The organism is Pseudomonas bananamidigenes (genome assembly GCF_001679645.1).
GTDB lineage: Bacteria > Pseudomonadota > Gammaproteobacteria > Pseudomonadales > Pseudomonadaceae > Aquipseudomonas > Aquipseudomonas bananamidigenes.
This window is the reverse complement of record NZ_LRUN01000043.1, coordinates 1-85,390: the sequence shown is the minus strand read 5'-3', so window position 1 is coordinate 85,390 and position 85,390 is coordinate 1. Positions and strand designations below refer to the sequence as shown.

General features: G+C 58.3%; 72 protein-coding genes, 3 tRNA genes, 1 other RNA gene and 1 pseudogene. 32 read left to right on the top strand and 45 right to left on the bottom strand.

Annotated features, from left to right (window positions below):
* Positions 1–17 precede the first annotated feature (17 nt).
* Both BBF94_RS16265 and BBF94_RS16260 read right to left on the bottom strand, forming a co-directional pair.
* Entirely contained in the window at positions 18–776 is a 759-nt protein-coding gene (locus tag BBF94_RS16265; protein ID WP_225875064.1) for a tetratricopeptide repeat protein, read from the bottom strand.
* Complete coding sequence (locus BBF94_RS16260) at positions 777–1,457, bottom strand: Fe2+-dependent dioxygenase (protein ID WP_065259999.1); 681 nt, start codon at positions 1,455–1,457, stop codon at positions 777–779.
* A gap of 207 nt (positions 1,458–1,664) precedes the next feature.
* Here BBF94_RS16260 and BBF94_RS16255 point away from each other — a divergent pair, with 207 nt between their 5' ends.
* A complete protein-coding gene (locus BBF94_RS16255; RefSeq protein ID WP_065259998.1) occupies positions 1,665–3,986 on the top strand; it encodes a TonB-dependent receptor in 2,322 nt (773 codons plus the stop codon).
* Between the two features lie 132 nt (positions 3,987–4,118).
* Positions 4,119–6,648, top strand: a pseudogene (locus BBF94_RS16250) (PepSY domain-containing protein).
* A gap of 57 nt (positions 6,649–6,705) precedes the next feature.
* Here the strand turns inward: BBF94_RS16250 and BBF94_RS16245 are convergent.
* From BBF94_RS16245 to ptsP, 4 genes are all read right to left on the bottom strand, one after another.
* Positions 6,706–8,247: an alkaline phosphatase D family protein gene (locus tag BBF94_RS16245; protein WP_065259997.1), complete on the bottom strand. Its 1,542-nt coding sequence runs from the start codon at positions 8,245–8,247 to the stop codon at positions 6,706–6,708.
* A 171-nt stretch (positions 8,248–8,418) separates the two neighbouring features.
* Positions 8,419–10,152, bottom strand: coding sequence for a PTS fructose-like transporter subunit IIB (locus BBF94_RS16240; protein ID WP_065259996.1), 1,734 nt, complete (start codon positions 10,150–10,152; stop codon positions 8,419–8,421).
* Positions 10,153–10,163: 11 nt separating this feature from the next.
* Complete coding sequence (gene pfkB / locus BBF94_RS16235) at positions 10,164–11,105, bottom strand: 1-phosphofructokinase (RefSeq protein WP_065259995.1); 942 nt, start codon at positions 11,103–11,105, stop codon at positions 10,164–10,166.
* Positions 11,105–13,966 (bottom strand): phosphoenolpyruvate--protein phosphotransferase, encoded by a 2,862-nt coding sequence (gene ptsP, locus BBF94_RS16230; RefSeq protein WP_065259994.1) that lies wholly within the window; start codon positions 13,964–13,966, stop codon positions 11,105–11,107. Before ptsP ends, pfkB begins: the two co-directional genes overlap by 1 nt.
* A 306-nt stretch (positions 13,967–14,272) precedes the next feature.
* On the opposite strand from ptsP, the gene cra reads away from it, so the two are divergent.
* Entirely contained in the window at positions 14,273–15,268 is a 996-nt protein-coding gene (gene cra / locus BBF94_RS16225; protein WP_065259993.1) for a catabolite repressor/activator, read from the top strand.
* 3 nt (positions 15,269–15,271) lie between these two features.
* On the top strand, positions 15,272–16,048 hold the full coding sequence (locus tag BBF94_RS16220; protein ID WP_065259992.1) for a TatD family hydrolase: 777 nt from the start codon (positions 15,272–15,274) through the stop codon (positions 16,046–16,048).
* Here BBF94_RS16220 and BBF94_RS16215 read toward each other — a convergent pair whose 3' ends face one another.
* From BBF94_RS16215 to BBF94_RS16195, 5 genes are all read right to left on the bottom strand, one after another.
* Positions 16,049–16,438, bottom strand: coding sequence for a hypothetical protein (locus tag BBF94_RS16215; RefSeq protein ID WP_065259991.1), 390 nt, complete (start codon positions 16,436–16,438; stop codon positions 16,049–16,051).
* Between the two features lie 156 nt (positions 16,439–16,594).
* Positions 16,595–18,625, bottom strand: coding sequence for a methyl-accepting chemotaxis protein (locus BBF94_RS16210; protein ID WP_065259990.1), 2,031 nt, complete (start codon positions 18,623–18,625; stop codon positions 16,595–16,597).
* Between the two features lie 182 nt (positions 18,626–18,807).
* Positions 18,808–19,644, bottom strand: coding sequence for a regulatory signaling modulator protein AmpE (gene ampE / locus BBF94_RS16205; RefSeq protein ID WP_065259989.1), 837 nt, complete (start codon positions 19,642–19,644; stop codon positions 18,808–18,810).
* The gene (gene ampD / locus BBF94_RS16200; RefSeq protein ID WP_065259988.1) at positions 19,641–20,201 is read right to left on the bottom strand and encodes a 1,6-anhydro-N-acetylmuramyl-L-alanine amidase AmpD; all 561 of its coding nucleotides are present in this window, start codon (positions 20,199–20,201) and stop codon (positions 19,641–19,643) included. Before ampD ends, ampE begins: the two co-directional genes overlap by 4 nt.
* A gap of 64 nt (positions 20,202–20,265) precedes the next feature.
* A complete protein-coding gene (locus BBF94_RS16195; protein ID WP_065259987.1) occupies positions 20,266–22,455 on the bottom strand; it encodes a DUF1631 domain-containing protein in 2,190 nt (729 codons plus the stop codon).
* Positions 22,456–22,708: 253 nt separating this feature from the next.
* Here BBF94_RS16195 and nadC point away from each other — a divergent pair, with 253 nt between their 5' ends.
* Positions 22,709–23,557 carry a carboxylating nicotinate-nucleotide diphosphorylase gene (nadC, locus tag BBF94_RS16190; RefSeq protein WP_065259986.1) on the top strand — a complete coding sequence of 283 codons (849 nt, stop codon included), beginning with the start codon at positions 22,709–22,711 and terminating at the stop codon, positions 23,555–23,557.
* Between the two features lie 51 nt (positions 23,558–23,608).
* Here nadC and BBF94_RS16185 read toward each other — a convergent pair whose 3' ends face one another.
* From BBF94_RS16185 to rlmE, 17 genes are all read right to left on the bottom strand, one after another.
* On the bottom strand, positions 23,609–23,908 hold the full coding sequence (locus BBF94_RS16185) for a DUF6388 family protein (protein ID WP_065260005.1): 300 nt from the start codon (positions 23,906–23,908) through the stop codon (positions 23,609–23,611).
* A 232-nt stretch (positions 23,909–24,140) separates the two neighbouring features.
* Positions 24,141–24,216: transfer RNA gene (locus BBF94_RS16180), tRNA-Thr, on the bottom strand.
* Positions 24,217–24,345: 129 nt separating this feature from the next.
* The gene (gene pnp, locus BBF94_RS16175) at positions 24,346–26,451 is read right to left on the bottom strand and encodes a polyribonucleotide nucleotidyltransferase (protein WP_065259985.1); all 2,106 of its coding nucleotides are present in this window, start codon (positions 26,449–26,451) and stop codon (positions 24,346–24,348) included.
* A 193-nt stretch (positions 26,452–26,644) separates the two neighbouring features.
* Positions 26,645–26,914, bottom strand: a complete 270-nt coding sequence (gene rpsO / locus BBF94_RS16170) for a 30S ribosomal protein S15 (RefSeq protein ID WP_065259984.1) — start codon at positions 26,912–26,914, stop codon at positions 26,645–26,647.
* Between the two features lie 116 nt (positions 26,915–27,030).
* On the bottom strand, positions 27,031–27,948 hold the full coding sequence (gene truB / locus BBF94_RS16165) for a tRNA pseudouridine(55) synthase TruB (RefSeq protein ID WP_065259983.1): 918 nt from the start codon (positions 27,946–27,948) through the stop codon (positions 27,031–27,033).
* A gap of 4 nt (positions 27,949–27,952) precedes the next feature.
* Positions 27,953–28,351 (bottom strand): 30S ribosome-binding factor RbfA, encoded by a 399-nt coding sequence (rbfA, locus tag BBF94_RS16160; protein WP_065259982.1) that lies wholly within the window; start codon positions 28,349–28,351, stop codon positions 27,953–27,955.
* A gap of 160 nt (positions 28,352–28,511) precedes the next feature.
* Positions 28,512–31,025 carry a translation initiation factor IF-2 gene (gene infB, locus BBF94_RS16155; protein ID WP_065259981.1) on the bottom strand — a complete coding sequence of 838 codons (2,514 nt, stop codon included), beginning with the start codon at positions 31,023–31,025 and terminating at the stop codon, positions 28,512–28,514.
* Between the two features lie 27 nt (positions 31,026–31,052).
* Complete coding sequence (nusA, locus tag BBF94_RS16150) at positions 31,053–32,534, bottom strand: transcription termination factor NusA (protein ID WP_065259980.1); 1,482 nt, start codon at positions 32,532–32,534, stop codon at positions 31,053–31,055.
* A gap of 47 nt (positions 32,535–32,581) precedes the next feature.
* Positions 32,582–33,040, bottom strand: coding sequence for a ribosome maturation factor RimP (rimP, locus tag BBF94_RS16145; RefSeq protein WP_065260004.1), 459 nt, complete (start codon positions 33,038–33,040; stop codon positions 32,582–32,584).
* A gap of 137 nt (positions 33,041–33,177) precedes the next feature.
* A tRNA-Met gene (locus BBF94_RS16140) sits at positions 33,178–33,254 on the bottom strand.
* A 97-nt stretch (positions 33,255–33,351) separates the two neighbouring features.
* Positions 33,352–33,437, bottom strand: a tRNA-Leu gene (locus BBF94_RS16135).
* A gap of 22 nt (positions 33,438–33,459) precedes the next feature.
* Positions 33,460–33,843 (bottom strand): preprotein translocase subunit SecG, encoded by a 384-nt coding sequence (gene secG / locus BBF94_RS16130; protein WP_011332406.1) that lies wholly within the window; start codon positions 33,841–33,843, stop codon positions 33,460–33,462.
* 4 nt (positions 33,844–33,847) lie between these two features.
* Positions 33,848–34,603 carry a triose-phosphate isomerase gene (tpiA, locus tag BBF94_RS16125; RefSeq protein ID WP_065259979.1) on the bottom strand — a complete coding sequence of 252 codons (756 nt, stop codon included), beginning with the start codon at positions 34,601–34,603 and terminating at the stop codon, positions 33,848–33,850.
* Between the two features lie 65 nt (positions 34,604–34,668).
* On the bottom strand, positions 34,669–36,006 hold the full coding sequence (glmM, locus tag BBF94_RS16120) for a phosphoglucosamine mutase (RefSeq protein WP_065259978.1): 1,338 nt from the start codon (positions 36,004–36,006) through the stop codon (positions 34,669–34,671).
* 16 nt (positions 36,007–36,022) lie between these two features.
* Complete coding sequence (gene folP, locus BBF94_RS16115; protein WP_065259977.1) at positions 36,023–36,874, bottom strand: dihydropteroate synthase; 852 nt, start codon at positions 36,872–36,874, stop codon at positions 36,023–36,025.
* An 8-nt stretch (positions 36,875–36,882) separates the two neighbouring features.
* Positions 36,883–38,787, bottom strand: coding sequence for an ATP-dependent zinc metalloprotease FtsH (gene ftsH / locus BBF94_RS16110; protein ID WP_065259976.1), 1,905 nt, complete (start codon positions 38,785–38,787; stop codon positions 36,883–36,885).
* 202 nt (positions 38,788–38,989) lie between these two features.
* A complete protein-coding gene (rlmE, locus tag BBF94_RS16105; protein WP_065259975.1) occupies positions 38,990–39,619 on the bottom strand; it encodes a 23S rRNA (uridine(2552)-2'-O)-methyltransferase RlmE in 630 nt (209 codons plus the stop codon).
* Positions 39,620–39,720: 101 nt separating this feature from the next.
* On the opposite strand from rlmE, the gene BBF94_RS16100 reads away from it, so the two are divergent.
* Positions 39,721–40,029, top strand: coding sequence for a YhbY family RNA-binding protein (locus tag BBF94_RS16100; RefSeq protein ID WP_065259974.1), 309 nt, complete (start codon positions 39,721–39,723; stop codon positions 40,027–40,029).
* 9 nt (positions 40,030–40,038) lie between these two features.
* On the opposite strand, the gene BBF94_RS16095 is transcribed toward BBF94_RS16100, so the two are convergent.
* The 4 genes from BBF94_RS16095 to carA form a co-directional block, all read right to left on the bottom strand.
* On the bottom strand, positions 40,039–40,443 hold the full coding sequence (locus tag BBF94_RS16095) for an MFS transporter (RefSeq protein ID WP_065259973.1): 405 nt from the start codon (positions 40,441–40,443) through the stop codon (positions 40,039–40,041).
* Positions 40,444–40,471: 28 nt separating this feature from the next.
* On the bottom strand, positions 40,472–40,948 hold the full coding sequence (gene greA, locus BBF94_RS16090; protein WP_007953757.1) for a transcription elongation factor GreA: 477 nt from the start codon (positions 40,946–40,948) through the stop codon (positions 40,472–40,474).
* On the bottom strand, positions 40,945–44,166 hold the full coding sequence (gene carB, locus BBF94_RS16085) for a carbamoyl-phosphate synthase large subunit (RefSeq protein ID WP_065259972.1): 3,222 nt from the start codon (positions 44,164–44,166) through the stop codon (positions 40,945–40,947). The genes greA and carB overlap by 4 nt, the downstream gene beginning before the upstream one ends.
* A 124-nt stretch (positions 44,167–44,290) precedes the next feature.
* A complete protein-coding gene (gene carA / locus BBF94_RS16080; RefSeq protein ID WP_065259971.1) occupies positions 44,291–45,427 on the bottom strand; it encodes a glutamine-hydrolyzing carbamoyl-phosphate synthase small subunit in 1,137 nt (378 codons plus the stop codon).
* A 289-nt stretch (positions 45,428–45,716) separates the two neighbouring features.
* Here carA and BBF94_RS16075 point away from each other — a divergent pair, with 289 nt between their 5' ends.
* Positions 45,717–47,132 (top strand): DNA cytosine methyltransferase, encoded by a 1,416-nt coding sequence (locus BBF94_RS16075; protein ID WP_065259970.1) that lies wholly within the window; start codon positions 45,717–45,719, stop codon positions 47,130–47,132.
* Between the two features lies 1 nt (position 47,133).
* Here BBF94_RS16075 and BBF94_RS16070 read toward each other — a convergent pair whose 3' ends face one another.
* The 5 genes from BBF94_RS16070 to grpE all read right to left on the bottom strand — a co-directional run bounded on the left by BBF94_RS16070 (position 47,134) and on the right by grpE (position 52,808).
* Entirely contained in the window at positions 47,134–47,904 is a 771-nt protein-coding gene (locus BBF94_RS16070; RefSeq protein ID WP_065259969.1) for a PmeII family type II restriction endonuclease, read from the bottom strand.
* 78 nt (positions 47,905–47,982) lie between these two features.
* Positions 47,983–48,789, bottom strand: a complete 807-nt coding sequence (gene dapB, locus BBF94_RS16065) for a 4-hydroxy-tetrahydrodipicolinate reductase (protein ID WP_065259968.1) — start codon at positions 48,787–48,789, stop codon at positions 47,983–47,985.
* Positions 48,790–48,798: 9 nt separating this feature from the next.
* Positions 48,799–49,923 carry a molecular chaperone DnaJ gene (gene dnaJ, locus BBF94_RS16060; protein WP_065259967.1) on the bottom strand — a complete coding sequence of 375 codons (1,125 nt, stop codon included), beginning with the start codon at positions 49,921–49,923 and terminating at the stop codon, positions 48,799–48,801.
* A gap of 296 nt (positions 49,924–50,219) precedes the next feature.
* Positions 50,220–52,136: a molecular chaperone DnaK gene (gene dnaK, locus BBF94_RS16055; protein WP_065259966.1), complete on the bottom strand. Its 1,917-nt coding sequence runs from the start codon at positions 52,134–52,136 to the stop codon at positions 50,220–50,222.
* Between the two features lie 102 nt (positions 52,137–52,238).
* The gene (gene grpE, locus BBF94_RS16050; RefSeq protein ID WP_065259965.1) at positions 52,239–52,808 is read right to left on the bottom strand and encodes a nucleotide exchange factor GrpE; all 570 of its coding nucleotides are present in this window, start codon (positions 52,806–52,808) and stop codon (positions 52,239–52,241) included.
* 240 nt (positions 52,809–53,048) lie between these two features.
* Between grpE and recN the strand changes: the two genes are divergently transcribed.
* Complete coding sequence (gene recN, locus BBF94_RS16045) at positions 53,049–54,722, top strand: DNA repair protein RecN (RefSeq protein WP_065259964.1); 1,674 nt, start codon at positions 53,049–53,051, stop codon at positions 54,720–54,722.
* Between the two features lie 75 nt (positions 54,723–54,797).
* Here the strand turns inward: recN and fur are convergent, their stop codons facing one another.
* Positions 54,798–55,202, bottom strand: coding sequence for a ferric iron uptake transcriptional regulator (gene fur, locus BBF94_RS16040; RefSeq protein ID WP_065259963.1), 405 nt, complete (start codon positions 55,200–55,202; stop codon positions 54,798–54,800).
* A 97-nt stretch (positions 55,203–55,299) separates the two neighbouring features.
* Here fur and BBF94_RS16035 point away from each other — a divergent pair, with 97 nt between their 5' ends.
* Positions 55,300–55,827, top strand: a complete 528-nt coding sequence (locus BBF94_RS16035; protein ID WP_065259962.1) for an outer membrane protein assembly factor BamE — start codon at positions 55,300–55,302, stop codon at positions 55,825–55,827.
* A 61-nt stretch (positions 55,828–55,888) separates the two neighbouring features.
* Here BBF94_RS16035 and BBF94_RS16030 read toward each other — a convergent pair whose 3' ends face one another.
* The 3 genes from BBF94_RS16030 to BBF94_RS16020 are packed head-to-tail and all read right to left on the bottom strand — an operon-like array spanning position 55,889 to position 58,041.
* Positions 55,889–56,203 (bottom strand): RnfH family protein, encoded by a 315-nt coding sequence (locus BBF94_RS16030; RefSeq protein WP_065259961.1) that lies wholly within the window; start codon positions 56,201–56,203, stop codon positions 55,889–55,891.
* Positions 56,196–56,630: a type II toxin-antitoxin system RatA family toxin gene (locus tag BBF94_RS16025; protein ID WP_065259960.1), complete on the bottom strand. Its 435-nt coding sequence runs from the start codon at positions 56,628–56,630 to the stop codon at positions 56,196–56,198. Before BBF94_RS16025 ends, BBF94_RS16030 begins: the two co-directional genes overlap by 8 nt.
* A 7-nt stretch (positions 56,631–56,637) precedes the next feature.
* Positions 56,638–58,041: a sodium-dependent transporter gene (locus BBF94_RS16020; RefSeq protein ID WP_065259959.1), complete on the bottom strand. Its 1,404-nt coding sequence runs from the start codon at positions 58,039–58,041 to the stop codon at positions 56,638–56,640.
* Between the two features lie 119 nt (positions 58,042–58,160).
* Here BBF94_RS16020 and smpB point away from each other — a divergent pair, with 119 nt between their 5' ends.
* A complete protein-coding gene (gene smpB, locus BBF94_RS16015; protein WP_065259958.1) occupies positions 58,161–58,643 on the top strand; it encodes an SsrA-binding protein SmpB in 483 nt (160 codons plus the stop codon).
* Positions 58,644–58,771: 128 nt separating this feature from the next.
* Here smpB and BBF94_RS16010 read toward each other — a convergent pair whose 3' ends face one another.
* On the bottom strand, positions 58,772–59,539 hold the full coding sequence (locus BBF94_RS16010) for an FCD domain-containing protein (protein ID WP_065259957.1): 768 nt from the start codon (positions 59,537–59,539) through the stop codon (positions 58,772–58,774).
* Between the two features lie 261 nt (positions 59,540–59,800).
* Between BBF94_RS16010 and BBF94_RS16005 the strand changes: the two genes are divergently transcribed.
* The 17 genes from BBF94_RS16005 to BBF94_RS15930 all read left to right on the top strand — a co-directional run bounded on the left by BBF94_RS16005 (position 59,801) and on the right by BBF94_RS15930 (position 76,759).
* Positions 59,801–61,495, top strand: coding sequence for a lactate permease LctP family transporter (locus tag BBF94_RS16005; protein WP_065259956.1), 1,695 nt, complete (start codon positions 59,801–59,803; stop codon positions 61,493–61,495).
* A 162-nt stretch (positions 61,496–61,657) separates the two neighbouring features.
* Positions 61,658–62,482: a (Fe-S)-binding protein gene (locus BBF94_RS16000; RefSeq protein WP_065259955.1), complete on the top strand. Its 825-nt coding sequence runs from the start codon at positions 61,658–61,660 to the stop codon at positions 62,480–62,482.
* Positions 62,479–63,933 (top strand): LutB/LldF family L-lactate oxidation iron-sulfur protein, encoded by a 1,455-nt coding sequence (locus BBF94_RS15995; RefSeq protein ID WP_065259954.1) that lies wholly within the window; start codon positions 62,479–62,481, stop codon positions 63,931–63,933. The genes BBF94_RS16000 and BBF94_RS15995 overlap by 4 nt, the downstream gene beginning before the upstream one ends.
* Positions 63,933–64,604, top strand: coding sequence for a LutC/YkgG family protein (locus tag BBF94_RS15990; RefSeq protein WP_065259953.1), 672 nt, complete (start codon positions 63,933–63,935; stop codon positions 64,602–64,604). Before BBF94_RS15995 ends, BBF94_RS15990 begins: the two co-directional genes overlap by 1 nt.
* Positions 64,601–67,411: an FAD-binding and (Fe-S)-binding domain-containing protein gene (locus BBF94_RS15985; RefSeq protein WP_065259952.1), complete on the top strand. Its 2,811-nt coding sequence runs from the start codon at positions 64,601–64,603 to the stop codon at positions 67,409–67,411. The genes BBF94_RS15990 and BBF94_RS15985 overlap by 4 nt, the downstream gene beginning before the upstream one ends.
* Positions 67,412–67,541: 130 nt before the next feature.
* Positions 67,542–67,820: a hypothetical protein gene (locus BBF94_RS15980; RefSeq protein WP_065259951.1), complete on the top strand. Its 279-nt coding sequence runs from the start codon at positions 67,542–67,544 to the stop codon at positions 67,818–67,820.
* A gap of 95 nt (positions 67,821–67,915) precedes the next feature.
* Positions 67,916–68,305: a transfer-messenger RNA gene (gene ssrA, locus BBF94_RS15975) on the top strand.
* A gap of 167 nt (positions 68,306–68,472) precedes the next feature.
* A complete protein-coding gene (locus BBF94_RS15970) occupies positions 68,473–69,708 on the top strand; it encodes a tyrosine-type recombinase/integrase (protein ID WP_065259950.1) in 1,236 nt (411 codons plus the stop codon).
* A gap of 531 nt (positions 69,709–70,239) precedes the next feature.
* Positions 70,240–70,491, top strand: a complete 252-nt coding sequence (locus tag BBF94_RS27220; protein ID WP_082302421.1) for a helix-turn-helix domain-containing protein — start codon at positions 70,240–70,242, stop codon at positions 70,489–70,491.
* 17 nt (positions 70,492–70,508) lie between these two features.
* Positions 70,509–70,841: a helix-turn-helix transcriptional regulator gene (locus BBF94_RS15965; protein ID WP_082302420.1), complete on the top strand. Its 333-nt coding sequence runs from the start codon at positions 70,509–70,511 to the stop codon at positions 70,839–70,841.
* Entirely contained in the window at positions 70,838–71,143 is a 306-nt protein-coding gene (locus tag BBF94_RS15960) for a hypothetical protein (RefSeq protein ID WP_065259949.1), read from the top strand. Before BBF94_RS15965 ends, BBF94_RS15960 begins: the two co-directional genes overlap by 4 nt.
* 527 nt (positions 71,144–71,670) lie before the next feature.
* A complete protein-coding gene (locus tag BBF94_RS15955; protein WP_065259948.1) occupies positions 71,671–71,955 on the top strand; it encodes a hypothetical protein in 285 nt (94 codons plus the stop codon).
* Entirely contained in the window at positions 71,952–72,224 is a 273-nt protein-coding gene (locus tag BBF94_RS15950) for a DUF3077 domain-containing protein (RefSeq protein ID WP_065259947.1), read from the top strand. Before BBF94_RS15955 ends, BBF94_RS15950 begins: the two co-directional genes overlap by 4 nt.
* Positions 72,221–75,136 carry a DUF927 domain-containing protein gene (locus tag BBF94_RS15945; RefSeq protein WP_065259946.1) on the top strand — a complete coding sequence of 972 codons (2,916 nt, stop codon included), beginning with the start codon at positions 72,221–72,223 and terminating at the stop codon, positions 75,134–75,136. The genes BBF94_RS15950 and BBF94_RS15945 overlap by 4 nt, the downstream gene beginning before the upstream one ends.
* A 94-nt stretch (positions 75,137–75,230) precedes the next feature.
* The gene (locus tag BBF94_RS15940) at positions 75,231–76,088 is read left to right on the top strand and encodes a hypothetical protein (RefSeq protein ID WP_065260002.1); all 858 of its coding nucleotides are present in this window, start codon (positions 75,231–75,233) and stop codon (positions 76,086–76,088) included.
* Positions 76,089–76,142: 54 nt separating this feature from the next.
* On the top strand, positions 76,143–76,331 hold the full coding sequence (locus BBF94_RS15935; RefSeq protein WP_065259945.1) for a hypothetical protein: 189 nt from the start codon (positions 76,143–76,145) through the stop codon (positions 76,329–76,331).
* A 62-nt stretch (positions 76,332–76,393) separates the two neighbouring features.
* Positions 76,394–76,759, top strand: a complete 366-nt coding sequence (locus tag BBF94_RS15930) for a histone-like nucleoid-structuring protein, MvaT/MvaU family (RefSeq protein ID WP_065259944.1) — start codon at positions 76,394–76,396, stop codon at positions 76,757–76,759.
* Between the two features lie 47 nt (positions 76,760–76,806).
* On the opposite strand, the gene BBF94_RS15925 is transcribed toward BBF94_RS15930, so the two are convergent.
* From BBF94_RS15925 to BBF94_RS15915, 3 genes are read right to left on the bottom strand one after another with little or no spacing between them, the layout of a single operon-like run.
* Entirely contained in the window at positions 76,807–77,094 is a 288-nt protein-coding gene (locus BBF94_RS15925) for a hypothetical protein (RefSeq protein ID WP_065259943.1), read from the bottom strand.
* Positions 77,091–77,813: an N-acetylmuramoyl-L-alanine amidase gene (locus BBF94_RS15920; RefSeq protein WP_065259942.1), complete on the bottom strand. Its 723-nt coding sequence runs from the start codon at positions 77,811–77,813 to the stop codon at positions 77,091–77,093. The genes BBF94_RS15925 and BBF94_RS15920 overlap by 4 nt, the downstream gene beginning before the upstream one ends.
* Positions 77,813–78,352: a PAAR domain-containing protein gene (locus BBF94_RS15915; protein WP_065260001.1), complete on the bottom strand. Its 540-nt coding sequence runs from the start codon at positions 78,350–78,352 to the stop codon at positions 77,813–77,815. The genes BBF94_RS15920 and BBF94_RS15915 overlap by 1 nt, the downstream gene beginning before the upstream one ends.
* A gap of 626 nt (positions 78,353–78,978) precedes the next feature.
* On the opposite strand from BBF94_RS15915, the gene BBF94_RS15910 reads away from it, so the two are divergent.
* The 5 genes from BBF94_RS15910 (at position 78,979) to BBF94_RS15890 (ending at position 85,233) form a co-directional block, all read left to right on the top strand.
* On the top strand, positions 78,979–81,867 hold the full coding sequence (locus tag BBF94_RS15910; RefSeq protein WP_065259941.1) for an SEFIR domain-containing protein: 2,889 nt from the start codon (positions 78,979–78,981) through the stop codon (positions 81,865–81,867).
* A gap of 240 nt (positions 81,868–82,107) precedes the next feature.
* A complete protein-coding gene (locus BBF94_RS15905) occupies positions 82,108–82,326 on the top strand; it encodes a hypothetical protein (protein ID WP_065259940.1) in 219 nt (72 codons plus the stop codon).
* Positions 82,327–82,531: 205 nt separating this feature from the next.
* Positions 82,532–83,200: a DUF4145 domain-containing protein gene (locus BBF94_RS15900; RefSeq protein WP_082302419.1), complete on the top strand. Its 669-nt coding sequence runs from the start codon at positions 82,532–82,534 to the stop codon at positions 83,198–83,200.
* Between the two features lie 1,075 nt (positions 83,201–84,275).
* Positions 84,276–84,488, top strand: coding sequence for a YegP family protein (locus tag BBF94_RS15895; protein WP_065260000.1), 213 nt, complete (start codon positions 84,276–84,278; stop codon positions 84,486–84,488).
* 379 nt (positions 84,489–84,867) lie between these two features.
* On the top strand, positions 84,868–85,233 hold the full coding sequence (locus tag BBF94_RS15890; RefSeq protein ID WP_065259938.1) for a DUF6124 family protein: 366 nt from the start codon (positions 84,868–84,870) through the stop codon (positions 85,231–85,233).
* Positions 85,234–85,390 lie beyond the last annotated feature (157 nt).

Below are 85,390 nucleotides of genomic sequence, written 5' to 3'. Positions count from 1 at the left end.
TTTTTTGTGGCTGCGGTTCAGGTGTTCTGCAACTCGGCGCAACGGTGAGCGTACGCCTGCGCCAACGCCTGTATTTTCGGATCGGCTGCGCTTGCCAGTGTCTGGCTCGCCACTCGCAGAAAATTCAGGTTGCCGCCGGCCAGCGCTTTCTCCAGCCAGACAATTGCGTCATCGACTCGCCCCTCAGCCGCCAGCACCGCGGCGTAACTGAACTGCCCGCGAAAATCACCGCCCTCGGCCGAACGCCGATACCAGTCACGGGCCGCTGCCGGATCCGCCGGGCACACTTGCCCGTCTTCCAGATAACGCCCGAGCAGGTTCATCGACTTGGCATGACCGGCCTCGGCTGCGCGTTGATACAGCGCCAAGGCCTGAAGATGATCAACCGCCACACCGCGCCCGGTGGCCAACAGATTGGCCAGGTTATACATCGCCCAGTCCAGGCCGGCTTCCGCCGCCATGCGATAGTGCTGCGCGGCAATCGATGCATTCGCCAGGCATCCCCAACCATGTTCATGGCAGCGACCGAGCATATTGCGCGCCATCAAGTGCCCTTGACCCGCCGCGATTGCGAACCAGCGCAATGCCAACGGCGGGTCCTGAGCAATCCCGCGACCATCGAGCAGGATTTGCCCGAGCAGCGCCTGCGCCTCCAGCACGCCCTCACCCGCCGCCATCAGAATGGCCTGGGCGGCACGTGCGGGGCTTTCTTCAAGCATGGCGGCGAGCCGTTCGCCATCGAGGACTTCCTCGCGGCGCAAACGAAAGTCCGCCACTTACACCTCGACCCAGCGACGCAGCAGGTTGTGATAGGTGCCTGTGAGGCGGATCAGTGAAGGGTGATCGGGCAAATCCCGGGTCAGTTGCTGGATCGCACCGTCCATCTCGAACAGCAAGGCGCGCTGACTGTCTTCGCGTACCAGACTTTGTGTCCAGAAGAACGACGCATAACGCGCGCCGCGGGTGACGGCGTTGACCTTGTGCAGGCTGGTGCCGGGGTACAGCACCATGTCGCCGGCCGGCAGTTTCACGCGCTGGGTGCCGTAGGTGTCCTGGATTTCCAGCTCGCCGCCGTCGTAATCCTCGGGTTCGCTGAAGAACAGCGTGGCCGACAGATCCGTGCGCACCCGTTCGATGCTGCCTTTGGGCTGGCGCACGGCGTTGTCGATGTGGAAATCGAAACTGCCGCCCGCCGTGTAACAGTTGAGTAACGGCGGGAATACCTTGTGCGGCAACGCGGCCGACATGAACAGCGGATTTTTCCACAGGCGTTCAAGCATCGCCGCGCCGATTTCCTTGGTCAGTGGTTGACCTTCCGGCAGCTGCAGATTGTGCTTGGCCTTGGCCGATTGATAGCCGGCGGTGATCTTGCCGTCGGCCCAGTCGGCCTGCTCCAGAGCCTCGCGGATGCGCCGCACTTCGTCTTTTTCGAACAGAGCGGGGATGTGCAGCAGCATGTCGGGGTCACCTGATGGCAAAGAGGCGGCAATGGTATTGATTCTTATTGGCTGTGTAAAACGCGCTAGACGAATGAATCGGCAAAAACCGTAAGGATAAATTGTAAAGAATGTAAATTCGTCGCGAATAACAATATTTCGCAATTGATACGAATACCTGTTTACCCTATATTCCGCCGCCTCGAATCCTTGGGGAGGGGAATAAAAATGTCACGTCAACACGCACAATTACCCGTCAGTTCACCACGTCTGCTCGCCTCTGCCATCGGCGTTGCGCTGACCGCCGGTTCCGCAGGCCACATGGTGTTCGCCGACGAAAAGACCGACAGCAAAGCCTCCGGCAATGCCATCGCCCTGGACGCCACCGCCATCACCGGCGAAGCGCAGGACCCGACGTCCTACCAGGTCGAAAAAGCCTCCTCGCCCAAGTACACCGCGCCGCTGGTCGACACACCGCGCTCGGTCACCGTCATTCCGCAACAAGTCCTGAAAGACACCGGCGCCCTGAACATGCAGGATGCCCTGCGTACCGTACCGGGCATCACCTTCGGTGCCGGTGAAGGTGGCAACCCGCAGGGTGACCGTCCGTTCATCCGCGGTTTCGATGCCCAGGGCGACACTTACCTCGACGGTGTGCGCGACACCGGCTCCCAAAGCCGCGAGATCTTCGCCGTGGAAAACATCGAAGTCAGCAAGGGCCCGAACTCCGCCATCGGCGGTCGTGGCGCGGCTGGCGGCAGCATCAACCTGGTGAGCAAGAAAGCGCACCTGGGCAATTCCTTCGACGGTGGATTCACCTGGGGCTCCGACCAGACCCAGCGCTACACGATGGATGGCAACTACCAGTTCAGCGACACCGCTGCCGGCCGTCTGAACCTGATGAGCCACGAGAGCAACGTCGCCGGTCGCGACAGCGTCGACTACGACCGTTGGGGCATCGCGCCGTCCCTGGCCTTCGGCCTGGGCACCGATACCCGCGTCAACCTCGACTACTACCATCTCGAAAGCAACGACACCCCGGATTCGGGCATTCCTTACACCATCCCTGCCGGCGGCTCGGCGGCACGTACCAAGTCCAACCCGGACAAACCGTACGCCGGCGGCGACCACAGCAATTTCTACGGTCTGGATCGCGACTTCCGCAAGGGCCGCACCGATACCGCGACCTTCGCCATCGAGCATGACCTGAGCGACTCGCTGACCATCAGGAACACCCTGCGTCACGGCACCAGCATGCAGGACTACATCCTGACCCAGCCGGACGACAGCAAGGGCAACGTCAACAACGGCAGCGTCTGGCGTCGCGCTAACACTCGCGTGAGCAACACCGAGACCACCACCAACCAGACTGACCTGTTCGGCAACTTCTATGTGGCGGGCTTCAAGAACAGCTTCTCCACCGGTGTCGAGTACACCCGCGAGGAAAGCAGCAAATCCTCCTACAACGTCAACACCGACACCACGCCGCGCACCTCGGCCGTGACCACCAACTGCAACCCGGGCCTGATCGGCGCCGCCAGCGGCTACAACTGCACCTCGCTGTCGAACCCGAACCCGAACGATCCGTGGAACGGCGCGATCTCGCGCAACTACGCCGGCACCGATACCCAGTCCGATACCTACGCCCTGTATGCGTTCGACACGCTGGAGCTGTCCGAACAATGGCTGGTGAACATGGGTCTGCGTTATGACCATTTCGAAACCGGCTACAAGACTTACACCAATGCCGGCAACACCACCGCCAAAGGTTCGGACACCAGCGAGTTCGTCACCGGCCAGTTCGGTATCGTCTACAAACCGGCACCGAACGGCAGCATCTATGCGTCCTACGCCACATCCGCCACACCGCCGGGCAACACCCTGGGTGAAGGCCAGGAAGGCAACCCGCTGGGCGGCACGCCGGATCGCAACGGCAACCTGCTCAAGAGCGACATGGAGCCGGAAACCACCAAAAACTACGAAATCGGTACCAAGTGGGATCTGCTGAACGATCGCCTGTCGCTGACCGCCGACCTGTTCCGCACCGAGAAAGAAAACGCGCGTGTCCAGGTGAATACCACCTCGTACGAAAACGCCGGCAAGACCCGCGTGCAAGGTATCGAACTGTCGGCCAGCGGCAAGATCACCGACAAGTGGCAAGTGTTCGCCGGCTACGCCTACATGGACAGCGAACAGGTTGACGGTGGTGACCTGCCGGCCAACAAGGCCAACAACGGCAACGAACTGCCGAACACCCCGAAAAACAGCGCCAGCCTGTGGACCACTTATCAGGTCACGCCGAAGCTGACCATCGGTGGCGGTGCGTTCTACGTGGATGACGTGTACGGCAGCGTGGCCAACACCACCATGGTCGATTCCTACGTTCGCTATGACGCCATGGCGGCCTACAAGCTGAGCAAGAACGTCGACCTGCAACTGAACGTGCAGAACCTGACCAACGAAACCTACTACGACAAAGCCTTCTCGACCCACTTCGCCAACCAGGCGGCGGGCCGCACGGCATTGCTGAGCACCAACTTCCACTTCTGATCGCAGAAGGAAGTTCCAGGCCCCGTTCATTCGCTTGAACGGGGCTTTTGTGCGCAATAAAGAACGTTTCTCGATAACCCACGGCATAATGCACGCCGTGAGAACAATTTCCGGACGGACAAGGCAAGCGACGTGTTGAAGAAAACCCTGTTCCAGTTGCACTGGTTTTTTGGCATCACCGCCGGGCTGGTACTGGCCCTGATGGGCATCACCGGCGCCGCCTATTCGTTTCAAGACGAGATCCTGAAGGCGCTCAATCCGTCGGTCCTGCAAGTGGAAAAACAGGTCGCCGGCGTCCTGCCGCCCGCCGAGCTGGTGGCGCGCATTCAGGCAGCCTCGGGCATGACCGTTTCGATGCTCACGGTCGAGACCGACAGCGGCAATGCGGCGCGGGTCTGGTTCACCCCGGCAAAGGGTGAGCGCCGTGGCGAGATGCGCTACTTCGATCCGTACACCGGCGAGTTCAGGGGCGATGTCACCGGCGAGGATTTCTTCGGCCTGATGCTGCAGCTGCACCGTTTCCTCGCCATGGGCGACACCGGTCGCAACATCACCGGTGCCTGTACCCTGATGCTGTTGTTCTTTTGCCTGTCCGGCCTGTACCTGCGCTGGCCGCGTCAGTGGAACAGCTGGCGTGTGTGGCTGACCCTGGACTGGAAGAAAAAGGGCCGCAGTTTCAACTGGGACCTGCATTCGGTGTTCGGCACCTGGTGCATGCTGGTCTATTTGCTGCTGGCGTTGACCGGCCTGTTCTGGTCCTACGAGTGGTACAACAAAGGCCTGACAAAATTGCTGTCGGATGCGCCGCAAAACGAGCGCGTGCGCGGCGGTCGTGGCCCGGCTCCCGAAGGCCCGGCGCCGACCGCCGATTACGCCGCCATGTGGCTCAGCATCTACAGCGCCGCAGGTCCGGGCCTCGCCTCCTACAACATCCGCATGCCGCCAGTGGCCGGTCAACCGGCGACGGTGTTCTATCTGCTCGACAGCTCTCCCCATGAGCGTGCGCTCAACCAGATCACTCTCGACCCGGCCACGGGCGTCGTCAAACGGGTCGACCGCTACGCCGACAAGAGCTTCAAGGCGCAATTGCTGACCAGCATTTACGCGCTGCACGTCGGCAGCTACTTCGGCCTGGCCGGGCGGATCATCGTGACCGTCGCGTCAGTACTGATGCCACTGTTCTTCATCACCGGATGGCTGCTGTACCTGGATCGCCGACGCAAGAAAAAACAGATAAAGGATGCCCGTCAGGGTCTCGAACAGCCGGCGGGCGATGGTCCGGCATGGCTGATCGGCTTCGCCAGCCAGAGCGGCTTTGCCGAGCAACTGGCGTGGCAGACCGCCGGCCAGTTGCAGGCCGCCGGTTTGCCGGTGAAGGTCCAGCCGCTGGCGAATGTCCGCGAACAGGATCTGCAGGCATCAAACAACGCGCTGTTCGTGGTCAGCACCTTCGGTGACGGCGAGGCGCCGGACAGTGCTCGCGGTTTCGAGCGCAACGTGCTGAGTCGCGCCTCGGCTTTCGGCGACCTCAAGTACTCCGTACTGGGGCTCGGCGACCGCCAGTATCAGCATTTCTGCGGTTTCGCCCGACGCCTGCATCAATGGCTGAGCGAACATGGCGGCACGACCCTGTTCGCCCCGGTGGAAGTCGACAGCGGCGATCCCTACGCGCTGCGGCACTGGCAGACCCAGCTCGGCCTGATCACGGGGCAGACACCGGTCGACACCTGGCAGGCACCGAGCTACAGCAACTGGACACTGGCCCGCCGCGAATTGATGAACCCTGACAGCAGCGGTTCGCCGGTTTATCTGCTGGGACTCACGCCCCCCCGATAACAGCAGCTGGCTGGCCGGCGATCTGGTGGAAGTACTGCCGCGCAACTGCCCCTGGGCCATCGAACATTTCCTCGACGGCCTGGGCATCCGTGGCGAAACCACCGTGAAGGTCAACGGTCTGGAAGAGACGCTGGAAACGGCCCTCGCCTCCCGCCAGTTGCCCGAGCACCGCGCCCATCTGGTGGGCCTGCACGCTCAGGCGCTGGTGGATGCGATGGTGCCGCTGGCGATGCGCGAATATTCGATCGCCTCGATTGCTGCCGACGGCGTGCTGGAACTGATCGTGCGTCAGGAACAACACAGCGACGGCACCCTCGGCATCGGCTCCGGCTGGCTGACCGAGCATGCTCCCGTAGGTGGCAGCATCAGCCTGCGGGTACGCCGCAACAGTGGCTTCCATCTGCCGAACCAGCCGGTGCCGATGATCCTGCTGGGCAACGGCACCGGCCTTGCCGGCCTGCGCAGCCTGCTCAAGGCGCGGATCGCCGACGGCCAGCAGCGCCAGTGGCTGTTGTTCGGCGAGCGCAATCGGGAACACGATTTCCTGTGCCGTACGGAACTGGAAGAGTGGCTGATCAATGGTGATCTGGCGCGACTGGACCTGGCGTTCTCCCGGGATCAGGCCGAGAAGATCTACGTGCAGGATCGCTTGCGCGAATCGGCTGATGAACTGAAAAAGTGGCTGGCGGACGGTGCCGTGATCTACATCTGCGGCAGCCTGCAAGGCATGGCTTCAGGCGTCGACCTGGCCCTGCATGACATCCTCGGCGCCGAAGAAGTCGAACGTCTAATCGAACAGGGGCGCTACCGCCGCGACGTTTACTGACATCAAAATTCCTGTGGGAGCGAGCCTGCTCGCTCCCACAGTTTGTTTGCGCTGAACTCAGACCGGCTGCAACTTCTGCTCAAACACCGCCACCCCGTTCAGATCCCGCAACACCACGCTCATCTCCCCGCTCTGCCCCTCGATATTCACCTCGCCAAAAAACTGGAAACCGGCAAACGGCGAGGCGTTTTGCGTCGGTGGCGCTTTCTGGAACACCACTTCAGGGCCGAAGGTCTTGTCCAGCGGATTGGGCCCGAAACTTCCGGCGTTCAAGGGTCCTGCAACAAACTCCCAGAACGGCTCGAAATCCTGGAACGCCGCACGGTCCGGGTGATAGTGATGGGCTGCGCAGTAATGCACGTCCGCTGTCAGGAACACGAAATTGCGCACCTGATGTTTACGCAGGAACCCAAGCAATTCCGCGACTTCCAGCTCACGGCCCTGAGCCGGACCGGGATCGCCATTGGCCACGGCTTCCCAACGCGGCACGCCGGGGCTGACTTCACCGTCGGGCACGCCCAGGCCGATCGGCATGTCGGCAGCGATGACTTTCCACTGGGCTTTCGAGGCCTTCAATCCGCGCTTGAGCCAGTTCAGTTGCTCGCGCCCGAGGAACGGTTTTTCCGCCCCGAGATTGTCATCGTTGGCGCCGCGATAGCTGCGCATGTCGAGCACGAAGACATCGAGCATCGGCCCATAACTCAACTTGCGATAAATCCGCCCGCCACCGTCCGCTGCCTGACGGCGCATCGGCGAATATTCGAGCCAGGCCTGACGCGCGCACCCGACCAGGGTGTGGATATCCTTTTCCTGATAGCGCTCGTCGAGTTGTTTGCCCGGCGACCAGTTGTTGACCACTTCATGATCGTCCCACTGCCAGATCTGTGGCACTTCGGCGTTGAAACGGCGGATGTTTTCATCCATCAGGTTGTAGCGATAGTTGCCGCGATAATCGTCGAGGGTCTGGGCGACCTTGCTCTTGGCTTCCGTGGTGAGGTTGCGCCATACGCGGCCACCTTCGGTGGTCAGTTGCGCCGGTACCGGGCCGTCGGCGTAGATGGTGTCGCCGCTGTGGATAAAGAAGTCCGGCAGGCGCAAACGCATGGATTCGTAGATACGCATGCCGCCGATATCCGGGTTGATGCCGAAACCCTGACCGACCGTATCGCCGCTCCAGACGAAACGGATGTTGCGCCGCGCCGTCGGCGCACTGCGCAGGTGCCCGAGCCACGGCTCACTGGCAACACCGGTCTGGGCGTCCTTGAAATACACGCGGTAGAAAATCGCCTGATCGGCGGGTAATCCGGAAAGTTCGACGCGGGCGGTGAAGTCGCTGCGGGCATCGGCCAGCGTAGAAACGACACGTCGTGGCTGGCGGAACTGACTGCGGGTGTCCCACTCCACCACCATCCGCGCCGGGCGGTCGGTGCGACTCCAGATCATCGCCCGGTCGCCCTGCAGGTCGCCGGACTGCACGCCGTCGGTGAGTTGTGGTCGGTCCTTGACCGAAGCAATCACGGCCGGGGCCAGACTCGGCATCAGCAGACCGGCACCGACCACTTGCATCACGCGCCGGCGACCGAGGTTGAAATCGCTCATGCTGTTCTCCCTGAAAAAAGGAAAACTTAACCACGGGATCATGAAATAGACATGACACCAACAACCCAAGTGGGAGCGAGCCTGCTCGCGAAAGCAGTGTGCCAGTCAACATCCATTTGACTGACAGACCGCATTCGCGAGCAGGCTCGCTCCCACAGTTTTAGTACGGTGTCATGCCTTGGCGGGTTCCATTGACAAGTCGGCGGTTTCCGGACGCTTGACCAGCGCATACACCACCGCCGTCAACAGACTGCCCGCGACGATGGCCAACAGGTACAGCGCCGCATGGTTGATCGCATTCGGAATCGCCAGCACAAATAGGCCTCCGTGGGGCGCCATCAGCTTGCAACCGAAGTACATCGACAACGCACCGGTCAGCGCACCGCCGGCAATGCTGGCCGGAATTACCCGCAGCGGGTCTTTCGCGGCAAACGGAATCGCTCCTTCGGAGATGAAGCACAGGCCCAGCACCAGCGCCGCTTTACCCGCCTCGCGTTCGGTCTGGGCGAACTTGCGCCGGGCGATGAACGTGGCAATGCCCAGACCGATCGGCGGCACCATGCCGGCGGCCATGGTCGCGGCCATCGGTGCATAACTCTGCGAGGCCAGCAGCCCCACCGAAAACGCATAGGCAGCCTTGTTGATCGGCCCGCCGAGGTCGACGCACATCATGCCGCCCAGCAGCACGCCGAGCAGGATCGCGTTGGTGGTGCCCATGCTGTCGAGGAAATGCGTGAGCGCCGCGAGCATCCCGGCCACCGGTTTGCCGACCACGTAAATCATCACCAGCCCGGTGATCAGGCTGGCGAACAGCGGGATGATCAAAATCGGCTTCAGCGCTTCCAGACTCTGCGGCAACGCCACATAACGACTGATCAGCTTCGCCGCGTAACCGGCAATGAAGCCGGCGACGATCCCGCCGATGAAACCGGCGCCCAGCGTACTTGCCAGCAAACCGCCGATCATCCCCGGCGCCAGCCCCGGACGGTCGGCAATCGAGTAAGCGATGTAACCGGCCAGCAACGGCACCATCAATTTGAACGCGGTCTCGCCACCGATCTGCATCAACGCCGCCGCCAGCGTGCCTTCTTCCTTGAACGCGGTGATGCCGAACACGAACGACAACGCAATCATCAGACCGCCCGCCACCACCATCGGCAACATGAACGACACACCGGTCAGCAGGTGTTTGTAGACGCCCGTCTTCTCTTGTTTGGCCGGGGCCTTGCCGTCGCTTGCCGCACTTTCCTGCTTGCCTTCGGCCAGGGCTTTTTTCAGCGTGGCTTCGGACTGCTTCAACGCAATCCCGGTGCCGCAGCGGTAGATTTTCTTGCCGGCGAAACGCTCGGTGGCGACTTCGATATCCGCCGCCAGCAGCACCACGTCGGCCTCGGCAATCGCCGTCGCGCTCAGGGGATTTTTTGCCCCCACCGAGCCTTGGGTTTCCACCTGAAACTCGTAGCCCAGACGCCTGGCCGCTTGCTGCAAGGCTTCGGCGGCCATGAAGGTGTGGGCCACGCCGGTCGGGCACGCCGTGATGGCGACAATGCGTGGCACGCGTTGCTCGACGGCAGCCGGAGCAACTTCACTTGCGACATGAATTTCGGCTTCTTCGGCACCGCGACGCAGCACCGCTTCGACATCCTGCAACGCTTGCGCCGGTGCGATCCGGTACACGCGCTTGCCTACGAAACGGCTCATGTCGACATCACCGGTGGCCACCAGCAACACCCATTCCGCCGCATCGAGGGTCGCTGCCGACAACGCGCGTTCCGGATGCGCCGCATCCACCACCTCGACGCTGGTGCTCCAGCCCTGACGCTGGGCCGCCGCATCCAGCAACCGGGCGCACAGCACACTGGTGACCATGCCGTTCGGGCAGGCCGTGACAATGGCTAACTTCATGACAAACCCTCTTATTGTTCTGTCAGGGGGCGCACGCGCACGCCCTGTTCGAGCCGCGCCAGTTGCGCGACATCGTGAATGCCGAAACCGATCTGGGTGACCGCCTGAGCCGCAATCGCCGTAGCTGTGCGCAGGGTTTGCTCCGGCGTGTCGGCACTGAGCAGACCGTGGAGCATGCCGGCCAGCAACGAGTCCCCGGCGCCCACCGTGCTGGCGACGCTGACCTTCGGCGGCGTGGCATGCAGCGCCGAGCCGACGCTGAACCAGTTCACGCCCTCGGCACCGTGGGAAACCACCACATGCTCGATGCCTTGGGCGTGCAATCGATTGGCCGCTTCTGCCTCTGCGACGTGGGACAGCACTTCACACCCCAGCGCGTCGGCCAGCTCTTCGGTATTCGGTTTGATCAGCCACGGGCCGGCCTTGAGTGCCGTGCGCAACGCTTCGCCGCTGGTGTCCAGCGCGACTTTCAGGCCCTGTCCCTTCAGGCGCTCGATCAATTCACGCAACCAATTCGCACTGACCCCACGCGGCAGACTGCCAGCCACCACCACCGCGTCATGCCCCGGAGCGATCTGTACCAGGCGATCGAGCAACGCCTGTTGCGCCACCACGCCCACAACCGGACCCGGGCCATTGATATCGGTGATGCGACCGCTCTGTTCAGCGACCTTGATGTTGCTGCGGGTTTCACCCGGAACGCGGATGAAGGCATCGACAAAACCGCGCTTGGCGAACAGGTTTTCGAACGCCTGCAGATTGTCCTCGCCGAGAAAACCGCTGACCGTCAGTTGATGCCCGAGGTCAGCCAGAACCTGAGCTACGTTCACGCCTTTGCCGGCGGCGTGGGTGTGCATCTCGTCGCTGCGATTGACCTGACCGGCCACCAGCGTTGGCAACTGCACCGTAAGGTCCAGCGCCGGATTGAGGGTCAGGGTAAGAATCCTGGCCATTACAGGGCCTCCACTAATGCGCGCACTTCGTCGGCGCTGCCCACTGCCAGGGCTTGTTGAGCAAGGGTTTGCGTCCGGGTCAGGCTGAGTTCGCGGATGCGCGCCTTGACCTCGGCGATGCTGCGTCCGGACACGCTAAGCTCATCCACACCCAGTCCGACCAGCACCGGCACTGCCAGCGGATCCGCCGCCAGTTCGCCGCAGACGCCGACCCATTTGCCGTGGGCATGGGCTGCGCGCACGGTGATATCGATCAGTTGCAGCACCGCCGGGTGCAGGCCGTCAGCCTGGGCGGACAGGGTCGGATGACCACGGTCGATGGCCAGGGTGTATTGGGTCAGGTCGTTGGTGCCGACGCTGAAGAAGTCCACCTCCTTGGCCAGCACCGGCGCCAGCAACGCGGCGGACGGCACTTCGATCATGATCCCCAGTTGCAGGTCGGCGACCGGGATCTCCCGGCGCAGACGCTCGGTCATCTCACGAGCCTGACGCCACTCTTCGACGCTGCCGACCATCGGGAACATGATGCGCAGCGGGCGGTCGTCCGCCGAACGCAGCAAGGCGCGCAATTGCGCCTCCATGATCTGCGGACGCTGCAGGGTCAGGCGAATCCCGCGCACGCCGAGGAACGGATTTTCTTCTTTGGCAATCGGCCAATACGGCAGCGGTTTGTCGCCCCCCACATCGAGGGTGCGCACCACCAGCGGGCGCCCGGCGAGCCCGTCGAGGACGCGCCGGTACTCGGCTTCCTGAGTCGCTTCGTCCGGCGCCTGGGGATGGGCCATGAAAATCAGTTCGGTGCGCAGCAGACCGATGCCTTCGGCGCCCTGCTCCACCGCGCTGCTGACACCGGCGCTTTCACCGATGTTGGCAAACACTTCCACGGCGTGGCCGTCGGTGGTGTGTGCCGGCTGGTGGCGTTGCTCGGCGGCGGCCTTCAAGCGTTGTTCGCGAGTGTCACGCTCTTCGGCAGCGCGTTGCAGGGTCGCGGCATCGGCATCGACATGCAGACGACCGCGCTGGCCGTCGAGCAGCAACGGCGTGCCCGGATTCAGCAGCAGCACCGCTGCGCCCGCACCGACCAATGCCGGAATGCCCAGCGCGCGAGCCACGATTGCGCTGTGAGCGGTGGCGCCACCGCGTGCAGTCACAATCCCCGCGACCCGTGCCGGATCCAGTCGCGCCACGTCGGACGGACCGACCTCGTCCATCACCAGAATGTACGGTTGCTCTGGCTCGGCGGGCATCTGCACGCCACACAGTTGCGCCAGCACCCGACGCCCGATGTCGCGCAGATCGGCGGCGCGTTCGGCGAGCAAGGCGTCGAGCAGGGTTTCCTGTTGTTTCGCGGCGGCCTCGATCACCGCCATCCAGGCCGCTTCCGCGCTTTCGCCCTGCTTGAGGCGGGTGTCGACTTCATCGGTGAGTTCCGGGTCGTCGAGCATTTCCTGGTGAGTGATGAAAATCTCGCGGATCGCCTTGGCCTTGCTGCGTTCGATCAGACCCTGAATGTCCTGACGTACCTCGGCCAGCGCGTTTTTCAGACGTTCGCGCTCGATGGCGGCAGACTCGCCACGCAGCGGGTAATCGATGGTTTGCTGGACCTGAATATGCGCCGGGCCGATGGCGATGCCGGGGGCGGCGGGAATCGCTTGCAGCAGGCTGCCGGAAGCCGGGGCACTCAAGACTTCGGCGACATCGGCAATGACTTCGCGCTGCTGACTGACTGCCGGCAACGGTTCGACTTCTTCACCGAGCCCCTCTTCAATGGCCGCCAGCAAGGCCGGCAAGGCGTCGGCGGCGATGCTCGGCTCGGCGATGATCTCCAGCACCTGACCGCGACGGGCGCCGAGGCTCAGCAGTTTGCTCAGGCTTTTCACCGACACGGCGCTGTCCTGACCGTCGACGATGCGAATGCGGATTTCACCCTCGAAACTCTTCGCCAGTTGCGCGAGGATTTTCGCGGGACGTGCGTGCAGACCATGGGCGTTGGCCAGGGCAATCCGCGCACTCGGCCAGTCGGCAGGCAATTCGCCGCCGAGCACTTCAAGGACTTTACGGCTGCTGGTGGCGCGACCCAATTCATGGCCGCGACCTTCGATCAGCAATGCGCACAAACGCTCGAGCAACGCCTGATGCGCTTCGCCGAGGCTGGCCAGGCAAAACAGACCGCTGAGAGGCTGACCGAGGTAACGCATCGGTTTGTCCGGCGTAACGAAGGCCAGGCCCGGACGCTTCACGGTCTGCTCACTGTGCAGCCACCACAGGCCGTCCCCCAGCGGCAACGCTTCGACTTGCTGCAACACGCCGGCAAAACCGTTGCTCACGCAATCGGCCTGACGCAGCAAACGCGCACCGCGCCAGACCAGTTCTTCGAAATCGTCGGCGGAGACCCCGAGGCCAATCATCTGCGCATCCAGCGCCAGTTCCTGCGGCGCGCCCTGCAACAATTTCAGCAGGGCTTCGGGCGAACTGGCCCGGCGCAAGGCCTGGCCCAGATCGGTCTCGCCGAGGGCACGGGTCAACAGTTGCAGCAGACGCAGGTGTTCGTCGGATTTGGCGGCGATGCCGATGGCCAGATAGACGATCTGGCCGTCACCCCAATCCACGCCGTCGGGAAACTGCATCAGCCGCACGCCGGTGGCGAACACCTGGTCGCGGGTCTCGGGCGTGCCGTGGGGGATCGCAATGCCTTGGCCGAGGAAAGTCGAGCCCTGAGCCTCGCGGGCCTGCAGGCCGGCGAGGTATCCGTCGGCGACAAGGCCATCAGCGACCAGATGACTGGCCAGCAATTGCAAAGCGGCGGGCTTATCCACAGCCGACTGGCTCATGGATATCTGCTCTACAGTGAACTCGAGCATGCGATCTCCTTTTTGACGCGCTAACGCGCCAGGTATTGTTTTGAATGGTTCCAGCTTAGGCGCTTGTGCGCCTCCCTTTCAGGAGGCAGTTTTGGCGGTTTCACGGCAGCACCGGCCAAAAGCGTCTAAAACGTAAAAAATACGCCTGCTGAAACGTTTAATCTAGATTGATCGGCACGTTACTCGATAATGTCTCATCCTTGAAGTCCAACTTGTCGGTTGCGCTGCGACAATGGTCGCCTGCCTGAATCGGGTAGGATTGGCGAAAATGTGGCGGCAAGCTCGAAAAAACAAGGAAATCCCGGGTTGAAACTCAGTGATATCGCGCGGCTGGCCGGAGTGTCCGTGACCACCGCCAGCTACGTCATCAATGGCAAGGCCGAACAGCAACGCATCAGCAACGCGACTGTCGAGCGCGTGCGGGCGGTGGTCGATCAGCACGGCTTTACCCCCAATCCCCAGGCGGCCGGATTGCGCAGCAGGCACACCCGGACTTTGGGTTTTATCCTGCCGGATCTGGAAAACCCCAGCTACGCGCGGATCGCCAAACTGCTGGAACAAGGCGCCCGGGCGCGCGGCTATCAGTTGCTGATTGCCAGCTCCGACGATGCGCCGGACAGCGAACGGCAACTGCTGCAACTGTTCCGCGCACGGCGCTGCGATGCGTTGATCGTCGCCAGCTGCCTGCCACCCGGTGACGACAGCTACCGTCAGTTGCAGGCCAAGGGTCTGCCGATCATCGCCATCGACCGGGTGATGGATCCGGAACACTTCTGCTCGGTGGTCAGTGACGATCGTGAAGCCAGCCTGCACCTGACCGAAAGCCTGCTCGACCCGCAACCCAGGCAGATCGTGCTGCTGGGCGCCCGCCCGGAATTGAGCATCAGCCAAGAACGTGCCGCCGGATTCAAACAAGCCTTGGCCGGGTTCAAGGGCGACGTGCTGATCGAGCACGCCGAATCCTTCAGCCGCGAGTGCGGCAAGCAATTGATGGAAGAACTCCTGCAACGCCTCGGGCATTTGCCGGATGCGTTGGTGACCACATCCTACGTGCTGTTGCAGGGTGTGTTCGACGCGCTGCATGACTTCCCGCTGAAAAATCGCCCGCTGCGTCTGGGCACGTTCGGCGACACCCAGTTGCTGGATTTCCTGCCGCTGCCGGTCAACGCCATGGCCCAGCAACACCAGTTGATCGCCGACAAAGCGCTGGCACTGGCGCTGGCAGCGGTCGAGCAGTCGGAATACCAGCCTGGCGTGCAAGCCATCGCCCGTACATTCAAGCAGCGTATTCACCGGGACTGAGCCGTGGAGCTGATCGACAGCCACACCCATCTGGACTTTCCCGACTTCGACGCCGACCGTGCGGCGTTGCTGGCCGAAAGCCGTGCCCTCGGGGTGCGGCGGATGGTGGTGCTGGGCGTATATGAAGGCAACTGGCAGCGGGTGTGGGATCTGGTGCAAAGCGATCCGCAGCTGTACGCCGCATTCGGTTTGCACCCGGTCTATCTTGATCAGCATCGGCCTGAAGACCTGCTGGCGCTGGGCGACTGGCTGACGCGTCTGCGCGAACATCGGCAACTGTGCGCTGTTGGCGAAATCGGGCTGGATTACTTCATCGAAACCCTCGACCGCGAGCGCCAGCAAGCGCTGTTCGAAGCACAATTGCAACTGGCAGCGGATTTCGAGTTGCCGGCATTGATCCATGTGCGGCGCAGCCATGCGGCGGTGATTGCCACACTCAAGCGCTTCAAGCTCAAACGCGCCGGCATCATTCACGCCTTCGCCGGCAGCCGTGAAGAGGCGCGGGAATACACCAGACTCGGTTTCAAACTGGGTCTCGGCGGCGCCCCCACCTGGCCTCAGGCCCTGCGCATGCACCGGGTGTTGCCCGATTTGCCACTGGACTCGATCGTGCTGGAGACCGACTCTCCTGACATGGCACCCGCCATGTTTCCCGGCGTGCGCAACACACCGGCGCATCTGCCGGCCATCTGTGCGGCGCTGGCGGGATTGATGAACGTCAGTGAAGAACGGCTCGCCGAGGCCAGCACTGCCAACTGCTGCGAAGTATTCGGCTGGTAGTCACTCGCCGTGTGCCCTGGCTGCATCAAGAATCAAGGTCATGTGCTGACGATGGCGAACAAACCGCACCAGCGCGAAGTACACAAAAATCACGATCAATGACGCATTCAGCTGCTCAGTCACGCTGAGCAGCCCTACCCATTCCATCACCAGCGCCACCAGCAGCGCGGTGCAAACCGTCACCGATGCACTGAAACGCAACAGGCCCAGGGAGTCGAGGGACTTGAAGCGTCTGATCTGTTTCGGGCAGCGCAGCTCCAGGGCTTTCTCGCAGTGGGCGCAGGTGAACGGCTCATTGATCGCGATGGCATTGAGTTGCCAGGGTTTGAGCAGCAGCGTGGTCTGACAATGGGCGCAGCGGCCCTGGATTCCCAGGGTTGCAACGGACATGAGAGGCTTCCTCCAGTCGGTCAATTGGCGTGATGTTGAACCATTGAAGACGAAAAATCCGGGCCCGGAGGAAATCAGGATTTGGCTTACAAATGTAAGCAAAAAAATACTACAAACTGTTCCGAGACCACCCGGCCTCCAATGCAACAGGCCGACTCAGACCCGGAACGCGCTGATCAACTGCTTCAATTCCACCACCTGTGCCGACAGCGCCCGACTCGCATCCTCGGTCCGGTGTGCGCCTTCCGCTGTGCGTTCACCGGCCCGGTTGATTTCGACGATGTTCTGATCGATGTCATGGGCGACGGCGGTCTGCTGTTCCACCGCCGCCGCGATCTGCTGGTTCTGATCGACGATCATTCCCACCGCACCGAGGATGTTTTCCAGTGCCTGCTGAACCTTTTCCGACTGTCCGACGGTGCCGCTGGCCATCTGATGACTGACGCCCATGGCCTTTACTGCTGCGCCGACTCCACCCTGCAGTCTGGTGATCATCTGCTCGATTTCTTCGGTCGATTGCTGGGTGCGTTTGGCCAGGGTCCGCACTTCGTCCGCCACCACCGCAAAGCCTCGCCCCTGCTCTCCCGCGCGCGCCGCTTCGATCGCGGCGTTGAGCGCCAGCAGGTTGGTCTGCTCGGCGATGCTCTTGATCACCTCCAGCACGCTGCTGATCGACTGGCTGTCGCTGGCCAGCTGATTGATCACTTGCACCGACTGATCGATCTCGCCGGCCAGCGCCGCGATACTGCTTTGCTGGGACTCCACCAGACTGCGTCCACTGATGGTCTCGCCATTCACGCTGTGCGCACTGCTGACCGCTGCCGCAGCACTGCGCGCCACCTCCAGTGAAGTGGCCGACATCTGGTTCATGGCCGTGGCCACCTGTTCGATCTGGCTGCGCTGACCGGCCACTGCCTGATTGCTTTGCGCCGAGACATTTTCCACTTGCCCGGCCTGACGCTCGACCTCGCCGACGGTCTGGCCGACCCGCTCGATCAGGTCGTGAATCTTGCGCACCGTACCGTTGAACACCTCGCCCAGCTCGCCCAGCTCATCACGACTGTGGGCCACGAAGTTGACCGTCATGTCGCCGGCCGCGACTTTGTCCATCATTGCGCCCAGGCGTTTGAGCGTGTTGCGGGTCGACGCATAGAAACCGCCGTAGAGGTAGAAGATCAGCACGAACACCACCGACAATGCGACCGCCTGCAACACCATGTGCGTGCGGTTCTGCGCCAGACGTTGCTGCAATTGGGTATCGAGGTACTTCAGAGTGGCTTCGTTGAGCTGGTAAGTGCGATCCATCAGCCCGGTGACCTGATCGTAGAACGCCTGCCACGGTGCATCGAGCGTTTCGGCGACCACCACTTGTTCTTCAAAGATTTCACTGGCCTGTTTCAGCGACATCTTGCTGGCATCGGCTGCGCTGCTCAGCGAATCCCTCGCCGCGCTGCTCGACCCCAGCGCATCCTGCAGCTTAAGCCCGTACTCGCCTTGAAGTTTTTCTATCTGCGCCAGCAACTCATCGAAACGGGTGCTGGAGGAACTGTTGAGAAACCCTTGTCCCAACGAATAAGAGCCCATGGCCCGCCCCTCACCGAGGATCTGGGTAATGGCGGGCGTGGTGGCGGTCACCAGCTCGCTGAGCTGGCGGATATCACTTTGCGTATCGCGGCCCAGACCGGCCTGGCTGGCGATGATCTGGCTGAAAATCTGCGCACTGCCAAGCAGTTTGCCGATCAGCGCGCTTTTGCTTTGCAGGGAGTTTTCCGCTTGCTGGGCCTTGAACGCAGCAATCATTTCATCGCGTTTGGCCTCGAAGATCTTGATCTGCTCAGGGTCGTCGGTCATCGCTGCAAGCCCTTGCAGGCGCGTCAGAACACTTTGTTCAAGCCCCGTGATCTGCGACTCGACATTCCCGGCCTTGCCCGACTGGCCGAGCGTGACGTTGATCTGTACCAGGTTGTTGAGGGTTTCCAGATCCCGACGCAAGACCAGACTGCTGCCCAGCAGGTCGAGGCTTTGCAACTCCACCCGGGTGCCCTGAAACTGGCGATAGGAATCGCGCACCAGATAGAAGTTGGTCACCAGCATCGGTACCAGGAACAGCACGCTGATCAGGCTGAACTTCATGCCGAAGCTCAGGCGGTTCATCAGCGAGACGGCGGGATAGAGCAAGCTCTTCACTGGAAGTCTCCCTTGGTTTTTTCTTGTTTTTATTGGCAGGCGCGGGCGACAGCAGATAGCCACTATCGGGCGCCATCTCTGTATAGCTCAAATCGAAGGGAGGTTTTGTAACTTAAGGTTAACGGCGTAGGATCGCCCGAACACCGATGCGTCCGGACGACCTTTTGCTCATCGAGCGGCTATCAATGGATCAGAACGGTCCACAGGGCAAACCCGGCATACCACAACACTGCCGCACGCAGCAGCAGCTCCCACAGACAATCGAGGGTGTTGATGCCTTCCGGGCCAGTGACGGCAGGCGGAATTTCTCCTGCGGCCAGACCGACTCTGTTGATCAGTTGTGCGGCGCCGATGTTCCAGTTCAACAGTTCATGCAGCATGATCCGGCTGACCGCGACGAAGTTGCCGACCAGCGCGAGGCTGGCCGCCAACAGACGCACCGGCACCCAGTCGAAGGCATGTCGCAGTTGCCCTGCACGCTCGGCCAGCGCCGGGTTCTGCGCGTTCTCTTCTGCCAGGGCCAGCAGGCGATAGCTCAACGCGGCGACCGGACCCAGCAGGAAATACCAGAAAATCACCGCGAAAAAACTCTGATACGCCTGCCACAACAGATGCCGCTGCACCTGCTCCAGCAATTGCTCGCCGCTCTCGGCGCAGATATCCAGGTCACGCTTGGCCACATGGGCGGCGGCTTGCAGATCCTCACGGCGCCAAGCGTCACGGAACGGTCCGAGACCGCCGAGCAGATCACCCCGCCCCAGGCTGTAAATCACCACCAGCAAATGCACCGGCAGCGCCAGCAGGCCATAGGCAACCGGCTCCAGCACCAGCAGCAACAACCCCAGCAACGCCACGGGCAGCAGCACCAGAATGGTCAGCACCAGCCAGGGCCGTTTTGACAGGCTGCCGCTTTCAAGCTTGTGCAGTTCGCGGATCCATCCGCCATCGCGTTGAACCCGATGGCGCAAGGCCGAGAATTTCTCGACCCATACCGCCAGCAGTAACACCAGAAAACTCATTGCTCTTCCTCTTGTGCCAGGGCTGCGCGGTAGCGTGCCCAGTCGAATGCCGGGCCAGGATCGGTCTTGCGCCCGGGTGCGATGTCGCTGTGCCCGCAGATACGGGCGCCGGTGATAGCCGGAAATGCTGTTTGCAACTGCCGGGTGAGCGTAACCAGGGCTTGATACTGCGCATCGGTAAACGGCAGATCATCGGTGCCTTCAAGCTCGATGCCCACGGAAAAATCGTTACAGGTTTCCCGTCCTTCGAAAACCGAAACGCCGGCATGCCACGCCCGCTCGAGACAGGAGACAAACTGGGTGACCTTGCCGTCACGTTCGATCAGAAAATGCGCAGACACCCGCAGGTCGGCAATGCCTGCAAAGTAGGGATGCTCCGTGACATCCAGGCGATTCTGGAAAAATTCCTGCACCTTGCCGGTGGCGAATTGCGCCGGCGGCAGGCTGATGTTGTGAATGACCAACAGCGACACTTCGCCCGCCGGGCGTTCATTGAAGTTGGGCGAGGGGCAGATCTGCACCCCGTGACACCACCCGCTTGCGGGATCCAACTGCATACCGATTCCTTCAACGCCGACTGTGTTGGCGCCCAGTATGCCGCGATCGGCCCCTGACGCGCGATCACTTGCCGTTATTGAGCCGCCGCAGATTGCCGAGCACCGACTCCAGCGCGCGATCGAACAGCAAGGTGTTGTCCAGAGTCCGCGCCGTGCCCCGGCGAAATTCCAGGGCCAGGGCGAGACGGTTGCGCTCCCGGACTTTCATACCGGTGCGATCGACGAATACATACTTGCCAGTGGCCTGGATGATCGCCGCCAGCTTGCAGCGCAGGACGTCCTCGTCATCATCCTCCTCGAACGCCACCCAGCTGCCAAGGCGGAGCTGATCGACCTGGCGCAGGCTCGTGTCATCGACGGGCAAACGCTCCGGAGTCAAGGTAAGTGCCGCCTCATCAGCGGTCTGCAGAACGATGGCCCGGGAAACCTCGATCATCGGTGGCAGCTCGCTCTGCGCGGGATCAGGCGTCTCGAGCAGGCGCACATGCAGTCCTTCCAGCTCACTGAAAAACTCGCTGGTGGCAAAGGGGTCGAATGCCGAACTGTTCAACCCGTCACGCAACGACTTGAGCAACCCCGGCACCAGTTTCAACAGACGCAAGCCTGCGTCGGCATCGGCATGGCGCTGCACACTCCAGATCAACTGCTCCATGGTCTGCACATCGGCCTGCCACTCGGCGGACTGGTCGCCATGCTTGAGGCAGGTCAGCAGCAATACCTTGCTCCAGGCTGTCTGGACGAAAGACACCACCGATGGCGGCAGCACTTTGCCCAGCAGCGCCCGGGCCATCGCCTGTTCGACACACACACGCGCCAGTTCGGTTTTCGCCCGCCCCTCTTCGGCGTCGCGCAGGCGTTGTTCGAGCAATTCACTGCGGCGACGTTCATCGCTGGTGAAGGTCAGGAAGTCCGCCAGCAGTTCGGAAAAGATTGTCGTGTCGTCAACAAAATCCGTCAGCAGACGTTGCACCACTTGCTCGATGCGCAAGTAAAGACTGCCCCGTGCGTCACCGTCACAATTTCCCCAGCCCATGGCCGCTTCGGCGATTTCATTGAGCAGGCGTCGCGCAGGGTGACTGCTGCGGCTGAAAAAACTCTTGTCGATCACCGCGACTTTCAGCATCGGAATCTGCAGCCGGGCGATCAGCGCCTTGAGGGAGTCCGGCAGATTGCGGTCGTCGAGGATGCAGTCGAAAACCATGGCGACGAGATTGATCACATCCTCGTCAGCCCCCTCGACGACCCGGGATTTACCGCTTTTCACGCTGACCCGGGTGAGCAACTGTTCGAGCTGGTTGCGCAGGTCGAAGTCTTCCTGTCCGGCCAGGGCCGGCGCGTACTGCTGCAAATGCGAAAGCAGGCGCAACAGATCTCGGGTGGAAATAGGTTGTGTCGCTGCGCTGGGCTCCAGGGTCGGGGCCACACTGCCGCGCACGTGCAACAGCAACTCCTGGAGCGCGGCAAAGACTTCCTGTACACCGGCATCCGCCGGCGCCTGATCGAGATCTTCAAATTCGCGGTGCACGCTGGCCGTCGCATGATCCCTGGCGCGACGCATCGGTGCCGGTTTCAGTTCAGGCAACACACCGGTGGCGACCAGCAGTTCATTGGCTTCGGCGAACAATTGATCGGTGTCCGCCAGGACATAGCGCTCGAACAGTTTGAGCAGGATCAGCTTGACCTTGATCTCCACCCCCAGATTGCGTCCGGCCTGGAGAAAATACTCGCACAGCATCGCCGGCCCCAGCGGGTTGTGCTGATCATCGAGGGATTTGTCCAGCAGAGCGTTGAGCCGTGCGGTCAGTTGATCGAGCGCGAAACCGTCACGGTTGAGGACCCGGGTGACCATGGTCTCGATGGCAACGTTGCGCTCCATGTCGTCGGTACGCGGCGCAGTGTCTTCATACTGCAAAACATGCGAAACAATGTTCGGCGCAGGATCCGGTTGAGTGAGGCCGACAAAGGCCGCGAAGTACTGCTCGAGAAAGCCGCGCTCGATGTTCTTGCGCTTGAGGCGCAAGTCGCGCATGGCTTCGAAAAAAATGTTCTGTTCGACATCGTTGCGGGCCCGATCGGCCATTTCGAACAAGGTGTCGTCGGCGTTATCGAACAGGTCCTGCAAACCGTTGCGCAAGCGCTGGGCAGCCTTGTCACGAACCTGAAGCAGAATCACAGGCAGGCGGGCGAGCGGCGAAGGATTCGCCTGACCGGTAGTGGCCTTGTGCAAAGGCACTACGTTCCCGTCGTTGTGCATCCAAGCCTCCTCAAACGGTGATTTGCCGACGTCAAAGACATGGCGTCAAATGCAAGGCGGATTATCTTGCAAAAGTTGTCCAATGCGCCATAGGCCTCAGGGTTTCCCCTACACGAGCGCACCTGCAAGTGACCACAGCGCGACGATTTTTGCTCGGAAGAATCGACCAGCTGCAGATCGGTACGCGGTTCTTGCCTTGGGTTGGCCCGCGCCATGCCCCTATAATCGGGCCACTTAGTTTGTGGAGCCCGTTATGCCGAATCTACGTCTCGCCGATTTGACCGCCGAAATCGAAGCCAACGTGCGCCGTGCGTTGCTCGAAGACATCGGCAGCGGCGACATCACCGCGCAACTGATCCCGGCCGAACGCCTGGCCAAAGCCACCATCATCACCCGCGACGCTGCTGTCATCTGCGGTACAGCCTGGGTCGATACGGTGTTTCGTCAGCTCGATCCCCGGGTGGCGGTGCACTGGCAGGTGCGCGATGGCGAGCGGGTATCACCGAACCAGCCGTTGTTTCACCTGGAAGGCCCGGCCCGTTCGCTGCTGACCGGTGAACGCAGTGCCCTGAACTTTCTGCAACTGCTGTCCGGCGTGGCCACCCGCGCGCAACACCTCGCAGACTTCGTCGCCGAAACCGGGGTGAAGCTGCTGGATACTCGCAAGACCCTTCCTGGGCTGCGCCTGGCGCAGAAATACGCGGTGACTTGCGGCGGCTGCCATAACCATCGCATCGGCCTGTACGACGCTTTTCTGATCAAGGAAAACCACATTGCCGCCAGCGGCGGAATACCCCAGGCCATTGCCGCCGCGCACAAGATCGCGCCGGGCAAACCGGTGGAAATCGAAGTGGAAAGCCTGGATGAACTGAAAGAGGCACTGGCGGCGGGCGCCGACATCATCATGCTCGACGAACTGAGCCTGGATGACATGCGCGAAGCCGTACGCCTGAACGGCGGCAAGGCGAAACTGGAGGCCAGCGGCGGCATCAACGAAAGCACGCTGTTGCCGATCGCACAGACCGGGGTGGACTACATCTCGATTGGCGCGATGACCAAGGATGTGAAAGCTGTGGACCTGTCGATGCGTCTGAGCCTCTGAATCGAGCACGCAATAAAAAACGCCAGCCCTTTCGAGGCTGGCGTTTTTGTTTCAGACCACAAGATTGTTCATCTCGCAGTACTCTTCCCAATCGACACCCAGCACCTCGGCGGCCTCCTTGTGCAGCTCGAGACGCTTGGCCTCGAACTCCTCGGGGGTGCTGGTGTACTTGAGCGTCAGTTCCCACGGTTGCAAACCCTGGGCTTCAGCTTCGTCTTCGAACGCCCACTGGATCTGATCCTTCTGCTCATCCGCAGGCAGATCCTTGATCTCGTCCATCAGCTCGGGGGCATCGAGTTTGTACTTCTCCAGCGCTTGTTCGTGGCGCTGTTCCTGGGTCAATTCAGTCATGGCGTTCTCGCTGATCATGGGAATGGAGGATGGAGCTGGATCATCAAGGATCTCTCTGACGCGGATTGTCCGGCCTTCGGAACCATTCGGGATCATCTGAAAACTGCTGGGCGATGCTCATGCAGACAGCGAATATAGGACGTTTGGAGAGCGAATTACACGAGTCTTTACATCTCTCCCACAAAAAGTTGACCTGGGGATCATGGAACGGCAAGAGATGAAGCGAGAGGACTGGTGCCCGAGACAGGAATCGAACCTGCGACCTTCGCGTTACGAGTGCGCTGCTCTACCGGCTGAGCTACACGGGCGGTGGGCTAAACCTAGCACCGGTCTTTAAGGTCGGCAACTCTGTAGAACATCCTGATATTTCACAGACAAAAAAATGCCCCGCCGTTTTCACGGCGGGGCATTTTCATGGCGCTGCGGCGGCGGGGTGATTAAACGCCCGAAGCCTTGGCCGCTGCCACGTCTTTGATGGACAGCTTGATACGGCCGCGGTTGTCCACGTCCAGTACCAGCACTTCCACTTCCTGGCCTTCTTTCAGGATGTCGGTCACTTTCTCTACACGAGCGTCGCTCAGCATCGAGATGTGAACCAGACCGTCCTTGCCCGGCAGGATGTTGACGAACGCACCGAAGTCGACGATGCGCTCAACCTTGCCAACGTAGATCTTGCCGATCTCGGCTTCTGCGGTGATGCTCAGAACACGCTGACGTGCAGCTTCAGCGGCGTCCTTGGTTTCGCCGAAGATCTTGATCGAGCCGTCGTCTTCGATGTCGATCGAAGCCTTGGTCTCTTCGCAGATCGCACGGATGGTCGCGCCACCTTTACCGATAACATCACGAATCTTGTCGGTATCGATCTTCATCGCGATCATGGTCGGAGCGTTGGCCGACAGTTCGGTACGGGACTGACCGATGATCTGGTTCATCTGACCGAGGATGTTCAGGCGCGCTTCCAGGGCCTGGCCCAGAGCGATTTCCATGATTTCTTCGGTGATGCCCTGGATCTTGATGTCCATCTGCAGTGCGGTAACGCCTTTGGCAGTACCGGCCACTTTGAAGTCCATGTCGCCCAGGTGGTCTTCGTCACCGAGGATGTCGGTCAGAACGGCGAACTTCTCACCTTCTTTCACCAGCCCCATGGCGATACCGGCGACCGGTGCCTTCATCGGCACACCGGCGTCCATCAGTGCCAGGGAAGCACCGCACACGGAAGCCATCGAGCTCGAACCGTTGGATTCGGTGATTTCCGATACGACACGGATGGTGTACGGGAACACGTCGGCGGCTGGCAGCATGGCCTGAACCGAACGACGGGCCAGACGGCCGTGACCGATTTCGCGACGACCGGCGCCACCCATGCGACCACACTCGCCCACCGAGAACGGAGGGAAGTTGTAGTGCAGCATGAACGGATCTTTTTTCTCGCCTTCCAGGGTATCCAGCAGCTGCGCGTCGCGGGCGGTGCCCAGCGTCGCAACGACCAGCGCCTGGGTTTCGCCACGGGTGAACAGTGCCGAACCGTGAGTCTTCGGCAGCACGCCGACTTCGATGTTCAGCGGACGTACGGTGCGGGTGTCGCGACCGTCGATACGCGGCTTGCCGTTAACGATGTTTTCGCGAACGGTGCGGTATTCGATTTCGCCGAAAGCGGCTTTGACGTCGGCAGCCGAAGGCTGGCCTTCTTCGCCGGACAGCTTGGCAACCACCTGGTCACGCAGTTCGCCCAGACGCGCATAGCGGTCGGCCTTGACGGTGATGGTGTAAGCCTTGGAGATTTCTTCGCCGAATTCGGCACGAATGGCGCCCAGCAGCTCGGTGGCCTCCGGAGCGGCAGACCATTCCCAGGTCGGCTTGGCAGCTTCGGCAGCCAGTTCCTTGACCGCCTTGATGACAGCCTGGAATTCGTCGTGGGCGAACAGTACAGCGCCCAGCATCTGGTCTTCGGTCAGCTCCTGAGCTTCCGATTCAACCATCAGAACGGCTTCTTCGGTACCGGCAACGACCATGTCCAGGCTCGAGGCAGCCAGTTGCTCGTAAGTCGGGTTCAGCAGGTAGCCGGTGCTTTCGTGGAAAGCAACGCGGGCGGCGCCGATCGGGCCATTGAATGGAATGCCGGAGATCGCCAGGGCAGCCGAGGTACCGATCATCGCAGCGATGTCCGGATCGGTCTTCTTGCTGGTGGAAACGACGGTGCAGACGACCTGCACTTCGTTCATGAAGCCTTCAGGGAACAGCGGACGGATCGGACGGTCGATCAGTCGGGAAGTCAGGGTTTCCTTCTCGGAAGGACGGCCTTCACGCTTGAAGAAACCGCCAGGGATCTTGCCGGCAGCGTAAGTCTTTTCCTGGTAGTGAACGGACAGAGGGAAGAAGCCCTTGCCCGGATCGGCTTGCTTGGCACCGACTACGGTCACCAATACGCTGACGTCGTCGTCAACGGTGACCAATACTGCGCCGGAGGCCTGACGGGCGATACGGCCAGTCTCGAGGGTAACGGTCGACTGACCGAACTGGAATTTCTTGATTACCGGGTTCACGGTGTCCTACCTTCTTTGTGGCTCTTGGGGGAACTGGTTTCTTGCGAAATTCTTGGGCAACGTCGGGAATCGGCCCGCTGATTGTCCGGGTAAAACGGTAGTTCAGATAAAACTTGAGGCTGGGAGCCTGCCATGCGCCAGCGGGAACCCCGTTGACGCACGACAGACAACCAACCTCTAGCGCAATCGCTGATTAGCGACGCAGACCCAGGCGAGCGATCAGAGCGCTGTAACGGCTCAGGTCCTTGCCTTTCAGGTAGTCCAGCAGCTTGCGACGCTGGTTAACCATGCGGATCAGACCACGACGGGAGTGGTGGTCTTTGCCGTTGGCCTTGAAGTGACCTTGCAATTTGTTGATGTTGGCGGTCAGCAGTGCAACTTGCACTTCTGGCGAACCAGTGTCACCAACAGCTTGCTGGAAGTCAGCTACGATTTGAGCTTTTTCTTGAACGTCGAGAGCCATGAGGCAATCCTTTTTATCAGGAAACCGTTACAAAAACGGTTTCAACAGGCCAGGGACAAATCCCTGTATCTATAAATGAGTAGTGACCGTGCCTGTTAACAGCCACACTCGTTCGGTCATTCTGACCGAATCAGTCGACGCGGCGCGATGCGCCCGTCTTCGCTCACTTCACCGATGCCGATGAAGCGACCGGTATGATCCTGTACCCGCACCATGCCGAACTTCGGAGCATCCGGAGCGCGTACCGGCTGGCCATTGAGCCAGTAGAACGCGCTGTGTTCCGAAAACTGCAGCAGTGGCCAATCCTGCAGGCCGCTGTCCGATGGCATCAGAAAGCGGTCGACCGCTTCGTTGCCGCCTTCGGCATGTACCGCTTCGAGCTCTTCGAGGGTCACGGTCTGCGCCAGGGTAAAAGGCCCGGCCTGGGTACGGCGCAATTCAGCGACGTACGCACCACAACCGAGCTGCTCACCGATATCCTCCACCAGGGTACGAATATAGGTGCCCTTGCTGCAATCCACCGCAAGACGCGCAGTATCGCCTTCGAAGGCCAGCAATTCCAAGCGCGCAATAGTAACAGAACGCGGTTCACGCTCCACTACTTCACCTGCACGGGCCAGCTTGTACAGCGGCTGCCCATCGCGCTTGAGAGCCGAGTACATCGGCGGTATCTGATTGATTTGCCCGCGAAATTTCGGCAAGACCGCTTCAATGTCGGCCTGACCAACGGTCACCGGACGCTCCCGCAGAACTTCGCCTTCGGCATCTGCCGTGGTGGTGGTCTTGCCCAGCTGCGCCAGGGTTTCGTAACCCTTGTCGGAATCGAGCAGGTATTGCGAGAACTTGGTCGCCTCGCCAAAGCACAGCGGCAGCACGCCGGTGGCCAGCGGGTCGAGACTGCCCGTGTGGCCGGCCTTCTCGGCGTTGAGCAACCAGCGAACCTTCTGCAGCGCTGCGTTGGAGGTAAACCCCAGCGGCTTGTCGAGCAGGATGATGCCGCTGACGTTACGACGGATACGTTTGACCTGAGCCACCGAATTACTCCTTGGTGTCTTCAGGTGCAGCCACTTCGTGCTGACTGTCTTCGGCTACCGCGCGCTCGATCAGGGCGGACAGGTGTGCACCACGGGCGACGCTTTCGTCGTAGTGGAAATGCAATTGCGGCACGCTGCGCAACTTCATTTCGCGTCCCAGCTGCATGCGCAGGAAACCGGCGGCAGCGTTGAGCACCTTGATGGTCTGTGCGATATCGGCAGCGCCTTCCTGCCCCATCACGGTGATGAAGATCTTCGCGTGACCGACATCACGACTGACATCGACAGCGGTAATGGTGACCAGACCGACACGCGGATCCTTGACTTCGCGACGGATCAGTTGAGCCAGCTCGCGCTGCATCTGATCGCCTATACGTTGGGTACGGCTGTATTCTTTTGCCATGATTTGTTACCTGTTACTGCCCTGCGGTGAAACCCGCGAGGTCTGAAAGCGGCAAACGCCCGGCCTGACAAAAAGCCAGACCGGGCGTTGCGTTTAGAGTCCTGACGCCGTGCCGCGCATGTTCATGCGACGGCCCGACGCGGCCCTTGAAGTGCGCGAGTCAGAGGCTGCGAGCAACCTGAACCTTCTCGAAGACTTCGATCTTGTCACCGACCTTGACGTCGTTGTAGCTCTTCACGCCGATACCGCACTCCATGCCGGCACGCACTTCGGAAGCGTCATCCTTGAAGCGACGCAGGGATTCCAGCTCGCCTTCGAAGATCACGATGTCTTCACGCAGTACGCGGATCGGACGGTTACGGTGAACGGTACCCTCGATCACCATGCAGCCGGCGATGGCGCCGAACTTAGGCGAACGGAACACGTCACGGACTTCTGCCACACCGAGGATGTTCTCGCGAACATCGCTGCCAAGCATACCGGTCAGGGCTTTCTTGACGTCTTCGATGATGTCGTAGATCACGTTGTAGTAACGCATGTCCAGACCTTCCTGCTCGACAATCTTCCGTGCGCCTGCATCGGCACGCACGTTGAAGCCGAACAGTACAGCGTTGGAAGCCAGTGCCAGGTTGGCATCGGACTCGGTGATACCACCGACACCGCCGCCGACCACACGCACTTGCACTTCGTCGTTGCCCAGGCCGTTCAGAGCGCCCTGCAGTGCCTCCAGCGAACCACGGACGTCGGATTTGAGGACGATGTTGAGCGTCTTCTTCTCTTCCTGACCCATGCTTTCGAAGATGTTTTCCAGCTTGCCGGCGTGAGCACGAGCCAGTTTGACTTCGCGGAACTTGCCTTGACGGAACAGAGCCACTTCACGGGCTTTCTTCTCGTCGGCAACCACGCTCATCTCGTCACCAGCGTCAGGCGTACCGTCCAGGCCGAGGATCTCGACCGGAATGGCCGGGCCCGCTTCCTTGATCGGCTTGCCGTTCTCGTCGAGCATGGCTCGCACGCGGCCATAATTCGAGCCGACCAGCACCATGTCACCTTGACGCAGCGTTCCGTCCTGAACCAGAACGGTGGCCACCGGGCCACGGCCCTTGTCCAGACGCGACTCAACCACGACACCACGGCCAGGAGCCGATGGGGTGGCCTTCAGTTCAAGTATTTCAGCCTGCAGCAGTACAGCCTCAAGCAGCTCGTCGACACCGGTACCCATCTTCGCGGAGACCGGAACGAATGGCGTGTCACCACCCCAATCTTCGGAGGTCACGCCATGAGTCGACAGCTCGCTGCGGATGCGATCGAGATCAGCGCCCGGCTTGTCGATCTTGTTCACCGCGACCACCAGAGGAACGCCAGCCGCCTGAGCATGCTGAACGGCTTCGATGGTTTGCGGCATCACGCCGTCGTCCGCCGCAACGACAAGGATCACGATGTCGGTCGCCTTGGCACCACGGGCACGCATGGCGGTAAACGCGGCGTGACCCGGGGTGTCGAGGAAGGTGACCATGCCGCGCTCGGTTTCAACGTGGTACGCACCGATGTGCTGGGTGATACCGCCGGCTTCGCCAGCAGCGACCTTGGCACGACGGATGTAGTCGAGCAGGGAAGTCTTACCGTGGTCAACGTGACCCATTACGGTCACGACCGGCGCACGAGGAACCTCTTCACCTTCGAACTTCAGGGACTCGGCCAGGGAGTCTTCCAGGGCAGTGTCGCTGATCAGAGTCACTTTATGGCCCAGTTCTTCAGCAACCAGCTGGGCAGTTTCCTGATCCAGTACCTGGTTGATGGTCGCCGGCGTACCCAGCTTGAACATGAACTTGATGATTTCAGCAGCTTTTACCGACATCTGCTGGGCGAGATCGCCCACAGTAATGGTTTCGCCGATTCGCACATCGCGCACCACAGGCCCGGTCGGGCTCTGGAAACCGTGAGCGTTGCGTTTCTTCAGCTTGGCCTTGCCGCGGCCGCCGCGACGGAAGCCATCGCTTTCTTCGTCGGTAGTGCGCGGCGCCACACGTGGAGCCGGAGCCTTTTCCTTGACCGAAGCGCGGTGCGGAGCGTTCTTGCGCTCGCCATCACCACCGCCACGACGGTTGTTGTCGTCGGCACGAGACTTGTCCGGACGGCGCTGTTCGTCACGCTTGCGAGTGTCGGCAACCGGCGCAGCAGGCGCTACCGGAGCGGCTTCACGCACTGGCTCGACCACAGGAGCAGGCTCTGCAACAGGTTCAGGAGCAACGACCGGAGCAGGCTGGCGACGCGCTTCTTCTTCGGCGCGAGCACGGGCTTCTTCTTCAGCCTTTTGACGAGCAGCATTTTCTACTGCACGACGCTCATCCAGTTCACGCTTGCGCTCGGCTTCGATTTCTTCCGGGCTACGCTGTACGAAAACTTTCTTCTTGCGAACTTCAACGCTGATGCTTTTGCTGCCAGCCACACGCAGGGTGCTGGTGGTTTTACGCTGCAGCGTGATCTTGCGTGGTTCTTCCACTTTCGCCTTGTGGCTGCTCTTCAAATGAGTCAGCAGGGACTGCTTCTCACTGTCAGTCACATGTTCTTCGGCGGCGGTGTGCGGCAGACCTGCCTCACGCATCTGCTGCAACAGGCGCTCTACCGGTGTTTTGACCTCATCGGCCAGTTGTTTCACCGTGACTTGCGTCATGCACTTCTCTCCTCAGGCCGCGCCTAATTACTCGAACCAATGGGCTCGGGCGGCCATGATCAACTTGCCGGCACGCTCTTCGTCGATACCGTCGATGTCGAGCAGGTCGTCAATCGACTGCTCGGCCAGGTCTTCGCGGTTAACTACGCCGCGCACCGCCAGTTCCGCCGCCAGATCCTTGTCCATACCCTCAAGCGAGAGCAGGTCTTCGGCCGGATGGGCGTCTGCCAGTTTTTCCTCAGTAGCGATGGCTTTGGTCAACAGGCGATCCTTGGCACGAGCGCGAAGCTCGTTGACGATGTCTTCGTCAAAGCCGTCGATGTTGAGCATTTCTTCCAACGGTACGTAGGCAATCTCTTCCAGGCTGGTAAAGCCTTCGTCGACCAGCACCTGAGCCAGCTCCTCGTCGACTTCCAGCTCTTCGATGAAGTTGCGCAGGATGTCGCCGGTTTCCGCTTGTTGCTTGGCCTGGATGTCCGACTCGGTCATCACGTTCAGGGTCCAGCCTGTCAGCTGGCTGGCCAGACGCACGTTCTGACCACCACGACCGATGGCCTGAGCCAGGTTGTCTGCGCCGACGGCGATATCCATCGCGTGGGCATCTTCGTCAACGATGATGGCCGCCACTTCCGCCGGCGACATGGCATTGATCACGAACTGCGCCGGGTTGTCGTCCCAAAGGACGATATCGACACGCTCGCCACCCAACTCACCCGACACGGCCTGCACACGCGAACCGCGCATGCCGATGCAGGCACCCTGCGGGTCGATGCGCTTGTCCTTGGAGCGGACGGCAATCTTGGCGCGCGATCCCGGATCACGGGAAGCGGCCATGACTTCGATGAGACCTTCAGCAATTTCCGGCACTTCGATACGGAACAGCTCGATCAGCATTTCCGGCGCGGTGCGCGACAGGATCAACTGCGGGCCACGATTCTCGGTGCGGATTTCCTTGAGCAGCGCACGCAGACGCACGCCGACACGGAAGGTTTCGCGGGAAATGATGTCTTCGCGGGCGAGCAACGCTTCAGCGTTATTGCCCAGATCGACGATCACGTTATCGCGGGTCACTTTTTTCACGGTGCCGGAGATGATTTCACCCAGGCGCTCGCGATAGGCGTCTACCACTTGAGCGCGCTCGGCTTCGCGCACTTTCTGCACGATGACCTGCTTGGCGGTCTGCGCAGCGATGCGGCCGAACTCGATGGATTCGATCTTTTCTTCGACAACGTCACCGACCTTGGCGCCAGGGTGCGTTTCGGCAACCTTGCTTGGCCAGGTTTCGATGGCCGGATCATCGAGGTCATTCTCTTCGACGACCGTCCAGCGACGGAAAGTTTCGTAAGAACCGGTGTGGCGATTGATTTCCACACGCAGATCAACTTCGTCTTCAAAACGCTTTTTGGTAGCGGTGGCCAGAGCCAGCTCCAGCGCTTCAAAAATTACGCTTGCCGGTACGCCCTTTTCATTGGATACCGACTCAACAACCAGCAGTACTTCTTTGCTCATCGTACGCCTCGCCTTTCGCAAGCCATTGGATCCGCGGGATCCGCGTCTCAGTCAAAACTGGGAATAATGTTGGCCTTGTCGATCATATCGATCGGCAACAGGAACTCATGGTCATCTACCTGCACCACGACATCCTGTTCTTCTACACCGCGCAGAAGGCCCTGAAAGTTGCGTCGTCCTTCAAAAGGCGAGCGCAGCCTGATCTTTACTTGTTCACCGGCAAATTTGGCAAACTGCTCAAGAGTGAACAGTGGGCGTTCCATGCCAGGCGAGGAAACTTCAAGGGTGTATTCAACGGAGATCGGATCTTCAACATCCAGCACACCGCTGATCTGACGGCTGACAATGGCACAATCGTCCACCAGCACGCCGCCTTCCTTATCGATATAAACGCGCAACATTGAGTGACGACCTTGAGCCGAGAACTCAATACCCCAGCATTCATAGCCCAGGGCCACGACCACCGGGGCCAACAAGGCCTGCAACTCTTCTAGCTTGCTCGACACCTGAACCCCCTCGTGCATGTATGTGCATGCTTTGCAAAATAAAAAATGGGCGAAACGCCCATCCTTGAAACGCCGTCGAACAGCGGCGTTGAAAGTGTCCAGCTAACAAAAAGCCCCTTAAAAGGGGCTCCTTAAACTGGTTGCGGGGGCCGGATTTGAACCGACGACCTTCGGGTTATGAGCCCGACGAGCTACCAGACTGCTCCACCCCGCGACAAAGCTGGGGCGGAAGTATACGACCGATCCCCTGGAGGGTCAATGTAACCTTCCACCTGCAAGAAAGCCCGCAACAGCGGGCTCTCCTGACTAATTGGTACCGAGAAGGGGACTCGAACCCCTACACCCTATGGGCACAACCACCTCAAGGTTGCGTGTCTACCAATTCCACCACCTCGGCAAAACTACGTTTGAAACTCTTCTTACTTCTGCTCTTGAGCTGGAGGTACGTCAGTCGCTGGAGTAGCCGACTTTTGCTCTTGAAGCACCGGGACATCATCAGAAGCCGGTTGTTGCTTTGGAACTTCCAACACCGCCGGGTTTGGCAATCCTGCTTGAGTCAGCTGATGAGCCTTCTCTTTAGCAAAGTATCCTAACCCCAAGCTGGTTATGAAGAAACCGGCGGCGAGTATAGCAGTAAACTTACTAAGAAAGGTAGAGGAACCTTGGCTTCCGAACACAGTATTTGAAGCACCTGCTCCGAAAGACGCGCCAGCGTCCGCACCCTTACCCTGCTGCAGCAAAACCAGAGCAACTACGCCCAATGCACCCAGCAGATGAAAAACGACTACGACTGTTTCCAGCATTTTTTCAGTTTCCCGCGGCGCGACAAATCGCACCGAACTCATCTGCATTCAGGGAAGCTCCACCAATGAGCCCCCCATCGATATCCGGCATGCCGAACAGTTCGACCGCATTGGCCGCCTTCACGCTGCCGCCGTATAGAAGCCGCACATTTCGAGCAACTTCAGAATTCTCCGCCGCCAACTGCTCACGAATGGCCTTATGCACATCCTGAGCCTGTTGCGGCGTTGCAGTCAGCCCGGTACCAATGGCCCAGACCGGCTCGTATGCGATCACTGCCTTTGCAAAGGCACCGACACCAAGCTCCTCGATGATGCTGCCCAGCTGACGCCCGACAACTTCAAGAGTCTTTCCGGCTTCACGCTGCTCCAGGGTTTCCCCCACACACAACACCGGAATCAAGCCACATGCCTGTGCCGCTGCGAACTTGCGATTCAGCATCCCGTCTCGCTCGCCCATGATCTGGCGGCGCTCGGAATGCCCGACAAGCACCAGGGAACACCCTGCATCCACCAACTGACTCGGCGCAATCTCACCGGTCAATGCACCTTGCATCGACTCCACCGCAGAGTTCTGCGCGCCGACCGAAATCGACTTTCCTTTCAAGCCATCAATCACTTGATTGATATGCAGGCAAGGCGGGAACACCGCGACATCAACACCGCTTGGCAAGGCCAGATGACGAAGGCCGTTGATCAGCTCAGCGACGCTGGCGCGGGTACCGTGCATCTTCCAGTTACCAGCTACCATAGGGCGACGCATGCTGTACCTCGTCGGTCAAAGTGGGCGCAGATGTTACCCAACACAATCAAGACTGGCAAGCTGTATCAGGCAGAAACTTCAGTTACCAGTTTTGCCAGCTCTTCGGCATAGCCACGAACCTGGGTTTCGTCCTCACCTTCGACCATGACGCGCACCAGAGGCTCTGTTCCGGACTTGCGCAGAAGAACACGTCCACGCCCAGCCATGGCTTCGGTCACACGCTTGCTGGCTTCCTTGACAGCCGGGTGCTCGAGAGGACTGTCGCCACCGCCGAAACGCACATTGATCAGCACTTGTGGACATTTGCGCAGGGACTGGCGGGTTTGAGCCAGACCTTCACCGCGAGTCTTGAGCGACATCAGCACCTGCAGGGCCGCGATGATCGCATCACCCGTTGTGGTGTGATTGAAGCAGACGACGTGCCCCGAGTTCTCACCGCCGACCTGCCAGTTGCGCTCCAGCAACTCGGCAATCACATATCGGTCACCCACGTTGGCACGCACAAAAGGAATCCCCAGATCCGCCAGGGCCAGTTCCAGGCCAAGGTTACTCATCAGCGTGCCGACGACACCACCCTGCAACTTGCCACGCTCATGCAGATCGCGAGCAATGATGAAGATCAGCTCATCACCATCGACTATCGCACCGGTATGATCGACCATCAGCACGCGGTCGCCGTCACCATCGAATGCGATCCCCAGATCAGCCTGCTCGGCAAGCACCGCCGCCTGCAATGGCCCCATGTGAGTCGAGCCACAGTTGTCGTTGATGTTCAACCCGTTGGGCTGGGCGGACAGGACGACGACATCGGCACCCAGCTCGCGAAACACACTCGGCGCGACCTTGTAGGTTGCACCGTGCGCGCAGTCGATAACAATCTTCAGACCGGCAAAGCTGGTGTTGGTTGGCACACTGCTCTTGCAGAACTCGATGTAGCGGCCAGAGGCGTCGTTGATTCGCGACACCTTGCCAATCTTGCTCGACTCGACGACGGTCATCGGTGTGTCGAGCAATTCCTCGATCATCAGCTCCAGCTCATCCGGCAATTTGGTACCCCGACCGGAAAAAAACTTGATGCCATTATCATCGTGGGGATTGTGCGAGGCACTGATCACGATACCGGCCTCAGCCTGAAAGGTACGCGCCAGATAAGCGATGGCAGGCGTCGGCATCGGACCAAGCAACATGACATCAGCACCCGCCGATGTCAGACCGGCCTCCAGGGCCGACTCGAACATATACCCGGAAATCCGCGTGTCCTTGCCAACGAGCACCTTGCAGGCGCCCATTTTCCGGAAAGCCATACCGGCAGCCCAGCCAAGCTTGAGCATGAAGTCAGGAGTGATCGGGTACTCGCCAACGCGGCCACGAATGCCGTCGGTACCAAAATATTTCTTGCTCATAAGTGCTCCATCATTCTTATTCGGCTGATTCCACGGCTGCGATCATGCGCACGACATCCACCGTTTCTGCCACATCATGGACGCGCAAAATACGCGCCCCTTTGACCGACGCCAGCGCAGCCAGAGCCAGACCGCCAGAAAGGCGCTCACCCACCGGGCGATCAAGGGTCTGTCCGATCATGCTTTTTCGCGAAACGCCCACCAGCAGAGGTCGACCCAATGCATGGAGGGCTTCCATGTGCTTGAACAAGCTTAGATTGTGCTGAAGGGTTTTGGCGAAGCCGAAGCCCGGATCAAGAATGATCCGTTCGGCGGGTATACCGACCGAGGCGCATCGTTCCATACGCTCGGCGAGAAACTCACCCACTTCCCGGGTGACATCCTGATAATGCGGGTTGTCCTGCATATTGCCGGGCTCACCCAGCATGTGCATCAGGCAGACCGGCAACCCGGTGGCCGCCGCCGCATCCAGAGCGCCGTCACGCTGCAACGATCGAACGTCATTGATCAGCCCAGCCCCCAGACGCGCGGTTTCCCGCATGACGGCAGGGGTCGAGGTATCAACGGATATGATCACATCCAGCTCGCGATTGATCAGCTCGACAATCGGCGCCACACGCTCAAGCTCCTCCAGCGGTGAGACTGCTCGCGCACCTGGCCGAGTGGACTCTCCACCCACGTCGATCAACGTTGCACCGGCAGAAACCATCGCCTCGGCGTGACGCAACGCTGCATCAAGCTGGCTGTATCGGCCACCATCGGAAAAGGAATCGGGAGTGACATTGAGAATGCCCATGACGTGCGTCCGGGCCAAATCAAGAACCCGGCTGCCGCAAGGCAACCGGGTCAGGGACTGTACAGAAATCATTTCAAACCTTAAACGTCAGCAGCCGGACCGCCAATCGGTGTTTCCGGACGCTCATCCCGAACAACCGGAGGCGGTGTGCCGGCGCCACCCGACCAGTCACGAGGCTCACGAGGCGTGCGTCCTGCCATGATGTCGTCGATCTGCTCGGAGTCGATAGTCTCGTACTTCATGAGGGCGTCGGCCATGGCGTCAAGCTTGTCACGGTTGTCCGTCAAAATCTGCTTGGCGGTGCCATAACACTGATCGATGATGCTGCGCACTTCCGAGTCGATCAACTTGGCTGTTTCACCGGAAAAACTGGCGTTCTGACCACCTCCGCCACGACCGAGGAACACTTCGCCTTCTTCCTCCGCATACATCAACGGACCGAGTTTTTCAGACAGGCCCCACTTGGTCACCATGTTCCGTGCAATCTGGCTGGCACGCATGATGTCGTTGGAGGCGCCAGTGGTCACTCCGTCGAAGCCCAGAGTCATTTCCTCAGCAATACGGCCGCCGTACAGCGAGCAGATCTGGCTGATCAGCGCGCGTTTGGACAGGCTGTAGCGATCTTCTTCCGGCAGGAACATGGTCACACCCAGCGCACGGCCGCGAGGAATGATCGAAACCTTGTAGACCGGATCATGCTCTGGCACGACACGACCGACGATTGCGTGGCCTGCTTCGTGATAAGCGGTGTTCTGCTTTTCTTTCTCGGACATGACCATGGATTTGCGCTCGGCGCCCATCATGATCTTGTCCTTTGCCAGCTCGAACTCTTTCATTTCAACGATGCGCTTGCCGGCACGGGCAGCGAACAGCGAAGCCTCGTTGACCAGGTTGGCCAGATCGGCACCGGAGAAGCCCGGAGTACCGCGCGCGATAACGGCCGGAGCAACGTCGTCACCCATTGGCACCTTGCGCATGTGCACCTTGAGGATCTGCTCGCGACCACGGATGTCCGGCAGACCTACGACAACCTGACGGTCGAAACGACCAGGACGCAGCAAGGCAGGATCCAGCACATCAGGACGGTTGGTTGCAGCAATGACGATGATGCCGTCATTCATTTCGAAACCGTCCATCTCCACCAGCAACTGGTTGAGGGTCTGTTCGCGCTCGTCGTGACCACCACCCATGCCGGCGCCACGATGGCGACCAACGGCGTCGATCTCGTCGATGAAGATAATGCAGGGGGCGTGCTTCTTGGCCTGTTCGAACATGTCACGAACACGGCTGGCGCCGACACCGACGAACATTTCGACGAAGTCGGAACCGGAAATGGTGAAGAACGGCACCTTGGCTTCGCCGGCAATTGCCTTGGCCAGCAAGGTTTTACCGGTACCAGGAGGACCGACCATCAGTACGCCGCGAGGAATGCGACCGCCCAGGCGCTGAAACTTGCCCGGATCGCGAAGAAACTCTACCAGCTCACCAACTTCTTCCTTGGCTTCGTCGCAACCGGCAACGTCCGACAGCGTGGTCTTCACCTGATCTTCGGAGAGCAGGCGAGCCTTGCTCTTGCCAAAGCTCATCGGCCCGCCCTTGCCACCTGCGCCGCCCTGCATCTGGCGCATGAAGAACATGAATACCGCAATGATGACCAGAATCGGGAAGCTGGCCACCAGAAGCTGGGTCCAGATGCTTTGCTGCTCAGGCTGCTTGCCTTCGACCACGACATGGTTGTCGACCAGATCGCCGATCAGGCCATTGTCCTGGATCGCCGGACGAATGGTCTTGAAGCTGTCGCCATCGTTGCGCTTGCCGGTAATCACGTAGCCATCGACGGCCACGCGCTCGACCTTGCCATCCTTGACCTGCTGGATGAAGTCGGAATAGTTGAGGGTCTGCGGCTCGTTAGGGCTGGAGAAGTTGTTCATCACCGTCACCAGGACAGCCGCGATGATCAACCACAGGATCAGATTCTTTGCCATATCGTTCAATTAACTACCCTCTGAAGCAAGCTCCGCTGATGGCGCGCGCTTCGCATGATATTCACCGGCCTAACTTACTACATTACCTACAGCTCTGGCAGGCGCCGTCTGTAACCCTTTGTGAAACACTTTCTACACAATATTCGCTTATGCACGGAGGGCAAAATACGAAAAACCTATCACCCCGCCCAAAAAACTCGTTTTACATGCTACCGCCGCGGTAGCCCCAAGCCAGCATGTATTGCTCGCGGGAACTGTCACGGGAAGAATCCGGCTTGATCATCTGGACCTTGTCGAATTTCTGACGAGCGTCCTTCAGATAAGTGTCGAACCCTTCTCCCTGGAAAATCTTGATCAGAAAATTACCACCCGGCTTGAGTATCCGCTCTGCCAGATCCAGCGCCAGCTCGCACAAAAACATGGCTTTCGGCATATCTACGGCAGGCGTACCACTCATATTGGGGGCCATATCGGAAATCACAAGGTCCACTTGCGAATTACCCACGGCTTCAAGGATCTGAGCCAGCACCTCATCCTGGGTGAAATCCCCCTGAATGAAGGTCACGTCCGGAATGCCGTCCATTTCCAGAATGTCCGAGGCGATCAGACGGCCCTGACCACCGATCAGACGACTGGTAACCTGCGACCAGCCACCGGGCGCAGCACCCAGATCGACCACGCTCATGCCGGGACGAATCAGTTTGTATTTCTCCTGGACCTCCAGAAGCTTGTAACTCGCACGCGAGCGGTAGCCGTCCTTCTGCGCCTGTTTCACATAAGGATCGTTGACATGTCGTTTCAGCCAACCAAGGCTTGTCTTGGAACGCGCCATTGGGCACCTCGTTGATTAGGGTCGTGATTAATTGGGCGGATCCACGAGCCCTCGGGTAAAATGGCCGCCATTTTACAGAATCCAGACGAAAGGGTCAGATTATGCCGCTCACTCCAGAGCAGAAGAAACAGTACAAATCCATTGGTCACCATCTGAAACCGGTATTGATCGTGGCGGACAACGGTTTGACCGAGGGTGTTCTAGCCGAACTCGAGCGCGCCCTGGCGGACCATGAGCTGATCAAGATCAAGCTCAACATCCTCGATCGCGAGGATCGCCTGGCGTCCATTGCAGAACTGTGCAAGGCCGGCAAAGCCGATCTGGTTCAGGTCATCGGCAAAATGGCACTTATTTACCGCAGGAACTTCAACGTCAACAAGCAGCTGTCGAACGTTCATCGCTTCAAGTGATGAACAGGGTCAAGGGTGTGCTTCGCGCACCCTGGCACTCCACCCCGGCACCGGCTGCATCACCAGTACCAGTCCGGAAAACCCCAGAACAAGATAACTGAATACCTGCCAGCGCTGCGCATCCGGCCAGCCGACACGCACGGCGACATACATCGCACTCGCATACAGCGCCATCAGCAACACTTGCCCACGAAAATCCCGCCATAAACTGGCAAGGCCCTCGGCCCGCACCAGTACCAAGGCCTGAAAAATCACGCACGCGGCAGCGAAACCCACCACCGGTACTTCAAACGCACTGGCGACCTCGTCGATCAGCAGCGGTGCGAGACCAATCTGGCCCAGCACCGGCCGCAGACCGAGGTGCACCAGCCATAAACCGCCAACCCACAGCATCTGGGTCAGCTGCCAGAGCATGGCACCCGCACGCAGCGGGCGCCTTGTCTCAGATGTGACGGACTTCGACAATCTCATACTCGATATCGCCGCCCGGCGTTTTCACGACGACTGTATCGCCCTCTTCCTTGGCGATCAGGGCGCGGGCGATCGGCGAGCCGACCGAAATCTTCCCGAGTTTGATGTCCGCTTCGTCCTCACCCACGATCTGGTAAGTCACGCTTTCGTCGGTCTCGACGTTGGCGATCTCGACGGTCGTGCCGAAAATCACTTTGCCGGTGTGCGGAATGGTCGTCACGTCGATGATCACCGCATTCTGCAGACGACCCTCGATATCACGAATACGCGCCTCGACCATGCCTTGTTGCTCACGGGCAGCATGGTATTCAGCGTTTTCCTTCAAATCACCCAACTCGCGGGCCGTACCGATGTCCTGGCTGAGCTTCGGACGAACGACCTTGGTCAGGTGAGCATGCTCTTCTTCCAGGGCCTTGGAGCCCTGGACGGTCATTGGGTATTTATTCATGCCTTCAATCCTGCGTGTAGATCCTGCAAGCGGCGTACGGTCTTCTCAGGACCGAACTTCAGCGCTTCGCAGATCGCTTCGCCAGCAGCAATAGTGGTGGTGCAGTAGATCTTGTGCTGCAAAGCGTTACGACGAATGGAGTAAGAGTCGGCGATCGACTGGCGACCCTCGGTGGTGTTGATGATCAAAGTGACTTCGTCATTCTTGATCATGTCGACCACGTGCGGACGGCCCTCGGTCACCTTGTTCACGCGACGCACTTTCAGGCCTGCGGCTTCGATCAGCTTGGCAGTGCCGGCGGTGGCGACCACTTCGAAGCCCAAGTTGATCAGATCGCGGGCCACGCCTGCAACCAGAGGTTTGTCATCGTCACGCACGCTGATGAACGCGGTACCACCGGTCGGCAGCACTTCGCTGGCGCCCATCTGGGCTTTGGCAAAGGCTTCGCCGAAGGTGTCGCCGACGCCCATCACTTCACCGGTGGACTTCATCTCCGGGCCGAGGATCGGGTCTACGCCAGGGAACTTGGCGAACGGGAACACCGCCTCTTTCACGCTGTAGAAGTTCGGAATGATCTCCTTGGTGAAGCCGATTTCCTTCAAGGTCTTACCGGCCATCACGCGGGCAGCGATCATCGCCAGGGAAACACCGATGCACTTCGACACGAACGGCACGGTACGGGAAGCGCGCGGGTTGACTTCGATGACGTAGATGTCTTCGCCCTGCAATGCCAACTGAACGTTCATCAGGCCGACCACACCCAGTTCCAGGGCCATTTTCTTGACCTGTTCGCGCATCTCGTCCTGGATGTGTGCCGGCAGCGAGTACGGCGGCAGCGAACATGCGGAGTCACCGGAGTGAACGCCCGCCTGTTCGATGTGCTGCATGATTGCGCCGATCACTACGTCCTTGCCGTCGCAGACCGCATCCACGTCCATCTCGATGGCGCAGTTGAGGAAGTGGTCGAGCAGCACCGGGCTGTCGTTCGACACTTGCACCGCGTCACGCAGGTAACGCTTGAGTTCTTCTTCCTTGTAGACGATTTCCATCGCCCGACCGCCCAGTACGTAGGACGGACGCACCACCAGCGGGTAACCGATCTTCGCGGCCGCACGGACAGCTTCATCTTCGCTGCGTACGGTAGCGTTTGGCGGCTGACGCAGATTCAGACGTTCAACCATTTGCTGGAAGCGTTCACGGTCCTCCGCGCGGTCGATGGCGTCAGGGCTGGTACCGATGATCGGCACACCGGCCGCTTCGAGGGCGCGAGCCAGTTTCAGAGGCGTCTGGCCGCCGTACTGGACGATCACGCCTTTCGGCTTCTCGACACGGCAGATTTCCAGCACGTCTTCCAGGGTCACCGGCTCGAAGTACAGGCGGTCGGAAGTGTCGTAGTCGGTCGATACGGTTTCCGGGTTGCAGTTGACCATGATGGTCTCGTAACCGTCATCGCGCAGGGCCAGTGCCGCGTGTACGCAGCAGTAGTCGAACTCGATGCCCTGGCCGATACGGTTAGGGCCACCACCGAGAATGATGATCTTGTCGCGACCGGACGGCGCCGCTTCGCACTCTTCCTCGTAGGTCGAGTACAGGTAGGCAGTGTCGGTGGCGAACTCGGCAGCGCAGGTGTCGACGCGCTTGTAGACCGGGAACACTTCCAGCTTGTGGCGGTGAGTGCGCAGGTTCTTCTCGGTAACGCCCAGCAGTTTGGCCAGACGCTGGTCGGAGAAGCCCTTGCGCTTCAATCTGAACATCAGGTCGCGGTCGATTGCGGACAGACCGAGGGTCTTGACCTTCTCTTCATCCTTGATCAGATCTTCGATCTGTACCAGGAACCACGGGTCGATCATGTTCATGCCGAAGATTTCTTCGACAGTCATACCGGCGCGGAAGGCGTCCGCCACGTACCAGATCCGCTCGGCACCCGGCACGGTCAATTCGCGCTTGAGCACGCTCATGCTTTCCGGGTTGCTCAGGTCGACTTTCTCGTCCAGGCCGCAAACACCCACTTCGAGACCGCGCAGAGCTTTCTGCAGGGACTCCTGGAAGGTACGGCCGATGGCCATGACTTCGCCTACGGACTTCATTTGAGTGGTCAGACGCGCGTCAGCGTTGGCGAACTTCTCGAACGCGAAGCGCGGCATCTTGGTGACGACGTAGTCGATGGACGGCTCGAACGACGCCGGGGTCTTGCCACCAGTGATGTCGTTCGACAGCTCGTCGAGGGTGTAGCCGACGGCCAGTTTTGCAGCAACCTTGGCGATCGGGAAACCGGTGGCTTTCGAAGCCAGGGCCGACGAGCGCGATACACGCGGGTTCATTTCGATCACGACCATACGGCCAGTGTTCGGGCAGATACCGAACTGCACGTTGGAACCGCCGGTCTCGACGCCGATCTCGCGCAGTACCGCCAGCGAGGCGTTACGCAGGATCTGGTATTCCTTGTCGGTCAGGGTCTGGGCCGGAGCGACGGTGATCGAGTCACCGGTGTGCACGCCCATCGGGTCGAAGTTTTCGATCGAGCAGACGATGATGCAGTTGTCCTTTTTGTCGCGGACAACTTCCATTTCATACTCTTTCCAGCCGATCAGCGATTCGTCGATCAGCAGTTCCTTGGTCGGCGACAGGTCCAGACCGCGGGCGCAGATTTCTTCGAACTCTTCACGGTTGTACGCAATACCACCACCGGTGCCGCCCATGGTGAAGGACGGACGGATGATGCACGGGAAGCCCAGGCGCTCGAGCACGGCGTTGGCTTCTTCCATGCTGTGGGCGATACCGGAACGCGGGCATTCCAGACCGATGGCTTTCATCGCCTTGTCGAAACGCGAGCGGTCTTCGGCCTTGTCGATGGTATCGGCGTTGGCGCCGATCATTTCCACGCCGAATTTTTCCAGGACGCCTTCGCGCTCCAGGTCCAGGGCGCAGTTCAGCGCGGTCTGGCCGCCCATGGTCGGAAGCACCGCATCCGGACGCTCTTTTTCGATGATCTTGGCAACGGTCTGCCATTTGATCGGCTCGATGTAGGTGGCGTCGGCCATGTCCGGGTCGGTCATGATGGTGGCCGGGTTGGAGTTCACCAGGATGACGCGGTAGCCCTCTTCACGCAGGGCCTTGCAGGCCTGGGCGCCGGAGTAGTCGAATTCACAGGCCTGGCCGATAACGATCGGGCCAGCGCCGAGAATCAGGATGCTTTTAATGTCTGTACGTTTTGGCATGGGTTGTCACTCAAATCCGCAGGTCAGTCGGCAAGCCGTCTTGATCGATTTCTGAAGTCCTGAAGGGGCCGCCGGTTCCGGGGCCGCCTTCGAGAGCTTCTCGCTACAGTCTCAAGGCGAACGCTTAGCGTCGCTTGGCCATCTCGTTGATGAAGCGGTCAAACAGGGGCGCCACATCGTTCGGGCCCGGACTGGCTTCAGGGTGACCCTGGAAGCTGAACGCGCTCTTGTCGGTGCGCTCGATACCTTGCAGGGTGCCGTCGAACAGCGATTTGTGGATCGCGCGGACGTTGGCTGGCAGGGTCGCTTCGTCAACCGCAAAACCGTGGTTCTGACTGGTGATCATCACTACGCCAGTGTCCAGATCCTGAACCGGGTGGTTGGCACCATGGTGGCCGTGGCCCATCTTCAGAGTCTTGGCGCCGGAGGCCAGGGCCAGCAACTGGTGACCGAGGCAGATGCCGAACACCGGAATCTCGGTTTCCAGCACTTCCTTGATCGCCTTGATCGCGTAGTCGCAAGGCTCCGGATCGCCAGGGCCGTTGGACAGGAACACGCCATCCGGATTCAGGGCCAGCACGTCGGCTGCCGGGGTTTGCGCCGGCACGACAGTCACGCGGCAGCCGCGCTCGACCAGCATGCGCAGGATGTTGACCTTGACGCCGTAGTCGTAGGCAACCACGTGGTATGGCAGCTCGGAGGCTTCGATGGTCGCATGGCTGTCGGTTTTCAGCTCCCATACAGTGGAGCGCCATTCGTACTGGGTCTTGGTGCTGACGACTTTCGCCAGATCCATGCCCTTGAGGCCCGGGAAGCCTTGCGCAGCGGCGATGGCCGCTTCTTCGGAGATGTTGTCGCCGGCCATGATGCAGCCGTTCTGGGCGCCTTTTTCACGCAGGATGCGGGTCAGGCGACGGGTGTCGATACCGGCGATCGCCACAACGTTGTTGGCTTTCAGGTAATCGGACAGGGACATCGTGTTACGCCAGTTGCTTGCTACCAGCGGCAGGTCACGGATGACCAGGCCGGCGGACCAGACGCGATTGGATTCGGCGTCTTCCGGCGTGGTGCCGGTGTTGCCGATGTGCGGGTAAGTCAGGGTAACGATCTGCTGGGCGTAGGAAGGATCGGTAAGGATTTCCTGATAGCCGGTCATTGCGGTGTTGAACACCACCTCACCAACGGTCTGGCCGTCGGCTCCAATGGCTTCGCCGCGAAAAATGCTGCCATCAGCAAGGGCGAGTATGGCTGGCTTAGTCAAGAAGACCTCCCGTAAATAACGCATGAAAGGGCAATCGCAGGTTGTAAAAAAGCGGAGTGACGTATGGACACGTCACCCCGCTTCTTCACTGGAATTATTCTGCGCGCTTTTAGTGGACACACTAAAGCTGTAGCTTACAGCAAAGACCTAAAACCCGAAAGGGCTGAACCGCTACAAACCTATCCCCCCGAAGGCTAGCGGTATGCCACCACACCACCGGGACGGTTGACACGACCTAGACCCTGTCTAGAATAGGTACCCATCCTAAGTTTCGAAAAAGAAACACTGAATGAGTACCCATATCAGCATTGCTGACGCCGCCTTACTACTTAACGTCAGTACGCAGCGAGTCAGAACCCTTTGCCGTAGCGGCGTAATCCAGTCCGGAAAAATCGGTAAAACCTGGATCGTCGATCAAGCCAGCTTAAAGAATTACGGGCTCCGAACCGCACATATGATTGCAGAAGACCATCCCGCCTACCCCGTACAAGCATCATCAAACGCGCGCAGACCAATCGCACTGAGCTTTTTCTCTGGAGCCATGGGCCTTGATCTTGGCCTTGAAAAAGCCGGGTTCGATATTCGTCTTGCCTGCGAATCGAACAAACATTGCCGACAGACCATCGCGCTTAACAGACCCAATACCGCACTGCTTGGCGATATAAACGACTGCACCATGGAACAGGTGTTAGAAGCAGCACAAGTCACTCATCAAGAGGTGGATCTCATTGTCGGAGGGCCTCCCTGCCAGGCTTTCAGTACAGCTGGCAAACGCAAGGCGTTCAACGATGATCGCGGTAACGCATTCCTCAAATACATCGACCTTGCCATAGAAATTCGCCCACGCTTCATTGTCATAGAGAATGTACGCGGCCTGCTTTCCTGCCCAATGGATCACCGACCACACAATCAACGTGGTACTGATTTTCCTGATTTATCCCTCGACGAAATGAAAGGCGGAGCGCTCAATTTCGTCATAAGCGTGCTCAAACGCGCGGGCTACACATGCACCTTTAACTTGTACAACTCGGCAAATTTCGGAACACCGCAGATTCGCGAGCGAGTCATCATCGTATGCTCTCGCGATGGCAAAGAGGCGCCTTTTCTCACGCCAACTCACTCTGAAGATGGCTCTCATAACCTGCCGAAATGGAACAGCTTCCGCAGCGCGGTCAAAGGTTTAGAGCAGCACACCCACCTAAACTTTCCAGAAAAACGACTTAAATATTACCGCATGCTCAAAGCCGGAGAGAACTGGCGCAGCCTTACGCCGATTTTGCAACAAGAAGCACTTGGAAAATCGTATTTTTCCGGCGGCGGCAAAACCGGGTTTCTACGACGTCTTCACTGGGAAAAACCGTCGCCAACTTTAGTGACTCACCCAGCGATGCCAGCAACTGACCTCGCACACCCGGAAGAAGACCGACCACTGTCGATCCAGGAATACAAACGTATCCAAGAATTTCCAGATGATTGGCAATTGGCCGGCCCCCTAATTGAACAATATAAGCAGGTAGGCAATGCAGTGCCTGTTAGCCTCGGTTACGCGGTAGGAAAGCTAATCCGCGAACTTCTAAACGGAAACAACCTAACACCACCTAAAGACTTTCGCTTTTCGCGCTATCAGGCAACGTCGCATACTGACTGGTTACAACTGTTCGAACAACAGAAACAGAAGCACCAGTTCAGTCTGGAGCTTGCTTGACTTACAGGTGGGCGGGCTTGCGCCTGCTCACCTTCGGCTGATCGGTTGATGAGTTTAGCTGAACAAGACGATCCCATCGAATGGCCCCCTCCTCGTCGCAAAACTCGATAGTAAATTCCCTAGTAAACTTATTAACCATCTGAGCGTAAGACGCTTGGAACTCGGCGTTGCGCTCCTGAGCCTGATACCCCAAAGGCTCAATTAGCTCAACATATAGATTTTCATCCCCAGAAATAAACTCCCAGAACCGCTGCCCACAAAGCTTGCTGTAGTCCCCCTTGTCCGGCTTATTGTCTCGACCATAGCAACAGCCGTTCACCGCAACAATATTCAGTCCAGATTGACTGGTTCGCAAAGTGCGTTGCGCTGTTTTGAAGTTGGAGCGCATTTGAGCAATTTGCGAGCTATTACCCCAGTTAGGGCCGGATTTAATCGCCACCAAGTGACGACGTCCGCCTTTGTCAAATTCCAGATCAACGCCCGCAACGGCCGATTTCCAACCACCGTAAGTTTTTCCATTAATAAATATCGCCAACCCCTCCAGCCAATCTCCAAACAACGTTTCTTCATTGGAGGAGACGTGCGCGTCAAGAATCCCGCGGACAATTTGCTCTGCCGTCTGTACGTTTTTTGCTTTAAACATATAGGGATTTTTACGTTTGAGGACATCTTTAAGCCTCAACAACGACAGGCTATCTAAGCGCTTCTGATGAAATATGCCGATATTCTCTTCAACATATTTAGCCACGTCGGCCAGATCTAAGGGTCGCATCCGCCACATTCCCTATTCGAATGAAATTTTAGGCAAAACAAAGGCGCTTTACGCGCCTTAGTTTTAAGAAGCAATAGCTTACTTCAAATCGAGCACGTCCTGCATGTCGTAAAGACCGGGCTCGCGAGCATCCAGCCACAACGCCGCACGCACCGCCCCCTTGGCGAACGTCATGCGACTCGAAGCCTTGTGGGTAATCTCCAGGCGCTCGCCCTCGCAGGCGAACAGCACCGTGTGATCGCCCACCACATCACCACCGCGAACAGTGGCGAAACCGATGGTTTCACGCTCACGGGCACCGGTATGCCCTTCACGGCCATAGACCGCGACCTTCTGCAGGTCACGATCCAGCGCATTGGCAATCACCTCACCCATGCGCAGGGCCGTGCCCGACGGCGCATCGATCTTGTGCCGGTGATGGGCTTCGATGATTTCGATATCCGCATCATCTCCCAGCACCCGAGCCGCCATGTCGAGCAGCTTCAGCGACAGATTCACACCGACACTGAAGTTGGCCGCGAAGACGATCGGAATATCCTTGCCCGCCTCGGCCAGCAACTGCTTCTGGGCGGCATCCAGCCCGGTCGTGCCGATCACCATGGCCTTGCCGGCCTTGCGGCAGAACGCCAGGTTCTTCAGCATGACCTCCGGCAGAGTGAAGTCGATCAGGACATCAAATTCTTCCGCGACCGATTCCAGATTCCCGGACAGCGGCACGCCGATTCGACCCAGCGACGCCAGCTCACCGGCGTCCACCCCGATCAACGTACTGCCCGGACGAACGACGGCAGCCGTCAGACCGGTCAGCGGCGCGCGCTGCTGCACGGCTTCGACCAGAATCTTGCCCATGCGCCCGGCGGCGCCCATCACAGCTATACGTCGCATGCCGACTCCTTACAGATCGCCGAAGAAGCGCTTCACACCATCGAACCAGCCAGCGGTCTTCGGCGAATGGCTGTTGTCATCTGCCAGGGAACTGCGGAACTCTTCGAGCAATTCACGCTGACGACGATTCAGGTTGACCGGGGTCTCGACCGCCACACGACACATCAGGTCGCCGGCTCCGCCGCCACGCACCGGCGCCACACCCTTGCCACGCACGCGGAATTGTTTGCCGGTCTGGGTACCTTCCGGAATCTTCAGCTTGACGCGACCATCGAGGGTCGGAATTTCCAGCTCGCCGCCCAGCGCCGCATCGACAAAGCTGATCGGCACTTCGCAGAACAGATGCTTGCCGTCACGCTGGAAGATCGCGTGCTCGCGCACGTTGATCACCACGTACAGGTCACCGGTCGGGCCACCCTGGGTGCCCGCCTCGCCTTCGCCGGAAAGACGGATGCGGTCACCGGTATCGACACCGGCCGGCACTTTGACGGAAAGGGTTTTGTATTCTTCGACACGACCTTCGCCGTGACAGGAATCGCACGGATCGGAAATGATCTTGCCCTGACCATGGCAACGCGGGCAGGTCTGCTGCACCGAGAAGAAACCTTGCTGCATGCGCACCTGACCGATGCCGCCGCACGTCGGGCAGGTCGATGGCGACGAACCCTTCTTGGCGCCCGAACCATCGCATGGCTTGCAGTTGACCAGCGTCGGAACGCGGATATTGACGGTGGTACCGCGCACCGCCTCTTCCAGATTCAGCTCCAGGGTGTAGCGCAGGTCGCTGCCACGCTGGGCACCACCACGGGAACCGCCGCGACCACCACCGAAGAAATCACTGAAGACATCGCCGAAGATGTCGGAGAAATTCTGCCCGCCGAAGCCGGCACCGCCGCCACCCATGCTTGGGTCGACACCGGCGTGACCATACTGGTCGTACGCCGCACGCTTGCTGGAATCGGACAATACTTCATAGGCCTCGTTGGCCTCTTTGAACAGTTCTTCCGATGCCTTGTCACCGGGATTACGGTCCGGGTGATGCTTCATCGCCAATCGACGATAGGCCTTCTTCAGGTCGGCGTCGCTTGAGCCGCGCTCAACACCCAACACTTCGTAATAGTCACGTTTTGCCATAAGTCTTTGCACTCTTGAGGACGTCCGGCAAACCCCTCCTGAGGATCGCCAAACTCGCTGAGCCCCAATACAGGCCCGGACCCAACTCACGTCTATTCAACGATCCTGGTCTTTGATTCTTGTGGCACTTTCAGCTCGAAAAGCAGGAGCATTTCCGGCCATGCCACCAACACGCGCACATTGACGCATGCTGTAAAAATTCGCGTATTCCAGATACGCCAACGCGGGAGCAAGCTCCCGCGCGGCGACATCCTACCAGTCACCGCCGCAAGGCAGTCAACCGGGCGACCAACAACTTACTTGTGGTCTTTTACTTCTTCGAACTCGGCATCGACGACATCGTCAGCCTTTTCAGCTTTCTCGTCGTGCTGCGCCGCGCCTTCAGCAGGCTGAGCCTGTTCGGCGTACATCTTCTGGGCAACCGGAGCAGAGACTTTCGACAGCTCTTCGATCTTCGCTTCGATGGCAGCCTTGTCGTCACCCTTCACAGCAGCTTCCAGGGCAACCACGGCGGCCTCGATTGCAGTCTTCTCTTCTGCAGTCACTTTTTCGCCAGCGTCGGTGACCATTTTGCGAGTCGAGTGAACCAGCGCGTCACCCTGGTTACGGGCGCCTGCCAGCTCTTCGAACTTGCGGTCTTCCTCGGCGTTCAGCTCGGCGTCACGCACCATTTTCTGGATTTCTTCATCCGACAGACCGGAGTTGGCCTTGATGGTGATCTTCTGCTCTTTACCGGTCGCCTTGTCTTTCGCACCGACGTGCAGGATGCCGTTGGCGTCGATGTCGAAGGTCACTTCAATCTGTGGCACACCGCGTGGAGCCGGTGGAATCTCGGACAGGTCGAACTTGCCCAACGACTTGTTCTGTGCGGCTTGCTTGCGCTCGCCCTGCAGGACGTGAATGGTCACGGCGCCCTGGTTGTCGTCGGCAGTCGAGAACACTTGCGATTTCTTGGTAGGAATCGTGGTGTTTTTCTCGATCAGCGCGGTCATCACGCCACCCATGGTTTCGATACCCAGGGTCAGCGGGCTGACGTCGAGCAGCAGAACGTCTTTCACGTCACCGGCCAGAACGGCGCCCTGGATGGCAGCACCCATGGCAACAGCTTCGTCCGGGTTCACGTCCTTGCGTGCTTCCTTACCGAAGAAGTCGGTCACCGCCTTCTGCACCAGCGGCATACGAGTCTGACCACCGACCAGAATCACGTCGTCGATCTTGCTGGCGTCGATACCGGCGTCTTTCAGCGCGATGCGGCATGGCTCGATGGTACGGTTCACCAGATCTTCGACCAGCGACTCGAGCTTGGCACGGGAGATCTTCACATTCAGGTGCTTCGGACCGGTCGCGTCTGCAGTGATGTACGGCAGGTTGACGTCGGTCGACTGAGAGGAAGACAGCTCGATCTTCGCCTTTTCAGCGGCTTCTTTCAGACGCTGCAGGGCCAGTGGATCGTTCTTCAGATCCATGCCGGACTCTTTCTTGAACTCGTCGACGAGGTAGTCGATCAGGCGCATGTCGAAGTCTTCACCACCCAGGAAGGTGTCGCCGTTGGTGGCCAATACTTCGAACTGGTGCTCGCCATCGACTTCCGCGATTTCGATCACGGACACGTCGAAAGTACCACCACCCAGGTCGTAAACGATCACGGTGTGATCGCCCTTGGCCTTGTCCATACCGTAAGCCAGAGCGGCTGCGGTTGGTTCGTTGATGATACGTTTTACGTCCAGACCGGCGATGCGACCGGCATCTTTGGTCGCCTGACGCTGGCTGTCGTTGAAGTAGGCCGGAACGGTGATGACCGCTTCGGTCACAGCTTCGCCGAGGTAGTCTTCGGCGGTCTTCTTCATTTTCTTCAGGACTTCGGCGCTGATCTGCGGCGGAGCCATTTGCTTGTCGGCAGCCTCGACCCACGCATCACCATTGCTGGCCTTGACGATTTTGTAAGGCACCAGCTTGATGTCTTTCTGCACGACTTCTTCATCGAAGCGACGGCCGATCAGGCGCTTAACCGCGAACAGTGTGTTGTGCGGGTTGGTCACAGCCTGACGCTTGGCGGACTGACCGACCAGAATTTCGCCATCGTTGGCGTAAGCGATGATCGACGGCGTGGTGCGCGCGCCTTCGGCGTTTTCAATCACTTTGGCCTGGCCGTTTTCCAGCACGGAGACGCAGGAGTTGGTAGTCCCCAGGTCGATACCGATAATTTTGCCCATGTTCACTCTCCCGAAACTTTGGATTTGGTTGCCGCAGCAGTGGTGGCTAACTGCGGTAATACTTAAACGCTTGACTTCTAAATGGGGGCCTTGCGGCTAATTTCAAGCCTTCTCGTCAATCGAAGGCGAAACCGGCGCCGGCGCCTTGCTGACCACGACCATCGCCGGACGCAGCAGGCGGCCATTGAGCTGATAGCCCTTCTGGAACACCTTCAGAACGCTGTTCGGCTCCATGACGGCACTTTCCTGCATGGCCATTGCCTGATGCTCGACGGCGTTGAACGGCTCACCTTCCTGCGGACTGACCGCGACAAGCTGATAGCGCTTGAGGGTGTCCTGGAACATTTTCAGGGTCAGCTCGATGCCTTCGCGCATCGGACGGATGCTTTCGTCGTCCGGATTCGACAGCTCGAGGCCGCGTTCCAGGCTGTCGACGATCGGCAGCAGATCGCCGGCGAATTTTTCCAGCGCAAATTTGTGCGCCTTTTCGACGTCCTGCTCGGCACGGCGGCGGACGTTCTGCAGATCGGCAGCTACGCGCAGAGATTGATCCTGCGCGGCGGCCAATTGCTCTTCGAGCACTTGTACACGGGTCGCCAGGTCATCACCCGAGGTCTCGGGCGCCTGATTGGCTTCTGGATTCTGCGTATCTACTGTCTGTTCGTCAGCCATAGAATTCTCCTTTCAATATCGTCCGCGAGCTCGACTCGCGCTTCTGCCCCGGTATATGGGGCCGCAAAATCAGGCTTCAAGGGCTGACAACGATTAACCCTACAAAAAAGTGCTGCTTTGTCATTTCCAGCTGCGATAAGCATTTGATCGGGTCAAACCAATCGAGCTAAGCGAGGGCATTGTCAGCCCGAAACAAAACACTGTATAAATAACCAGACCTGAAGCCTGGGAGCGGCCTTTATGCTGGTGCACCTGTCCGTACACAACTACGCCATCGTTGAACATCTCGATCTCGAACTCGATCGCGGGATGAGCGTGATTACCGGGGAAACCGGCGCCGGCAAATCGATCATGCTCGACGCGCTCGGCCTCACACTCGGTGATCGCGCCGACAGCGGCGTGGTTCGCCCGGGTGCGGACAAGGCCGACATCCTGGCGACCTTCGACCTGGCCGACATTCCCGAAGCCCGCACCTGGCTGGCCGAGCGCGACCTGGAAAATGACGGCCCGTGCATCCTGCGCCGGGTCATCACCTCCGAGGGTCGTTCACGCGGCTATATAAATGGCACGCCCTGCCCACTCGGCGATCTCAAGGCCCTCGGTGAGCTGCTGATCGACATCCACAGCCAGCACGAACACCAATCCCTGCTCAAGACCGACACGCATCGTCGATTGCTCGACGAGTACGCCGGCGCCACCGATCTCGCCCGTCAGGTACAACTGGCCGCCCAGCGCTGGCGCCAGACTCGCCAGGAGCTGGAACGTCTGTCCAACTCCGGCGACGAACAGCGCGCCCGCCATCAACTGCTCAGCTATCAGCTCGAAGAGCTGGAAAACCTCGGTCTCGGCGAGAACGAACTGGAAGAACTGGAACAGGAACACAAGAACCTGACCAACGCCGAAACCCTGCTGGGTATCTGCCGGCAAGTGGTCGAACAATGCAGCGAAAGCGATTCCGGCAATGTGCTGAACGCGCTGACCGCCAGCCTCAATCGCCTGTCCAGCGTAAACAACTCGATCGGCGCCCTGGGCGAGGCCAGCAGTTTGCTGACCAGCGCGCAGATCCAGGTCGAAGAGGCCGTTGGCGAGCTGAACCGTTTCCTCGACAACTTCGATGCCGACCCGGCACGCCTGCAATATCTGGAAGAACGCCTCGACGCCATTTATACCCTGGCTCGCAAGCACCGGATCCAGCCGACCGAAGTTGCCGAAATGCAGCAAAAACTGCTGGATGAAATCGAAACCCTGAATGCCAACGACGAATCCATCGAACGCCTGGGCGAAGAACTGGCGTCGTATGCCCGCCACTATCAGGAAAAGGCTCGCGAGCTGAGCGATCTGCGTCATCAGGCTGCTGGCAGCCTGGCCAACGCCGTGGAGCAGGAGATTCAACGACTGGGCATGCCTGGCGGGCGCTTCACCATCGAACTTCGCCCCAACGTCTGCGGCGAGCTCCAGCCCAACGGCCTCGAACAGGTTGAACTGTTGGTCAGCGCCAACCCCGGCCAACCGTTGAAAGCCCTGGCCAAAGTGGCATCCGGCGGCGAACTGTCACGAATCAGTCTGGCGATTCAGGTCATCACCGCCCAGACGTCCCGCGTGCCGACCCTGGTCTTCGACGAAGTGGACGTGGGCATCGGCGGCCCAACCGCCGAGATCGTCGGCCAGTTGCTGCGACGCCTGGGTGAACGCGGGCAAGTACTGACCGTTACGCACTTGCCGCAAGTGGCGGCTCAGGGCCATCAGCATCTATTCGTGCACAAGGTACGCGGCGAACAGGCGACTCACACCGCCGTCTCGAAGCTGAGCAAGAATGACCGTATAGAAGAAGTCGCAAGGATGCTCGGCGGTATCGATTTGACCAAAGAGTCTCTGGCCCACGCCAGGAAGATGGTCGTTACCGCAAAGGTTTGAGCACCCCAGAAAGCACGAAGGCGACCCTCGGGTCGCCTTCGTTCGTTTCGCGAACCTGAAATTCGCGCGACATGCTTACTTTTTCTTGCGTACGTAAAGCACCAGATTGTGATCCACCAGCTCGAAACCATGCTCCTCGGCGATTGCCTTCTGGAGTTTTTCGATTTCCGGACTGACGAACTCGACAACCTCGCCGGAGTCCACATTGACCATATGGTCGTGGTGACCACCGTCGGCCAGTTCGAATACCGCGTGGCCGCCGTCGAAGTTGTGACGGACCACAAGGCCAGCGGCTTCGAACTGGGTCAGAACACGGTAAACCGTGGCCAGACCGACGTCCTCGCCCGCTTCCATCAACGCCTTGTAGACGTCCTCGGCACTCATGTGACGCTGCTCGGTAGAGTCGAGCATTTGCAGGATCTTGACCCGTGGCAGGGTCACTTTGAGGCCGGCTTTGCGTAGTTCGCTATTTTCAACCATGGTCAGCTTTCTCGCGATGCTGCTTCGCAGCTTCTCTTAATGCGGGTATGATCGGCGTTTACGTTGTCCCAGCCAAGATAGTGGAAGTCGCCCACCGATGCAAAACACCAAGCTCTTGCTAACCAGTTTCACCTTTGTGGGACTGCTCGCACTCGCCGGTTGTTCATTCCCCGGGGTTTACAAAATCGACATCCAGCAGGGCAATGTCGTCACGCAGGACATGATAGACCAGTTGCGCCCGGGAATGACCCGGCCACAAGTACGGTTTATCATGGGCAACCCTCTGCTTGTCGACACGTTCCATGCCGATCGCTGGGATTATCTGTACAGCCTGCAACCGGGTGGCGGTGAACGCCAGCAAGAACGCATGAGTGTCTTTTTCGACTCGAATGACCGTCTTGTCAGCCTCTCCGGTGACTTCATGCCGGGCGTGAGCCGTGACGAAGCCATTCTCGGCAAGGACAGCGGCACCACCGTGAGCGCTCCTGCCGAAAACGCCGAGAAGCCAAAACCGGAAAAACCGGTCAAGCCAGGTTCCTTGCTGGATCAGATCCAGAAGGACGTCGATGGTGTGGAAACCGTACCGGTTCCGACACCAGAGCCACTGGACACCTCGCCGCAATAATTTGCGACGCAATAAAAAACCCGGACATTCCGGGTTTTTTATTGCCTGCTGATCGGTGTAATCACTGATTTCTGGCTTTGGCCTCGGCAGCCTTGGCGGCTCGCAATCGACGCACCTCTTTCGGATCAGCCAGCAATGGCCGATAGATTTCCAGACGATCCCCCACCTGAACAACCCGCACATCCGGATCGACAATCACCTTGCCGAAAATTCCGACCGGACAAGCAGTCAGATCCAGCTCAGGAAAATCGGCGCCAATACCGCTGGCCAACAGCGCAGCACGCACGGTTGATCCCTTTGCCACGCTGATCGTGCGCAGCACCTGACGATCAACCGCCGCATACACCACTTCGATCTCGATCACCGGCTCAACCATGCAACTGCTTGGCGCGCTGGCAGAATGCATCCACCAGTGTGTTCGCGGCCTGATTGAACAGCGGCCCGAGCGTGGCGCGCACCAACGGGCCGGCATAATCGAAGGACAGATCGAGGCTGATCTTGCAGGCCTTCTCGTTCAGCGCCTTGAACACCCAGACGCCGTGCAACTGATTGAACGGCCCTTCTTCGAGGTTCATCTCGATCGACTGACCCGGCACCAGGGTGTTACGCGTCACAAAGTGCTGACTCAACCCTCCCTTGGCCACGCCGACACTGGCGCGCATGTGCTCGGGCGAGCTTTCCAGAACTTCTGCGGAGGAACACCACGGCAGAAACTCCGGATAACGCGCCACGTCATTGACCAGGTCGTAGAGAAACTGCGCCGGGTAAGGCAGCAGTGCCGATCGTTGAATATGTGTCGTCATGTGAGCGTTACTTCCAGAGCTGGGTGGCAAACACTACAAGAATGCCGATGGGCGCCACATAGCGCATCAAGAACAGAGACAGAGCGAACAGCGCCGGGCTGCGAATCGACAATTCGTCACGCACCGCTTCGCGCCCCATCACCCAACCGGCAAACAGCACAAAGCACAGCCCGCCGAGTGGCAGCATGATTCGCGAGGTGAAGAAGTCGATCACACCAAAGAAGTCCAGACCGCTTGCAGCACCCCATTGGTAGAGATGGAACATCCCGCCTTCGTTCACGAAAAATTTGGCTTCTTTCCAGATATTGAAGGAAAACACCGTACCCAGCCCGACAAACCAGCAGGTGAACGCCAGCCAGAACGTCACCCAGGCACGACTGATTTTAGTCCGCTCGACCAGATAGGCGACCATCGGCTCCAGCAGGGAAATGGCCGAACTCCAGGCAGCAATTGCCACCAGGACGAAGAACACCACGCCCATCAATTGACCGAACAGCACGTTACCGAAGGCAAATGGCAGGCTGACGAACATCAGCCCGGGACCTTCGCTCGGGTTCAGACCGCCGGCAAACACAATCGGAAACAGTGCCAGACCGGCCACCAGGGAAACGAAGGTATCGAGCAGCGCCACACCCACGACGGTGCCGGACAGCGAGGCCTCCTTGGTCATGTAGGCACCGTAGATCATGATCGAGCCCACGCCCACGCTCAGCGAGAAGAACGCGTGGCCCATGGCCGGCAGCATGCCGTCGAGGACTTTCTCCGGATGGAAGTCGAACATGAAATGCACGCCTTCCATGAAATGCCCGGTGGTCATGCTGTAGCCCAGCAAGACGAGAACCATCACAAACAGCAAAGGCATCATGATCCGCAGACTGCGCTCAAGCCCGGCAACCACGCCTTTGGCGATCACTACGGCGGAAAGGAGCATGAAAACCGTGTGCCAGAGCGTGATGCGCCAGGGATCGGCGATGACATTGCCAAAATAGGCACCGACCTGATCGGCCGTCGCGCCCTGGAAATCCCCGCGCCCCATGTCGATGATGTAATCCAGCGACCAGCCGCCGACCACGCTATAGAAAGACAGGATCAGCAACGCCGTGATCATCCCGGCGAACGCACCCCACGACCACTTGCCCGAGTGCCCCGCCTCCCGGGCCAACACCTTCAGGGCGTTGGCCGGACTCTGCCGCGCACGCCGGCCGATCAGGGTTTCCGCGAGCATCACCGGGATGCCGATCAGCGCAATACAGGCCAGGAACATCAGCACAAAAGCACCACCACCGTAGACCCCGACCATGTAGGGGAACTTCCAGATGCTGCCCAGTCCCACGGCCGAACCGGTCGCGGCGAATATGAAAACCCAGCGGCTAGCCCAACTGCCGTGGACAGAAACCTTGTCTGTCGACATCGCTTATCACGCCCAAGCGTTAGAAAAAGAGGCCGCATTGTCCGGGATTCACTCAACCTGCTCAAGCACGCAGCATCACCGTAGCCGACAGCCATTTATCTCCATATAATGCCGCCCCTATGGCTAAACAGAAGAAACACCCAACAGGGACCATCGCGCAAAACAAAAAGGCGCGACACGATTACTTCATCGAGCACAAGTTCGAGGCTGGTCTGGTCCTGGCCGGCTGGGAAGTAAAAAGTCTGCGGGCAAGCAAGCTGCAACTGGTCGACAGTTACGTCCTGCTCAAGGACGGCGAAGCCTGGCTGCTCGGCAGTCACATCACGCCGTTGACGACTGCCAGCACCCACGTCATCGCCGACCCGGTCCGCACCCGCAAGCTGCTGCTCAACCGCCGCGAGCTGGACAAGCTGGCCGCTTCCGTGCAGCAGAAGGGTTACGCCTGCGTCTGCCTGTCCTGGTACTGGAGCAAGCACATGGTCAAGTGCGAGATCGCTCTGGGCAAGGGCAAGAAGGAATACGACAAGCGTGATACCGAACGCGAACGCGATGCCGGTCGCGAGCTGCAGCGTGCGGTGCGCAACAAGGGCAAGGAAGACTGATTCCTCAACCTTGATCCGGCTCTGTGGCGAGGGAGCTTGCTCCCGCTCGACTGCGAAGCAGTCGCCTGGTCTTCATGAAATGACCAGTACCGGGAGCAAGCTCCCTCGCCACAATCAATCGTTCACCGCTACATCCCTTTGCGCCGCTCCGCCCGAGCCACGCGCTGAACTTCCTGACGCACCTCTTCCAGCACTTCCTGCACGTACAGAATGTGTCGACTGGACACCTCGCGCGCCTGATCCGCACGCCCTTCGATAATCGCCTGATACAGTTCCCGATGCTGAGTGATCAGCATGTCGCGGGTTTCCGTGCGCTGTTTGTACATACCGCCAATGTTGGTCACCACGTTGCGCTTGAGCAGGTCGAACAACCCGCGAATGGTGTGCAGCAACACCGCGTTGTGGCTGGCCTCCGCGATGGCCAGATGAAACTTCGCGTCCGCCGCGCCCTCCTCGGCCCGACTCACTTCGTCATGCCGCGAGTAGCAATCCTGCAGTTCTTCGAACGCAGCAGTCAGCCGTTCGCGATCCACGTCTGTAGCGCGCAATGCTGCGTAATAGGCGCACGATGCCTCCAGCGTATGGCGAAATTCCAGCAAATCGCGCTGGGCCTCCGGATTGCTTTCCAGCAATTGCAGCAGCGGATCACTGAAAGTCGAGCCCAGGCTGTCCACCACGTAATTGCCGCCACCCTGCTTGCTGACCAGCAACCCCTTGGCCGCCAGTTTCTGGATCGCCTCGCGCAGCGACGGTCGGGAAACACCGAACTGCTCAGCCAACACGCGCTCGGCCGGCAGTTTCTCGCCAGGCTTCAGCGTGCCCTCAAGGATCATCCCCTCGAGCCGCTCGACAATATCGTCAGACAAACGGCGCTGACGTATCTGATCAAACCCCATCACTCAATTCTCCACGAGCCCGACCATGCGCCGGGCTCTCTATTCTGGCCTATCGGCGCCCTGCCGACACCTGCCAGATGAAACGCCCCGGAGCGGATCAGTTCGAGCCTGCACCGGTCATTCGACGAAAGTTTCCGGGCGACAAATTGACACACCGACATCAAGGCTTTTACCCTAGCCGACAGCGATTGTAAATTGGTCTTACCAATTAACCAAGAACGCTGACAGTGCCTGACCAACAACAATTAGGGGCCACCCCATATGCAAACCTGGCAACAGCTCTACAGCCCGCTCGGCAGTCTCGGCGTGTCCGCACTCGCGGCCGTCATTCCCATCGTGTTCTTCTTTCTTGCTCTGGCGGTGTTCCGCCTCAAAGGTCATGTCGCCGGCAGCATCACGCTGGCTCTGGCGATTCTTGTGGCGATCTTCGCGTTCCAGATGCCGGCGGACATGGCGTTCGCCGCCGCCGGGTATGGTTTTGCCTATGGTCTGTGGCCAATTGCCTGGATCATCGTGGCGGCGGTGTTTCTGTACAAACTGACGGTCAAGAGCGGTCAGTTCGAAGTCATCCGCAGCTCGGTACTGTCGATCACCGATGACCAGCGCTTGCAGGTGCTGCTGATCGGTTTCTGCTTTGGCGCCTTCCTCGAAGGTGCAGCCGGTTTCGGTGCGCCGGTGGCGATTACTGCCGCGCTGCTGGTAGGACTGGGCTTCAATCCGCTGTACGCAGCCGGTCTGTGCCTGATTGCCAACACCGCGCCGGTTGCATTCGGTGCCTTGGGGATTCCGATCATCGTCGCCGGGCAGGTCACCGGTATCGATGCGTTCAAGATCGGCGCCATGACCGGCCGCCAGTTGCCGCTGCTGTCGCTGTTCGTGCCGTTCTGGCTGGTGTTCATGATGGACGGCCTGCGCGGCGTGCGTGAAACCTGGCCAGCCGCACTGGTTGCCGGCCTGAGTTTCGCCGTGACCCAGTACTTCACCTCGAACTTCATCGGCCCGGAACTGCCGGACATCACCTCGGCCCTGGCCAGCCTGATTGCGCTGACGCTGTTCCTGAAAATCTGGCAGCCGAAACGCGCCGCCGGCCAACACATTGCCGGTGCGGTTTCCGCTTCGGTGGTGACCGCCAGCGTCGGTGGTTTCGGCCAAAGACGCACCACCATCGAATCCCCCTACAGCCTCGGGGAAATCTTCAAGGCCTGGTCGCCGTTCCTGATCCTCACCGTGCTGGTCACCATCTGGACCCTCAAACCGTTCAAGGCGATGTTCGCCGCCGGCGGCTCGATGTACGCCTGGGTGTTCAACTTCGCGATCCCGCATCTGGATCAACTGGTGATCAAGACCGCACCGATCGTCGCCACACCGACAGCCATCCCGGCGGTGTTCAAGCTCGACCCGATCTCCGCTACCGGCACGGCGATTTTCTTCTCCGCGCTGATCTCGATGGTGATCCTGAAGATCAATTTCAAAACTGGTCTGACCACTTTGAAAGAGACCTTCTACGAACTGCGCTGGCCTATCCTGTCGATCGGCATGGTGCTGGCGTTCGCCTTCGTCACCAACTATTCCGGCATGTCCTCGACCATGGCCTTGGTCCTGGCCGCGACCGGTGCAGCGTTCCCGTTCTTCTCGCCGTTCCTCGGTTGGCTGGGTGTATTCCTCACCGGTTCCGATACCTCGTCCAACGCGCTGTTCAGTTCGCTGCAAGCAACCACCGCGCACCAGATCGGGGTCAACGACACCTTGCTTGTCGCTGCCAATACCAGCGGCGGCGTGACCGGCAAAATGATTTCGCCGCAGTCGATCGCCGTGGCCTGTGCCGCGACCGGTCTGGTAGGCAAGGAGTCCGACCTGTTCCGCTTCACCCTCAAGCACAGCCTATTCTTTGCAACGATTGTCGGCCTGATCACTCTGGCCCAGGCCTACTGGTTCACCGGCATGCTGGTGCACTGATACCTGCAAGAAGACCACAAGCGACATGGAAATAACCGACGCCGGTTCGCGATTCCGGCGTCAGCAATTCACAACCCGGTCTGTAAGGCTGCTGAAAGCAACACGCTCTATATTCGGCAGCCTCGACAGACGGATAACCGGGTCCACCCGGAGACACGCCTGATGAGCGAGCTTTTTTACAACGCCGTGCCCAACGCCACCCGCGTTGCACCACCACTGCCCGAACCCCGGCAGTACCCGAGCGAGAAACCGTCGCGGGTCTACCTGTTCGGCACTTGCGTGGTCGACCTGTTTTATCCCGAAGCCGGGATGGATGCGATCCACTTGCTGGAACGCGAAGGCATTCGGGTCGACTACCCGCAAGGGCAGAGCTGCTGCGGACAACCGGCCTACACCTCGGGTTACACCGAGCAGGCACGGACGGTGGCGCGCTCGCAACTGGCGTTGTTTGCCGGGGATTATCCAGTGGTGGTGCCGTCCGGCTCCTGCGCGGGAATGATCCGTGAGCATTACGCCGACTTGTTCAAGGACGAGCCGCAAACGTTGAAACAGGTTCAGGCCCTCGCGGCCCGGACCTATGAATTGGCCGAGTTTCTGTTGTTCGTCTGCAAGGTGCAGCTCAAGGACAGCGGCGAGCCGGTCAAAGTGGCGCTGCACACGTCGTGCTCGGCACGACGGGAAATGAACACCCACCTGCACGGCCGCGAGTTGTTGGCGCAGTTGAGCAACGTGGAACGGGTCAACCACGATCACGAAAGCGAATGCTGTGGCTTCGGTGGGACATTCAGCGTCCGTATGCCAGACATTTCCGGCGCGATGGTGGCCGACAAGACCCGGGCGTTGAAGGAATCCGGCGCGCATCAGGTGCTCAGTGCCGATTGCGGCTGCTTGATGAACATCAACGGCTCGCTGGAAAAACAGAAGGAAGCGCTGCGCGGGCAACACCTGGCGAGCTTTCTCTGGCAACGAACCGGAGGTGCGCGATGAGCACTTCCACGATGATTCCTGTGGTTGCCGTAGAAGACGATTTCCGCGCCCGGGCGCACAACGCTCTGGGCGATTCGCAGTTGCGGAACAACTTCCGCACGGCGATGGATTCACTGATGACCAAGCGGGCAGCGGCTTTCAGCGATGCCCACGAAAGAGAACACCTGCGCGCACTGGGCAATGCGATCCGTGCCCGCGCGCTCTCCAGGTTGCCCGACCTGCTCGAGCAACTGGAACAGAACCTGACCCGCAACGGTGTGACAGTGCACTGGGCGGAAACGGTGGACGAGGCCAATGGCATCGTCCTTTCGATCATCCGCGCTCACGAGGCGCGGCAAGTGATCAAGGGCAAATCGATGGTCAGCGAAGAGATGGAGATGAACCATTTCCTCGAGGCTCAAGACATTGAATGTCTGGAGTCCGACATGGGGGAATACATCGTCCAGCTCGACCACGAGAAGCCTTCTCACATCATCATGCCGGCAATCCACAAGAATGCCGGTCAGGTCGCGTCCTTGTTCCACGACAGACTTGGCGTGGAATACACCAAGGACGTTGACCAACTCATTCAGATCGGTCGCAGGGTCCTGCGGCAGAAATTCTTCGAAGCGGACATCGGCGTCTCCGGCGTCAACTTCGCCGTGGCCGAAACCGGCACCCTGCTGCTGGTGGAAAACGAAGGCAACGGACGCATGACCACCACCGTGCCGCCGGTGCACATCGCCGTCACCGGCATCGAAAAAGTCGTGGAAAACCTGCGCGACGTGGTGCCGCTGCTGTCGTTGCTGACCCGTTCGGCGCTGGGCATTCCGATCACCACCTACGTCAACATGATCTCCGGCCCGCGCAAGGAGCATGAACTCGACGGCCCGCAGGAAGTGCATCTGGTCCTGCTCGACAACGGTCGCAGCCAGGCCTTCGCCGACAGTGAATTGCGCCAGACCCTCAACTGCATCCGCTGCGGCGCCTGCATGAACCATTGCCCGGTTTACACCCGTATCGGCGGCCATACCTACGGCGAGGTTTATCCCGGCCCGATCGGCAAAATCATCACCCCGCACATGGTCGGCCTGGCGAAAGTCCCGGACCACCCGAGCGCGTCTTCGTTATGTGGAGCCTGCGGTGAAGTGTGCCCGGTGAAGATTCCGATCCCTGCGCTGCTGCGTCGCCTGCGCGAAGAAAACGTCAAAGCTCCCGACAGTCCTCATCAAGTGATGCGCGGCCAGGGCAGCAAGTATTCGCGCAAGGAACGGTTCATCTGGAATGCCTGGGCGAAGCTCAACAGCTCGCCGACTTTGTATCGACTGTTTGCGTTCTTCGCCACACGCCTGCGCGCGCTGACGCCGAACAATGTCGGCCCGTGGACGCAGAATCACAGCGCTCCGAAACCCGCCGCCCGCTCACTGCATGACATGGCCCGCGAGCATCTGGCCAAACAAGGAGATCGTTGATGAGCGCCAAGCAAAACATCCTCGGCAAGTTGCGTAAAAGTCTGACCGGCACCACACCGATTGCCGACAACTTCGATGTCGATCTGGTGACCCGGCCTTACACCTACAGCGCCGAACAACGGATCCCGCAACTGCGCAAACTGATGGAAGCGGTGCACACCGAAATCCATCTGACGTCTGCGGACGCGTGGCCGGCTCTGCTCGCGCAATTGCTGCGCGACCGCCAGTTACCAAGCCTGCTGATCGCACCGACGACGCCTCACGGGCAACGCATCACACAGCACTGGGCGAACAATCCGGGTCTGCCGACGCTGAAATCCTACGACCGACCGGTGGAGGAATGGAAAGCCGAGTTGTTCAACGACACCCCGGCCAGCCTTACCGGCACCCTCGGCGCCATCGCCGCTACGGGCAGCCTGATTCTCTGGCCGACCCGCGAAGAACCACGGCTGATGAGCCTGGTACCGCCGGTGCACTTCGCCCTGCTCAAGGCCAGTCAGATCCGCGACAACTTCTATCAGGTGCAGCAGGAATTCGAGTGGGCCCAGGGCATGCCGACCAATGCATTGCTGGTGTCCGGCCCGTCGAAAACCGCCGACATCGAACAAGTGCTGGCCTACGGCGCCCACGGCCCGAAAGACCTGGTGGTGTTGATCCTGGAGGACCAATGACCTTACCGGCGACTTTCCTGCGCGATGCGCAACAACTGATTCCGGCCGAACGGCGTTTCGATGATCCTTTGTCGACACTGGCCTTCGGCACCGACGCCAGTTTCTATCGGTTGATTCCGCAACTGGTGATCCGCGTCGAATCCGAAGATGAAGTGGTGGCGCTGCTGAAACTGGCCCGCCGCGATCAGGTCCCGGTGACCTTCCGCGCCGCCGGCACCAGCCTGTCTGGTCAGGCAATCAGCGATTCGGTGTTGATCGTGCTTGGGGATAACTGGAACGCCCGCGAGATCCGGGGGCAAGGCACGCAAATCCGCCTTCAACCGGGCGTGATCGGTGCCCAGGCCAACGCGTGGCTGGCGCCGTTCGGGCGCAAGATCGGCCCGGATCCGGCGTCGATCAACGCCTGCAAGATCGGCGGCATCGTCGCCAACAACGCCAGCGGCATGTGCTGCGGCACCGCACAAAATACCTACCATACGTTGGCCGGGATTCGTCTGGTGTTGGCCGACGGCACGCGCTTGGACACTGAGGACGCCGCCAGCGTCGCGGCATTTCGCACCAGCCACGGAGAGTTGCTGGAACGCCTGGCGACATTGGGCCGCGAGACCCGCGCCAATGCCGAACTGGCTGCACGAATCCGCCACAAATACCGCCTGAAAAATACCACCGGCCTGTCACTCAACGCCCTGGTGGATTTCGATGAGCCTGTGGATATCCTGAGTCACCTGCTGGTGGGCTCCGAAGGTACTCTCGGCTTCATCAGCGCAGTGACCTACGACACGGTGATCGACCACCCGAACAAAGCCTCGGCACTGATCGTTTTCCCCGACGTGGAAACCTGCTGCAACGCGGTCACGGTGCTGAAAAGCCAACCAGTGTCCGCCGTGGAGCTGCTCGACCGTCGCAGTCTGCGCTCGGTGCAGGACAAACCCGGCATGCCGGATTTCGTACAGCACCTGTCGAACAATGCCTGCGCGCTGCTGATCGAATCCCGCGCCGCATCTTCCACTTTGCTGCAAGAGCAACTGGCGCAGATCATGGCGTCGCTCAACGGCTTCCCGGTGGAAAAACAGGTCGATTTCACCGAAGACCCGGTCGAGAACGCCCGCCTCTGGGCGATCCGCAAGGACACCTTCCCCGCCGTCGGCGCCGTGCGCAAGACCGGCACTACGGTAATCATCGAGGACGTCACCTTCCCGGTGGAACAACTGGCGATCGGCGTGAACCGTCTGATCGAACTGTTCGACAAACACCACTACGACGAAGCGATCCTTTTCGGACACGCACTGGAAGGCAATCTGCACTTCGTCTTCACCCAAGGCTTCAACAGTCCGGAAGAAGTCGCACGCTATCAGGCATTCATGGACGACGTGGCGCAGCTGGTGGCCGTGGAATTCGGCGGCTCGTTAAAGGCCGAGCACGGCACGGGGCGCAACATGGCGCCGTTTGTCGAACAGGAATGGGGCAGCGACGCCTATCAATTGATGTGGCAACTCAAGCGCCTGCTCGATCCGCAGGGCATTCTCAACCCGGACGTGGTGCTCAGCGAAGATCCGCAGATCCACCTCAAGCACCTGAAACCGCTGCCGGCCGCTGACGAGATTGTGGACAAGTGCATCGAGTGCGGTTTCTGCGAGCCGGTTTGCCCATCGAAAGGCCTGACCCTGAGCCCGCGCCAGCGCATCGTGATCTGGCGCGATATTCAGGCACGAAAGCGTGCCGGCATCGACACCACCGAACTGGAAAAAGCCTACGAGTACCAGGGCATCGAAACCTGCGCCGCGACCGGATTGTGCGCGCAGCGCTGTCCTGTAGGCATCAACACCGGCGAGCTGGTGAAAAAACTGCGCGCGCGTAACGCCACCCATATGAAAGCGGCTAACTGGATCGAAGGAAATTTCGCGACCACCCTGCAAGGCGCACGGTTCACCCTGCACGTGGCCAACGGTGCGCGGATGCTGCTGGGGGCACCGCGTCTGGCGAAGTTGTCGGCAACACTGACACGCCTGTCCAAAGGCCAGGTGCCGCAGTGGACCAACGCCATGCCGCAGCCGGAAAAAGCCATTCGGGTCAGCTCCGGCCTGTCGGACGGACGCCCGCGTGTGGTGTATCTGGCGGCTTGCGTGTCGCGGGTGATGGGGCCGGCGGGGGGCGACAAGGAGCAGATATCGCTGTACGACAAAACCCGTGGCCTGCTGGAGAAGGCCGGTTATCAGGTGGTGCTTCCGGACAATCTGGACAACCTCTGCTGCGGCCAGCCCTTCGCCTCCAAAGGCTATGCCGAACAGGCCGAGCACAAGCGCCAGGAACTGATCGGCGCCCTGCTGCACGCCAGCCGTGGCGGGCTCGATCCGATCTACTGCGACACCAGTCCCTGCACCTTGCGACTGGTACAGGATGCAGGAAATGTTCGTCTCGATCTGTATGACCCTGTGCGCTTCATCCGCACTCATCTGATGGACCGCCTGGAGTTCATTCCGCAGGACGCACCGATTGCCGTGCATGTGACGTGCAGCACTCAGCACCTGGGCGAGAGTCAGGCACTGATCGATCTGGCGCGCAAGTGCAGCAAGAACGTGGTGATTCCGGAAGGCATTCATTGCTGTGGGTTTGCCGGTGACAAGGGCTTCACTACACCGGAGCTCAACGGCCATTCGCTGCGTACCCTCAAGGATGCGGTGCAACATTGCAGCGAAGGAATTTCCACCAGCCGCACCTGTGAGATCGGCCTGACGCAACACGGCGGCATCGACTACCACGGGCTGGTGTATCTGGTGGATCGGGTGACCCGGGCGAAAACCGACTGAAGAAAAATAGAACTCCTTGAAAGCCATGGCAGTCCACAGAACAAGCCCCGCCAATCGGGGCTTTTCCTCCAACCGGTTGCCCGTCCTGACGGCCAGCGAAGTCTGGATCCCTCAGTTCAAGGAGATTCATATGAAACGTTCTGTACTGTTAGGTCTGTTCGTTACGGCATCGATGATGGCATCCGCCTCGTTCGCGGCCGACAAGCCTGCCGACCTGTGCGATGCCAACATCCAGACCATCAACAATGCCAAGGCCCAGCTTTCATCGTCACCGGAACTGAGCCAGCGCGCCGAAACCAGTGTGCAGAAGGCACAGGCGCTCAAGGCCCAGGGCAAAATCGATGATTGCGTCGCGGAAACCTCGCAGACCATTACGGAACTCCGAAAATCCAGCGGCACCAACAATTGATCGAAGCCCGGCCAACCTTCGGGTTGGCCTCGCGGGCCGTTTGGCGTACACTGCACGTGCTTGTTGCTCCAACAGATGTACCGGGCAATGAGTTCGGGGCCGTTCAGGATTCGACGCCGGTTGCGAAACTCTAGGTGCATGCCGACTTGGTAACAGAAGTCGTAAATCCACTGTTGCAACTTCTTATAGTTGCCAATGACGACCAATACGGTGCTGCTCTCGCTGCTTAATTGCAGCTGACATGCACTTCTGGTGCCTTCGGGCCCAGCAATCATCAGGGGATGTCTGTAAACCCGAAATGATTGTCATATAGAACAGAATCGCCGTGCAGTACGTTGTGGACGAAGCGGCTAAAACTTACACAACTCGCCCAAAGCACCCTGCCCGTCGGGTCGCTGAGGGTTAACTTAATAGACACGGCTAAGCATGTAGTACCGACAGCGGAGTACTGGCGGACGGGGGTTCAAATCCCCCCGGCTCCACCAAATAGCAATCTAGACCTGTCTCAGACAGTCTACGAAACACCCCAAGAAGCCCGCCCTGTGCGGGCTTCCTTGTTTCTGGCTATCCGTCCTTGTCTACCCCTATCCCAATGTGCCCTGTATCCTTTCATGTACCACGGATACAGATTGAAACTGATGGGTACAAGGAAATGAAACGGACTGAAATCAAGCGGCGTCCTCTCGCAGACACAGTCATAGCGAGCCTAGAAGCCGACTCCAAGGAGTACCGAGAGCACGACGGCAACAACGTCTATCTTCGGGTGCGGCCGGATGGGAAGAAGTCGTGGCAGCTTCGATACAAGAAGGCCGACGGAAAATGGTCATGGATCGGGTTGGGTAGTTACCCGGCGGTGTCCGGTTCGGTAGCTCGCCAGAAAGCATCAGACCTGAGGGCAAGCACTGCTGACGGAAGTAACCCACTGGCAACAATGCGGGCGAAAAAAGCCGCCGAATTGGAGAGCGCCAGTAATACCTTCGAGAAGCTTGCACGGGAATGGTATGCGTCCAAACGCAAAGGGTGGACCGCAGGAACAGCAGTCCGAACTATCGGCGCTCTCGAGCTTCATGTTTTCCCTGTTTTCGGAACGCGCTCCTACCGCGAGATTCTTCCAATGGAGTGGATGGACTTTCTTCGCTCAATGGAACGGAAAGGAATCATCGAGCAGACCAGTCGTGTAAGAGGGATGTGTCGTGAAATTTACGACCTAGCTAGGGTGACCGGGCGAGCAACACACAACCCCCTGGAGGGATTGCACAAATTTCTGCAGACAAAACCAGCGGAAAACTACGCTCATGTGTCGCCTGAGGAACTACCTCCTCTGCTCCGAGCGATCCGCTCTTATCCAAGCGCTATTGATATCCGCATCGGTCTTCACCTGCTCTCGATGCTGGCTTGCCGCCCTTCCGAAATTCGTGAGGCAAGGTGGACGGAGTTCGATCTGAAGAAAGCGATTTGGACGATCCCCGCAGAACGAATGAAACGTCGCCGTGAACACTTGGTACCTCTTCCACACCAGGCCGTGACGCTGCTGAAAGATTTGTATGTTTTGACAGGCAACTACCAGCTACTTTTTCCCGGTCGTAGTGATACAACCAAAGCTCGCTCCAACACTGTTTTCCTGATGGCGTTACGTCGCCTAGGGTATGAGGGCCGACAAACTGGGCATGGATTTAGACACATTGCCAGCACGATCCTCAACGAGCATGGCTTCGACGAGAATCACATCGAGGCCCAGCTCTCACATATGAAAGACGGGGTCGCGGGTGTCTACAACAAAGCTGTGTATCTTAAGCAGCGTACAAGCATGATGCAGTGGTATGCCGATTATCTCGATCAACTGGCGATTGGGAATGTCGTCAAAGAGAGTTTTGAAGGGGTTCATTGAAACGCCACCCATACCCCTCCGAAAATCGGTGTAACGCGTGTCACAGGTGTAACGACTCTCATGGACGCCCCGGAATCATTGGCCCTCACGGCCGCTACACGTTTTAGTGACGACGCGTACACCCTGTGTAACGAAGGCAACTGGTGTAACGCCGACTTCAACTCCCAGTTGCCTGATGGCATACATTTCCAAGCCTTAAAAGGGTCGCGAGGTCACTTCAAACGTGGGGCGGAGGGGGAATGCGAGACGAGCAGAGGAGAAGCTGTTGAATCCACTCCTCCCATGAAGCCATACCGTTCGTCGGGAAACCCGTCCCGGTAAAATTTTGGTTCTACAAAATTTCACTGTATAGAAAACCAGTGGGACATGGTGGGACGGCCCGGCAAAAAACTAAAACTTTGCAGCGATCATGAAAAACTACTCTACCTCTGAACAGAATCAGGCTCAGAACTGATCGAAAATACTGTTTTTAAAAATCCACTATTGGTTTACATAGCTAGTACCTGTACGAACTACGACAGGTAACTCCCTATGACGATCCACAACGCTTTAACCCCATCCTCCTCTACTCACCCAGCTACCGAACTGCTCACTACCGAACAGGTTGCGGATGCATTGGGTTTGTCCAGCCGAACGCTTGCCGCATGGCGCAGCTCACGTGCCAATTCACTGCCTTACGTGAAAACAGGATCACGCGTACGGTATCGGCTCCAAGACGTCACCGCTTGGCTTGAAAGCTGCGTTCGCTCGTCTGCCGCAATAGCGGGAGGGCGAGCGGAGTGAATGACTGCAAACCCAACATGAAGATCCTCGAAATCCCGGCGCCCCCCACCACCATCATCGATCAAATCAGCACAGCCAATTCTGCACCCCGGCCGGCCAATGCGAGCGGCTTGGATATTGGTCGCTACGATCCCTCCGCAACGTTGATTCGCATTAATCAGGTCATGGCTTTGACAGGCGTGGGACGCGCAACCGTTTACAAGCTCATGAACCAGCCAGAGAGCGGGTTTCCGCAGGCAGTGAAGCTCACCGATAGCAACGCCCGAGGCGCGCCTGTGGCTTGGGTATTGGCTGAAGTTTTGAATTGGAATCGTGCACGCATCGCGGCTCGAAACAAGGTGGCCGCATGAATATCAAGATCGCCAGCAGAGCACTGATGCATCCGTTTTCGATTCTTCGTGGCGTTGGTTTCACCTCCCAAACCATGCAGCGCTTCGAACGCTTTCGCAGTCGTGAAGAAAAAAAAGGGCGCGTGGTTAGCGTACTCAAATGGGCAGACGGCACCTGGTGCCTCCTCGCACTTCACTGCGAAAAGTTCGGCGTAGTGGTCGTGGATGAAGGCCAGCAGATTGACGCTTACGAAGATGCCCATGCCCTGATTGAGGCTGGATATCTGCCCACTATCTCCCTGCGCTGGGAAGCTCACGCCTGAAACGAAAACGCTCCGGGGGCGATCCGGAGGCGTTGAGGTCAATCTACATGCCCGAACAATTTATGCCGCACCTGAAAAATCCGCAAGACATCAGCGCAGTTGCACTTTCCAAAAACGGACGTTACTCTCTGGCCGTCGCTGCAAACTCAGCGACCGGGCTTGGTAACCCGTTGAACAATAGGCGCAACAGCGCCCATATCTCTTTTGCAGGCGCTTTTTTTGCGCCCGCGAATCCGTTTTATGGCGGCTGTGCGTGGGAGACCTTCGGGTCTGCCGGGTTCCTATTGTCCCGGTTTACCAACCTGCGCACAGCTGCCACCCATTCGCTTGGTAACGAACGTGGCAGCTCCTCAACAATAGGAGCTTCGCCAGATGCACGCCCTCAATCCGTCCAAAATTCGCGCCGCTGCACACCGTGCAATGGCTCTCGCCGCTTTACACGCCAACTCCAGCCTCGCTACACGCCTCTCCCGCTACAACGCTCACATGGCCAAAGCCCGCGCACTCGAAACCGCAGGCGGTGCCCAATGAACAGCGCCCTGAGTTTTGCCCTGCCCGAAGATCTGCTCTGCGTGAATCCAACCGCAGAAGCCGGTGTACCCATCGACGCTATCACCTGCGCCATTGCCCGTGCCGACTCGGTGCTGACTCTGCTGGAGGATCACTTCGAAAACGAATCCTCGCGCCTTGCCAATCATGTGATTGCCGCCGTCCTCTGGGACGTGCGCGGCACCCTCGGGTTGATCAAAACGCTGGCCATGCACGGTGACACCACTTCAACACCTGCCGTGCAGAAAGGCGGTGCGCTATGAGCATTTCCACCACTCCGGGCCACGCTACCTTTTCTCGCGTTAATGCCACCGACCTGAAGCTGTTTCGGGTGAATGCCGGTGTACCCGTCGAAGACGCACTGGAGATGGTGTCGTTGCTGCAGCATCACGCGAACCAGCTCAATTTCGACGCTGCCATGAGTGACCACGGCGAGCGCTTCAGTTGGCCCGCCTTGTACCTGGGCGAGATGGCCAAAGCGCTGATCGACGACATCAACGACGCGCTGTTTCTGCCGAGGGCTGACATATGAGCGAACGCCCGAACAGCACCGCGAAACGTCCAAGGTTTGCCGATGTGAAAGCTGCCGCGCTGAAAGGCATTGATCGTGTCTTATCGCACTGGCTGCCCAACGGCAAGCGCGTGGACGGCGGCAAGGAATACACCGCCCCGAATCCGACCCGCAGCGACAAACGCGCCGGATCGCTCAAGGTCAATTTGAGCAAGGGCACCTGGGCGGATTTTGCCACCGGCGACAAAGGCGGCGACCTGATCGATCTGGTGCGCTATCTGGACGGCGGCACCGACGTTGAAGCCTGCTACAAACTGGCGGACTGGCTGAACGTTGCACCCGGCGCCGCCAAGATCATGGCCACCCCGAGTAAGCCCAAGGCGCCGACATGGAACGCCATCCAGCCGATCCCGGCCGAGGCCATGAACAAGTGTCCGGCCAAGCACCGTGAACACGGCGTGCCGTCCAAGGTGTGGATCTACCGCGACCTGCAGGGTCAGCCGCTCATGGCGCTGTATCGTTTCGACCTCGGCCCGGATGAAGACGGCAAGCCGAAGAAGGTCTTTGCGCCCCTGACATGGTGTCAGCGCGCCGATAGCCAAACCCAGCAATGGCGATGGCAGGGGCTGCCGGATGCGCGCCCGCTGCTGCGCCTTGATGAACTGACTCAGCGCGCTGATGCACCAGTGGTTTTGTGCGAAGGCGAGAAAGCTGCGGATGCCGCCGCCGAGTTGCTGCCGGACTACGTGGCCACCTGCTGGCTGAACGGCTCCAACTCCTGGCACAAAGCCGACCTGACGCCGCTCAAGGGACGCGACGTGTTGTTGTGGCCGGACAACGACGACAGCGGTAAAGCCTGCATGGCTATCGTTGCCGAAAAGCTGCGCGAAATCGGCGCCGCTTCGGTCCGGGTCATCGCGCTGGAGGTGTTCAAACGCAAGCCGACGCTGAAGAACGACCGCGCCGCGTTTGCCAAGGGTGGTCAATGGGATGACGGCGACGATGCCGCCGATGCCCTCGACAAAGGCTGGACCGCCGGCCACTTCACCGCGCTGGAAAGCGGCGGCGAGCTGTTCGGTGTGATCGAAGAAAAACCGCTTGCCCAGGTCGAACCCAAGCAGGAACCAGAGCCGGAAGCGAAACCTAAAGCAGCAACCAAGCGCCCGGCAAAATCGAAAAACGATCTGATGCCCGGTGGCTTTCGACTGACGCCCGAAGGTGTGTTTTATGCGGGCGACGACGGTGAGGCACGTCCGGTGTGTTCGCCGCTGGCAATCCTTGCGCGTACCCGTGACGAAAAAGGCCACAACTGGGGCTTGCTGGTCGAGTTCGACGACCCCGATGGCACCAAGAAGCGCTGGAACATTCCGGCGCGCACCATGACCGGCGACTTCGGCAAGGATGTGCTCGGCCCGCTGGTAGACATGGGGTTGCGTCTGGCCGGCAGTCGTTCGGGTCGCAACGCACGCAACGATTTGCAGAGTTACCTGGGCGGCTTCGACAGTGCCCAACGTGCGCGTCTGGTCACTCGTTTGGGTTGGCATGACAACGCCTTTCTGTTGCCCGAGCAGCAGGTCGGCATGCACGCGGAACACTTGCACTTCTACGAGGCCGGCGCGCAACTTCCGCCGATCAGCGAAGCGGGCACGTTGGAACAGTGGCAGCAGCAGATCGGCGTGCTGTGCATCGGCAATCATCGCTTGGCGTTTGTCGTCGGCGTGGCCTTCGCCGGTCCGTTGCTGCACATGCTCGGCCACGAATCGGGCGGCTTTCACCTGTACGGCGACAGCTCCGGCGGCAAGACCACCCACCTGCAAGTTGCCGCATCGATCTACGGAGGCCCGCGTCTGGTGCGCTCGTGGCGCTCGACCGACAACGCGCTGGAGTCGATCGCTGCCGCGCATTCGGATGGACTACTGGTGCTCGATGAAATCGGCATGTGTGATGCCCGGATCATCGGCGAGACGGTGTACATGCTCGGCAACGGCACCGGCAAGGCCCGCGCCAATGATCGAGGCCAAGCGGGCCGACAGGTGCAGGAGTGGCGTTTGCTGTTTTTGTCCACGGGCGAGAAGACATTGGCGCAGCACATGGCCGAAGCAAACAAGGAGCTGAAAGCCGGCATGGAGGTGCGCATGCTCGCTGTCCCGGCCGATGCCAGCAAAGGCCTTGGCATGTTCGACACGCTCAACGGTTTCGAAGACGCCGCCGCTCTGTCCGACGCACTCAAAGCGCGGGTGGCGAACTACTACGGCACCCCACTGACCGCCTTTCTGACCGCACTGTGCGAACCCGGCAAGCGCCACGGCTGGGCGGCAATCCTGCGCCGCACGCTGGAAGGCTTTATTGCCCAAGCGCTCCCGGCGTCCGCCAGCGGTCAAGCACACCGTGCCGCCGCTCGCTTCGGCCTTGCAGCTGCCGCCGGCGAGCTGGCCACCGCGATGGGCATTACCGGCTGGCCGGAAGGCACCGCCACCACCGCCGCTCGGGTGTGCTTGAACGCCTGGCTCCACGAGCGCGGAGGTGCCGGTAACTTCGAGGGCGATGCGATCTTGGCGCGGCTGCGCCAGGTCATCGAGCGCTTCGGCGAAAGCCGTTTCACCCGCTGGGAATCGGCGGCCGCCAAGATTGACGAACACGGCCCGCGCACCATCGACCGCCTCGGCTTTCGCAAGACACTGGAGCACGGCATGGGCGACACCATGCACACCACCAACACCTACTACGTGCTGACCGAGGCGTGGCGCTCGGAGATCTTCCGAGGCATGAACTTAACGGCAGTGAACAAGGAGCTCCTGCAGCGCGGTGTGCTGGAACCGAGCAGCGACGGTAAGGCATCGAGTTTGGTGCGTCTGCCCGGCCTGGGCCAGCAGCGCTGCTACATCGTGAAAGTGATTCCGGGAACGGATGACGGCGAGGCACGGGCTGCCTGAGGGCAACGCTGCTGATCGAGGTAACGCCGGCTAATTCCCGGCCTCGCCAGCCGAATCACTCAAATCAAACTCATAAAGGACAACGAACATGACAATGAATGAACTGAAACATCAACTCGCCGCTTTGATTGCAGAGCAAGAAACCATTCAAAACAGTCTTCCCATCTTACACGCCGAATGGAGCAATGCGCCTAACAACTACAGTCCAATCGGCAACATGATAGGAAGCCCTGAAAGGAGTGCCGCCATGGACCGATACTCCAGTGCCGAATGCCGCTTGCGAGCAATTCCATCCGCGATCAGTCGTATCGAAGAGAAGATGGCTTACTTGGAGCGCATTGAGCACGTCGAAGAAATCAGGACAAAGTCGATCCAGACCATGTCCGAAGCGGCTGCCGAAGTCGAAACGCTGAAGCAGACACAATCGCATCTGAGCCAACGCCTTCAGACCATTCAGTCGGATGCGCAGCAATCGCTGGAGAAGGCACAGCAGGCAGAGCGAGATGCTGCAAGCCTGTATGCACGTAGCCTTGCGAGTGGTGATAGCGACGGAGAGAAATCCGCTAACAGCGAAATGCAGAAGGCAGCCAAACAACTCGCCGCCACCGATGAGCATGTCAGAAGACAGGAACTCATCATGGAGGCCTTGCAGGCTGAGCTCGACTCCCTTGAAGCGCAAATCGCCACTGCACAGCAGCGGGAGAACGATGCAAAAGAATCGGCCCTGAGCGCTGTAAAGCTGACTCTGGAAGAACAGTGGAACGCCGCTGCGGAACACTTGGTAGCCCTGGGCGCACGGATACTCGCGGCGGACTACGCCCGAGGGTACTCGGGATATGGTTTCTCCAAGCTCGATATACCTCAATTCGGTCCTTTCCATTTGGATCTTCGTCACTCAGACCTAGTCACCGCAGCCCGCTCCATCAGCGCAGAGGATCTGCTGGCCGCTTGAACCCGAAGCAGCCCGCTCACGCGGGCTGTTTAGAACCACATCAGGACAAAGATCATGATCACTCCAATACTGAGCAGCGCGAACTGGACCGACACTTTGAAGGCGCGAAAAAACCACCTGAATGCGCTGATGAAAATCGTGGACATCAAAACCGGCAAGGTCTCGAATGTTCAGACACTGACGGTCAACTTGATCAAGAACGAAATGAGCTACATCGAAGAGCAGTTGAAGGGGCGCAAGTGAGCTGAACTCCGTGCTGTAATACACTTCAGATAGATATCGCTAAAACACAACAAGGAATTCACATGTCCAAACTCGCCGAATACCGCCAGCTTGAGAAACACCTCGCCGAACAGCTTCAAGCTTTGGAAGCACTGAAGAGCGATGGCGCGTTGAAAAAAGAGATCGAGTTCGAAACCAAGCTGCGCGAACTGCTCGATCAGTACGGTTTCAGCCTCAAGCACATCATCAACCTGCTGGATCCGCAGAGCACGAAACGCGCTTCAACACCAGCGGCGCCACCTGGCAAACGCAAGCCTCGCGAGCTGAAGGCCTACAAGAATCCGCATACCGGTGAAGTGGTTGAAACCAAAGGCGGTAACCACAAGACGCTCAAAGAGTGGAAAACCAAGCACGGTTCCGACGAAGTGGAAAGCTGGGTTCGCAAATAACGCAGCTTGAGTAAAAGGCCTCTAAGAGGCCTTTTTTATCTGCTGAGCTATTTCTTCCTGCAAATTTCAACGTCATCTTGCGTTTTCAGATCGGTGTCGATGCCGAGCCGATACCTGCAGTAATCAACGATCCACTTACGCTCCTGCTCCGTGAGTCGTTCGACTTGACGAATCTCCCCGTCATTGGCGTGGATATTGTAAAACTTCATCTGAAACGTCGGATGCTTCTTGATGAACAGGATCGTTTCGATGTCCCCATCCTCAAGCGCTTCGTAATACCCAACGTAAAGCACTGTCACCAGAACCAGAACTATCAGGGCAATCAGTTTCTTCATTGTTGCGGCGCCGGAGGTGGGAGTAGTTGAGTTTTTGCTCTGAGATTCCTGACCAACTCCATGCCGATATTTCCGGGACAGATCTTGCCTTCAGATGCTTGACCTGGGTATTCCCGGTGACCGCCAAAATGCTTGATCACGAAGACACTCTTCAGCGCGTCGATCAGATGCATCAACGCGGTGATCTGAGCAGCAGGTATCACATTGGTCGTGCTGTATCCGAGGGTGTCGAGCGCAACCCGGCCCTTGGCGACCCAATCCCCGCCCTCTTCTGGTGTCGTTAGGTTCTCCAGCAACACAATGCCGATCAAGCCTGTATTGAATTTCAAGACACTCGAACCTTGAAGCCGAATGTCGCGCCCCTCGTAGACTTGCCCCGTGCAATCGATGCCGAAGTGATACCCGATATCGTCGTATTTCTGGCTTAGGTGCCCCTTCTGGATTTCCTGCATCTGCTCGGCACCAGGTGTGCAGCTATGGCTGCGGCCGGCGTGGTGGAGGGCGATCATGGTGTAGTCCCAGTCCATCACCATATCTGGCTTGCCCTTCACGGCCCCCCACGAAGAACGCTCTACGAACGTCGTGTTCAATGAACGGACCTTTTTGATGATCGCTTCGCGCGTCGCAGCCCGGTCATTTACGGTAATCGGTATCGGACACATGAGCTCGCCTGGCTTGATTTCCTGGGCGGTCGCTTGAGTTGCGAATAGGTTTGTCATCACACGCCCTCCGCCAGCTCATGGAGTGTACGTGCCGGAGCGCTGAACATGACGTGCAGCGAAATTTTCGCATCGGGGGACGGCGTCTTAACGTGAGCAATACCGTTAGCGTCGGTAATGCCTGTGGTTTCTACACCGTTGACCGTCGCCACGAAGTCACGGAAAGCCAACGGAGTACCCGTTTCGCTGTCGGTAACGCTGAACGCTTGACCGTAGGTCTTCTTGATCGCAAGAGGCATGGGAGGGACGAACGGAGCAGGCGTATGCGAATCACCGATGATTACGGTGCCGGAGCCGCCGACTACGACGTCACCATGCGTTCCGACAGTATCAACCAAAGCTGCGTTTTTCCCGTTGATAAAAACGGTCGCTGAGACGCCGGAAACCAACGCGCTACCGCACGTGCAGGTATCGCCCTTTCGAGCGGCGGCAAGACCATCGAAGAAAACATCGGGAGAGCCGGACGCAATGGATTGGGCACCGTGCCCTGGCATTGGGCAACTTGTCGGATCGGTTAAACGTGCTGCGGGCTTCGCCACAATTGACTCCTTGTCATGATCGTCTATGAACGCGACCTTATCAGAAATCAATAGACCCGGTCCGCCTGGGCTTGCGCAATAGCCAGTAGCATGGATTTCTGGGCCCCGGAATCTCCGCTTACGGCCAATAGCTGCCCTTCGCTGGTGGGCATAAATGAGCCAGAAGAAGACGTTCGATCCTCGATGATGGATCGGATAGATTTTCTGAGGAGTCCTTTAAAATACTGGCCAATACGACACCGCTAAATAAGTTGTACCAGTGATGTGACAGCGAGATTTTTCCTTCAGAGAATTCCACCTTACCTATGTAGCAATTTCAAAGCAGTCTTTTCGGCTCTAATGCGAACAAAACCAATACTGTCAAAATCACTCCTTCAGTGACGATGATAAATTGGCTCAGATGCGCACAAACGCCCATTTCAGCGTCGCTTCGGTTGTCAATTCAGACAGATGTAACGTCGATGCGTCCGAGTAGTCGAGTGAGAATAAACGAAAATTTGCCTAAATCACCTCGCTCGCTACCTGATGTCAATCTGGCATCGGGGCCATGATTCGTGTAACGATGGCCGACGAATGTCTCCAAGGGGTCGGAGACGCTTGCGAGCCTACGCGTTTCAAGGAGCCATATGCAGCCTACCAAGATTTTTATCAGCTATAGCTGGGACAGCGAAGAACACCAGAAGTGGGTTGAAGGTTTAGCAACAGATCTAGATGAATATCAAGAGTTTCATGTTACATATGACAAATTCGATCTAGATAACTTTTCCGATAAAAATCTTTTTATGGAAAGGGCGGTTCAAGATTCAGATATAATTATTGTCGTGTGCACTGAAATGTACAAACGCAAAGCTGAATCAAGAACAGGCGGCGTAGGCATTGAAACTTATTTGGCAATCATCCGCCATTGGGAGGAATCAGAGGCCGGCGCCCCTAGTAAAATACTAGTAGTCTCTCGAGAAAAATATAGTACTCCATTTTACCTGAGGGGCAAATTTCGTGTCGATTTTCATGATGATGATCTTTATCAAAAAAGCTTAAGCTTTCTTATTAAAGCTTTAACAAGAAAAACAAAGCTTAAACGTCCAGAAAAGAGGAAAAGTATAGAAAGCGGAAGCGCTCATTACAATTTCACTCGCGTAGAAGATATCCTTAGACTTAAGTACTCAAAAAGAAACGCCCTCATCACTACTGCCGAGGGCACTGACTTTTCCAATGGTAACCGCGTAAAGTTTGAGCTATGGGAAGTCAGCACACCATTCAAGTCTCATTTTTTAATTTTATATCCAAACATCACTATAACTCACACCATAAATAGATTCTGTAATTTATTAAAAGAAAAGAAAATCCACATCCCCAAGCTCACTCTTTTGCGCCCTGCCAAAGGAGACGAGTCACTAGTACAAAAGACAATCGATAGCAATGACCTCAACATAGAGTTAGTTGAACTTACTTACTCAGAATACATCTGGGAGTACTGTATCGACGAAAACTTGAGAAACTCTCCGCCTATTAGGGCAAACAAGTTTTATACCGATCAAGCGCTTCAGCATCTTGATGCATCTAATGAAAGTGATATAAAAAGCGACTCTGCCATTGGGTTTTTAACCGACAGATTGCTAAATGAAAACTCTTATTCGGGTCAGTTAGTTGTTGCTACCGGAGGCATGGGGAAAAGTACGCTATGCCATGAGCTAGCCATTGCACTTAATAAAAAATCCGCCGGGGAAAACGCAATTGTTTTAATAAAGGCCGAGTCTTTAAGAAATAATTTTTCAAGCGAATTCATTGCAAAAATTGAAATTCGCAGCTTATATGACTTATATGATTTGCACGCACAGATAAATAATCTGGAAGAAGTTTACGACAGAAATCAATTTGAACTTTGCTTGCTCTGTGGCAGAATCGTTATAATTATCGACGGGCTAGATGAGTTTGCTTCAATACTGCAAGAGCGATTTTCTTTACCTGATTTCCTCATGTCTATTCATGATTCACATCAGCAAATGGGAAGAAGCCAAGTAATCCTCACATCTAGAAATATGGCTTTTACCGAGAATGTTGCATTGGATGACATGGGAATTCAGACTCATGAGTTACTTGGCTTCGATGAGTCTTCCCGTGCTAAATATATTCGCAAGCGGTTCAATAAATACAATAAAACCGACGATCTCATTTCTTTATTTGATAGATACATTGATCAGCTCGAGCAATTCGGAGATCACCACAAACGTATAGTGCCCTTCTTCGTAGACATGGTCTCCACAATATTCGAAGAACAACTATCCGAACAAGGAAAAATATCTTTCGAAATCTCATCCGAAGACAAAGACTATGCTTGCAACTCTTCATTGACCGACCTTATTATATTTTCCGTTCTGCGCCGAGAGAAAACACGTCACGACATCGAATTAGAAACCAGAGAGTTTATTGAGCTGTTTTCTGAGTTGGCGGTTGAGCATGGAGAGGCAATACCTTGCGAGAAGCTTCGTGAAAAACTCACAATTTATTACGATGACAGCGCAGACCAACTTTACTCTAAAGTAGTTATAAATCCGCTATTAATCCAAGAGGGTAATCTTCTTAGATTTCGCTATCAATTTTTAAACGAGTACTTCAAATCACTCTTTGTAATCGCAGGAATACTGCGTCGCTCGTTGAGCAAAGACATGATTCAATGCCTAGCAAATACTAAAGATGACAGCCAGCAATCAATATCCGATGTAATAACTTATTTCTCTCAGGAAGATATTGAAATAGTTCATAACGCTTCGAAAGAAATGCTAAGCAAGGCGAAATCTTTGCTAGTTAGGGACGAGATCGAGCCTAGAGAAATTGAGTCGATAAAAAAGGCCATTGGGTCCTTGCTGAGCATTCACTCACGTTGTGGCCGTTTCCAACGGGCGGATCTTTCTAGAAGAGTAAGGGATCTTTATCAAGTTGCTCCAGACCTAGATATTGAAAGCAAGATCGAGGGTTTGTTCATCTATGGCGATTACCCCTCTTTAGACTTCTCAAATTTACAAATTTGGGACAGTGGGTTTTACAATTATGAAAACTTTATCACTTCAAAATTCAATGGCACAAAGTTTTATTATAGTGAATTTTCCAGCACCGGCGGAACATACACTTCAGACAGTTTCGACCCAACGATGTTCGATAGCACTTGCAAGCTTGGCGACCTCACTGACACCCTTGCCTTGGTAGAGCAATCTGCAAAAAGCAACAAAGCACTTTGCGAATCCGAACTGAAAAAATTCTTGAGAAGCTTTTTTAAAGGAGTTTCTTTTGTTGATCAGAAAACCATGTACATGCAATTTTCCGGAAAAATAGACAAGCTCAGCAAGCGCAATTTCGACTCACTCCTTCGCATGGGCTTGATCGAATTACAAGTTGTAAAAAATGTTGATAAGTTTTATGTGATTTCTGAAGGCTATCAAGATAGCGTGCATAGATTTCTAAATGACAACTTCATTGACGGAAAAATAAAAGCGATTGTAGATTATTTAAAATCGTAATTTTGAGCTCAGGGGGGCGGAATTGCCGCCCCCTCAACTCAAAGCAATGACGCAAGAGACTCGTAGAGCGGTCCAGTGATGGCTTGGATGTAGTAGCCCGCTTTCCCCCCCCCAACTGATTGGCTAAATTCTCAAATCATCTGCGCTGCGTAGCAATTTTTAAGCATCGACATCTAAGCCACTCTGCTGCGGCCGCTTGAGCTAAGCTTTGCGGGGCCCCTCATTGCCAGGATGGATCGCATGCCAAATAACTCAGATTCTAATATCGCCGTTGCTGACGCCCTGACATTGATCCTCCACAACCAGCATGCACTGGCGGCGGCAATCGAGGAGGTCGCCGTTTGGCTTTCAGCCAATGGCGTGGCAGTGGTTGCCAATAACGCTGTGATGGCTATGGAGACCTTAGATACAAATGCAATAGCGATCACGGATGCGATTATGCGGATAAGGCAATCCTAATCACGCCTTTGAAGGCAGCAATCGGCCAGAAGCAGACTCTCGAATGTTTCAAGGAAATTTGTGGCGATTCAGCAGCATGTAAACATTGACGCTGACTTTCACTTGGCCGACTGAAGCACGGGTTACCAGTGAAGGACGGCGTATAGCGTCGCGCATTAGGCTCGGATTAGATTAACAAAAACTACTGGATGATGGATTGGTATCAATGAGCAACGTTGATCGTACGCCAGGCTATAGAAAGGAAAGCTTTAATTGCCCACGCTGTGGTGCATTCGCCGGTATGAAATGGAATGATTTGCTCTTGAATAGCAATGAGTACGCCTCTGTATCCTTTTCGTTCTGTTCAGCTTGTAAAGATCCCAGTATTTGGATCACTGATGAGGGTGGCGACAGGCATGGCCTCATGCCTGGAATGCCGATGGAAGGACACCTAGGAAGTAGGATAAAGATGATTTTCCCTTCCGAGTGCATCGCACCCAAGGCGGAAGAGGATATGCCTGAGGGGATCAGAGCAGATTATGAAGAAGCTAGATTAGTTTTCAGCCACTCTCCCCGAGCTGCGGCTGCTCTGCTGCGACTGTGTGTACAAAAGCTCTGTGAGGAGCTTTTGGGCAAACCGGGCACAATACACAATCAAATAGGCGAGCTTGTGGAGTTGGGGTTGCCCAGTCGTCTGTTGAAAGCGTTCGATACCATTCGCATCTTCGGAAACGAGTCGGTACATCCTGGAACTGTCAATCTCAATGACAGCCCAGAGGTCGCACTAGCGCTTTTTACCCTGCTGAACATGGCAATTCGTCACTGCATTACAGAAGAGAAGGAGCTAGAGGCGATACGTGCGTTAACCCCTGAACATAAGCGGCGGGATATCTAGTAGCCACGGAGGTGATGTCTGTAGTCAGCGGCATAATAAAATACGTTCCAGGCATTGTAGAAGCCCGCAGGAAGGACCGCTTTTGGCCGTTAGCGGCCACTTGCGAACGGCCGCTTGTGGCCGAAAGCGGCCTGTTGCGACTGCCGGCCGGGAAGCACTCTACCCTCCTGCATCATAGGCATAACCTAGCTCGTTCCTCTTTCAAGCACCGGAAGCGTTACACCAGATGGATGAGTTACACGGCTAAAGATTGGCTTACGAAGCCGATGTAACACTGAAAATATTCAATAAATACAGTTGCTTAGCATCCATCGTTACACCAGTTACACGAGTTACACGAGTTACACCGCATTTTGAGGGGTACATACCCCCGCACCCCGTGTGCATCAATCCCACCAGCGAACATCAGGAGTCTCTCCCGCAATGTGCCGGGGCCCCTGAGGTTTTCTTCGAGACACGGGGGTCGGAAACCCGCGGGACTTTGTTAGCGGACAGGTGCCCAGCTTAGTGAACAGGTGAACCGGGTGAACACACAGTTCACCAGTGCAGTTGCACAATTGATGGAAGAACGCCGGGGACCCTGAGCGTTTCCGAATGACACGGGGCACAAAACCCGCAGGATCTTGAGACTGGCTGACTTTTTCGTATTGGTTGACAGGTTGACACGGTTGACGACCGAAGACGTGCGGAATCATCAACACGTCAGGCCATCGTTACCGAGGCTGTAACGATGGCCTTTTTTCAACGAAATCCTTTCGATTTCAATGATTGAAATTCAATAAGCTCGAAGTCGTGCCGCTAACAAGATCCCGCGGGTTTCCGACCCCGTGCATCGCGAAAAACGTCAGGGGCCCCCGCTACTTTGGCACCTAAAGACTGAGAGGTAATCACCCGCCACGATCAGAGAGTTTCCCGAAACGCCCGCTCCCTTCCTGGCACATAGACACGACTGTGATGAAGAAGTAGTGTCGCAAGGACCGACTGAGCAAATCCCTTTTGCTGTGGGAACTGCAAGGAGGCTAAGGAGGAGGTGCTGAATAGGTGCTTACTCTCACCCATTGAAGAGGGAATGATCATGAGCAGCGTTGCATACTTCAAAATTTATAAAGACACCGCAGGGGAATGGCGCTGGAGGTTCACAGCAAAGAATGGCAAGACCATCGCTGTCAGCTCCGAGGGGTACAACAACCTAGTCGACTGCGAAAGCTCTGTCAGTTTGATTAAGTCCGAAACGCCATCAGCGCCGGTGATTGGAGACGACGAGTACGATAAGCTCCGGAAAAAGTGATTACGTAAGCTTGGGGATGGTTCGGGATTACCCCAACAAGCTTGGGCGTGTATCCCATTCTGTATCCCAACTTTATAACCACATCCCCTGAGCCAATATTTACGGGTGGTTACCCGGCGAGTTCAAATGCCCCCGGCCCACCAACTCTCAACGACAAGGCCCGCCAAGTGCGGGCCTTGTCGCATCTGGGGATTCATATCTGGAGAGCGAGCTTCAATTTCTCTCCGCTTGCACCCTAGGAAATTTCCCTCAACCCCCGTCGACTTCCATGAACTACCCCCACCTTCCCCACCCGGTTACCCTCCACTCCTCGCAACAAACAGGTGAACGGCACTACCCCGCCGAAGCGCAAGGATCACCCCTCACATGGAGTCCGGTCATGAAAAAAGATACCCACGATCCATCCGAAGATTCCCCGGTTACCGAGTCCGGGACGGTCTCGACTTCCGATCGCCCCATTCCCGTTGTTCGCAGATGCGGTTCGCGGTTGCTTCCGGTGGATCAGATCCTGAGTGTGCGTCCCGACGTTGACCTGGTCTCGCTATTGACCCATGCCAGCCAGAATCTCGCGGCGCTGAATGTCATGGCGCATGATCTGGTTCATCGGCCGGATGAGGTGCAGCGTGCGCGGATTGTCGCGATGCATCAGTTGGCGGGGTTGGCGGAGTTGTTGGTGGGCAGCGCTCTGAGCAAGCTCGATCCATTACAGCCGCCAACCGATTCCAAGCCGGTTCTTTGCCACTGACCCTCTTGAAAGAGCCGCAATCCGCGGATATCAGGTCTTGATCTGGAGGTGTAGCGACATGAATTTTTCTTCACAGCCCCTTCACCATCAAACCTGTACAGTCCGCTCGCTCATTCAAGAAACTACGGTTCGCCCGCTCTCCTGCGGGCTTTTTTTT

Coding starts and splice junctions, on each gene's coding strand:
- BBF94_RS16260 (WP_065259999.1), bottom strand. CDS start 1,457: ATGCTGCTGCACATCCCCGCTCTGTTCGAAAAAGACGAAGTGCGGCGC.
- BBF94_RS16255 (WP_065259998.1), top strand. CDS start 1,665: ATGTCACGTCAACACGCACAATTACCCGTCAGTTCACCACGTCTGCTC.
- BBF94_RS16245 (WP_065259997.1), bottom strand. CDS start 8,247: ATGAGCGATTTCAACCTCGGTCGCCGGCGCGTGATGCAAGTGGTCGGT.
- BBF94_RS16240 (WP_065259996.1), bottom strand. CDS start 10,152: ATGAAGTTAGCCATTGTCACGGCCTGCCCGAACGGCATGGTCACCAGT.
- pfkB (WP_065259995.1), bottom strand. CDS start 11,105: ATGGCCAGGATTCTTACCCTGACCCTCAATCCGGCGCTGGACCTTACG.
- ptsP (WP_065259994.1), bottom strand. CDS start 13,966: ATGCTCGAGTTCACTGTAGAGCAGATATCCATGAGCCAGTCGGCTGTG.
- BBF94_RS16215 (WP_065259991.1), bottom strand. CDS start 16,438: ATGTCCGTTGCAACCCTGGGAATCCAGGGCCGCTGCGCCCATTGTCAG.
- ampE (WP_065259989.1), bottom strand. CDS start 19,644: ATGAGTTTTCTGGTGTTACTGCTGGCGGTATGGGTCGAGAAATTCTCG.
- ampD (WP_065259988.1), bottom strand. CDS start 20,201: ATGCAGTTGGATCCCGCAAGCGGGTGGTGTCACGGGGTGCAGATCTGC.
- BBF94_RS16195 (WP_065259987.1), bottom strand. CDS start 22,455: ATGCACAACGACGGGAACGTAGTGCCTTTGCACAAGGCCACTACCGGT.
- nadC (WP_065259986.1), top strand. CDS start 22,709: ATGCCGAATCTACGTCTCGCCGATTTGACCGCCGAAATCGAAGCCAAC.
- BBF94_RS16185 (WP_065260005.1), bottom strand. CDS start 23,908: ATGACTGAATTGACCCAGGAACAGCGCCACGAACAAGCGCTGGAGAAG.
- rpsO (WP_065259984.1), bottom strand. CDS start 26,914: ATGGCTCTCGACGTTCAAGAAAAAGCTCAAATCGTAGCTGACTTCCAG.
- rbfA (WP_065259982.1), bottom strand. CDS start 28,351: ATGGCAAAAGAATACAGCCGTACCCAACGTATAGGCGATCAGATGCAG.
- infB (WP_065259981.1), bottom strand. CDS start 31,025: ATGACGCAAGTCACGGTGAAACAACTGGCCGATGAGGTCAAAACACCG.
- nusA (WP_065259980.1), bottom strand. CDS start 32,534: ATGAGCAAAGAAGTACTGCTGGTTGTTGAGTCGGTATCCAATGAAAAG.
- secG (WP_011332406.1), bottom strand. CDS start 33,843: ATGCTGGAAACAGTCGTAGTCGTTTTTCATCTGCTGGGTGCATTGGGC.
- tpiA (WP_065259979.1), bottom strand. CDS start 34,603: ATGCGTCGCCCTATGGTAGCTGGTAACTGGAAGATGCACGGTACCCGC.
- glmM (WP_065259978.1), bottom strand. CDS start 36,006: ATGAGCAAGAAATATTTTGGTACCGACGGCATTCGTGGCCGCGTTGGC.
- folP (WP_065259977.1), bottom strand. CDS start 36,874: ATGATTTCTGTACAGTCCCTGACCCGGTTGCCTTGCGGCAGCCGGGTT.
- ftsH (WP_065259976.1), bottom strand. CDS start 38,787: ATGGCAAAGAATCTGATCCTGTGGTTGATCATCGCGGCTGTCCTGGTG.
- rlmE (WP_065259975.1), bottom strand. CDS start 39,619: ATGGCGCGTTCCAAGACAAGCCTTGGTTGGCTGAAACGACATGTCAAC.
- BBF94_RS16100 (WP_065259974.1), top strand. CDS start 39,721: ATGCCGCTCACTCCAGAGCAGAAGAAACAGTACAAATCCATTGGTCAC.
- BBF94_RS16095 (WP_065259973.1), bottom strand. CDS start 40,443: ATGCTCTGGCAGCTGACCCAGATGCTGTGGGTTGGCGGTTTATGGCTG.
- greA (WP_007953757.1), bottom strand. CDS start 40,948: ATGAATAAATACCCAATGACCGTCCAGGGCTCCAAGGCCCTGGAAGAA.
- carB (WP_065259972.1), bottom strand. CDS start 44,166: ATGCCAAAACGTACAGACATTAAAAGCATCCTGATTCTCGGCGCTGGC.
- BBF94_RS16075 (WP_065259970.1), top strand. CDS start 45,717: ATGAGTACCCATATCAGCATTGCTGACGCCGCCTTACTACTTAACGTC.
- BBF94_RS16070 (WP_065259969.1), bottom strand. CDS start 47,904: ATGCGACCCTTAGATCTGGCCGACGTGGCTAAATATGTTGAAGAGAAT.
- dapB (WP_065259968.1), bottom strand. CDS start 48,789: ATGCGACGTATAGCTGTGATGGGCGCCGCCGGGCGCATGGGCAAGATT.
- dnaJ (WP_065259967.1), bottom strand. CDS start 49,923: ATGGCAAAACGTGACTATTACGAAGTGTTGGGTGTTGAGCGCGGCTCA.
- dnaK (WP_065259966.1), bottom strand. CDS start 52,136: ATGGGCAAAATTATCGGTATCGACCTGGGGACTACCAACTCCTGCGTC.
- grpE (WP_065259965.1), bottom strand. CDS start 52,808: ATGGCTGACGAACAGACAGTAGATACGCAGAATCCAGAAGCCAATCAG.
- recN (WP_065259964.1), top strand. CDS start 53,049: ATGCTGGTGCACCTGTCCGTACACAACTACGCCATCGTTGAACATCTC.
- fur (WP_065259963.1), bottom strand. CDS start 55,202: ATGGTTGAAAATAGCGAACTACGCAAAGCCGGCCTCAAAGTGACCCTG.
- BBF94_RS16035 (WP_065259962.1), top strand. CDS start 55,300: ATGCAAAACACCAAGCTCTTGCTAACCAGTTTCACCTTTGTGGGACTG.
- BBF94_RS16030 (WP_065259961.1), bottom strand. CDS start 56,203: ATGGTTGAGCCGGTGATCGAGATCGAAGTGGTGTATGCGGCGGTTGAT.
- BBF94_RS16025 (WP_065259960.1), bottom strand. CDS start 56,630: ATGACGACACATATTCAACGATCGGCACTGCTGCCTTACCCGGCGCAG.
- BBF94_RS16020 (WP_065259959.1), bottom strand. CDS start 58,041: ATGTCGACAGACAAGGTTTCTGTCCACGGCAGTTGGGCTAGCCGCTGG.
- smpB (WP_065259958.1), top strand. CDS start 58,161: ATGGCTAAACAGAAGAAACACCCAACAGGGACCATCGCGCAAAACAAA.
- BBF94_RS16010 (WP_065259957.1), bottom strand. CDS start 59,539: ATGGGGTTTGATCAGATACGTCAGCGCCGTTTGTCTGACGATATTGTC.
- BBF94_RS16005 (WP_065259956.1), top strand. CDS start 59,801: ATGCAAACCTGGCAACAGCTCTACAGCCCGCTCGGCAGTCTCGGCGTG.
- BBF94_RS16000 (WP_065259955.1), top strand. CDS start 61,658: ATGAGCGAGCTTTTTTACAACGCCGTGCCCAACGCCACCCGCGTTGCA.
- BBF94_RS15995 (WP_065259954.1), top strand. CDS start 62,479: ATGAGCACTTCCACGATGATTCCTGTGGTTGCCGTAGAAGACGATTTC.
- BBF94_RS15990 (WP_065259953.1), top strand. CDS start 63,933: ATGAGCGCCAAGCAAAACATCCTCGGCAAGTTGCGTAAAAGTCTGACC.
- BBF94_RS15985 (WP_065259952.1), top strand. CDS start 64,601: ATGACCTTACCGGCGACTTTCCTGCGCGATGCGCAACAACTGATTCCG.
- BBF94_RS15980 (WP_065259951.1), top strand. CDS start 67,542: ATGAAACGTTCTGTACTGTTAGGTCTGTTCGTTACGGCATCGATGATG.
- BBF94_RS15970 (WP_065259950.1), top strand. CDS start 68,473: ATGAAACGGACTGAAATCAAGCGGCGTCCTCTCGCAGACACAGTCATA.
- BBF94_RS27220 (WP_082302421.1), top strand. CDS start 70,240: ATGACGATCCACAACGCTTTAACCCCATCCTCCTCTACTCACCCAGCT.
- BBF94_RS15965 (WP_082302420.1), top strand. CDS start 70,509: ATGAAGATCCTCGAAATCCCGGCGCCCCCCACCACCATCATCGATCAA.
- BBF94_RS15960 (WP_065259949.1), top strand. CDS start 70,838: ATGAATATCAAGATCGCCAGCAGAGCACTGATGCATCCGTTTTCGATT.
- BBF94_RS15955 (WP_065259948.1), top strand. CDS start 71,671: ATGAACAGCGCCCTGAGTTTTGCCCTGCCCGAAGATCTGCTCTGCGTG.
- BBF94_RS15950 (WP_065259947.1), top strand. CDS start 71,952: ATGAGCATTTCCACCACTCCGGGCCACGCTACCTTTTCTCGCGTTAAT.
- BBF94_RS15945 (WP_065259946.1), top strand. CDS start 72,221: ATGAGCGAACGCCCGAACAGCACCGCGAAACGTCCAAGGTTTGCCGAT.
- BBF94_RS15940 (WP_065260002.1), top strand. CDS start 75,231: ATGAATGAACTGAAACATCAACTCGCCGCTTTGATTGCAGAGCAAGAA.
- BBF94_RS15935 (WP_065259945.1), top strand. CDS start 76,143: ATGATCACTCCAATACTGAGCAGCGCGAACTGGACCGACACTTTGAAG.
- BBF94_RS15930 (WP_065259944.1), top strand. CDS start 76,394: ATGTCCAAACTCGCCGAATACCGCCAGCTTGAGAAACACCTCGCCGAA.
- BBF94_RS15925 (WP_065259943.1), bottom strand. CDS start 77,094: ATGAAGAAACTGATTGCCCTGATAGTTCTGGTTCTGGTGACAGTGCTT.
- BBF94_RS15920 (WP_065259942.1), bottom strand. CDS start 77,813: ATGACAAACCTATTCGCAACTCAAGCGACCGCCCAGGAAATCAAGCCA.
- BBF94_RS15910 (WP_065259941.1), top strand. CDS start 78,979: ATGCAGCCTACCAAGATTTTTATCAGCTATAGCTGGGACAGCGAAGAA.
- BBF94_RS15905 (WP_065259940.1), top strand. CDS start 82,108: ATGCCAAATAACTCAGATTCTAATATCGCCGTTGCTGACGCCCTGACA.
- BBF94_RS15900 (WP_082302419.1), top strand. CDS start 82,532: ATGAGCAACGTTGATCGTACGCCAGGCTATAGAAAGGAAAGCTTTAAT.
- BBF94_RS15895 (WP_065260000.1), top strand. CDS start 84,276: ATGAGCAGCGTTGCATACTTCAAAATTTATAAAGACACCGCAGGGGAA.
- BBF94_RS15890 (WP_065259938.1), top strand. CDS start 84,868: ATGAAAAAAGATACCCACGATCCATCCGAAGATTCCCCGGTTACCGAG.